Consider the following 115,343-nt stretch of genomic DNA (forward strand, 5'->3'; position numbering starts at 1 on the left):
TTTTCCATCGTCGCGCCGACTGAAACCCATTGGTATTCGCGCCGTCCCGACGCCTCCCACCCATCAGGAGGCGACCGCCATGGCGAGTGAACTGGAGCTGTTCGGCCTTCTCGTTTTCGGTCACGTGCTGGCGGACTATCCGTTGCAGGGTGACTTTCTCGCCAAGGCAAAAAACCGATACGCGCCGATTGCCGGTGTGCCTTGGTATCAGGCGCTCGGCGCTCACTCGGCCATTCATGCCGGTTTCGTTGGCATCATCACCGGAAGCATGCTTCTCGCGATCTGCGAACTCATCATGCACTACCGGATCGATGACGCCAAATGCGCCGGGAAGATTTCATACAATCAGGATCAAGCTCTGCACATCGCCTGCAAGGCCTGGTGGACCGTGCTTGCCGTATGGGTGTTGAAATGACTGAATTGAAACCGTTTCTCGAAGACATGCTTTCTATGTCCACTGGCCCAGACGGTCGCACATTGCAGATACACTTCTGCCGTCCTGTCACCGCCGATGACCGTAAAGCGCTCATGGATGCCCACAACTTCGCGGCCACCCGCCCCGAGCCTGCAGCTACAGGTACGGGACTGGTGACGGTGGGCGGTGAATACCTCGACGGGCATACGTGGAAACCGATGCCAGCCGGGGTAACTGACTTTGCATTGCGTGGTTTCAAAACCCGTGCACTCTGCGACCGCTCGCAGGCAGATGAGCTATTGGCGTCGGAACGGGAAAAAGCACTTTTCCTTAAAACTGCGATGGAAATTGCTCAAACTCATTGCGGGATGAAAGATAAGACAATCGCCAGTCTCGAAGCCGACAACGCGGCGCTGGCTGCTCGGGTTAAGGAGTTGGACAGCGAGTGCAACGAATTGGTCGCCAAGTGCAACGAAATCATCCGCCAGCGGGATCACGCTTTAAACACTTGCGCACAGATGGAAGAAGACAAGGACGCCCTCGAAGCCAAGCTCGCGGCTGCTGAAAAAGAAGCGGCAGCATGGGAGGCTAATTACAAGGCGCTGGATGCTCAGTATGCCCGCGCCGTGCTGGGAGGGAAGCCGTCATGAAGTGGTTCGCGCTATGGATGAATATCGTCTTTTACCCGCAATATTGCCGTCGTGTGAGCCTTGGCAACGGAAAGTGGAAGTGGGAGCCTTTGCCATGACCCTCATTGACAGACTATCCAAGCTGGAAGGGCCTGATTGGGAAATAAGCTGCGAGGTTCTTTCATCTCTTATTTCCATTGACGATCCTGACGCGAAAGATTTTTACGGGTCAGGTCAGGATTACACGGCCTCTGTAGACGCGGCAATCGCGCTGGCTGAGCGACTTTTCCCCGGCACGGAATATGAGTTCACCAATCTGTACAACATCGTTCGCGTGACAATCGAGATGAACGGCGAGTACGGAGGCTTTCACGGCGAGCATGTCAATTCGCTACCGATTGCAATCTGCATCGCCATCTTGCGCGCAAAGGAGGCCAGCAAGCCATGATCAATGAAATCCGCTGGCAGCTTTTCAAAGCCCTATCGTGGATAGGCTGGAAGGTCTGCCCCGAACCACACCGGACGCGCTTGCAGCAAGTCACTCCCACTTGGAAACAGTATGAGGCCAGCCATGCCGAGTAAGGAAATCACGAACGCCGCGAAAGCCATTTATGAAAGCCGTAATGGTGCAGGGCGCACTCCGTGGTCGCAATTGCCGTGGTCGCATAAGGTACCGTACTTGGACGATGCAGAGGCGGCGAGAAAATCTTTCCTAACCGCTCTACAGGAGCCAACTGAGGCTATGGTTTGCGCAGTCGATCACGACGATTGCGCCACACCAGACAACGCACAGCGCGCTTGGCGAAAGATGCTCGCCGCCAGCCCACTTGGGGAGCAGAGCGAATGAAGCTGACGGAAGAAGATCGCAAGTTCCTGTCATGCCTCAAATCGGATGGAGGGCCTACGGGGTCTTGGAGCATCCCGACCGCCACGCGCGCACAGGACCGCGCCCGCACTAGAGCCAAAAAATACGGATGGGCTGTTTTCGACCGCAAGGCATGGGCGTGGCGCATCACCGACGCCGGTCGCCAAGCCCTGAAAGGCGGGGAGTAGATGCGTATCACCGATCTTGAGAAGTTTGCGCTTGAGCAGATTTGGCGACCTTACCAGAGCACGGTTGGCTATGAGAAAAGGCTTGAGCGTCTGCCCGTCTCGCTGGAAAGCACCGCCGAAAGTCTGAAACAAGATACCGAATGGACCCGCTGTGTTCTTGACCGTTTGCGAGGCATGAACCGGCACAGGCGCATTACCTTCCCCTCATATATTCAGCATCCGCTTGTCGATTTGGTTCGCGCCGCAATGCGGGAAAGGGAGTGAGGATGTCAGCATCAGGGAGTTCTACTTTTCAACGTCAACCAAGGGCGGGCACCGGAGGCTTTGAGAGGTAAATACGATGAGTGCAGTACAGAAGCGCATTGCAGACCTAGACGAAGATGAACTGATCTCGCTTGCAGATGCAGTAGAGATATTCTTTTCTGGGCGGCTGACGAAATCGTCTTTGCGGACAGAAGCGGCGAAGGGAAACCTAGAAATCATCCGCATCGCAAACAAGGATTTCGTGACGCGTAACGGCATAAGAAGGATGATTGAAAGATGTCGCGTAAGAGAAGCCCCGCAAGGCTCTGGTTCCGATCAGACACCGGGACTTGGTTCATTAAAGACGGAGAAAAGCGTATCAGCACAGGATGCGCTAAGGATGAGACTGAACGGGCAGAACAAGTTCTCCGCGAATACGTCACGTCCAAATATGAGCCAGTCAGGGGAGGTTCTTCGGCTGCAATCACGATAGGTGATGTCTTGCTGGTCTACCTCGATGAGAAGGCCAGCCGCACTTCAAGGCCAAGGGAAACAGAAGCAGCCGTCAACAGGCTGAATGACTTCTTCGGTGCGGATGCAATCAATGAAATACGCGGCAAGAGATGCAGAGAGTTTGCCGATCATAGGAACACAGAGAGCGGCGCGAGGCGGGATTTGGAAGTCCTGCGCGCCGCTATAAATCATTATCACAAGGAATACGGGTTGGATGTCGTACCGGCGGTAACATTGCCAGACAAGAGCCTGCCGAGGGAAAGATGGCTAACCCGGAATGAAGTGGCGGCGCTTATAAAAGCCGCTAGGAAGCTCCAAAAGTGCGATCACATAATCCGGCTTGTTCTTATCGGCACATATACCGGAACGCGCCTGTCGCCCATTCTGGGGCTGCAATGGATGCCAAATACTACAGGCGGATATGTTGATCTGGATAAAGGGGTCATCTACCGCAAAGCCATGGGGGAGCGGGTAGCTCATAACAAGCGCAAGCCACCGGCAAAGATACCACCGCGCTTGTTGCGGTTCCTTCGTTACTGGAAGGCGCAGGACGAAGCATGGAGTGCCGAGCAGGCAAAGACTGTCAGCTTGCGCCATATCGTGCATTTCAACGGGGAGAAGATAACCAAGCCACATAAGGCATTCCGCTCGGTGCGGGCTGAGGCTGGTTTAGGGGAAGATGTCACACCGCATGTCTTGCGCCACACAAGGGCGACTTGGCTTGCTCAGGCTGGTGTAGATGCCCACCAGGCAGCAGCGTCTTTGGGTATGACAGTGGAAGAGTTCGAAAGGACTTATTCGCATGTATCGCCGCTATTCCAGAAGGATGCGGCCAATGCGTTCTGACCAATAAATGAGCCTTTCGGTCCGTAATCGGTCCGTGGCGCGAATTAGTAAAATATACAAGAAAATCAGTAAATCGGGAATTGTCCAAGTCTATCAATGACTTGAAAGATGGTCGGAGTGAGAGGATTTGAACCTCCGACCCCCTCGTCCCGAACGAGGTGCGCTACCAGGCTGCGCTACACTCCGAACCAGTTGGTCGCAACCAGACGGTGCGACCGTTGAGGCGGCTTATAACGCTGCATTTTTGATGCCGCAAGAGCATGACGCAGTTTTTTTGCGGTCACAATCGCGACCGCTCATAAATGTCACAGGATCAAAGCGCTTCGGCTGGAAAGACGGGCGTAAAGCCTGCGCCATAGGCGACGAAATGCGGATTGGCGAAGCCCTTCACCCCCTGCCCGGCGCGCTGTCCATAGACAAACGGCTTGCCGTCGATGGTGGCGGTCATGCCGCCTGCGGCTCGCAGCACCGCATCGCCGGCCGCCGTATCCCATTCCATCGTCGGCGCAAAACGCGGATAGATATCCGCCTCACCGCGCGCGATCAGGCAAAACTTCAAGGACGAACCGACCGAGACATGGCCGGAAATCTGGTTCGCCTGCAGAAAGCGTTCGGTTTCAGGCGTGTTGTGCGAACGGCTGCACACGGCAATGCGTTGCGCGGCAGCCTCCCTTGCCCGGATTGCACGGCGGCGGACAATCTTGTGATCCGCAGTCGTTTCCGCTTCCTCGGCACGGTTGCCCGCACCCGAAAATAGCAGATTACGGGCCGGAGCGTAGACAATGCCCGCGACCGGCACACCATCTTCGATCAGGCCGATATTGACGGTAAAATCGCCATTGCGCAGCAGAAATTCCCGCGTGCCGTCCAGAGGATCAACGAGCAGAAAGCGCCGTCCGAGATGGGTCGGAAGACGACCGGCGGACACCTCTTCCTCGGCCACGACCGGGATATCGGGTGCTACCGACGACAATGCCGCGAGGATGATCGCCTCGGCGGCACGGTCTGCCTCGGTGACAGGCGATTCATCCTTTTTGCGCTCGACGGCGCAGCCATCGACATAGTGCTTCATGATGACCCGGCCAGCCTCAAGCACGGCCTCTTCAAAAACGGCGAGCAAGGCTGCGCCGTTGGGGTCTGCTTTGGGAGAGGCTGGAATGTTCATCGCTCAGATCGACCAGGAATCGCTACCATAACTGCCGATGACACCACGTTCGGCCAGATACTTTTCTACTTCCGCGACCAGTTCGTCAACATTGCGCCCCGTCGTATCGAGACGCAATTCTGGCGAAACCGGCGCTTCGTAAGGCGAATCGATGCCCGTAAAGGACTTGATTTCACCGCGCAGCGCTTGCGCATAGAGGCCTTTCGGGTCGCGCGCAATGCATTCCTCAATTGGCGTATCGACGAAGATTTCGATGAATTCCCCTTCCGGCACTCGCGCACGCACAGTGTCGCGCTCGGATCGGAACGGAGAAATGAACGAAACCAGCGTGATCAGCCCGGCATCCGCCATCAGCCGCGCCACTTCGCCGACGCGGCGGATATTTTCCGCCCGGTCCGCATCGGAAAAGCCGAGATCGCTGTTAAGACCATGGCGGACATTGTCGCCATCCAGCAGATAAGTGTGCTTGCCGAGCGCATGAAGACGCTGTTCCAGCCGGTTGGCGATGGTTGACTTGCCCGAACCGGAAAGGCCGGTAAACCAGAGCACCGCCGGCTTCTGGAATTTCTGTGCGGCCCGTGCCTTGCTGTCGAGGTCGAAAGCCTGCAAATGCACATTGGTCGCCTGGCGAAGCGCGCTGTCGATCATGCCCGCGCCAACAGTCGCATTGGACACACGGTCGATCAGCACGAAAGCGCCGGTAACGCGGTTATCGGCATAAGGATCGAGCACAATCGGATCCGCCGTCTGGAGATAGCAGAAACCAACCTCGTTGAGATCGAGACGCGCCGCATCCTCGCGCGCAAATGTGTTCACGTCCGTCCGATATTTGATCTCGCTCACCGTCACCGGCGTCTGGTCGGTCTCGGTGCGCAGCAGATAAGAGCGTCCCGGCTGCAAGGCATCTTCGCCGAACCAGACAATATTGGCCGCGAAGCGATCCGCCACGTCCGGCCGCGCTTCTGCGCCAACCAGCATATTCCCGCGCGAAACCTCAATCTCGTCTTCGAGCACCAGCGTGACAGCCTGACCTTCCGAGGCACGAGGCAGATCACCGTCATAGGTGGCGATACGCTTCACGCGCGACTGCTTGCCGGATTTGGCCACGACAACCGTGTCGCCTGCCGCAATAGAGCCGGAAGCTACCGTGCCGGAAAAGCCGCGGAAATCCAGATTGGGCCGGTTCACATATTGCACCGGGAAACGGAACGGTTTGGCTGCGGCTTCCGTATCGATGCGCACAGTTTCCAGATGTTCGAGCAGATGCGGCCCCTGATACCAGCCGATGCGCGGCGACAGGCTGGTGACATTGTCGCCATAGCGCGCCGAAAGCGGGATCGGCTGGATGCTGGCAAAACCAAGGTCTTTGGCGAAGCTTATATAATCGGCAACGATACGGTCGAACGCTTCTTGCGAGAAATCGACGAGGTCGATCTTGTTCACCGCCAGCACAATATGGCGAATGCCAAGCAGCGAAGCGATGAAGGAATGACGGCGCGTCTGCGTCAGTACGCCCTGCCGCGCATCGATCAGCACCACCGCCAGATCGGCGGTCGAAGCGCCCGTCGCCATATTGCGCGTATATTGCGCATGGCCAGGCGTATCGGCGACGATGAACTTGCGGCGCGGTGTCGAAAAGAACCGATAGGCGACATCGATGGTGATGCCCTGCTCGCGCTCGGCTTCCAGACCGTCAACCAGCAGTGCAAAGTCGAAATCATCATCCGTCGTGCCGAACTTGCGGCTGTCATTCTTGAGCGCGGCAAGCTGGTCTTCGAAAATCAGCTTTGTGTCATAGAGCAGACGCCCAATCAGCGTCGACTTGCCGTCATCGACGGAGCCGCAGGTGAGAAAACGCAACAGCGTCTTGCGTTCCTGATCGGCCAGAAACTCGGTCACGGCTGCGCTGGTTACGGAAGGCTGGCCCAAAGGCTTTATCGCGGCGTTCATTAGAAATAGCCCTCGCGCTTCTTCTTTTCCATGGAACCGGCTTCATCGCGGTCGATGGCACGGCCCTGACGTTCCGACGTACGGGCGATCAGCATTTCCTCGACAATATCCGAGAGGCTTGAGGCGCTGGATTCAATCGCGCCAGTCAGGGGGTAGCAGCCGAGCGTGCGGAAACGGACAAGCCGGTCTTCCACCTTTTCACCATTCCGCAGCTTCATGCGGTCATCATCGACCATGATCAGCATGCCGTCGCGCTCCACCACCGGGCGGCGAGCGGCGAAATAGAGCGGCACGATGGGAATATTTTCCTGCAAAATATACTGCCAGATGTCGAGTTCGGTCCAGTTCGACAGTGGAAAGACGCGGATCGATTCACCGGCTGCAACGCGCGTGTTGTAGACCTTCCACATTTCGGGACGCTGGTTCTTCGGGTCCCAGCCGTGCTGCGCATTGCGGAACGAGAAAATGCGCTCCTTGGCGCGGGATTTTTCCTCATCGCGACGCGCGCCGCCAAAAGCTGCATCGAATTTGTACTTGTCGAGTGCCTGCCGCAGACCGACCGTCTTCATCACATGGGTATGGACATTCGAACCATGGCTGAAAGGGCCGACGCCATCGCGCACGCCATCTTCATTGATATGCACCAGAAGCTCGAAGCCCTTTTCGCGCGCCTGCGCATCGCGAAACTCGATCATCTCGCGGAACTTCCAGGTCGTATCGACATGCAGAAAGGGAAATGGCGGTGGTGCTGGATAAAACGCCTTCATCGCCAGATGCATCATGACCGACGAATCCTTGCCCACCGAATAGAGCATGACGGGATTGGAAAAGGTTGCGGCGACTTCGCGAAAAATATGGATCGCTTCTGCTTCGAGACGCTGCAGATGCGTCAGGTTCTTGGTCAGGGATGCATGATGCACGACATTTACTCCCGGAAACCGGATAGAGACGAGAAAGCAGGATTACGGTTCTGACGGAGCGAAATCGGCACCCTGATTAAGTTGGCCGCATTGTCGTGAAAAGCAACCCAAAAGTGAAAGAACGCTTTCGCGTATTCCGATGAACCTGCGCGAAAAACTTGCAGTCTTGACCACAAGGCGGGAACAAACTTGCGCAGCCGGCAAAAAGCGAAATTTCGCTTAAATGGCGGAAAATCCTACTAAATTTGTGATATTTAGCGCTTTTGGAGATCAAAAGCCGGATAAATTCTTGCTCAAAAAGGCGAAGCCTCACGGGCATCTGATGATGCGCGGGACGGACAGGCGCTCATTTTGAGAGGGAGATTTTGAAAGCACCCAACGGGCCAAACCGCCGTGGGGCCTAGAATGGATCAGAGCAGGCCGAAGGTGCGTGCCTTCGCAACAGCCTGAACCTTGTTCACGGCAACAAGCTTTGTCAGCACATTGCTGATGTGAAAATTCACGGTACGCGTCGAAATATTGAGGATCGCCCCGATAATCTCGGCAGTCTTCCCTTCACTCGTCCAACGCAGGATTTCACGCTCACGCGCCGTCAGGCAGACTTCGCTGGCGCAATTCATACGCGGCACATTGACCAGTGTGAACATCGACAGATGCAGAAGATTGGTCACCATCTGCAACTGACGCCGCAGTGCGGTAACCTCGGCTGCGGTCAGCGGCTGGCCGCTGCGCAGGAATGTCAGCATTCCAAACACGCCCTGTGCAGCCCAGCACGGCTGCGAAATACCCACCTTCAGTCCATAGCTTTGCAGATCGGCCCATAATTGCGGCGTGTCGGCAAAGAGCTTCGGCGACCAGACCAGCGGGTCGATGCTGTGCAGACCAAGCCGGACCAGCGGGTCGACCTCCACATATTTCTTGGCGGCATAAAGTTCGGTCCAGCCTTTCGGCATGTCCTCGTAACGCACCCATTTGACCGCCCCATTCAAGGACGGAACCGACATGACATATGAAACATGGTCAAAGCCGATTTCGCGGGCATATTTTTTCACATATTCAAACAGTTTGTCCGCATTATCCGCAGACTGCATGGCATCGCATAACAATTCCCATTTCATTGCTGCCATCCTAATAATGTTTTCAATAACTTACGCACAATACAACTTTTACGCTCATAAAATTTCGAACGCACAGCCTTAAATAGCATTTTCCTGTAAGTCTCTCCAGAAAGATTGCTTTCAAAAAAGCTGGAACCTTTTGAAAAACAGTCGTTTTTAAACAGGTCTAACGGGGGCGCCGGGAAAGTGTCTAAAATAAAAAGGGCCCCGCATCGCAGGGCCCTCTTCTTTTGGTTGTAACAGTCGCTGTGACTATGCAGCTTCTTCGGCAACATCGCCGGGAATATAATTGAGGATCGGTGCAAGCCAGCGCTCGACGTCGCGAACGCTCATGCCCTTGCGGCTCGCATAATCCTCGACCTGATCGCGCTCCACCTTGGCGACACCGAAATAATAGCTTTCCGGATGGCCGATATAGAGGCCCGAAACCGACGAGCCCGGCCACATGGCGTAGCTTTCGGTCAGTTCCACACCGGTCTCAGCCGTGGCATCAAGCAGACGGAACAGCGTGGTCTTTTCGGTATGGTCTGGTTGGGACGGATAACCCGGGGCCGGACGAATACCCTGATAAGGCTCGCCGATCAGTTCTTCCGGCGTATAGGTTTCATCTTGCGCATAGGCCCAGAATTCGCGGCGCACGCGCTCATGCATCAGTTCTGCAAAGGCTTCGGCAAAACGGTCGGCCAGCGCCTTCACCAGAATGGCGGAGTAATCATCATTGGCACGCTCGAAACGCTCGGCAATGGCCACCTCGCCAATGCCTGCCGTAACGACGAAGCCGCCGACATAATCCTGCTTTCCGCTTTCGACCGGCGCCACAAAGTCGGACATGGCGACATTCGGACGGCCATCGCGCTTGCTAAGCTGCTGGCGCAAGGTGAAGAAGGTCGCAAGTTCCTCCTTCCGGCTCTCGTCGGTGAACAGCCGGATATCGTCGCCCACCGCATTGGCTGGCCAGAAACCGACCACGGCTTTCGGCGTGAACCATTTTTCGTCGATGATCTTCCTGAGCATGGCCTGCGCGTCGGACCAGAGCTGGCGTGCGGCCTCGCCCTGCTTTTCGTCCTCAAGGATCGCCGGATAACGCCCTTTCATCTCCCAGGTCTGGAAGAACGGCGTCCAGTCGATATAGCGCGCGATTTCGGCCAGATCGTAATCGTCGAAGGTCTTCGTGCCGGTGAAGGTCGGCTTTACCGGAGCAAAGCTGTCCCAGTCGAGCTTGTGCGCATTGGCGCGGGCACGCGCTATCGGCAGGCGCTGCTTTTCCGCTTCGCTGCGCGCATGAGCGGCGGCGACCTTCGCATATTCATCGCGAACGCCACTGACATAATCGCCCTTGGCTTCCGGCGACAGCAGGCTGGATACAACACCGACCGCACGGCTGGCATCGATGACATAGACTGCCTGACCGCGCTCGTAACGCGGATGAATTTTCACCGCCGTATGGACACGGCTGGTCGTCGCCCCGCCGATCAAAAGCGGAATGTCGAAACCTTCGCGTTCCATCTCCGCCGCCACATGCGCCATTTCGTCGAGCGACGGGGTGATGAGGCCGGACAGACCAATGACATCGACCTTCTCGTCACGGGCGACTTGCAGAATCTTCTGCGAAGGCACCATGACGCCGAGATCGATGATCTCGTAATTGTTGCAGGCCAGCACGACACCGACAATATTCTTGCCGATATCGTGCACGTCGCCCTTCACGGTTGCCATCAGCACCTTGCCGGCGCTCTGGCGTTCTTCGCCGCCATTGAGGCGCTTTTCCTCTTCCATGTAAGGCAGGAGAACGGCCACGGCCTGCTTCATCACGCGGGCAGACTTGACCACCTGCGGCAGGAACATCTTGCCCGCTCCGAACAGATCGCCAACCACGTTCATGCCAGCCATCAGCGGGCCTTCGATAACGTGAAGCGCCCGCTCGGCAGATTGGCGCGCCTCTTCCGTATCGGCTTCGATATATTCGGTAATACCGTTGACCAGCGCATGGGCAAGGCGCTTTTCCACCGGCCATTCGCGCCAGGCGAGATCCTGCGCCTTGGCTTCCTTCGAACCGGAATCGCGGAAACACTCGGCAATTTCCAGCAGGCGTTCGGTCGCATCCGAACGGCGGTTCAGCACCACATCTTCGCAGGCCTCGCGCAGTTCCGGATCGATGGCATCATAAACCGCCAGCTGACCAGCATTGACGATGCCCATATCCATGCCCGCCTGAATGGCGTGATAGAGGAACACGGCATGCATCGCCTCGCGCACCGGCTCATTGCCGCGGAACGAGAATGACAGGTTCGACACGCCGCCCGAGACATGGACATGCGGCAAGGTCGTCATGATCTGCCGGGTCGCTTCGATGAAGTCGACACCGTAATTATTGTGCTCATCGATACCCGTCGCTACCGCGAAAATATTCGGATCGAAGATGATGTCTTCCGGCGGGAAACCGACCTGCTCGGTCAGGATCTTGTAGGCACGGGTACAGATTTCGATCTTGCGCGCTTCGGTATCGGCCTGTCCGGTTTCATCAAACGCCATGACCACGACCGCCGCACCATAGGCGCGCACGAGCTTGGCGTGATGAATGAAGGCTGCCTCGCCTTCCTTCATCGAGATGGAGTTAACCACCGGCTTGCCCTGAACGCATTTCAGGCCAGCCTCGATGACTTCCCATTTGGAGCTGTCGATCATGATCGGTACGCGGGCGATATCCGGCTCGGCAGCGATCAGATTGAGGAATTCGACCATCGCCTTTTCGGAATCGATCAGGCCTTCATCCATATTGATGTCGATGATCTGGGCGCCATTGGCCACCTGATCGCGTGCCACATCAAGGGCAGCGGCAAAATCACCGGCCTTGATCAGCTTGCGGAAGCGGGCGGAGCCGGTCACGTTGGTGCGCTCGCCGACATTAACGAAGGGAATGTCCTCGGTCAGCGTGAAAGGCTCAAGGCCGGAAAGACGCATCAGCGGCGCGACCTTGGCAGGCTTGCGCGGCGGGTGTTTCGCAACAGCCTCGGCAATGGCGCGGATATGTTCCGGCGTCGAGCCACAGCAGCCGCCGACCACATTGACCATGCCGTCGCGGGCAAAGCCCTCGATCTGGGCGGCCATCGCTTCCGGCGTTTCGTCATACTGGCCAAACTCGTTCGGCAGACCGGCATTCGGATAGGCGCAGATGAATGTGTCGGCGATATTCGACAATTCATCCAAATGAGCGCGCATGGCATTGGCGCCCAGCGCGCAGTTCAGGCCAATGGTGAACGGCTTGGCGTGACGCAGCGAATGCCAGAATGCCGTTGGCGTCTGGCCGGACAGGGTGCGGCCGGAAAGATCGGTGATCGTGCCGGAAATCATCACCGGCAGGAAAATGCCCTTCTCTTCGAACACTTGCTCCGAAGCGAATACGGCAGCCTTTGCATTCAGCGTGTCGAAGATGGTTTCGATCAGGATGATGTCGGAACCGCCATCGATCAGGCCCCGGATCTGCTCGGCATAGGCGATGCGCAGATCGTCAAAGGTGACCGCACGGAAGCCGGGATTATTGACATCCGGCGACAGCGAGGCGGTGCGGTTTGTCGGTCCAAGCGCTCCGGCAACGAAGCGGCGGCGACCGTCCTTCTGCTCGGCGCGCAAGGCCGCGCGACGCGCAAGGCGCGCACCGTCGCGGTTCAGTTCGTAGACCTGCTCTTCCATGCCGTAATCGGCCTGGGCAATCGTCGTGGACGAAAATGTATTGGTTTCGAGAATATCCGCGCCCGCAATGGCGTAGGCGTAATGGATTTCTTCGATAGCCTTGGGCTGGGTCAGTGTCAGAAGGTCATTATTGCCCTGAAGCTGGCAATCACAAGCGCCGAAACGCTCGCCGCGAAAATGCTCTTCATGGAAGCCAAGACCCTGAATCTGCGTTCCCATCGCGCCATCGAGGATCAAAATCCGCTCGCGCGCTGCTTTCGTCAGCGCGGCCAGCACCTCCGAACCATCCGGCTTTGCAGCCGTTGCACCGAAGAGATCGTCGAGAGAAGACGCCATGAGAGTACCGCCTGTATTCTGATATGCATAATCGCAGAAGGTCGCTTAATGACATAAACATATCTTTATGTCAATTATTGATCGGCTTTTGCAACACGATATGTGCACCCAAGAAAGAGGCCCCAAGACAATGCGCCCAACCCGGACACACCTCACCGATCTGTTGCCGGGAAGAAGAAAACGTGACCGCCCAAAGCCACTGCTCCGCCACAATGGACGAGCAAAAATATCCGCACGGATGATTTGCTTTTATTAGGAGCGACCTATGAAAAGGTTCGGTTATTCCCTGTTTGCCGCATGTCTGTCGCTTGGCATGGGGCTTTCAGCCGTGGCCGGGACGGCCAATGCAGCGCAGCCCTCGCTGATGGCGGCACCGGCTGCTGCGTCGGCACAGACCTCAACCCCCAATGTGCAGACCGTGCAATATTACGATTATCGCGGCGACCGCCGTTATTGGCGCTATGACCGACCGCGTTACAGGCCCTATTATCGATATGATCGACGTTACTGGGGACCGGGACCGGTTTATCGTCACCGTCCGGCGCCAGTCTATCGCGGCGGCAATCCGCATGTTCGCTGGTGCTACAACCGTTACCGGTCCTATCGCGCCTATGACAACACCTTCCAGCCCAATTACGGGCCGCGCCGCCAGTGCTATTCGCCTTATCTGTAAGGCCGCAACCAACGAAGAAAGCCCCGCAATGCGGGGCTTTTCTCTGAACTGTCTTCGAATATTTATCGCCACTCAGGTGACATAAGCGCCGATGGAAGCCGCGACCAGCCCGATTGCAACGGCAATCATCACGCCATAAACGCGCGGCTTGTCGAAAAGAACAGCGAAAGCTGAAAACCAGCCGACAACCGCCGCACCGAGCGCGAAGAGAAAACCCGGCTTGTCGCCATGATAAAGGTTTGCCGCCATCAACCCGCCGATGATCAGCGCGCCGAAAACGATCATTAACCCCGTGGCATAACGCTCATAATCGTCCATTTAAATTCCTCGGTTCCGATCTCGCGAAAACTGCGACGGAAACTTATATCGACCCGTTTGGCCATTTAAGGGCATGGAATCTCTCACGCCGCCATCCTGACCTTCTCGCTCACACAATCATTATTCGTGGCGTTCTTCAACCATTTCGCAGCGCCATTCGCTGCAAATGTTACAAGTTATCGTTTGTGATCGCCGTTCGGTCGTAAAATCCGTGTTATATTGATGCGTATGGAACCATCTGGAATCACCATTTTTGAAACACCTATCGGCGCGTGCGGCATTGCCTGGCGCGGCGCAAAAGTCATTGGTGTCGAAATCGGCGATACAGACGAGACGGAAACCCGCTACCGTCTTGGTGAGCGGGTGGGCGAACAGTTTCCCGAAGCGCAGGCCGATGTGCCAACCTTTGTGACGCAAGCCATTGAAAAAGTGCGTGTGCTTCTCGACGGCGGATCACCGGATTTTTCGCAAACACCGCTGGCATTCGAATCCCTGCCCGACCTTAACCGACAGGTTTACGAGATCATTCTCGAATTGAAGGCCGGTGAAACCACCACCTATGGTGCGATTGCGAGACGGCTTGGCGATGTCAGCCTGTCACAGGCGGTTGGCTATGCGCTGGGCAAAAACCCGTTTCCGATCATCGTGCCCTGCCACCGGGTTCTCGGTTCCAACGGCAAGGTCGGCGGGTTTTCGGCGGCTGGCGGCACGGCGACCAAACTGAAGCTTCTCAATATCGAGCGCGCCAAAATCTCCAGCGAGCCCGACCTGTTTGGCGGCCTGCCGCTTCAGGAGCGACCGCAAGCGGAGTGGTAACTACCGCTTGTCAGTAACCACGTCAGCAGAGAAGCGCAATTCGCGCATCGGGCGCACCAGTTGCGTCGTCGCATCGTAGGTCGGATGTTTCTTGAAAGCGAAAAGCGCTTCTTCATCCTTGAACTCGGCATAGACCACAAGATCGATGCGGTCGCACATCGGATCGACCCTGGAATTCGGCAGAACTTCGAACACATCGGAATAGGGGATGGTGGCAAGCTGCTCCAGCCCTTTCCTGACCGTCTCGATATCCTGACCTTGCTTGACGCTGAAGAAAACAATGTGCCGGATCACGCCTCAACTCCCTGTAAGTGACAAGGCGTATCTAGCGCATCAAGACAGCCAAAAGAATGGCAAATAGTTGCCGGTCGCCACGCGCCCAATTTCGTTCCTGAGCTGGCGAAAATGGTGGCTTTCGAGAACCGGAGCGCAATGTACTTCCAGCATAGTACCGAAAAGTTGCAGACTTTTTGGGATTATTCGCAAAAAAGTGCCATTTGCAGACGCTCAGGGGTGAAATTCAGCCCGCTTTCACGCGACGCCAGGCAAACCCGCCTGCTTCCGGCACGGAGCCGCGCCCCGGCTGGTAGTAACCGGGCGTGTCGACCAGACGGTTTTCGCCAAGACGGCTCTGGGCAACCTTGTTCGTCACCTGAAGGCTGTCGAAGCCGGTGCGCAGCATCAACGCAGCCTGATCGATCAGCACGTCACCAACGGCGCGCAATTCGCCAGCAAAACCTTCGCGGCGCAAAATCTCGGCCTTGGAATAGGAGCGACCGTCATTGAAAGCCGGGAACTGCAAGGCGATCAGTGGCAGGCTGCCAAGATCATCCAGCAGCGGTTCAATGGCTTCGCCCGGCGCAACCGAAATGCCGATCCGGCGATTGGAGGCACGGCGGCGCTCTTCCTCCAGTCCAAGCCAGACGGCAAGCGGAATGATGACAGCCGGAGCGTCGCCCGCCGTTTCAAGATCGTCGGCAAAGACATAATCGTCTTCGCGAAAGCCATCGGCAGACCAGAGTTTGGTTTCGTTGATATCGCTCATTTCCGGTCACCTGCTCCCAAATTCTTCAAGCTGTCGGACAGACCCGACAGGTGGATGCCGCATTCTGTTTTTTCCGATCCCGCCCAGCGTCCGGCACGCTGGTCTTCGCCGTCGTTCACGGGCCGCGTGCAAGGCATGCAACCGATGGAACGGTAGCCCTGCGCGGTCAGGGGATGCGGCGGCAGATCATGCTTTTCGGCATAGGCTTTGAGATCGGCTGCCTGCAAACGCGCCAGCGGATTGATACGAATACGGGGGCCGACCGATTCAAATACCGGCAGGCTTTCGCGCGTCGATGCCTGAAACTGCTTGCGGCCCGTCATCCAGGCCCGATAAGGGGCCACAGCGCGCGCCATCGGCTCCACCTTGCGGATGAAGCAGCAGCGATCCTTGTCGGTCATCGACAGCGCGCCGAACGGATCGTCCGCCTTGAGGCTATCCTCAAGCGGCAGGATATCCTGCACATCGGTCAAACCCAGCCGGTCCACCAGATCATGACGATAATCGAGCGTCGCCCGAAAGTGCTTTCCCGTATCGAGAAACAGAACCGGCGTCGCCGGGTCGATTTCCGAGATCATGTGCAGGAGCACTGCCGATTCCGCCCCGAAGGAAGACACGACCGCGATCTGCCCCTCATAGAGTTCGCGCGTGACAAGCGCGATCACTTCCTGCGGGGTAGACGCACCGTGGCTGGCCTCCAGAAGGCGGGCTTCGGCGCTGGCACTTTCTTCAGCATCAAGCTGCACGGCTTATTTCTCCATAAAGCGCGCGTTTGAACGGCTCCATGCCAACGCGGCGATAGGCGGCGAGGAAGGTTTCCTCCGGGCTTTCACGCAGGGACAGATAGGTGTCCACCACCGTTTCGATGGCATCCACCACCTCTTCCGACGAGAAACCGCGACCGGTGATTTCACCAATGGTCGAATGCTCGTCCGCCGAACCGCCAAGCGTGATCTGATAGAGTTCCTCACCCTTCTTCTCAACGCCCAGAATGCCGATATGGCCGACATGGTGATGGCCGCAGGCATTGATGCAGCCGGAAATCTTGATCTTGAGATCGCCGATTTCAAGCTGGCGCTGCTGGTCGCCGAAGCGTTCGGAAATGCGCTGCGCCACCGGAATGGAGCGCGCATTGGCAAGGGCGCAATAGTCAAGACCCGGGCAAGCGATGATGTCGGTGATGAGACCGGCATTCGGCGTCACCAGACCATCCGATTGCAGCAGATCATAAACCGCTGCGAGATCGGCCTTGGCCACATGCGGCAGAACCAGATTCTGCTCGTGGCTGACACGGATTTCATCGAAGGAATAGGTTTCGGCAATGTCCGCCACCAGTTCCATCTGCTCTGCGCTTGCGTCGCCAGGAATACCGCCGATGGGCTTCAGCGAAATGGTGACGACCGCATAATCCGGGTTCTTGTGCGGCGTGACATTGCGCGCCACCCAGCTTGCAAATTCCGCATCGGCCTTCTGGGTAACCGCCAGCACTTCCCAGCCTTCCGGCCGTTGCGGCAGGTTCGGCATGCGGAAATAGCTTTCGATGGCGTCGATATCGCGCTGCGGCAGCTTCAGCTCACTGTCACGAATATCTTCCCATTCGGCATCGATCTCGCGGGTCAGTTCTTCGACGCCCGTTTCATGGACGAGAATCTTGATGCGCGCCTTATACTTGTTGTCGCGACGGCCATGCAGATTATAGACGCGCACGATGGCCGTCACATAGGTCAGCATGTCCTCGAGGGGCAGGAAGTCGCGAATCTTCTTCGCCACCATCGGCGTGCGGCCCTGACCGCCGCCAATATAGACGGCCAGTCCCAGATCGCCTGCCTCGTTCTTCTTCAGCTGCAAGCCGATATCATGCACCTGAATGGCGGCGCGGTCATGATCCGAGCCGACAATGGCGATCTTGAACTTGCGCGGCAGATAGGAAAATTCCGGATGCAGCGACGACCACTGGCGCAAAATTTCTGCAAACGGACGCGGATCAGCCACTTCGTCGGCGGCAGCGCCTGCGAAATGATCGGCGGTCACATTGCGAATGCAATTGCCGGAGGTCTGGATGGCGTGCATCTCGACTTCCGCCAGCTCTTCCAGAATGCGCGGCACGTCCTTCAGGGCGGGCCAGTTATACTGGATGTTCTGGCGCGTGGTGAAATGGCCGAAGCCGCGATCATAGTCGCGTGCAATCGATCCAAGCCTGCGCAGCTGGCGGCTCGACAGCGTGCCATAGGGGATGGCCACGCGCAGCATATAGGCGTGCAATTGCAGATAGAGACCATTCATCAGACGCAGCGGCTTGAACTGGTCTTCGGTCAGCTCGCCAGTCAGGCGGCGCTCGACCTGATCCTTGAACTGGGCGACACGGGCCGCAACAAAATCGCGGTCGAATTCATCATAACGATACATAGTCTAAATCCGGGTTCAGAGCATTTCCAGCAAAAGTGGGAACCGGTTTTGCGTCCGGAAATGCGTCAACAGATATTACGAGGCGCGCTTCAAAGCAGGCTTATCAAGGGGCAGATCACCGAAGGTAACGATGGTCGGGCCGGAAAGGCGAATACGCTCGCGCAGGCGAATTGGGTAAAGCCCCTCCTCGCGTTCCTCGACATCGATCACATTCACATCGACAACCAGATTGGCTTTCGCTGCAAGCTTGCCCGCCTCTTCAAGCGCCGTCACGGCTTCCGCATGGCGGGCGATCAGCGCGCCGTCGATGGTCTCCTGCCACGAACCGTCTGCACCGAGCCACACAGCCTGCCCGTCGATCAGCCGGTTTGCAGTGAGAACTTTTACGACCATTTCCAAACTCCAAACTTTTGTTAACCGCGCATCCTGCGGGTTTAGGCTGCGACGGAAACCGGCTTGAGGGCCAGCGCTTCGGCTTTGTCGATTGCGGCACCGGCGACGGCATCGCCAATGATCACCATGACCGGGCCGGAAAGTTCCTTGCGGTTTTCCAGATCCGGCAAATCCTTTAGCGTGCCGTGGAACAGGCGCTTGTCCTGTCGGCTCGCATTTTCCACCACCGCCACGGCGGTATCTTCGTGCAGGCCCGCACCAATCAGGCGCGCAGCAACCGATGCCGCGACCGTGGAGCCCATATAGACGGCAATTGTTGCACCCGAGACGGCGAGCTTCGCCCAGCCCGGCAGCACATCGCCCGTCATGTCATGGCCCGTGGTGAACACCAGCGACGAAGCGACACCACGCAGCGTCAGCGGCAATTCCATATCGGCAGCGGCAGCAAAGGCCGAGGTGATGCCGGGCACGATCTCGAAACCGATACCAGCAGCACGCAGCGCCGCCATTTCCTCGCCTGCGCGCCCGAATACCAGCGGATCGCCCGATTTCAGCCGCACAACGCGCTTGCCTTCACGCCCCAGCGAAACCAGAAGACGGTTGATCTCTTCCTGACTTTTGGAATGGCAGCCCTTGCGCTTGCCGACGGCAAGGCGCTCGGCGTCACGACGGCCCATGGCAATGACGCCTTCCGGCACCAGCGCATCATGCACGATCACATCGGCTTCCATCAAAGCGCGATGAGCGCGCAGGGTCAGCAGGTCTTCGGCACCCGGACCGGCGCCGACCAGCCAGACATAACCGGCGGCATTGTCACGCTGCTCGATCAGATCGCTTGCAGCCTTGTAGGCTTCCACGCGGTCGCCATTTTCAATGGCGCTGGCGACACGGCCCGAAAAGAACCCGCGCCAGAAACTGCGGCGCGCCAGACCCTTGGGCAGCGCGCGCTCGACCAGCGGTCGCCAGCTTTCGGCAAAATGCGCAAGCTCGCCAAGGCGCGGCGAAAAGGCGGCATCGATACGCGCACGAACCATCTGCGCCAAAACCGGAGCGCTGCCTTCCGAACCAATCGCAATCGTCAGCGGCGCGCGGTTGACGATGGCAGGCGTCAGGAAATCGCAAAGTGCTGGACGATCAACGACATTGACCGGAACCTTCTCGGCCTTGACCACAGCAGCAACGGCGCGATCCTGCGCTTCATCGCCAGTCGCCACGAAAACCAGCTTTGCGCCCTCGACATGTTCGGGCGCAAAAGGTGCTGCAATATGCTCCGCACCATGGCTCGCGATGAAATCGGCCAGATGGTGATCTGTTTCTTCGGCAATGATGCGAAGACGTGCGGATGTCTGCGCCACGAGGCGCGCCTTGTTCAAAGCTTCCTCGCCGCCGCCAACGACGACAACCACCGCTTCCGACACCCGGAAGAAGGCAGGAAAATCAGCCAGTAAACGCTTTTGCGGTAGAGACACGGCGCGATCCTTGGGAGCATTTCCAACGAAAGCCGATACCGGTTTCAATTACGGAAATGCGTCTGGTAAAAAGATGGCGCCATTATCCATGGAGAGCGGGAGATTTATAAGAAACGGGCTTGCGCGTGAAAATCACGGCGAGCATCACTTTTTCTCAAAACAGCCGATTGCGGGATTTTAATTTCCCATAAGGCCAGAAATATATCCCACAATTTTTATAGGGTTTACATAGGCTTATAGATATCGGTTACCGATAATCGCCGCTCGTGAAGAAGGCCGGAACATGTTTGGGCCAGCGGCGCGGCAGCACGGCAATCAGATCGAAACGCAACGACAGGCGGGCTTGGTCGGGCTGGTGTTGCAGCCAGAGATCGGCTGCGGCTTCGATGCGCTGCATGGCCTGCGGCGTGACGGCGAGATGCGCGGCTTCCAGACTGCTGCGCGCCTTGACCTCGACGATGAGCACCAGATTGCCCCGCCGGGCGATCAGATCGATTTCACCGAGCCGCGTTCGATAGCGCCGCGCAACGATCCGAAAGCCTTTCAAAAGAAGCAGCACGGACGCAAAGCGTTCGGCGCTGTGTCCGCGAAAGAAAGCGCTGCGCTTTTTCTCGCGGAGGTCTGTCATCGCTGATCCGATTTCAGTTGCATGAGGCGCTGATAGAGAACCGATTTCTGCCCGCCAGTCATACGGGCTGCCTCGCCTGCGGCCTTGGATGGCGGCAGTTCGTCGGCAAGCGACAGAAGCAGCTTGTCGATATCTTCCTCGCTTTGCGGAATGGTGTTGCCCGTCGGCGGGCCGACCAGCAGAACCACTTCACCGCGAATGCGATCTTCGCCATCAAACTCCGCTGCAAGTTCACCCAGCGGCGCCGTGCGAATGGTCTCATAGGCTTTGGTCAGTTCGCGGCAGAGCGCGCCCATACGATCCGGCCCGAACACTTCGACCATTTCGGCCAGTGTCGCCGCTGTCCGGTTTGGCGATTCATAAAACACCAGCGTTGCATCGATGCCCTTGAGGCTTTCGAGCTTCGTCTGCTTTTGCCCGTGTTTGGATGGAAGAAAGCCACAGAACATGAAGGCGTCGGTCGGCAGACCAGAAGCGGCAAGTGCGGCCAGAACCGCGGAGGCACCCGGAATGGGGACGACGCGAATACCCGCTTCGCGTGCTTCGCCAACCAGACGAAAGCCCGGATCGGAAACAAGCGGCGTGCCCGCATCGGACACCAGCGCAACGCTTTTGCCCGCAGACAGCGCGGCAATCAGCTTTTCACCGGCTTCGGCGGCATTGTGCTCATGATAGCTGATCGGACGGCGGGAAATGCCGTAACGGTCGAGGAGAACGCGGGTCACACGTGTATCCTCACAGGCCAGCACATCGGCTGCGGCGAGCGTTTCGATGCCGCGCAGCGTCATGTCGCCGAGATTACCGATCGGCGTCGACACGATATAAAGTGCTGGTTCCAGCGGACGGGCGCGCATGGCTGTGCCGCCCACCACATAATCGCGCCGTCCATCGTCAATATTCTGGGCGCCCATATCTTCAGTCATTGCTTATCCCTCATGCCGCGAGATCCGCGACCAGCGCATCCAGCACCAGCGCACCGTCCGGCGTTGCGCGAATGATGCTGCCGCCCATCGGCTCGATCATGCCCTCGGTGATCAGTTTCGCCAGACGCTTCTGGTCAACGTCGTGACCAGACAGCCGCTTGTAGCGATCCAGATCAATGCCTTCGCGCAGACGCAGCCCCATCATCAGGAACTCGTCGCCCTCTTGCCCGCCATCAAGATATTCTTCCTCGATAATGCCGTGGCCGCGCCGATCAACCTTGTCGAGCCAGGTTTCCGGATGCTTTTCGGTAATCGTGACGGTGCGAACGTCGTTTTCCACGAAACGCCCATGCGCGCCGGGGCCGATGCCGACATATTGCCCGTAGCGCCAATAGACGAGATTGTGCTGCGACTCGCGCCCCGGCACCGCATGATTGGAAATCTCATAGGCCGGGAGACCATGTTCTGCCGTCACCCTTTGCGTTTCTTCATAAAGCGCTGCGGCGTGGTCCGGCTCCGGTGTGGTCAGCTTTCCGGCCTTCCAGAGATTGTAGAACTGTGTACCTTCCTCGATGGTCAGCTGGTAAAGCGAGAGATGATCGGCAGCCAGCCCGATGGCTTCCTTCAGCTCTTCGCGCCATGCCTCGATGCTCTGGTTCGGACGCGCATAGATCAGATCGAAGGACAGGCGCGGAAAAATCTCGCGCGCCAGACGAATGGCGGCCTTGGCCTCCTCGACCGAATGCATGCGGCCGAGACGGCGCAAATCGGGATCGTTGAGCGCCTGAATGCCGAGCGACACGCGATTGACGCCTGCCGCGCGATAGCCGCGAAAACGGTCGGCTTCCACACTGGTCGGATTGGCTTCCAGCGTCACTTCGATGTCAGGTGCGACAGACCAATGCGACGCAATATTATCGAGCAGAGCGCCCACCGTTTCGGGCTGCATCAGCGATGGCGTGCCGCCACCCAGAAAAATACTGGTGACCGTGCGCGGGCCCGTGCGCTCGCGCAGCGTTTCCATCTCGCGCCGGAACGCTTCGGAAAACCGCGCCTGATCCACCGGCTTGTGACGGACATGGCTGTTAAAGTCGCAATAAGGGCATTTGGCCAGACAGAACGGCCAATGCACATAAACGCCGAACGCAGTTTCCCCATTCGCACGCGCGATGGGAATCGTGCTCACGCCGTCCACTAACGCCGGTGAAGAGGGAAACAGCTTGTTCATTTCGCGGAAGCCGGCTCCACGTTGAGCGCCTTTTCGGCAAAAAGCTTGAAGGCGCGGGCGCGGTGCGACAGGGCCTCAGCGTCGCCCGGCTTCCATCCATGTTTTTCGTCGGCAGTCATCTCGCCAAAGGTCTTTTCGTGGCCCGCCGGCAAAAACACCGGATCATAGCCGAAGCCGGTCGTGCCGCGTGGCGGCCAGATCAGCATGCCTTCCACTTCGCCGCGGAAATATTCCGCTTCGCCATCCGGCCATGCAAGGCAGATGACGGAGATGAAACGCGCGCCGCGCTTGTCCGCAGTCGTCGCACCCTTTTCCTGCAAAAGATCTTCGACCTTGCGCATCGCCATGTTGAAATCACGCGTGCCGTCTTCGGTTTCGGCCCAGTCGGCCGTGTAGACGCCCGGCTCACCATCCAGCGCATCGACCATCAGGCCGGAATCGTCGGACAATGCGGGCAAGCCGGTGACTTCTGCCGCAGCAAGCGCCTTGATATAGGCGTTTTCCTCAAACGTGGTGCCGGTCTCGTCCGGCTCCGGCAAGCCAAGTGCTGCAACAGAGCTGACATCGAAGCCGAACGGACCGATCAGTCCGTCGAATTCCTTCAGCTTGCCTGCATTGTGCGAGGCGACAATCAGCTTGCCTTTTTCCAGCGTTCTCATTTTCAATTCCATAGTTTGGGTTCGGCAATCTCCAGCGAATTGCCGGATGGATCGCGGAAATAAATCGAATGTGCGCCATTGGGCCAATCGAAATCGGCCTCAATGGCAACGCCATGCTTTTCCAGATGTTTCCGCCAGCCCTCGATCTCCGCGCGGCTTGCGGCAAAACATACATGACCCGGCCCCGTTGTGCCATGCGGCGGCACAGGCAAATTGCCGGGCAAAGGCGGCTTCAAGGTTTCTTCCGCCTTGAAGAGCAGCAAAATGCCCTCACCACAGCGGAAGAAAGCGTTGCGCTCGCTGAGTTGGCCCACCGGTTCCAGCCCCATCGTGTTGCGATAGAATTCTACCGCCTCGGCGACGTCGCGGACATAGAGTGCCGTTTCAAGAATACGTGCAGCGCGCATGGATCAGGTCTCCTCATTCAGATGGAGCAGACCCTGTCCTAGCAGAGCCTGTTCCAAAAGTCGTCCTGTGCGGCTGCAAATACCTTTTTTTGATTCAGGCTCTTAAGCCACGGCCATCTTTTGCAGGGACACAAGACGATCGACACCGCTGCGCGCCAGCTTCATCAGGTTCAGGAACTCTTCTTCCGAGAAAGGCGCGCCTTCGGCGGTGCCCTGAATTTCAACAATGCCGCCCGCGCCGGTCATGACGAAATTGCTGTCGGTCTGGGCGACGGAATCTTCCGCATAGTCCAGATCGAGAACAGGAGCGCCTTCATAGATGCCGCAGGAAATGGCGGCGACATGATCCTTCAGCACCTTCTCGACCCGCACCATCTGGCGCGCTTCCATCCAGCGCAGGCATTCATGCAAGGCCACCCAGCCGCCGGTGATGGCTGCGGTGCGCGTGCCGCCATCGGCCTGAATGACATCGCAGTCTACTGTGATCTGCACTTCGCCCAGCGCCTGCATGTCCACGACAGCGCGCAAGGATCGTCCGATCAGACGCTGGATTTCCTGGGTGCGTCCGCCCTGCTTGCCAGTGGCGGCTTCGCGGCGCATGCGGTCGCCGGTCGAACGCGGCAGCATGCCGTATTCCGCCGTGACCCAGCCCTTGCCGGTGTTGCGCATCCAGCCCGGTACCTTTTCCTCAAGGCTTGCCGTGCACAGAACATGCGTGTCGCCAAATTTGACCAGGCAGGAGCCTTCCGCATGTTTGGAGATGCCGCGCTCGAAAGAGACGGCGCGCATTTCGTCGGCAGCACGCTTGGATGGACGCATATATCAATTTCCTTGATCGAGTTCTTGGGGATTCAAAGTTTTCCGTGCGGCTTTTTAGGCTCACCGGGCGCAAATAGAAAGGAATTTTGCGCTTCGCCAGCCCAAAGACATGTCGAGAAGTGTTGAGAGGAATGCCAGTATGGAGCTAAAGCCTTTGACGCTACGCGCCGCAACCTTATATTTAGGGTAAGCAATCAACAGGTTCGCCGCTCTATCATGATGAAATCGCCTGAACATCAGCTTCTGAATTCGCTCGACCAGCGGTCGCGTGAAATTTTCCGGCTGGTCGTCGAGAGCTATCTCAACGACGGCGACCCGGTCGGTTCGCGCAATCTGTCCCGCCTGCTGCCGCATTCGCTCTCGCCTGCCACCATTCGCAATGTGATGAGCGATCTGGAGCATCTGGGCCTGATCTATGCGCCGCATGTGTCGGCGGGCCGTCTGCCAACGCAGATCGGCCTGCGCTTTTTCGTCGATGCCTTCATGGAAGTCGGCGATCTGCCGCCGGGCGAACGCTCGTCCATCGAAGCGCAGGTGCGCGCCGCCGGCAACAGCAATTCGGTAGAAAGCGTGCTGACCGAGGCAAGTCAGGTCCTGTCTGGCCTGTCGCGCGGCGCGGGTCTCGTGCTTGCCACCAAGACGGAAGGTGCGCTCAAGCATATCGAATTCGTGCGGCTGGAGCCGACCCGTGCGCTTGCCGTGCTGGTGATGCAGAATGGCGATGTGGAAAACCGCGTCATCAATCTGCCAGTCGGCATCAGCGCATCGCAACTGGTCGAAGCCTCGAATTTCCTCAACGCCCATATTCATGGCCATACGCTTTCCGAAGCCAAGGCCGAGCTGAAGGTGCTGATGGAGGAAACCCGTCAGGAGCTGGACCAGCTTTCGCAGGAGCTTGTCGAACAGGGCCTCGCCGTGTGGGGCGGCACCGGCTCTGACCAGCCGTCGCGGCTGATCGTGCGCGGCCGCGCCAATCTTCTGGAGAATATTCACGCGCAGGAAGATATCGAGCGTCTGCGCCATCTCTTCGACGATCTGGAAACCAAGGACGGCATGGTCCAGCTTCTGGATCTGGCCGAAACCGGTTCGGGTGTGCGCATTTTCATCGGCTCGGAAAACAAGCTGTTTTCGCTGTCCGGCTCGTCGCTGGTGGTCGCACCCTATCGCGACAGCGAACAGCGGGTCATCGGGGCGCTCGGCGTCATCGGCCCGACCCGCCTCAATTATGCGCGTATCGTTCCGATGGTGGACTATACGGCCCAGATCGTGTCTAGACTTTTGCGGTGAGGTGTCAATCTTACCGGGTCACCAGAAATTAAGCCTTGATTTTAATGGCCTGAAACTCGATATCCGCCCCAGACGATATTCAAGACGGAAGAAGCATTATGTCTGACGAAAAGAACAAAACCCAGAACCCCGATCTTGAGCAGCGCGACATCAACAATCCACGGGATCGTGAGGCGCTGAACCGGGCTGCCGCCGATTTCCTGAAAGCGCGCAAGGCCGAAGCCAGCGCCGAAGTTGCGGAAGACGAAGCGGACAATGCGGCTGATGAAACCGCAAACCGGATTCTCGCGCTCGAAGCCGATAACATGGAACTCAAGGATCAGGTTCTGCGCGTTGCTGCCGAAATGGAAAACCTGCGCAAGCGCACCCAGCGCGACGTGCAGGATGCCCGCACCTATGCGGTGACCAATTTTGCCCGCGACATGCTGTCGGTTTCCGACAATCTGCGCCGCGCCATCGACACCATTCCACCCGAGATGCTGGAAGCCGACGCCAGCCTGAAGTCTCTGGCCGAAGGCGTGGAAATGACCGAACGCGCCATGTTGCAGGCTCTGGAACGCCACGGCGTCACCAAGCTTGAGCCGGAAGGCCAGAAGTTCGACCCGAACTTCCATCAGGCCATGTTCGAAGTGCCGAACCCGGATCTGCCGAACAACACCGTCGTGCAGGTTGTGCAGGCTGGTTTCGCCATTGGCGACCGCGTCCTGCGACCGGCCATGGTCGGCGTTTCCAAGGGTGGCCCGAAGGCGGCTGCCGAGGCCGGCGGCGCGGAAGGCAACAGCTGATAAGCAGCGTCATCGAAATTACAAAAAGAGCGGCGGTTTATGGGGCGCATTCCGAGCTGATTACATCAGCCCGGAATGCGCCCCGAACTTATCTACTTGACGCATGATCTGATCGATCCTCGCTTCGCTCCGGTCGGATCATGCGTTCGCTCTTTTTACATCTGCTGACCTGCACTCATGCAGCCATATTGCCAAGGCGCGCAGAGCAATAGAAAATCGCGTCACATATCTTGCTGGGGGGAGCCGCGTGACCGTCGTACAGTTTCTGAACTTTGCGGGTGTTTTCGTCTTCGCGGCAACAGGCGCGCTTGCCGCCTCGCGGCGACAGCTCGACATTGTCGGCTTCATCTTTCTTGCCAATATCACCGGCATCGGCGGCGGAACGCTGCGCGATCTCATCCTGAGTACACCGGTTTTCTGGGTTCAGGAGCCGATCTACCTGCTGGCGGGCACACTGGCCGCCTTCGCGGTCTATTTTACCGCCCATATGGTGGAATCACGCTATCGTGTGCTGCTCTGGCTCGATGCTATCGGCATGTCGGCCTATACGGTGATGGGTGCGGCCAAGGGGCTTGCGCTCGGCGTCAGCGCACCGGTCGCCATCGTCACCGGCATTTTCACCGCCACGCTGGGCGGCATACTGCGCGATATGGTGGCCGGAGAGCCATCGGTGATCATGCGGCGGGAAATCTATATCACGGCGGCGCTGGCGGGAGCCTGCCTCTATGTCGGGCTGGCGCGCCTTGGCGTTGATCCGTTCTTTTCGGCAGTGGTCGCGGCGCTGACCAGTTTTACCGTGCGCGGCGGAGCGCTTTATTTCGGCTGGAACCTGCCGGTTTATAAAAGTCGTCCCGGCCGCACAGAAGAAGAACTCCAGCGCGACCGGATCATTCGGTCCGAGTAGTAATTATATCAGGCCAGCCTGACTTGCAGCGGCCTGAAGGCTGAGCAGCGGACGCGGGCCCATCTGCTGGATGATGAGACCGGCGGCAAGCGAGCCGAGCCGTGCGCAATCTTCCAGCGAGCGGTCCTTGGTATAACCATAGAGAAAACCCGCCGCATAAAGATCGCCCGCGCCGGTCGTGTCGACCAGTTCGTCGATCTCGATGGCCGGAACGGTCAGCGTCTGATCCGGCGTCACAATGACTGCGCCCTTTTCCGAGCGCGTGATGATCGACAGCTTGCAATCCATGCGCATCGAGGCAATCGCCGTTTCGAGCGATTTGGTCTGGTAGAGCGACATGGCTTCGTCTTCATTGGCGAAAACGATATCGACCGTGCGCTGGCGCATCAGGTCGAGGAACTCCCCGCGATAACGGTCGACACAGAATGGATCGGAGAGCGTCATGGCCACTTCATGGCCAGCCTCATGCGCGATCTTCGAAGCCATCACGATGGCTTCCTTGGCGCGTGGCGGATCCCACAGATAGCCTTCGAAATAGGTAACCTTGGCATCGGCGACCTTGGAGGTCTCGACATCTTCCGGTCCAAGCTCGACGCAGGCGCCGAGGAAGGTATTCATCGAGCGTTCGCCATCCGGCGTCACGAAAATCATCGAGCGGGCGGTTGGCGAACCCTTTTCCAGCGGACGCGTATCAAAGGCCACGCCCTGCGCGCGGATATCATGCGCGAAGACACGTCCGAGATGGTCAGTCGCCACCTTGCCGAAATAGGCGGAACGTCCACCGAGGCTGGCGACGCCTGCCGCGGTGTTGCCCGCGCTGCCGCCGGACATTTCCGTCGCCGGACCTGCGATGCGGCTATAGAGCAATTCTGCGCGATCGGCATCGATCAGGTTCATTGCACCTTTGACGATACCGTTGGTTTCGAGGAATGAGTCGTCCGTACGCGAGAGAATATCGACAATGGCATTGCCGATGCAAAGAACGTCGAATGTGGCCATGAGCTCGAGAAGCTCCCCTTTTTTCAATTCTCCGGCCTGCCCTTCATTTTGGCAGAGGAGGCTTTGGCGCCAGCTATCTGTCCCGAGCCTGATACGGTGGGATAGATATTCGGGTGCGGGTTTAACCTTTTGCTCTCTCTTTGGCTACCCCGCCACGATCCCGGTATGTGGGTAGTCTGGCTTGCGCGGCCCGATGGCCGTACCTATTTTCATTTCGTCCACAGCCAAAACAGGCTCAAAACGGAAAAAGAATGATCATAGACGCCGCCCTGAAAGCCCTGAATCGTCTGCTGACGCCGGAGTTTCGCTCGGTTTTCTGGAAAACGCTGGGTTTGACGCTTTTGCTGCTGGCCGGTCTCTGGGCCAGTATTCGTCAAATCTTTTTTATCTATGCCTGGCCGTGGATGGAGCAATTGCTGCCCGGCATGCCCGCCTGGGCAGGCTGGCTGGGTATCGTCGCCGCCATTGCGGCGGGGCTTGGGCTGGCGCTTGTTCTGGCGCTGATGATCGCACCTGTTACGGCACTTGTGGCCGGTCTGTTTCTGGATGACGTTGCCGAAGTGGTCGAGCGCACGGATTATCCGAACGACCCGGCGGGCGACGCCCTGCCGCTTGGACGCTCCATCGTGGTTTCGTTGAAATTTCTCGGCGTGGTGATCCTTGGCAATCTTCTGGCTCTCGCCCTGCTCTTTGTGCCGGGCATCAACCTGATCGCCTTTTTCGTCATCAACGCCTATCTGCTCGGGCGCGAGTTTTTCGAATTCGCGGCCATGCGCTATCGCAGCGAAGCGGAAGCCAAGGCGTTGCGCTCCCATTATGGCGTGACTGTTTTTCTGGCGGGCTTGCTGATTGCCGGTTTCATGGCCATTCCGCTGGTCAATCTTCTGACCCCGCTTTTCGCGGCAGCGCTGATGGTGCATCTGCACAAAGCCATTTCGCAGCGCGAGGCCGCCAAGCCTGTCAAAACTTACGCCTGAGGCGGAAGCGGAACCAGCGCGGCTGGCACATCGCAGGTCTTGTCCGGCGATTTGCAGATATCGGCGATGACACAATGCTCGCATTCCGGCTTGCGCGCCTTGCAGGTATAGCGCCCGTGCAGGATCAGCCAGTGATGGGCGTGCAGCATATATTCCGCTGGAATGACCCGCACCAATATCGCCTCGACCGCATCCGGCGTCTTGCCCGGCGCCAGACCGATCCGGTTGCCGATGCGCAATATATGCGTGTCCACTGCCATTGTCGGCTGGCCGAACGACATGTTGAGCACGACATTGGCCGTCTTGCGCCCGACACCTGGCAGCTTGACCAGCGCGTCGCGGTCGCCCGGCACCTCACCGCCATGGTCGCGGATCAGCGCTTCCGAAAGCAGGATGACATTCTTCGCCTTGTTGCGCCAAAGGCCGATGGTGCGAATATAATTGCCGACCTTTTCCTCGCCCAGCGCCAGCATTTTCTGCGGCGTATCGGCGACGGCAAACAGACCGCGCGTCGCTTTGTTGACGCCCGCATCCGTCGCCTGAGCGGATAGCACCACCGCCACCAGCAAGGTGAAGGCGTTCACATGCTCCAGTTCGCCCTTCGGTTCCGGGCGCTGCACGGAGAACCGGCGGAAGATTTCGTGTATCTCGTCAGCCGTATAAAGCGTACCGGCCACGCGGCGCGGGCGACGAACGGCGGGGCTCGCTGCCGGGCTGCTTGCGGCGACGGAAACTGTCACGGGCGATTTGATTTTGGCCTTTTGCATTCTGTCTCTATACTGAGGTCTGTTCCTGGAAGACAACCCGCAGCTTGACGCAGGCGGCTTTCAGATCAAGGGTTCAGACTTCAATGCACCATCCAGACGGCGCGGAACCGGACAGGTTCGAGACCCCTATTTTTGAAGCCTTGCTGACGCCCTATCGCTCGCTGGGGCGCACGGGCTTCACCGTCCTGATGGCGGCACTTATCGGCTGCTGGTTGTTTGTCGGAATTTTGTTCTGGTCCATTGGCGCATGGCCGATCTTCGGCTTTTTCGGTCTTGATGTGCTGTTGATCTATCTGGCTTTTCGCTGGAATTACCGCTCTGCCCGGGCGCGTGAAGAGATTTCCGTTTCGCGCGCAGCCCTGCATATCCGCCAATATGCCCCTTCCGGCAAAATGACGGCGCATCAGTTCAATCCCTTCTGGACGCGCTTTCGCGTGGCGCGAAAGCCGGATATCGGCATTACGGATATGAGCGTTGAAAGCCGCGACAAGCACGTCGCCATCGGCAGTTTCCTCAATCCCGACGATCGCGAAAACTTCGCCACCGCCTTTCGTGCAGCTCTGGCCAAGGCACGGCGGTAAAGCGCGTTTCAGTATGTGCTAAGTTTGACACTATTCGCCCCGCAACAGTGGCGGGTATCGCCCTGCCCCATCGTCGTTTTACGATATGACGAAGGGGGATTCCGGCATTGGCCCTTGAAGTCGGGCTTTTCACAAGCCATATCAGTTAGCGGAGAGATACGCCGAACGGGTTCTCTTCATAACGGTCGCTTCTCATCAAGGACTGATGCAATGACAAGAATGACTCCGTTTTCGAGCCCGCTCTTGCTCGGATTCGACACGATGGAAAAGACACTCGAACGGATTGCAAAATCCGGCGATGGCTACCCACCCTATAATATCGAACGCCTACGCGGTGAAACAGGCTCTGAGCGCTTGCGCATCACGCTTGCCGTGGCAGGTTTCTCCAGCGAAGATCTCGACGTCATGACGGAAGACAACCAGCTTGTCATCCGCGGGCGACAGACCGACGACACTGAACGCGAATATCTGCACCGCGGCATCGCGGCCCGGCAGTTTCAGCGTGTGTTCGTGCTGGCCGATGGCATGCGGGTGCTGGGTTGCGAGTTGAAAAACGGTCTTCTCGCTGTCGATCTCGACCGACCGGAACCGGAACGGCTGATCAAGAAAATCAACATAGCTGTGAAAGACTGAAAAACGTTCAGGTTTCGTTCAGTCATTAAGGCTATGATAACTATCGTGAAGCTCTGGTGCGGCATAGCCGTGAATGGTGTGCCGCTCAAATGGAGGCTAAGACCATGAACAGACAGGTTCTCACCGAAAATGAATTCGCTCATCTGGGCGAAGGTGAAATTGCCTACGTACGCAAGATTCGCTCCGACGATCTTGCACGCAGCTTCCCTGCCCTCCCACCCATTGAGCCTGGCCTTGAACTCTGGGCTCTCTTCGGCGCAAGCGGCGAGCCAATTGTGCTTTCCGATGTTCGCGCCACGGCGCTGCAAGGCGCACACGAACACGAATTACGCACGGTGCTGCTCAACTAAAATGGCGGCCCTGCTGGAGATACCACGATAGCGGCTCACGCTATGCAGAGCCGCTATCGCCACATTCGTATTTACTTCACGGGATTAGGCTGAAATTTTTCCGCGATGCACAGCGCGTATCTCTTTGCAACGCAGCCTTCAAAAGTCGTTGTAACGAGCTCAGGACTATTTTTGCACTCGTTATTTGCCCGTTCTTTACACACCATGCTTTCGTCAGCCAGCGCAACATGGGTGACAGCAGTAACAGCAATCAATGCAATAATTATTTTTCTCAATTCTTCTTCCTCAGTAAATCTATAATAAAAACTAATTGCCGAATCCCGGGCATAGCATCATTTGTTCAAGACAGTTGTGATATTCGGCGTTAAAGCCACCATCATGATTGCCATGCGCCGCCCTACATTCGTTTCCAACGCGATCAACACACTCCTTTCTGGTTTCCTCAGCCCAAGAGAAACCGGAAAATACAATCGCAACAACCAATGCTGAAAGATATTTCTTCAATTTATTTTCCATCAATCTGAGCTTTACAAAATTCTTCTACATGAATGCCATCGCTTGCATAATCCATATATTGTGTGAGCCTAATAATACTATGCAGCACAGCTGAAATAGAAAAAGCCGCCACTCTGTTCGAGTGACGGCTTCACCAAAATCGATTTCAAAGCGCCGGTACAAACAAATCCGGCGCTTTAAGGCTCAGGCGGCGTTGGAGGCCGGCTGGGCTGTCAGAAATGAATAGAGCGCCTGTGCATCATGGGTGCCTCGCAGCTTGGCGACCATATCCGGGTCGCGGAGCATACGCGCAATGCGCGACAAGGCTTTCAGATGATCAGCCCCGGCATTTTCCGGGGCCAACAGCAGGAAAACGAGATCGACAGGCTGATCATCCAGCGCCTCGAAATCAACCGGCGTTTCAAGGCGCGCGAAGATGCCGGCAATCTTGCCGATATTCGCCAGCTTGCCATGCGGGATAGCCACACCGCTGCCCACCCCGGTCGAACCGAGGCGTTCACGCTGGAGAATTGTTTCGAAAACTTCACGCTCAGGGAGACCGGTCAGTTCCGCAGCCTTTTCAGACAAAATCTGCAAAAGCTGCTTTTTGGAGCTGGCTTTCAGCGCGGGGATAATCGCCCCCGGCTGAATCAGATCACTAAGATCCATTCTCTCCGTTCCTTCTTCAATCAGGCCGTTTTCGGCCCGGTTTTAGGAAGCGCACGCAACTACCCACGAATGGGCCCGCCCTTCACCAGCGGTTACGCATAACGTGCGCTTCGGGTTTGCCGTCAGACGCGAGGCGCGGCCTGGCGGGTAACCGTCGATGGGTCAACCCAGCCGATGTTGCCGTCCGCTCGACGGTAGACGATGTTTACTTCATCATTGCCCGCATTCCGGAAAACCAGAACCGGGTTCTCAATCAGATCAAGCTCGACCACCGCCGAAGCCACCGACATGGTGCGCAGGGCGACAGACGTTTCCGCCACGATGGTAGGCGCATAATCGGCCGGAAGCTCCTCCTCTTCCTCCGGCAGCGGTGCCATAACACGATATGCCACGTCGTCATAGATCGCATTTGGCTGGGTAGCCGTACGCGACTTCAGACGGCGCTTATAGCGCCGAAGGCGGGTTTCAATCTTGTCCGCTGCCGCATCAAAAGCCAGCTGCGGATCCTGCGCATCACCAGTGCTTTGTAGCGTCGCACCACTATCGAGGTGCAATGTACAATCCGCACTGAACCGTGAGCCGGACTTCGAGACCGTTACCTGCCCGGAAAAGCCATGATCGAAATATTTGCCGACCGTTTCATTCACCCGATCTACGATCCGGGTTGTGAAAGCTTCACCGACGTCCATATGCTTTCCAGATACACGCAGAGTCATTTGGCACACCTCATTTGCGTTACACCACAGGGCTTAGTCTAATCACAAGGCAAGCGAAGCGCAAAGCGAACCGTCATCAAAGATGGCATTCATCCTACGGGTTTTTCAGACTTGATCCGGCTTGCCGGTCGAAACCCTGAAACACCTTCAAAATCCACGCTTTTCCGATCAAAAACCGGTCAAACGACACCTTGAACATTCCTTGTCTTATGCAACGCCCCAAACGCGTGATCGTTGCCGTTTCTGCTAAACTGCCTTTCCTTTAAGCAATCGGACATCCGCTAACTCTTTCAGAAAAAGCCGATGCATATTTTGTGCCACATCTGCAAAAGCCCGCAAAACCGGACTATTCCAGCTTTTTCGGGCAAGCGCTGCGGCGCGAGCCGGGCTTCTATTGATTGAAACGGCGCTTGTCAATTGGTCCTCCTGCCAGTTGGCCAACTTGAAGCGCTGCCGGTTCTCACGATCATGATCGATTTTTTCTGATCGAACGGTGCTTCAAGTTCAAAATTTCAGAGCATTCTTTTGGGTTTGAACCGGTCAAAAATCGCTCTGGAGGTACAATCATCTATTCGGGACCACCGGGGAACCGGTGGTTTAAACAGTTGTTTTGACACGCATCTTGTCCGAAAACAGTTTTACGTTCCGGGATGCGTTCTAAGAAACAGAAAGCTTGGCTTTCTTCTCACGCCTGCGCTGAACCGATGAAGCAATATTCATCGATTCCCGATATTTTGCGACAGTTCTTCGCGCAATATCCACACCGTCTTTCTTCAACGCATCAACAATTGCATCGTCAGACAGGACATCATCTGGCTTTTCAGCGTCGATCATCTGGCGAATACGATGCCGAACACTTTCGGAAGAATGGGCGTCACCGCCCTCCGACGAGGCGATGGAAGCGGTGAAGAAATAGCGCAATTCGAACACGCCACGTGGCGTTTCCATGAACTTGTTTGCCGTCACACGGCTGATGGTGGATTCGTGCATGCCCACCGCATCGGCCACCATGCGCAGGTTCAGCGGCTTGAGATGGGTGACGCCGTGGCGCAGAAACCCGTCCTGCTGCCGCACGATTTCCTGCGTCACCTTTAAAATCGTTCGTGCGCGCTGATCCAGACTGCGCACCAGCCAGCTCGCCGTCTGCATGCAATCGGCCAGAAATGTCTTTTCCTCGGCCTTCACCGAAGCGCTCACCTCGGCATAATATTCATTGTTGACGATAAGCCTCGGCATGGCCGCCGGATTAAGCTCGATGGCCCAGCCACCGTCACGCGAGGGCGTGACGACCGCATCAGGCACGATGGCGTCCGCCACCGCAACTTCGAACAAGGCGCCCGGCTTCGGATCCAGCGTGCGGATCTCGGACAGCATGTCGAGAATGTCGGCTTGATCGACACCGCAGAGTTTTTTCAGCGTGGCGAAATCGCGCCGTGCCAGCAGGTCGAGATTTTCGACCAGCGCTGCCATGGCCGGATCAAAACGGTCCTTCAGGCGCAGCTGGATCGCAAGGCATTCACGTAGATCGCGAGCAAAAATGCCAGGCGGATCAAAGCTTTGCATCACAGCCAGAACGCGCTCCACCTCCACGGTCTCGACGCCCAGATTTTGCGCCAGCCCGATAATGTCCACGCGCAGATAGCCGCTCTCGTCCAGCGCATCGGCGAGAGCCATGGCGATGAACCGGTCAGAGGTTTGCGAAAAGGTCAGGGCGATCTGCTCGCCCACAAAGTCAGCCAGCGAGACCCGGCTGGCCGTCACCTGATCAAGATCATATCCACCACCGCTGCCACTGCTATAGGCGTCGAGCGTCGACGATTTCCACTGGGCGGCGAGGTCGGGATTGATCTCGTCATAGCGGCCCGGATCGTCGGGAAAAATGTTTTCCAGCGAACTGTCGAAAGTGGTGGAGAGATTTTCAGCGGCGTCCGGCGCATCGGTCTTGAACCAGTCCACCTGCCCCTCGTCAAACGGGCCATCCTCATCCGACTGGCGGTCGTCTGTCGGGTCGCCGCTTGCAGAAGAACGGTCATCGTCACGGGCAGCGTCAACGCCTGCGAAATCATCATTCGCTGCCTCTATTCTGTCCAGCAGCGGATTCTTTTCGATTTCCAGATCGAGAAAATGCTCAAGCTCAAGATGCGTCATCTGAAGCAGTTTTATCGACTGCATCAGCTGGGGTGTCATCACCAGCGATTGTGACTGACGGAAATCTAGCTTGGGCGACAGAGCCATACGACGCGTTATTCCCCCTGCGAACGACTGGTCGACCAAAACCCTGAGCCGCTATTTCACCCGGCCTTGATGACCGGAGTTTCTCCCTGATCAAAACTGGTATGATCCTTGCTTGTCAATTCAGAATGTGCAGTTTTGGGACAAAAGGGGAAAATAGTCGCAAGATTGATGCATTTTTTGGAGCAGCTTTTATGTTAGCCAGCTCAAATAGACCCGGGAGCCGAAGCTTGCGGGTCAAACAGGTTTTTCACTCAGGCAAACTTAAAGCGTGTCGCGTTCAATCATATTCACGTGACACGCTTTAAGCTTTTGTTTTCCGCATGTCTTTATCCCGAAACCGGTTCCCACTTTCGGGAGACATGCTTTAGAGCGTGAACTGATCGCCGAGATAGAGGCGGCGCACATCCGGATTGGCGACAATCTCGGCCGGGCGGCCATGGGTCAGCACCTGACCGGCGTGGATAATATAGGCGCGGTCGATCAGACCGAGCGTTTCACGCACATTGTGGTCGGTGATCAGAACACCGATGCCGCGACTGGTCAGATGGCGGACGAGCTGCTGAATATCCGAAACCGCAATGGGATCAACGCCAGCGAATGGCTCATCGAGCAGCATGAAATTCGGGCGCGAAGCAAGTGCGCGGGCAATTTCCAGACGACGACGCTCACCGCCCGAAAGCGAGATGGCGGGCGCCTTGCGCAGATGCGCAATGTGGAATTCTTCCAGCAGCGCGTCGAGTTCGGAAGCGCGCTTCTTGCGGTCCTTTTCGACCACTTCAAGCACTGCCTTGATATTGTTCTCGACCGAAAGGCCACGGAAGATGGACGCTTCCTGCGGCAGATAGCCAATACCGAGACGCGAGCGGCGATACATCGGCATGGATGTGACGTCGAAACCATCAATCTCGATGGAACCGGCATCGGCTGGAACAAGACCCGTCACCATGTAGAAACAGGTTGTCTTGCCGGCGCCATTGGGCCCAAGGATGCCAACTGCCTCGCCGGCGCGCACGCCGAACGAAACGCCATTGACGACCTGACGACCGCGATAGCTCTTGCAGAGACCGCGCGCGACCAGCGTGCCCTTGAGGCGCGCCGTCTTGCCCGGCTGTGCTGGCATGACGCCATGCGCATCGCCCGAAGAGCCAACACTCTCGGCAACCGCCTGCGGTTCACCGGCTTTCTTGTTCCAGAACAATCCCACGCGTGACGCCTCGGTCAGTTCTGCTTGGGCGCGGCACCGCCCTGCTGTTGATCCTTCGGCGCCATGATGATCGATACGCGACCCTTGCTGTTCGCGCCGCTCTTGCAGCTTTCGACATTGGCGCGGCCGGTGTCGAGATGCGCCGTCAGCTTGCAGCCGGTGACGACATTGTCACCGTCGGTCAGAACGACCTTCGAGCCTTCGAGAATCATGATCTGATTCTTCGCGTCGTAACGGCCGGTATCGCCCGTTGCGACCTGCGTGCCCGACTTCAGGTAAACCTTGCCGGAAATGTCGATGTGATCGATGCTCGACGAATCGAGACCACCAACACCCGCACTTGCCGGTTCTTTCGGGGCTTCGCCCTTATCGTCTTTGGCAGCCTTGTTGTAATAGACGGTCATCAGACCCGCCTTCAGCAGAGCGTCGCCCTGCGCAACGGAAACATTGCCGGTGAAAACCGCAACGCCTTCCTTGTCGCGCATTTCCAGCTTGTCGGCGTCAATCTTGACTGGCGCCTTGCTGTTGGAAAGCTTGAGCCCGTTCACTGCGCCGCCTGCGGCTTCCTGCGCCGAAGCGGCAAAAGGAGCGGCAACGATGCCAAGCGCCAGAACTGCGAATCCTGCCCGCATCGTGCGAGCCATAGTGCCCTTGATCATCTTGCCCGTCTCACGTTCCATAAATCTTCAGTCCCCCGAATGCAGGCGCTTAAGCTTTGAACAACCTGCGTCCAGATGCAACATTAAGCACTTTGCCGCCAAATGGGAACATTAGGCTTCGCAAAATGCGTACAAAAAACAAATCCGCGCCATACCAAGAAATAAGGTTGAACGCTTGGTATGCCCTTATCCAGCGCCCGGTCAGGGCGCCTTGTTTCCCGAAATCACGCTGCCGTCAACGGTCATCTGAACGCGGTTCTCAAAAATCAGAACCTTGCCATTGTCCTTGACCTGCATGCTGTCGGCCAGAATATGCGTATTTCCGTTGCGAATATCGACCGGTTTGTCGGTTGTGATCTGTCCGCTCTTCAGATTGACATCTGCCGAGTGCATCACAGCACGCAAACCTTCATTCGTGGTTACGATAAAGTCCTTATCAAGTTGCAAACGACCATTCGCATTATCGTAAATGCCGGATGCAGCCTCGACTTTGGCCACGCCCCGGTCGCCCACCGGCAATTCAGCCTGAATACCTTCAAGCGTGATGACACCGCTATTATTGGCTTCCTGGGTCGCCCTGGAAGCGGTCATCGAATAAGGCTTGTTGTCCTTATTATAGCCGTTCAAATGCGGGCTCGACATGACGAGCTTGCCATTTTCGCCGCCCGTATTCATCTCGACCTTGATCGGCGTGGCTGGCGTTGCGAGAAACGTATACCAGGAAAAAACGGCAGCAAGCGCGATGGCGGCAACCGGCAGGGCGGTTTTCAGCACCCGCACGCGAACCGAATGGCGCTGCGCAGCATGAAAAAGTGACTCGGCTTTCTGGGACGCACCAAAACGCACGCCGCCCTTGCCGCGCCCGGAAGGGGCTGCGGTCTGCGCAACAGGGCTGTTTGTGGTGTCGGTAGTCATGACGTCCTTCAGATAATCCACTGTAGTCAATTCAAGAATTTCCAGTCAAAGATCAGAATGCGCTCGATGTAGAGGTTCACTACCTGCAATCAATAGGCGCTCTTTCACTTCAATATGGTTTATTTGGGATAATTTACCCGGATGCTCAATAGCGTGATGGCGACGCAAAATATCGCACCTGTCCAAAAATCATAGACAAGCCTTGCTATCCTATTGATAATAAACCACAATCAGCAGCACCACTAATTAGGTAGAATGCTAATCAACTCTTTGATACCACAAAAAGGCCCTGAATTACAGCGCGTCACGCGCATGCGTAACTTGCAATTGAACGCCCTTGTTTCTGATCAAAGACAGAATCTCTCGTCTGGATATCATGACAATGCAGTTGTGCAGCACTATCTCTTTGAAAAGCGTAATTGAAGCGTCTTGCCGCCTGACCTAATTGGGGGCACAAAGATCGGCATGGATTTTCATGACCGCCCATAAAGGCCGGTCGCATTTATTAAAGACGAATGGATGGACAGAATGGCCCAGGACGCCGAAGCAATGATCGAAAGACGAAAGCTGCGCCGCAAGCTAACCGTCTGGCGCGTGGCATTTCTGCTTCTGCTCGCCCTTCTCGTCGTCGGTTTCGCCTCATGGTCGATGCGCGGCACGAATTTCACCCAGCCGCATATCGCCAAGGTGCGCATCGAAGGCACGATCTTCGAGAATGAGGAGCTTCTGAAACGCCTCGACAGGATCGCCAAGAACGATGCGGTCAAGGGCGTGATTCTGGTTCTCGATTCGCCCGGCGGCACCACCGTCGGCGGTGAGGCCATTTATGAAGCCGTCCGCAAAATCGCCGAAAAGAAGCCGGTCGTCACCCAGGTTGGCACGCTGGCAGCGTCTGCCGGCTATATGATCGCCAGCGCTTCCGACCATATCGTGGCGCGGCAGACATCCATCGTCGGCTCCATCGGCGTGCTGTTCCAGTATCCCGACCTTTCCAAGCTTCTCGATACAATCGGCGTGAAGGTCGAAACCATCAAGTCCGCGCCGCTGAAAGCGGAACCCAATTATTTCAGTCCGGCCAGCGAAGAAGCGAAGGGCATGATCCGCAACATGATCATGGATTCCTATGCATGGTTCGTGGACATTGTGGAAAAGCGCCGCTCCTTCACGCATGAACAGGCGCTGGCATTGGCCAATGGTGCGGTTTTCACAGGCCGTCAGGCGCTGGAAAAGAAACTCATCGACGGGCTTGGCGGCGAAGATGAAGCTGTCGCCTGGCTCGGCACCAAGGGGGTTTCCACCACATTGCCACGTCTTGAATGGAAGCCGGTCAACAGTGAAACAGGGTTTTCGCTGCGCGATCTCCTCATTCATGCTGGTGCGCGGCTCATCGGTGTGCCTCAGGAAGCCGATAGTATGCTCAAGGAGATAGCAAAGGATCGCATCTTTCTTGACGGACTTCTCTCGGTTTGGCACGTTGATGGAAAGCCAGACGTAAATTGACGTAAATTCAGCGACCTAACAATGTCTGGCGTCAGGCCTGACAGTACAAGAACAGGAAACAGGGGTTTAAAGCCGTGATCAAATCGGAACTCGTTCAGATTATCGCCAGCCGCAATCCGCATCTCTTTCAGCGCGATGTCGAAAACATCGTCGGCGCGGTTTTCGACGAGATCACCAATGCCCTCGCGGACGGTAACCGCGTCGAGTTGCGTGGCTTCGGCGCTTTCTCGGTCAAGAACCGCCCGGCCCGCAGCGGACGCAACCCGCGCACCGGCGAAACGGTGGACGTGGAAGAAAAGTGGGTTCCCTTCTTCAAGACCGGCAAGGAACTGCGCGACCGTCTCAACGGCGCCGTCTGATAGAAGATCATGCTGGCAAAACGTATCGTCGCAATTGTCATTCTGGTCCCGCTCGCGGTCATTCTGATCGCGCTGTCGGTTGCCAATCGTGCCACCACGATTTTGACGATCGATCCGTTCAATCCGGGCAATCCGGCCTTGTCCTACAGCGCGCCGCTGTTCATCTGGCTGTTTGGCGCGTTGCTGGTCGGCGTGGTGATCGGTTCGCTGGTCACCTGGCTAACCCAGGGCAAGCATCGCCGCAGAGCGCGTGATCGCAAGCTGGAAGCGACCCGTCTTCTCGAACGCGCCGAAGCCGCCGAAAGACGCAACACATCGGTGGCGAACTCCTGAAACGCCCGCCATTCTCAAGCCCGGAAGCAGAACTTCCGGGTTTTCCGGCCCTGAAAAGGCCCGCGCACGCGAAAGAACGTCGTTTCCCCCTTCCACACCGGCTTTGTTTATCCTACCTAGACCGCAATCATTGTGATTGGAGTTTCGGGTGAAAGCGCCAAAGGGAAAAGGCAAAAAGCCGTCGGGCGGCAAACAGGATCGCGGTTTCGACCGTGCGAAGCATGATGCGCCGCGTCATGAGAACAAGTTCGATTCTGCCAATCCGGGTAAAGGTTCGGCCTTCAAGAAGCCGCGCCCGCAATTTGCCAAGGCCGCGCCCAAGCCGGTAGCCACCGAAGAGCGCGAACGGGTTATCGCGCCGCTACGCGAAATCAAACCCTATACCGGCCCTCGCCCAGGCGAGAGATTGCCAGTCATCCTCGAAACCGAACCATCCGCCGATTATGCGCTGCTCGACAGCGGCAACGGGCTGAAGCTTGAGCAATACGGTCCTTACCGCATCGTTCGCCCGGAAGGTCAGGCGATCTGGCTCCCCAGCCTGCCGCAAAAGGAATGGGATCAGGCCGACGCGGTTTTCACCGGCAATACGGATGAAGAAGGCATTGGCCGCTGGGCGTTTCCCAAAGTGCCGCTCGGCGAAACATGGCCGATGCAGCATGACGGCATCTCCTTTCACGGTCGTTTCACCTCGTTTCGCCATGTCGGTGTGTTTCCCGAACAGGCCGCGCACTGGTCTTACATGGACGGCCTCATCCGCGACGGCGTAAAATCCGGGCGCAACGTGAAGGTGCTGAACTTGTTCGGCTATACGGGCGTTGCCTCGCTCGTTGCTGCCCGCGCCGGTGCGGAAGTCACCCATGTCGACGCTTCCAAGAAAGCCATTATCTGGGCGCGCGAAAACCAGGAAATGGCGGGGCTGTCGGATAAGCCGATCCGCTGGATCTGCGAAGACGCGATGAAATTCGTGGCGCGCGAAGAACGGCGCGGCAGTTTCTACGACATCATCCTGCTCGACCCGCCCGCTTACGGGCGTGGACCGAGCGGCGAGGTCTGGCAACTGTTCGAACACCTGCCCGCCATGGTCGATACGTGCCGCTCGATCCTGACACCGAAGCCGCTTGCCGTGATCCTGACCGCCTATTCGATCCGCGCATCCTTCTTCGCCATTCACGAACTGATGCGCGACCGGTTCACCGGCCTTGGCGGCACAGTCGAATCGGGCGAACTTATCCTGCGTGAACGTTCTGCCGGGCGCGCGCTTTCAACATCCATGTTCAGCCGCTGGGTAGCCAAATGAGCCGTAACGACGATTTTTCCAGAAACAGCGGTTCGCGCGGTGATCACTCATCGGGGCACTCTAAAGTTGGGCAGGTGAAGGAAGTCACCAGCCTGACCAACCCGATCGTCAAGGATCTGCGCTCGCTGGCATTGAAGAAATTCCGCGATCAGCAAGGCGTATTTCTGGCCGAAGGGCTGAAGCTCGTCATCGACGCACTGGAGCAGGACTGGCGCATCAAGACGCTGGTTTTCGCCAAATCCGGCAAGGGCAACAAAATGGTCGAGCAGGTTGCCGCCCGCACCTTCGCCAAGGGCGGACTGGTGCTGGAAGTGACCGAAAAGGTGATCGCCGCGATCACCCGCCGCGATAATCCGCAGGTGGTGGTTGGTGTTTTCGAACAGCAATACCAGTCGCTGGCAAGCCTCAAGCCGAAGCATAACGACGTCTATATCGCGCTCGACCGCGTGCGTGATCCGGGCAATCTCGGCACGGTCATCCGCACCGCCGATGCGGTTGGTGCGAAGGGCGTCATCCTGATTGGCGACACCACCGACCCCTATTCGCTGGAAACCGTGCGCGCCACCATGGGCTCGGTCTTTTCCGTACCGCTCTACAAGACGACGGAGAATGACTTTCTCAACTGGCGCAAGGGTTTCTCCGGGCTGATCGTCGGCACGCATTTGAAGGGCGCTGTCGATTACCGCACCATTCCTTATGCCAACAAGCCGGTCGTGCTGATGATGGGCAATGAGCAGCAGGGCCTGCCGGACAATCTCGCCAATGCATGCGACAAGCTCGCGCGCATTCCGCAGGCAGGCCGCGCCGACTCGCTCAATCTGGCAATCGCCACCGGTGTGATGCTCTATGAAATCCGCCGTGAGGCGCTCACCCTCGACGAAAGGGGATAATGATGAAGCGTCACGCGGTTCTGTCTTCGCTTCTCGTTGTCATTCTCACGGTTCTTATCGATCAGGGCGTCAAGCATCTGGTCGAAACCCGCATGGATTACGCCCAGCAGATCGACCTGCTGCCGTTTCTGGCCCTGTTTCGCACGCATAATGAAGGCATCGCGTTCTCGATGCTTGCCGGGCTGCACGACTGGGGTCTGGTGGCGATGACCGCTGCGGTCATCGTCTTCGTGCTCTATCTCTGGTGGACCAATGCGCAGGACCGCGTCTTTGCCCGCTATGGTTTTGCACTGGTGATCGGCGGCGCGCTTGGCAATCTGATCGACCGCGTGATGCACGGTTATGTCGTGGACTATATCCTGTTCCACCTGCCGACATGGTCTTTCGCCGTCTTCAATTTAGCCGACACCTTTATCACCATCGGTGCGGCACTGATCATTCTGGAAGAATTTCTCGGCTGGCGGCGCGAACGCGCTGCCCGTTGATAAGCTAATATGACGCCCAATTTGTTGCCGGGCGTGGGTAACTTGATCGTTATCGGGCTTTCGCATAACGTGAAGATCGTAATTTTAAAGCCATTTGAAGGGGATAAGCGGTACCCATCCGAAATGACACATTGGTGACACGCTTCTGTCATCCTCACGTAGCACTCGCTCTCTAGTACCACGGCAAGCCGCAGTTCATCTGTGCCGCCGTCCTACGAATGAGAAGGCCGATTTCACTGCTTAATCAGTGGGAAAAGGTTCAGGAATACGTGAATAGACAAATCAGGAGCGAATCATCATGACAGTACTGCTTGGAATGGGCCAGCAAATCATTGATGATACGGTCATGTCAGGCTTAGAAGCACAACAGGCGCTATTCGCAACCGGTGATGACCCGATCGTTCTCGGACGTATCGGCTCGCTCGAAGTGCGACTTGCAAACTCCCGTGAAGCCATTGAAGCCGCGCAGGAACTTCGTTTCCGCGTGTTCTTCGAAGAAATGGGCGCGCGCAAGGAATCCATCGAGGCCGTGGAGCTTCGCGATGCCGACCGTTTCGACACGATCTGCGATCACCTTCTCGTTTATGACACTGCCTTGCCAGTCCCTGAGCACAAGCAGATCGTCGGCACCTACCGGCTGATGCGCAGCGATCAGGCCGACAAGGCGCTCGGTTTCTACTCGGCGGATGAATATGACGTGCAGCGCCTGGCGCTGTCCCGCCCCAATCTCAACCTGCTCGAGCTTGGCCGCTCCTGCGTGAAGGCGGAATACCGTTCGAAGCGCACGGTCGAACTGCTGTGGCAGGGTGCATGGGCCTATTGCCGTCGCCATTCGATTGACGTGATCTTCGGCTGCGCCTCGTTCCATGGGCCGGTTCCTGCCGCCCATGCGCTTGGCCTGTCGTTCCTGCACCAGAACTGCCGCGCCACGCCGGATTGGGATGTGCGCGCACTGCCGCATCGCTATCAGCCAATGGACCTGATGCCGAAGGAAGCGATCAACAACAAGGTTGCGCTGTTCTCCATGCCACCGCTGGTCAAGGGCTATCTGCGCCTCGGCGCGATGATCGGCGACGGCGCAGTGATCGATGAAGCATTCGGCACGACCGACGTGTTCATCATTCTGCCGATCGAGCGCATCTCCAGCCGCTACATTACCTATTACGGCGCTGAAGCAAACCGCTTCGTGTAGTCTGTAGATATTCCGGTTCTGACGGCCTGCAAATGGCGCTGTTTTGCGCTTCCGGTGCTCATGTAACTTCCTTTGCCGCATAGCCTGATCCGAAAAGTCTGCAACTTTTCGGGACTATGCTTGGAAAGTACACTCCGCTCCGGGTCGCAAACATCACCATTTTCGGCTCGTCATAACCAGAATCTCAAACAGACTGGGGCGCCCTACCAGGCCAGAAACTCACGCCTTTCCGGCCAGTTCCTTCAGCTTGTAGATCAGGTCAAGCGCTTCACGCGGCGTCAGCTCGTCTGGGCTGATGCCTGCCACGGCCTTTGCCAGTTCGCTGTCCTTTGCCGATGCCTGCGGCTTCGGCTTTTCCTGCTGCAACACAACGGAAAACAGCGGCAGATCATCGATCAGCTTGTCGGCCTTGCCGGATGTTTCACCAGCTTCAAGCTGATGCAGCACATCGCGCGCGCGGTTGACGACTGCTTCCGGCAGACCGGCCAGCCGCGCAACCTGCACGCCATAAGACCGGTCGGCAGCGCCTTTGGCCACTTCATGCAGGAAGACGACATCATTGTCCCATTCCTTGACCCGCATGGTGACATTGGAAAGCCGCTCCAGCTTTTCCGACAGCGCCGTCATTTCGTGGAAATGCGTGGCGAATAAAGCGCGGCAGCGGTTCTTTTCATGCAGATATTCAACCGCAGCCCAGGCAATGGAAAGCCCGTCGAAGGTCGCGGTGCCACGACCGATCTCGTCGAGAATGACCAGCGAACGCTCGCCGGCCTGATTGAGGATCGCCGCCGTTTCCACCATTTCGACCATGAAGGTCGAGCGTCCCCGCGCCAGATCGTCAGAAGCGCCAACGCGGCTGAACAGCCGGTCCACAACGCCGATCTGTGCCGCACCCGCAGGCACGAATGAGCCCATCTGGGCAAGGATCGCAATCAGCGCGTTCTGGCGCAGGAAAGTCGACTTACCGCCCATATTCGGACCGGTCAGCAGCCAGATTGCGCCATTGCCGCCGTCCTTTTGCGGTGAAAGATCGCAATCATTGGCAACGAACGGATTGGCTGCCTGACGACGCAACGCCTGTTCCACCACCGGATGACGACCCGCCACAATATTGAAGGACAGGCTGTCATCAACCAGTGGGCGGCAATAGCCCTGCTCGTCCGCAAGCACGGCAAGCGCTGCCGAAACATCAAATACTGAAAGGGCGGCTGCGGCTGCGCGGATGCTGTCGGCATGGGAAACGGCTTCCGCCGTCAGCTCTTCGAAGATCGCCAGTTCAATCGACAGCGCACGGTCGGCAGCATTGGCGATCTTGCTTTCAAGCGCGGCGAGTTCCGTTGTCGTGAAGCGCATGGCATTGGCCATGGTCTGGCGATGGATGAAGCGGCCCTTGGCGGCATCCGTATCGGTCATCGCACCCGAATTATTCGCTGTCACTTCGATGAAATAGCCAAGCACATTATTGTGCTTGATCTTCAGCGACTTGATGCCGGTTTCCTCAATATAGTCGGCCTGCAAGCCCGCAATCACACGGCGGGACTGGTCGCGCAAGGCGCGCATTTCGTCGAGTTCCGTGTTGTAGCCCTCGCGCACGAAACCGCCGTCACGCTTCAACAGCGGCAACTCGTCGGCCAGCGCCCGGTCGATATGTGCCGCGAAAGCCGCAGGCATGGCTTCAAGCGCATCCCGCGCCGCGCCCAACTCTTCCGGCAGAAGCGAACCTTCCAGCAAAGAGGCCAGCGTGCCCGCCGCCTCAAACCCGCGTTGCAAAGCACCCAGATCACGCGGACCGCCACGCCCCACCGCCAGACGCGACAGCGCGCGCGGCATATCCGGCACACCTTTCAGCTCGCGTCGCAGCGCATCGCAAAGCGTCTGCTCGCTGAGAAAAAACGACACGGAATCAAGCCGCATCGCAATTGCCTTGGGATCGGTCAGCGGTGCGGTCAAGCGCTCGGCCAGAAGCCGCGCACCACCCCCGGTGACAGTGCGGTCCACCGCCTTGAGCAAGCCGCCATCGCGGTTACCCGACATGGTGCGAACCAGTTCCAGACTGGCGCGCGTTGCCGGATCGATGAAGATCGTGCCGCCTTCATGCTCGCGCTCGGGCCGCATCAGCGGCGGGCGCTCGGCAATCTGGGTCTTTTCGATATAGGCGATGGCGCCGGAAATGGCCGACAGTTCCGAGCGGCTGAACTGGCCGAAACCGTCCAGCGTCGCCACATCGTAATAACGCTGGATGCGCGCCTGCGCGGCAGCGCTATCGAACAGGGTTGCGGGTTGCGGCGATACCGCCTTGCCGATCAGATCGAAAGACGGGCGCAGTTCAGGATCGTGAAACGCCGTATCCGCCACCACCAGTTCGCGCGGATCAACGCGCATGATATCGGCAAAAAGCCGTTCTTCTGTCGTTTCGGCAACGCGGAATGTGCCCGTCGAAATGTCGATCCAGGCCAGCGCCAGCGCCCCATCGCCCTTGGTGCGACCGAGCGCCATCAGGAAATTGGCCTCGGAGGGATCAAGCAGCTTTTCCTCGGTGAGCGTGCCGGGTGTCACCAGACGGATGACGTCGCGGCGCACCACGGATTTCGAACCGCGCTTCTTTGCTTCCGCCGGATCTTCGACCTGTTCGCAGACGGCGACGCGATAGCCCTTGGCGATGAGCTTTTGCAGGTAATCATCGGCAGCATGGACCGGGACACCGCACATGGGAATGTCTTCGCCCAGATGTTTGCCGCGCTTGGTCAGTGTGATGCCGAGGGCTGCCGAAGCCTCCACAGCATCGTCGAAGAACAGTTCGTAGAAATCGCCCATGCGATAGAACAGGAGCGAATCAACATTCGCCGCCTTGATCTCGATATACTGCTCCATCATGGGTGTGAGGCGAACAACCGTTTCCTGCGCGGTATTTTCTTCCGCTTCCGGCTTATCGTTTTCGCCCCGCACGTCCATGCCATAAAACCTTCTTTTATTGCGCGTATTACGCGATCAAAGTCATTAAATTACAGATCACATCGTTTTTGAATGAAGAACTATTCCAAAAAGCGCTGTTTACACATTTCCAGACTGGCGCTATCGAATGCGACCGCACAAGATTCCGGAGGGAACATGCCAGTCTCTACGCCGAAGGGCAACACGCCAGAACGCACACCCACAGCCAGTGAGAAAGAAGCGCTCGACTTTCACGCGCAGGGCCGCCCAGGCAAGCTGGAAATCAACCCCACCAAGCCCATGACCACGCAGCGCGACCTGTCGCTCGCCTATTCGCCGGGCGTCGCCGTGCCGGTCAAGGCCATCGCGGAAGATGCCGCGCGCGCTTATGATTATACGGCCAAGGGCAATCTCGTCGCCGTCATTTCCAACGGCACAGCCATTCTCGGCCTCGGCAATCTCGGCGCACTGGCGTCGAAGCCGGTCATGGAAGGCAAGGCCGTTTTGTTCAAGCGCTTTGCCGATGTCGATTCCATCGACCTTGAAGTCGATACGACCGACATCGACGCCTTCATCAATGCTGTGCGCTATCTTGGACCATCCTTCGGCGGCATCAATCTGGAAGACATCAAGGCGCCCGACTGCTTCATCATTGAGCAGCGCCTGCGCGAACTGATGGACATTCCGGTTTTCCACGACGACCAGCACGGCACCGCGATCATCGCTGCCGCCGGTCTGATCAATTCGCTGCATCTGACCGGACGCGACATGAAGACGACCAAGCTCGTCTGCAATGGCGCGGGTTCGGCGGGTATCGCTTGTATCGAACTGATCAAGGCCATGGGCTTTGCGCCGGAAAACATCATCCTGTGCGACACCAAGGGCGTCGTCTATCAGGGCCGTGAAGAAGGCATGAACCAGTGGAAATCGGCGCATGCGGTGAAGACCGACCGCCGTTCGCTGACTGACGCGCTGAAGGATGCCGATGTGTTCTTCGGCCTCTCCGCCAAGGGCGCCCTGACCGAAGAAATGGTGCGCGCCATGGCGCCAAACCCGATCATCTTCGCGATGGCCAATCCCGACCCGGAAATCACCCCGGAAGAAGTCGCCCGCATTCGCGATGATGCCATCGTCGCCACCGGTCGCTCGGACTATCCGAACCAGGTCAACAATGTGCTTGGCTTCCCCTATATTTTCCGCGGCGCGCTCGATGTGCGCGCCACGACCATCAACGATGCGATGAAGATCGCCGCCGTCAATGCGCTGGCCGAACTTGCCCGCGAAGACGTGCCGGACGATGTGGTCGCCGCCTATCAGGGCAGCCGTCCGCGCTTCGGCCCGAGCTACATCATTCCGGTGCCATTCGATCCGCGTCTGCTTGCCTCGGTTTCCGCAGCCGTTGCCAAGGCCGCGATTGAAACCGGCGTTGCAGGCCACATCATCACCGACATCGAAGGCTACAAGCGTGAATTGTCGGCGCGTCGCGACCCGATCGCCTCGACGCTACGCGGCATTTACGAGCGCGTGCGCCGCCAGCCAAAGCGTATCGTCTTTGCCGAAGGTGAAGAAGAACAGGTCATGCGCGCCGCTGTTTCCTATGTGAATCAGGGCTTGGGCACAGCCATTCTCGTCGGTCGCGACGAGCGCATCAAGGAAACCGCCAAAGCCGCCGGTATGGATATCGAGCGCCCCGGCATCGAGATCATCAATGCGCGTCTGTCCAGCCGCAATTCGGCCTATGCCGACTATCTCTATGAGAAATTGCAGCGCAAGGGCTATCTGACCCGCGATTGCCATCGCCTCATCAACAATGACCGCAATCATTTTGCGGCCTGCATGGTGGCGCTGGGCGATGCCGACGGCATGGTGACGGGCGTGACCCGCAATTATGCTACCGGCCTCGACGATGTGCGCCGCGTGGTCGATTCCAAGCCAGGCCATCGCGTGGTCGGCGTGTCCATCGCGCTCTGCCGCGGTCGCACCGTGTTCATCGCGGATACCGCCGTGCACGAGAAGCCAACAGCAGACGAGCTTGCCGATATTGCTGTGGAAGCCGCAGGCATGGCGCGCCGCATGGGCTATGTTCCGCGCGTTGCACTCACCGCCTTCTCGACCTTCGGCCATATGGGCGGCGAAACCTCTGCCCGTATTCAGGAAGCAGTGCGCATTCTCCATACCCGTCATGTCGATTTCGAATTCGACGGTGAGATGAGCGCTGATGTGGCGCTGAACCCGAAGCTGATGGAACAATATCCGTTCATCCGCCTGTCGGGCCCGGCCAATGTCATCGTGACCCCTGACAATCACTCGGCATCCATTGCCGCCGACATGCTGCAGGAACTGGGCGGCGCGACCATTATCGGCCCGCTGCTGGTCGGTCTCGACAAGCCGGCACAGATCGTCAGCATCGGAGCCAAGGATTCCGATATCGTCAATATGGCGGCCATCGCCGCCTATAATGCGACGAACTAAATATTAGAAATGATGCATGAGAAGGCCGGGGAAACCCGGCCTTTGCTTTTGCATATTCATCCTGTTTAAAAGCGGTTATACGTTATCGCCGTCACCGCAATTCCTTTCCCGAAAAGCCGGACCTGCAAGCCGCATGAGCGCACACGACCTGAAGCTGGAAGAGATCGTCAATCCCGATACGCTCCGTCGCAAGCTCAACGAGCTGGCGGATTCGACCGACGAAAGTTACACGAGCCTTCCGGTGCGCAAGGTGGTGTTGCAGGCGCTGAAAGATGCGCTGGTGCGCGGTCGCGCCAATGCGGAAGGCCTGTTGATGAAGGACGGCGGCGGCACGCTCTGCGCGCGACGCCTCTCCTATCTCATGGACACGCTGATCGAGGTGCTGTTCGAATTTGCCACCACCAAGGTCTATCCGATGGTCAATCCGTCCAAGGCGGAAAACATGGCCATCGTCGCGGTCGGCGGCTACGGACGCAACGGACTGGCGCCGGGTTCCGACATCGATCTCCTGTTCCTGCTGCCCTACAAGCAGACCCCGTGGGGCGAGCAGGTCGTCGAATATATGCTCTATATGCTCTGGGACATGGGGCTGAAAGTCGGCCACTCCACGCGCAATATCGATGAATGCATCCGCCTGTCGCGCGAAGACATGACGATCCGCACCGCCATTCTCGATGCGCGTTTTCTTACCGGCAACAAGGATCTGTTCACCGCGCTCGTCACCCGCTTCGATGAGGAAATCGTCAAGGATACCGGGCCGGAATTCATTCAGGCCAAGCTTGCCGAGCGCGACGAACGCCACCGCAAGGCGGGCGAAACGCGCTATCTGGTGGAGCCGAATGTCAAGGAAGGCAAAGGCGGCCAGCGCGACCTGCATACGCTGTTCTGGATCGCCAAATATTTCTACCGTGTCAAAACCAAGGAAGAGCTGGTCAAGCTCGGCGTGCTGTCGCGTGCCGAATTGCGCATTTTCAACAAGGCGGAAGATTTTCTTTGGGCCGTGCGCTGCCACATGCATTTTGCGACGCTGAAAGCGGAAGAGCGCCTCTCCTTCGACATTCAGCCGGAAATCGCCCAGCGCCTCGGCTATACCGCGCATCCCGGCCAGAACCATGTCGAACGCTTCATGAAGCACTACTTCCTCGTGGCGAAGGATGTGGGCGACCTGACCCGCATCATCTGCGCCGCACTCGAGGAGCAGCAGGCCAAGCATGTGCCGGGCTTCAACCGCATTTTCCTCACCTTTTCGCGCCGCAAGCGCAAGCTTTCGACGGATGGCTATTTCGTCTCCGAAAATCACCGCATCAACACGGCGCGCCCCGACGTGTTTTCGGAAGACCCGGTCAATATCATCCGCATCTTCCAGCTCGCCGACAAGCATGGGCTGGAATTTCACCCGGAAGCGATGCAGCAGCTCACCCGCTCGCTGAAACTCATCAATGGCGATCTGCGCGAGAACCCCGAAGCCAACAAGCTTTTCCTCGACGTTCTGACATCGCCGCGCAATCCCGAACTGATCCTGCGCCGCATGAACGAATCCGGCGTGCTTGGCAAGTTCATTCCGGATTTCGGCAAGATTGTCGCCATGATGCAGTTCAACATGTATCACCACTATACCGTGGACGAGCATCTGCTGCGCTGCATTGCCGTTCTGTCGGAAATTGAGCATGGCGAACTGGAAAACGAGCATCCGCTTTCCAACCATCTGATCACCACGATCAAGCGTGACCGCAACCTGCTCTATGTGGCGCTTCTCCTGCACGATATCGCCAAGGGACGCCCGGAAGATCATTCGATTGCCGGGGCGCGCATAGCCCGCAGGCTTTGCCCGCGCTTCGGCCTCACCCCTTCCGAGACGGAAACCGTGGAATGGCTGGTGCGCGAGCATCTGACCATGAGCATGGTGGCCCAGTCGCGCGATCTCAACGACCGCAAGACGATCATCGACTTTGGCGATACGGTGCAGACGATGGAACGGCTGAAGCTGCTGCTGATCCTGACTGTTTGCGACATCAAGGCGGTTGGCCCCGGCGTCTGGAACGGCTGGAAGGGCCAGCTTCTGCGCACGCTTTTCTATGAAACCGAACTGGTGCTGACCGGCGGTTTCTCCGAGCTTTCGCGCGCCGACCGCGACCGGCAAGCCCGTGAAGCACTGGCCGAAAAGCTTGCCGACTGGCCAGCCGCCGAGCGCGACGCCTATCTTGGCCTGCATTACATCAACTATTTCCTGACCGTCAGCCTCGACGATCAGGTGCGCCATGCGCATTTCATCCGCGAAGCCGACCGGGAAGGTCGCGCGCTTGCCACCATGGCCAAGCCGCAGAGCTTCGAGGCCGTGACGGAAATCACCGTTCTGGCGCCCGATCACCCGCGCCTGTTGTCGATCATCACCGGCGCTTGTGCTGCCGCAGGCGGCAATATTGTCGATGCTCAGATCTTCACCACCGGTGACGGACGTGCGCTCGATACGATCCTGATCAGCCGCGAATTCGATCTCGACGAGGATGAACGCCGCCGCGCCGAACGCGTGGGCAAGGTGATCGAAGACGTGCTTTCCGGCAAGGCGCATCTGCCCGATGTGCTGGCCAAGCGCACCAAGCCGAAAAAGAACGCCAAGGCCTTCACCGTGGAGCCGCGTGTCGAGATCAACAACACGCTGTCGAACAAGTTCTCGGTCATCGAAGTGGAAGGGCTGGACCGTCCCGGCCTGTTGTCGGAACTGACCGGCCTCATTTCTGACCTGTCGCTGGATATTGCTTCGGCGCATATCACGACCTTCGGTGAAAAGGTCATCGACAGTTTTTATGTAACGGACCTCGTGGGTCACAAGATTTCCAACGCCACCCGCCAGGGCAATATCCGGCGCAAGGTTCTTGCACTGCTCAGCGGCGAAAACGGCAGCAAGGCCAATGGCCGCTCGTCGCAGGCTGCAGCATAAGTTAGGTTTCTCAAAAGCATGAGTCTGGTCAAAAAGTTCGCCACGGTGGCATCCGGCACGCTGATGAGCCGCATATTCGGCTTCACACGCGAGATGTTCATGGCGGCAGCGCTCGGCACCGGCCCGGTGGCCGATGCCTTCAACGCAGCATTCCGCTTTCCGAACACGTTCCGGAGATTGTTTGCCGAAGGCGCATTCAACTCCGCTTTCGTGCCGCTTTTCGCCAAGGAAATCGAAAAGAACGGCATGGACGGCGCCCGCCGCTTCTCCGAAGAAGTGTTCGGCGTGTTGTTCACGGTGCTGCTGTTCATCACCATCGTGATGGAACTTTCAATGCCATTCATCGTACGCACCGTCATTGCGCCGGGCTTCATGGACGATCCGGTCAAGTTCGACAATACGGTGCGGCTCGCCACTATCATGTTCCCCTATCTCGCCTGCATGTCGCTGGCGGCCATGATGGGCGGCATGCTCAATTCGCTGCACCGCTATTTTGCAGCGGCGATAGCGCCGGTTTTCCTCAACATCATCCTAATCGGCGTGCTGGCGCTGGCCTGGTGGCGCGGCTACGACGCGCTGGCCGTGGGCTATGGCCTGTCCTGGGGCGTCATGGCGGCAGGTCTGGTGCAGCTTGCCATCGTCTGGCTTGCGGTGCGCAATGCAGGCATCAAGATCGGCTTCCGCCGCCCGCGCCTGACGTCCAACGTCAAGCGACTGCTGGTGCTGGCCCTGCCTGCCGCGATTACCGGCGGCATCACGCAGATCAACCTGCTCATCAACACCAATATCGCTTCCGGCATGGAAGGCGCGGTTTCCTCGCTGGTCTATGCCGACCGCATCTATCAGCTGCCGCTGGGCGTGGTGGGCATTGCGGTTGCCACCGTATTACTGCCGGAGCTGTCGCGCGCCTTGCGTGGCGGCCACATGAAGGAAGCATCGAACCTGCAAAACCGGTCGGTCGAGTTCACGTTGTTTCTCACATTACCCGCAGCGGCAGCGCTTCTCGTCATGTCGGAACCCATCGTGCGGCTGTTGTTCGAACGCGGCAAATTCAGCCCGGATTCTACAATCGTGGTTTCCAATATTCTGGCGATTTACGGTCTCGGCCTGCCCGCTTTCGTGCTGATCAAGGCGTTCATTCCGGGCTTCTTTGCCCGCGAGGATACGCGCACGCCGATGATCTTCGCGGCCATTTCCGTTGCCGTGAATGTCTCGCTTGCGGTCACGCTGTTCCCGCGCCTCGGCCCGACCGGCATCGCCACGGCAGAAATCGTGGCTGGCTGGGTCAATGCCGTTCTGCTCTTTGCAACGCTGGTGAAGCGCGGCCATTGGGGGCAGGATATTCCGCTTCTCACCCGCATCCCGCGCCTGTTGATCGCGGCGGGCGTGATGGCATTCGGCATTCATTATGCCATCGGCCATTTCGCCTATGAGCTTTCTTCCGCCGCTCCTTTTGCGGTTCGGGCCGGTACGGTCTGCGCCATGGTGGTTGCCGCGATGATCGTCTATTTCGGCCTCGCCTTCGGTCTCGGCGGTGCAAATACCGGCATGATCCGTCGCAATGTCAAACGCGGCGCGGTCAAGAAAGAGCCCGAGAGTGACGCATAATTGTCCTTGAAACGCCTCTTCGTCTCTGCGAAAACACGCCCCATCGTCAAAGCCCCCTGCTCTCCACCGGCAGGGGAGTTTACGCCCCGCATTTCCGAACGCGAAACCGGTACCCACTTTCGCTGGAAATGCTTTTTTTAGGAAACAGCCATGAGCACGTTCAAACCGCTTATCTTCTCCGGCGTCCAACCGACCGGAAATCTTCACCTCGGCAATTATCTGGGGGCGATCAAGCGGTGGGTAGAGGTCCAGAAGACCGAGGAATGCATCTATTGCGTCGTGGACATGCACGCGCTGACCGTGTCGCCCGACCCGGCTGAACTGCTGCAATCTACCCGTGAAGTGACGGCGGCGTTTCTGGCTTCGGGCATCGATCCGAAGAAGAGCATCGTCTTCAACCAGAGCCGCGTCATGCAGCATGCGGAACTCGCCTGGGTGTTCAACTGCATTGCCCGCATCGGCTGGATGAGCCGCATGACGCAGTTCAAGGACAAGGCCGGCAAGGACCGCGAAAATGCTTCGCTCGGCCTCTTTGCCTATCCGAGCCTGATGGCTGCCGACATTCTGCTCTATCGCGCCACCGCCGTGCCGGTTGGCGAAGACCAGAAGCAGCATCTCGAACTCACACGCGATATCGCGCAAAAATTCAATAACGACTATTCGGACCGTATCGCATCGCTTGGTATCGGCGTGGATATGCAGGTGGGCGACGAGAAGGTTTCGGGCTTCTTCCCGCTGACCGAACCGATGATTTCAGGCCCGGCCATGCGCATCATGTCGCTGCGCGACGGCACCAAGAAAATGTCGAAATCCGATCCGTCCGACCTGTCGCGCATCAATCTGATCGACGACGAAGACACGATCACCAAGAAGATCCGCAAGGCCAAGACCGATTCCGATGGCCTGCCGTCGGAACTAGACGGTCTGTCCGGTCGTCCGGAAGCGGACAATCTGGTCGGCATCTATGCCGCTCTCGCTTCGCAGTCGAAGGAAGATATCCTCGGCGAATTTGGCGGACGTCAGTTCTCGGAATTCAAGGCGGCATTGGCCGAACTGGCTGTGACCAAGCTTTCGCCGATCACCCATGAAATGCGCCGTCTGGTGGCCGATCCGGCCCATATCGACAGCGTTCTGCGTGATGGCGGCGAGCGCGCAGGCGTTCTCGCCGAGAAGACGATGCGCGATGTGCGCGACATCATCGGCTGGTTGCAGAACTGATTTCAATTCAGACACTAAGGGCGACCGCTTTTTTGCGGTCGCCCTAATCTTCATTTTTGCTTTGACGCACATCTTATCCGAAAACCGTTTCACACTTTTCGGGATGCGCTTAGAAAAAACGCCTGTCGTTTACGGTCACAGCAAACAATGCTGGCTTGCGGGCGGCCAATCCTGATGGCAAATTGCGCCCATGGTATCCAAACGACTGAGCCGGGAATCCGGTCACCGACGCAAATTTCTAGCCGTCATCGACGAAACGCCTGAATGCGGGCGCGCCGTCGCCTATGCCGCACGCCGTGCCAAAAACACGAGCGGCTCGCTTATTCTACTATTCGTTATCGATGACTCCGATTTCCAGCAAATTTTGGGCGTTGGCGAAATCATGCGATCCGAAGCGCAGGATCGAGCACGATCCGCGTTGGAAAAATTCGCCGCTGTTGTGCGCGAAGATCAGGGCATCGAACCCGAACTGAGCATCCGTGAAGGCCAGACAGCCGAAGAGCTGCTCAGCCTGATCGAGGAGGATCAGGATATCGCTATTCTGGTTCTTGCTGCCGGTTCCGGCAAGGAAGGCCCCGGCCCTCTTGTTCAATCGCTCGCTGGCCGCGCCCAGTTTCCCATCCCCGTCACCGTGGTTCCCGCAGGGTTGACCGATGACGACATTGATGCGGTGACCTGACACAACAGTTGCATTCTTCGTGATGCCGGGCTGCAAAGAGCAATTTCCGGCGCTCCGGTGCTCGCAAATCACCCTTTTCGCCAGCGCCTGACGAATTTGCAACTGCCGTGCAATCACCCTATATTGATAGTAACTGAAACGCGCCTGAGAGCGACAGCCCTTGTTTCCGCGCAGTTTCGCGATTATTAGAACAGTTCCAAAATTGAAAGCGGAGAACTGGCATGTTCATCCAGACTGAAACCACGCCCAATCCGGCGACCCTGAAGTTTCTGCCCGGCAAGGTGGTCATGCCGGAAGGCACCGCCGATTTCCGCGATGCTGCAACCGCAGGCAACACGTCGCCGCTGGCGGCCAAGCTGTTTGCCGTTCCTGGCGTTACCGGCGTTTTCTTCGGCTATGACTTCATCACCGTCACCAAGGACGATGGCGAATGGCAGCACCTGAAGCCTGCGATCCTCGGCACGATCATGGAACATTTCATGTCGGGCGCTTCGGCAATGGCTGGCAATGCCAATGCAGATGCCGCCGCCGCACATGGCGATGAAGAGTTCTTCGATGAGGCCGATACCGAGATCGTCGAAACCATCAAGGAACTGATCGAAACCCGCGTTCGCCCTGCCGTTGCGCAGGATGGCGGCGACATCACCTTCCGTGGCTTCGAAAACCGCACCGTGTTCCTCAATATGAAGGGCGCATGCTCCGGCTGCCCGTCTTCGACTGCGACGCTGAAGCACGGCATCCAGAACCTGCTCCGCCACTTCGTTCCGGAAGTCCAGCAGGTTGAACAGATCTGATTGATTTCAAAATCTGAGAATCAGGAAAGACGCCGGATCATCAGTCCGGCGTTTTTTTATGTAATCGCGGGAATGAGGGTCGTCAGCCCCCTGCCAATGCAGGCATGGGCGCATATCGTATATTTCACATAAGCGATATAACCGCACATATCATGTACCAAACTATGGTGATTGCGGTATTATTTAAAAAGTATAGATTCATTCATGTTTCAAGAATGAGGACATGATGTTTCATATACCTATAAGTTGCTCAGATGTAGAAGAGCTTCCGGATGCATGCATACACATCATGAAATCAATTTCAAATACCATTCTGCTTTATGCAGATACATTACCCGCATTGCTCTGAAAATAGACTTTAAATTATTTGAAAATAATTTCGGCGATACACGATCACCACTTTAATGTCGTGTATCGCCGATATTGTATTATTTACTGCTTCACGATGACCTTTGCACCCTGTTCAGCGCGATCATAGAGATCGATGATGTCCTGATTCATCAGACGGATGCAGCCCGACGACATGGCCTTGCCAATGGTCCACCATTCCGGCGTTCCGTGCAGACGGTAGCCAGTGTCGCCGCCCTTGTTGAACAGATAGAGCGCACGCGCGCCAAGCGGGTTCTTGAGGCCCGGATCCATGCCATTGCGGAACTTTGCCAGTTCCGGCTGACGCTTGATCATTTCGGATGGCGGCGTCCAGGTCGGCCATTCGCGCTTCATAGCAATGCGGGCCGTGCCCGACCAGCCAAAACCTTCGCGTCCAACGCCGATGCCGTAGCGCATCGCCTTGCCATCCGGCATAACGTAGTAGAGGAACTTTTCGGGGGTATCGACGATGATCGTGCCAGGGGCCTCATCCGTCTGATACTTCACGATCTGGCGACGATACTGCGATGGTATCTTTTCGCTCGGAATGGCAGGAACAACATAGCCAGCATCGGTAACCGACGAGTAAGAGGCCGTGTAGAACGTTCCGCCGACAGTAGAGCAGCCAGCAAGTGCGCCTGCAAGAAAAAGTGCCGTCGTCAGCTTAAGGACGCGAGAATTCATACATTCCCCCAAGGTAGAATCAAATGTGCCGTCAAAAGGAGCGAATCGCCCATTCATGCTTGAAGATGCGGCAGTATTGTTAACTGTGCGTTAACCGTAAATTGAAAAGTTCTTTATTAGGCCATTTTTTTGCCTTCTTTGGCCTTGTTTCACCCGCGAATACTGGAAAAACGCCACAAAGAATCGCGTGTTTTCAGTTGTTTCGCCCTGCAACCGCACGCAAAATGCGGCCATGCCAATCGTGATTCCCAACCAGACCCATCCCCTGTCCGACGGACGGCAATCGGACAACGCCATGCTTGTACGCCGTGGTGTGCAGCGCCTGTTTCTGGATATGGGGCTTGCGACCTTGCCCGAACTGCCGCTCGCATCGGGCCGCCGCGCCGACCTCATCGCGGTCAGCCGCAAGGGTGAAATCTGGATTGTCGAGATCAAGTCGTCCATCGAGGACTGGAAGGCCGACCGCAAATGGCCGGAATATCGCGACTATTGCGACCGGCTGTTTTTCGCCACCCATCCGGCGGTACCCCGCGAGATTTTTCCGGAGGAATGCGGCTTCATTCTCTCCGACGGCTACGGTGCGGAAATCATGCGCGATGCGCCCGAACACAAGCTGGCAGGCGCAACACGCAAGGCGCTGATGCTTCGCTTTGCCCGCGCAGGCGCGGCACGCCTGACCTATGCGGAGCTTTCCGGACTGGAAATGCCAGGCGGCGATTTTTAAAGCGCATCCCGAAAAGGGTGAAACGGTTTTCGGAGAAGATGCGCGCTAAAACAAAGAATTAGAGCGCTTTTCGATTTGATGCAATCAGATCGAAAAGCGCTCTAATCAAACAAAAGCGGGGAAACCGATGTGGTTTCCCCGCTCTCAAATGTTTGTTTTTGCCGGTTACTGGCGCGAACGGCTGCGGCTGATCGCGATGATTGCGATGAGCGAAATCAGCACCGTCACCAGCAGATAGGCTGCAACCGCATGCCAGCTGCCTTCATATTTGGCGAGCAGCCAGGTGGCGATCAGCGGAGCAGTACCGCCAGCCAAAGCAGCACCCAGCTGATAGCCAAGCGTGATGCCGGTATAGCGCACCTTGGTGGCAAAGATTTCCGACGACAGCGTGCCCAGAACGGCGGTGATCGGCGACCAGAGAACGCCGAAGCTGATAACCGTTGCCAGCGTCAGGCCCCAGACGGTCTTTGTGTCGAGTAGCATGAAGTAAGGAATGATGAACAGGCCGAGCAGCACGCAACCAACGACATAGACCGTCTTGCGGCCCACATAGTCGGAAACCAGACCCATGGTCGGGATCAGAACCGAAGCGACCAGCGCACCAATCATCACGGCATTCAGCGCCGCGCTCTTGTCGAAGCCGAGCGTGCTCACCGCATAGCTCACCACGAAAGTGGAGAAGATATAGAACGGTGCGGTTTCCACGACCTTCAGGCCAGCGGCGATCAGCACTTCGCGCCAATGGTTCTGGAGCGTTTCAACCAGCGGCATCTTGGCGACATTACCGCTTTCCTTCGCCTGCTTGAATTCCGGCGTTTCATCAAGGCCGTTACGGATCCACAGGCCAAGGAAAACCAGACCGGCGCTCAGCACGAACGGAACGCGCCAGCCCCATGCCATGAAGGATTCATCCGGCAGGGTCACCATCAGGCTGACCGAAAGCGTGGCCAGCAACATGCCGATGGTCACACCGACCTGCGGAACACTGCCGAAGAAGCCCTTGCGGTTGGCGGGCGCATATTCATAAGCCAGCAGCAGGGCGCCGCCCCACTCGCCGCCAATGCCGAGCCCCTGCACCATGCGCAGCAGGATCAGCAGAATGGGAGCCCAGACGCCAATATGTTCATAGGTCGGCAGCAAGCCGATGAGAACCGTAGCGCCGCCCATCAGCGACAGCGTGATGACCAGCGTCTTCTTGCGACCGATGCGGTCACCGATATGCGCGAAAATCACGCCGCCCAGCGGACGGATGAAGAAGGTCAGCGAAAACGACAGATAGGACAACATCAACCCGACGACGGGGTCGAAATTAGGAAAGAACAGCTTGTTGAAAACAAGTGCGGCTGCAGTGCCGTAGAGAAAATAATCGAACCATTCGATAGAACTGCCAGTCAAACTGGCGATAAGCGCGCGCCGGCGAGCGGCCGCGCTTGAAGATGCATCAATATGAGCAGTCATGTGTTGCCTTGAATGTTAGATAGCGCATTCGGGCCCAAGAGAACTAGGCCTGCGGCCAGGAAAGCGCAGTATTCTCCTCCGAATAGCCCTAGGTGCCTTATTATTATAGATTTTTATATTCAACTTTAGATTAATCCCCTAAGAATGAATCGTAATACAGTGAAATTGCCTTAAAATTTGCGATATATAAAAAAATCCAGCAAAACCACATGGCTTTACTGGATTTTTCACTAAGTTAAGAAACTACTAAACTTTCAATACAAGCCGCCAGAAGCCGGATTGCTTCCCGTCACACTTAGCGCGGAGCGCGCTTGGCGAGGATACGCTGCAAGGTGCGGCGATGCATGTTGAGGCGGCGTGCGGTTTCGGAAACATTGCGCTCGCACATTTCGTAGACGCGCTGGATATGCTCCCAGCGAACACGATCGGCGGACATCGGGTTTTCCGGCGGCGCGACCTTCTCGCCCGGACGGCGGGTCAGGGCGGCGAAGACTTCATCCGCATCGGCGGGTTTCGACAAATAATCAATAGCGCCGAGCTTTACCGCATTCACTGCGGTGGCGATATTGCCATAACCAGTGAGGACGATGGCGCGCGTATCGGAACGGCGCAGGCGAATGGCTTCGATGACGTCGAGACCGTTGCCATCTCCCAGCCGCATATCCACCACGGCATAGGCGGGTGCTGCTGCCTTGGCGGCGGCGATGCCTTCTTCAACCGATTCCGCTGTGGTCACCTGGAAGCCCCGGCTTTCCATGGCGCGCGCCAGGCGTTGCAAGAAAGGTTTGTCGTCATCAACCAGAAGAAGGGTGGGATCGTTGCCTATGGCTTCGCTGTCTTCCTGCTTCAAGTCGTCCATCGGGTGCTTCCTGCCTGTATTTTTGATCCCTTATTGATACCCCTGCGTCAAAAAGTCAAATAGCCATTGAATCGTTGAAGCAATTTCTACGGCTCCGAATTTTGCGCGAGACTATAAATCATTGTATTTGATTAATAATTCTAAAAGACAACACAAGAAGTTGAGCAAAAACAAATTTGAAAAGAGGTTTCGCGTTACACCCTCGTGAAGGTTGAACGCGCCCAAACCACTTTGACTTCGGCCCCCTGCCCCGGATTGCTTCGATTACGGAATGCAATCTGTGCGCCGGAACGCTCCAGCAAGGTTTTTGCAATGAACAGCCCGAGACCAAGCCCCCCGCCATTGCGGGTATTGTCGCGGCTGGTCATGTAGGGCTCGCCAATGCGGTCGAGGATTTCCGGCTTGAAGCCTTCGCCGTCGTCCTGAATAGTCACGCTGACCTGATTATCCGTCCAGCCCCAGGTGACGCTGACATTGCCGCGTGCGAAATCGACCGCGTTTTCCACCAGATTGCCGAGACCATAAAGCAGGCCGGGATTGCGCCGCGTGACCGGCTCCGGCTTTGGCCCTTCCACTTTCTGGACATCAATGACCACACCGAAATTGCGGTGCGGTGCAATCACCTCCTCAATCAGCGAGGACAGTGGCAGACGTGACATGTGCTCCTCGTTTTCCGAGGAGAGGCTGGTCAGCCGTTGCAGGATTTCGCGGCAGCGCTGCGTCTGCGAATGCAACAGCGCAATATCTTCCCCAAGCCCCGTATCAACCGGATTTTTGGCATAGGAACGCTGCATTTCCTTCACCACCAGCGCAATGGTGGCAAGCGGCGTTCCCAACTCATGGGCGGCAGCAGCGGCGAGGCCATCGAGAGCCGTCAGGTGCTGTTCTCGCTGGAGAATGAGTTCCGCAGCGCTCAAAGCATCGCCCAGCTGGCGCGCTTCTTCTGCAATGCGATAGGCATAGACGCCGGTAAAGCCCAGTGCTGATGTGATGGCGCACCAGATGCCGATCACAAACAGGAAAGGCAGGTTCAGCTCTTGACCCGGATACCAGGGCAGCGGTTCATGCCGGATGGAAAGCACAGAGGTGCAGGCCACGACCAGCAGAGCCAGCGCCAGCGTGTGCCGGGCGGAGAGCGAAGTGGCCGAAATGATGACCGGCACGATCATCAGGATGACGAAGGGGTTTTGCAGCCCGCCGGTGAGATAAAGCAGGCCCGCCAGTTGCAGAATATCGAAGGCCAGCACGAGGCTTGCCGCTTCCGGGTTCAACCGGTGATTGGTCGGGAAGCGAAAGGCCAGATAGAGATTGAGCCATGCCGAGCAGGCAATCAGCGCAAAACAGATACCGACTGCAAACGGAAATTGCAGATAGAGCGCCACCAGCATGACGGCTGCCGTCTGCCCGGCGATGGCGAGCCAGCGCACGCGAACCAGCGTGGTCAATCGCGGGCGACGCGAAAGATTGGAAGCGCGATTTTCGAATTCTGCGTGCATAGTCTGCTGTCCCTCTATCCTGCCCCTTATGGGGCAAGCGAAGAGAGGAATGCAAGCGGAACTGCGTTATCCGGTCGCAGGTGGTTAATGCATGTTTTGCTGGAAATGCTCTACGTCCCGCGCGGCTTTGCCCGGCGCGTTGCTTCCGCAGTGGCGGGATCTTCCGGCCAGACATGTTTTGGATAGCGCCCACGCATGTCGGACCGGACACCGGCCCATGAGCCTTTCCAGAAACCCGGCAAATCGCGGGTGATCTGGATCGGACGATGGGCTGGCGACAGCAGTTCCAGCAGCAATGGCACCTTGCCATTGGCGATGGACGGATGCTGGCCCAGACCGAACAATTCCTGCACGCGGACCGCCAGCACCGGTTCTTCGGCATCATAGCGGATCGGGATATGCGAGCCGGTCGGCACGGTGAAATGCGTCGGCGCAAGTTGATCCACGCTGCGCTGGAGATCGAAGGGCACAAGGCTCATCAGGCCGTTTTTCAACACATGACCGGGAATGCGGTCGAGCTGCGCTTCGCCGGTCAGGAAGGGCAGCAGCCAGTCTTCCAATGTCTCCAGCAGATGTTCGTCTTCCATGGATGGCCATGGATCGCCAAGCCCGCGATAAAGCCAGCCAAGGCGGCGGCGCAGAATATCGGCTTCCTTGCTCCGGGGCAGAATGCCAAGCCCATGCTCGCGCACGGCGGCAATTACGCCTTCATCGGCTGCACTTCCCGATGGTGCCGACAGAGGCTTTTCCGAAAGGGCGATGGCACCGATGCGCACGGCTTCACGCGCCCTGAGCGCGTTCTTTTCAGGATCGTAGACAACCTGACGCCCGCTCTCGATCCGGTCGCCAAGGGCAGACCGGATTTCCGCCTCCGATACTTCGGCAGCCGAAAGAACCCGCGCGCGGCCTGCCTTGCCCGACATATCCGCCACGACCAGCCAGGACGCACGGCTGAGACTGATCGCACTATCCACCTCCCCGCCGCGACCATTGGCCAGCAGAAACTGCCCGGTCTGGCCGCGCGCTCTGGCGATCCGGTCGGGATAGGCGTCGATCAACATGCGACCGATCCCTGATCCTGCTGGTGCACCCTGATTAGACACATTGGCCGCAAGACGCTTTGCCAGACCTTTGGCCCTTTGGGCGCGGTCAGAACGATCATTGCGAAAGCGCGAAAACCGCGTGTCGAGATCGGTTTCATTGCCGCCAAGCCCACGCTCCGTCAAAAGCACGGCGAGTTCGGCAGCCTTTGAGGCTTCACCGCGCTTGCCCGCCTCGGCCACCATATGGGCAAGACGTGCGGGCAAGGCGAGCTGACGCATGGCTTCGCCGTCGGGAGTCAGACGCCCGGCCTCGTCCAGCGCGCCGAGCCGCCGCAACAAGGTGCGGGCTTCGTTCAGCGCCGGTTTCGGGGGGGCGTCAAGAAAGCTCAGCGTTGCCGGATCGGTCACGCCCCATGCGGCACTGTCGAGCACGAGGCCAGAAAGATCCGCCTCCAGAATCTCGGGCGGCGAAAAGGCTGGCAGTGATGCCGTCTGCCCCTGATGCCAGAGACGAATGGCGATACCCGGCTCCGTTCGCCCGGCGCGGCCCGCCCGCTGATCGGCACTGGCGCGCGATGTGCGCACGGTTTCCAGCCGCGTCAGGCCGGTGGCCGGTTCATATTTCGGCAGACGGGCAAGCCCGCTGTCGATCACCACGCGCACGCCGTCAATCGTGATGGAGGTTTCGGCAATCGAGGTCGCCAGAACCACCTTGCGCTTGCCTTCCGGTGCGGGCTTGATCGCCGCATCCTGATCGCGGCCTTCCATCGCCCCGTAAAGCGGCGCGAGCATCACATGGGCCGGCACACGATCTTCCAGCAGGCGCACCGTGCGCTCGATCTCGCCCTGCCCCGGCAGGAAAGCCAGAATACTGCCCGTCTCTTCCGCCAGCGCATCGCGAATGCTGCGGGCCATGGCGTCTTCCACGCGCTCGTCGGCTTTTCGTTCCCGATATCGAATATCGACGGGGAAAGCCCGGCCCTCGCTTTCGATCACCGGCGCATCGCCCAGAAGGGCTGCCACGCGCGCACCGTCGAGCGTTGCCGACATGACCAGAATTTTCAGATCGTCGCGCAAGGCCGCCTGCACATCCAGCGCCAGCGCCAGCCCGAAATCCGCATCGAGGCTGCGCTCGTGAAACTCGTCGAACAGCACTGCCGCCACGCCCTTGAGGTCGGGATCGTCAAGGATCATCCGGGCAAAGACACCCTCGGTGACGACGAGGATTTTCGTCCTGTTCGACACCTTGCTTTCCAGACGCATCCGGTAGCCGACCGTTTCGCCCGGCTCCTCGCCCAGAAGCTCAGCCATGCGGCGCGCGGCAGCACGCGCGGCAAGACGCCTCGGCTCCAGAAGCACGATCATGCCATCGCCGCGCCAGCTCGCATCCAGCATATGGATCGGCACCAGCGTCGTCTTGCCCGCGCCCGGCGGCGCGACGAGCACCGCGCTTGCATGGGCGTTCATCGCCTCATCCAATTGCGGTAGAATGCGTGTAACGGGAAGATCGGGCAGGCTCGTCAAATGGATTTCCGTAAGATAATGCGTCAGTTTAGTGCTTATCACACAAGGAACAGAGATGATCCATATCCGAAAATCCATTCCAGCCGACGCGCCTGCTCTCACCGAAATCTGGCGGGCCAATGTGCGCGCCACGCATGACTTTCTGAGCCCCGACGACTTCCGGGAAATCGAAAAGCTGGTCGGCGAGCAATATCTGCCGAATGTGGAAGTCGATGTCATTGAAAACGACGGCAAACCGATAGGCTTCATGGGCATGACCGATAACAATATCGACAGCCTGTTCATTTCGCCCGACCAGCGCGGCAAGGGCATTGGCAAATATATGATTGCGCACGCCAAACAACGCGGCGCGCTGACCGTCGATGTGAACGAGCAGAACACGCAAGGCGTGGGCTTTTATCGCCATCTGGGCTTTGTCGAGACAGGTCGCTCGGAAACCGATGATCAGGGACGGCCTTATCCGCTGCTGCATCTCAGGCTTGAGGCTTAAAATCCGGGCCGTGCCAATTGCAGAGAAAACCATTCTTGCAGAAGCCAGTTCAGGAGCAATTGACATACTCCCCCATAGTATATAGGTTTCCGCAAGATCGAGAGGTTTCATGCCGCATTCACCGGAAGATAAAAAGCGTGCGCTGACGCGCCTTCGCCGCATCCGTGGACAGGCGGAAGCGCTCGAACGCGCCGTGGAAGCGGGCACAGAATGTGCAGCGCTGTTGCAGCAGATTGCAGCCTTGCGCGGCGCGGCCAATGGCCTGATGGCGGAAGTTCTGGAAAGTCACTTCCGCGAGACATTCGGGCAAGCGCGTGAGACCATTGTGCGCGACGTCGCAACAGACCCGGATGCCGAGATCGATCAAATCATGCAAATTTTGCGCACCTATCTGAAATAGGACGCCAAACCGAACTAACTATTTGTTTTTGAGCCCATCTTGTCCGAAGATAGTTTCACAATTTTCGGGGATGTGCTCCATATCCAGAAGGAACATCGTCATGAAATCACGTGCAGCCGTTGCCTGGGAGGCAAAGAAGCCTCTCACCATCGAAACCGTCGAAATTGGCGGACCACGGGCTGGCGAAGTGCTGGTCGAAATCATGGCGACCGGCGTGTGCCACACCGACGCCTATACGCTGTCGGGCCTCGATTCCGAAGGCAAGTTCCCGGCCATTCTCGGCCATGAAGGTGCAGGCATCGTGCGCGAAGTCGGCGCAGGCGTAACCTCCGTCAAGCCGGGCGACCACGTGATCCCGCTTTACACACCGGAATGCCGCCAGTGCAAAACCTGCCTGTCGCAGCGCTCGAACCTCTGCACCTCGATCCGCGCGACCCAGGGCCAGGGCCTGATGCCCGACAAGACCACGCGCTTTTCCTGCGATGGCGGCGAAGTGTTCCATTATATGGGCTGCTCGACCTTCTCGAACTTCACCGTTCTGCCGGAAATCGCGGTCGCCAAGGTGCGTGAAGACGCGCCATTCGACAAGATCTGCTATATCGGCTGCGGCGTCACCACCGGCATCGGCGCAGTGATCTACACGGCAAAGGTTCGTCCGGGTTCGAATGTCGTGGTGTTCGGCCTCGGCGGCATCGGCCTCAATGTCATTCAGGGCGCACGCATGGTCGGCGCTGACAAGATCATCGGCGTGGATATCAACCCGTCCAAGGTCGAAATGGCGAAGAAGTTCGGCATGACCGACTTCGTCAACCCGCGTGAAGTGGGCAATGACAAGGTGGTGCAGGCCATTCAGGACCTGACCGATGGCGGCGCGGACTATTCCTTCGACGCAACCGGCAACACCGATGTCATGCGTCAGGCGCTGGAATGCTGCCATCGCGGCTGGGGTGAATCCATCATCATCGGCGTTGCCGAAGCAGGCAAGGAAATCGCCACGCGTCCGTTCCAGCTGGTCACGGGCCGGGTCTGGAAAGGCACCGCCTTCGGTGGCGCACGCGGTCGCACCGACGTGCCGAAGATTGTCGACTGGTACATGGACGGCAAGATCAACATTGACGATCTGATCACCCACACCATGCCGCTGGATGAAATCAACACGGCTTTCGACCTGATGCATGAAGGCAAGTCGATCCGTTCGGTGATTGTCTACTGATGGGCGAAAAGACGCTGATATCCCGCTGGGACGAGCTGGACGATTTTACCCCGCGCGCACTTTATGCGCTGCTGAAATTGCGCGTGGATATTTTCGTGGTGGAGCAGAAATGCCCCTATCCGGAAATCGACGGCAAGGACATTGGCGCTTACCACCTGCGCATTCTTGACGGTGAAGAACTTGCAGCCGCGTTGCGGGTTCTGCCGCCGGAAAGCGAAGGCAAACCCGCCAAGATTGGACGTGTGGTCGTGGCCCCGGATTACCGGGGCTACCAGCTCGGCCGAAGGCTGATGCAGGAAGCAATTGCTTTTTCGGAAGAGCGCTTTCCCGGCATCGCCATCGAGCTGGGCGGCCAGAGCCACTTGCAGAAATTCTATGGCTCATTCGGTTTCGAAGCCATTTCGGACGAATATCTGGAAGACGGCATCCCGCATGTGGACATGCGGCTGCAACCGCAAAGAAAGAGCAACTAATGTTCCTGCTGCGCCGCCATATGTCCTTCTATCTCGCGGCTATCGGCGGCGCGGCAGCCTTTATCGTCTCCTGGCTTCTGAAAAGCCCGCTTGCGCCGGTCATCGGCGCAAACACATTCTTCGTGCTTTATCTGGCACTCACCCTGACCGTGATGCCGAAGCTCACGGCAGCATTTCTCAAAAAGCACGCAGCCAGCACCGATGAGCCGGCATGGATCATCTTTCTGGTGACTTTCGCAACTGTCATCGTTGCGGTTGTGTCGCTGTTCATCGTGATCAACAGGCACCCGCAGGCCGACAGTTTCACGCTGGTGACCACACTTGCATCGGTGCCGCTCGGCTGGGCAACCATTCACATGCTGACGGCCATTCATTACGCCCATGCCTATTGGCAGCCGCGTGATCCGGCGGGCGACGACAGCAGCCATGCCAGCCGCTATCGCGGCGGCTTCGACTTTCCCGGCACGCCGGAACCATCGGGTTGGGACTTTGCCTATTACGCCTATGTCATCGGCATGACCGCCCAAACCTCGGATACGGGCATCACCACCACCGCCATGCGGCGGCTGACGCTGCTGCACAGCGTGGTATCCTATTTCTTCAACACCATTCTCGTCGCGGCAGCGGTCAATGCCGCCGTAGCGCTCGGCAGCTGATGTTGCCCAATCTGCGCATAAATCAGGAACTGGAATTCTTATGACAACGACCCTGGAAACGATTTCGACTGCGAAGTGCTTTGGCGGAACACAAGGCGTCTATCGGCACAAAAGCGAAACCACCCAGTGCGACATGACCTTTGCCGTCTTCCTGCCGCCACAGGCTGCAAACGGACCAGTGCCTGTGCTCTGGTATCTATCCGGGCTGACCTGCACACATCAAAACGTGATGGACAAAGGCGAATATCGGCAATTGGCCGCAGAACTGGGAATTGCCGTTATTTGCCCCGATGTGAGCCCGCGCGGCGATGACGTTCCGGATGAGCCGGATAACTGGCAGTTTGGCAAGGGTGCAGGCTTTTACGTCGACGCGACGCAGGAGCCTTTCGCCAGGAACTACCAGATGTACAGCTATATCACGCAGGAACTGACCGAACTGGTTGCCGCTGAATTTCCGCTCGATATGGCGCGGCAGGCCATTACCGGCCATTCCATGGGCGGCCATGGCGCGCTGACGATTGCGCTGAAAAATCCCGACCGGTTCAAGTCGGCCTCGGCTTTCGCGCCCATCGTGCAGCCGTCGACAGCCGGTTGGTCGAAACCGGCGCTGGAAAAATATCTCGGGCCGGAAGAACGCGCATGGCGTCCCTATGATGCCTCGCTGCTGATCGAGGATGGCTACAAGTTTCCGGCGTTTCTCGTTGATCAGGGCACCGCAGACGGTTTCCTGAATGACGGCCTGCGCCCGTGGCTGCTGGAAGAAGCCTGCAAAAAGGCTGGCATTCCGCTCACGCTCAATATGCGTGAGGGCTACGATCATTCCTATTTCTTCATTTCGACATTCATGGATGACCATCTTCGCTGGCATGCGGAAAGGCTGTAAGCTAAAACAGTTCAATCAAGTGTATATATTGCTTTATCCTGTATACTTTTATAGAACAGGATAAAGAAATGCTTGATTTTGATTACGATCCATATTGGCCATCGCCCTCTTCAAGACACAGAAGCTTTGAAGTGGAAGCTTTTCCAGTTGCAGCCTATCGATTTGATGTGCGCCGTCCAAATGAGGTTGCGAGAAAGGGCGTCCATAACGTCGGAGAATATGGACGCTTTGTGACGACACCAAAACTTTTCGGCTCCAATACGGTGTTTGCATCAGCGACAAAAAATGGAGTTGAAAACTATATAATAAATGACACAGTCAGGTTCTTAAGTACAAACTCGGAAATTAAAAGACGCATATTTTCAGATAGGGAGAGCATTTTTAATGATGAAGGCATAATCGGAAACTTCAATAAACCGTATCTATACAAAATAAAAATTGACACTCATAGTGCAATATTTATAAGAGACCTACATGATGAATTTTTAGATAAGATAGCAAGATACTGTGGTGTGTTACCAAGAACGCAAGAAATAAATTCTAGATATAATATTAACAATGAAATTAATAAATACCTATCCTACAAAACAAATTATCCGCATTACTATAATAATTTCTACGAAGAAACCAAACTATTTTTTAAGAATGACGAAGTTCATATAAACAAGCCAAACATCAATAAAGGTGTTTTGAATGCGTATCACGTCAGCAGAAGTGCGATAAAAACCACCAGCGCAGCAGCTGGATATGAGTTTGTTTCGCTCGATTTTCTGGATTTAGCGATTTGTGTTTAGCAAACCCAATTGAATAGGTTGGAAATTCCCCGCCAGAATCAGTATCGCCGGATCACCTTCATCGGCAGACCGCCTTGCGGCTGCGTGGTGAGCTTTTGCACCGGCCACGGCTTTGTTGTCTCCAGCACATCGAAGCGATGACCGTCGAGCATGGTCGCCAGCGCAATCACCGCTTCCTGCAAGGCAAAGCTGGCCCCGATGCAGACACGTGCGCCAGCGCCGAACGGCAGATACTGGAAACGGTCGAGCCGGTCGCGGTTTTCCGGCCAGAAGCGCTGCGGCATGAAAGCATCCGGCTGATCCCAATAGAGCCGGTGACGATGGATCACCCATGGCATGACCAGAACGGTGGCGCCTTTCGGTATTTCCAGATCGCCATAGCGATCATTTTCCGCCGCCTCACGATTGATCGATGGCGCGGGCGGATAAAGGCGCATCGCCTCTTCGAAAGCGGCGCGCGTGAAAGGCAGGCTGGCCAGCCACTCATGCGGCGGCAGATCGCGCCCGCCCTTTTCGAAGAAAGTGTCGATTTCCGCCTCAACCCGTTCGCGTTCTTCGGGGGCCTTGGCGAGCAGATAAAGCGTCCAGCCAAGCGCCCGCGCTGTCGTTTCGTGACCGGCACCAATGAAGGTGATGATGTTGTCTTCGATCTCGGAACGGCTCAGGCCCTCCGGACCTTCGGCACGCAAAAGCAGCGTCAGGAAATCGCTCGGCACCGCCTCGCCCTTGTCCATACGCGCCTTGCGCATGGCAATCGTGTCCGAGACAAGCGCGCGGAAAAAGCCCAGCGACTGCTGGCCGCGCAAACGCGTGAGACGTGGCAGCCAGTCGGGCAGTCCAAGCAAGTCAAAGGGATCGACGCGACCCATGGTTTCGAACAGCTTGTCGATCTGACGCGCGAAATCATTGGGATCGCCTGCGATCTCGCCGGAAAACAGCGTTTCGGCCAGAATGTCGTAGGTCAACAACGTCATGTCATGGGCGATATCGGTGATCATGCCGCTGGTCTTGTAGCGTTCCACGAACAGGCGTGAACGGTCGCGCATGGCTTCCGCAAAACCGCCGATATGACGCGGCGTGAAGACCGGCGCCATGGCTTTGCGCGAGCGCTTCCACACCTGCCCCTCAGCCGTCAGGAGACCGTCGCGCAGCAGCGGACGCAGCACGCGCTGGCGGATGGCGGACATGGGATAATTGGCGGCATTATCCACCAGCACATGACGGATCAATCCGGGATCATTGGCGATGATGGTCTTGAGGCCGAACCAGCTGACGGAAATCCACCGCTCATTGTAGGATGGCTCGCCCCATAGCTCGAGCGGGTTTTTGTAAACCACGCGCATCATCTCGAAACGACCGACCGGCTTTTCGCGCGGGCGCGGCGCTGGCGGCACGAAGGGCTTGAGCGCTTCCGGTATCATCGTCGCTGTTTCCATCAGGCGCTCCTCGCATCTATCGGGTTTCGAACACCCGCCCAATACCCTGCTTCATGACATATAAGGGCCAATTGTGGCGCTTCCAGAAGCCGATCCGTACCCAGTTTCGTCATATGCGGTGGAGATGCACTCAAACGACCGGAATCCCCGGTAAATTTGCCTCGAAAATTTGGAAAATATGCCGTTAGCGCCTATATTAAAGCCATGTTTGTCGTGTGATTCGACAGTATTTTTGATGCTGCAATTGCAGCAGGCTTCAAGGCTGCATCCGCAGCACGTTTTCGAAAGATTTTCATGAGCGAGACGCCCGAGATGAATTCCGAAGCCCCCGCCGAATATGGCGCGGATTCCATTCGTGTTCTGAAAGGTCTGGATGCCGTTCGCAAGCGTCCGGGCATGTATATCGGTGACACGGATGACGGCTCCGGCCTGCATCACATGGTTTATGAAGTCGTGGACAATGCCATCGACGAAGCGCTGGCAGGCCATGCCACGCTCGTCACCGTGACGCTCAATGCCGACGGCTCCTGCACCGTGACCGATAATGGTCGTGGCATTCCGACCGACATCCACAAGGAAGAAGGCGTTTCGGCTGCCGAGGTCATCATGACCCAGCTCCATGCGGGCGGCAAGTTCGACCAGAACTCCTACAAGGTTTCCGGCGGTCTGCACGGCGTGGGCGTTTCGGTGGTCAATGCGCTTTCGGTCTGGCTGAAGCTGAAGATCCGCCGCTATGGCAAAGTTCACGAAATGAGCTTTACCCACGGCGTCGCCGATGCGCCGCTGGCGGTGACGGGCGATGTGGCCGATGGCGAGACCGGCACTTCCGTGACTTTCCTGCCTTCGACTGAGACCTTCAGCATGGTCGAATTCGACTATGACACGCTGGAACGCCGCCTGCGCGAACTGGCCTTCCTCAATTCCGGTGTGCGCATCAAGCTGACGGACAACCGTCACGCGGACGCCAAGGAACACGAGCTGCATTACGACGGCGGTCTGGTCGAATTTGTGAAATATATCGATCAAAGCAAGAAGCCGCTGATCGACGAGCCGGTTTATATCCGCAGCGAAAAAGACGGCATGACGGTGGAAGTCGCCATGTGGTGGAACGATTCCTACCACGAAAAGGTGCTGTGCTTCACCAACAACATTCCGCAGCGCGATGGCGGTACGCATCTGGCCGGTTTCCGCGGCGCCCTGACCCGTCAGGTCACGGGCTATGCCGATGCGTCGGGCATGACCAAGAAGGAAAAGGTGCAGCTCACCGGCGACGATTGCCGCGAAGGCCTGACCGCCGTGCTTTCCGTCAAGGTGCCGGACCCGAAGTTCTCGTCGCAGACCAAGGACAAGCTGGTTTCGTCGGAAGTGCGCCCGGTGGTCGAAAGCCTCGTCAACGAAGCGCTGTCGATCTGGCTTGAAGAGCATCCGGCGCAGGGCAAGGCCGTGGTCGAGAAGGTCATTCAGGCCGCCGCCGCCCGCGAAGCTGCACGCAAGGCCCGCGACATCACCCGCAAGAGCACGCTGAGCGTGACCTCGCTGCCGGGCAAGCTTGCCGATTGCCAGGAGCGCGATCCGGCCAAGTCTGAAATCTTCATCGTCGAAGGTGACTCGGCAGGCGGCTCCGCGAAAAGCGGCCGCTCGCGCCAGAACCAGGCGATCCTGCCGCTGCGCGGCAAGATCCTGAACGTGGAACGCGTTCGCTTCGACCGTATGTTGTCTTCCGATCAGGTGGGCACGCTGATCACGGCGCTCGGCACGTCGATCGGCAAGGATGAGACGCACGGCTTCAACGCCGACAAGCTGCGTTACCACAAGATCATCATCATGACCGATGCTGACGTCGACGGTGCGCATATTCGCACGCTGCTGCTCACCTTCTTCTTCCGCCAGATGCCGGAACTGATCGAGCGCGGCCACATCTATATCGCGCAGCCGCCGCTTTATAAGGTATCGCGCGGCAAGTCCTCGCAATACATCAAGAACGAAGCCGCCTTCGAAGACTTCCTCATCGAGACCGGCCTTGAAGAAGCGGCCCTTGAAATGGCGAGCGGCGAAGTGCGCGCCGGTCCTGATCTGCGCGCCGTCGTCGACGATGCGCGCACGCTGCGCCAGCTTCTGCATGGCCTGCATACGCGCTACGACCGTCGCGTCGTCGAACAGGCGGCGATTGCCGGTCTGCTCAACCCGGACGCATCGAAGGACAATGCAACGGCACAACGCTCCGCCGATACGGTTGCAACGCGCCTCGACATGATTTCGGAAGAAACAGAGCGCGGCTGGACTGGCCATGTCATGGAAGACGGTGGCTATCGCTTCGAGCGCATGGTGCGCGGCGTCAAGGACGCTGCCATTCTCGACATGGCGCTGCTTGGCTCCGCCGATGCCCGCCAGATCGACCGCGTGGCAGGCCGTATTGCCGAGACTTTCGGTGAGCCGCCAGTGCTGCGCCGCAAGGACAAGTCGGACACCCTGTCCGGTCCGATGGCGCTGCTTGACGCCATTTTCGCGACCGGCCGCAAGGGTCTGACGCTACAGCGTTACAAAGGCTTGGGCGAAATGAACGCCGAGCAGCTTTGGGAAACCACGCTGGACCCGAATGTGCGTTCGCTCCTGCAGGTCAAGGTGACCGACGCGACCGACGCGGACTCGCTCTTCTCGCGCCTGATGGGCGACGAAGTGGAACCGCGCCGCGAATTCATTCAGGAAAACGCGCTAAGCGTTGCCAATCTGGACGTCTGATCCAGTTCTGCACCACCACAAAAAAGGCCTCTGTTCGCAGAGGCCTTTTTATTTGTCTGCTGTTTGCGAACCGGCGGATTGGCCGCGGCAAAAAGAAAGGCCCCGCATTGCGGGGCCTTTCTCATGCAATCCTTCAACGAAGGATCAGAACTTGTAGGCAACGCCCAGACGAACTTCGTTGGTCTTGAAGTCGTTCTTGACGCTGAGGCCACCGAAGTCGATGTTCTTGTCGCCGTAATCGGTGTAGCGATATTCAAGACGAACGATCAGATTGTCGGTTGCGGCATAGTCCACACCGCCGCCAATGGTCCAACCCGTGAGCGTCTTGCTCTCAGAGAAGCCGATACCGTCGATCGTGCCGCTGTTCTTGACATCGCCGAATGCCACACCGCCAGCGATGTAAGGCAGGAAGCGGTCAAAGGCGTAACCAGCGCGGGCACGAACGGCACCCGACCAGCGCAGCTTGTTTTCAAACGAACCAACCTCGAGGTCGCCGTCATAAACGCGGATGCCCTTCGACAGGTCGTTATAGGTGATGTCACCGTCGATACCGAGAACAACATTGTTGCCCAGATCGAAGTTGTAACCGGCATAGAGACCGCCGAGGAAACCATCCGGCTTCACGCTGTCATTGGTGAAAACGTCGCCGCTGAAGTCGGCCTTGCCCCAGCCGTAGCCAACCTGGCCACCGATATAGGCACCGTTCCAGGTAAACGTCGGAGCAACGACAACAGGTGCTGGCTCTTGTTCGATAACCGCGTCAGCAGCCTTTGCGCCGGTGGCAGCAACGAGGGCGACGGTGGATGCGAGAAGAAGCGTCTTGAGCTTCATGATGAACCTCCTGAAGGAAATTTACTGAACCAAGCTTGCCTTCAATATAAGCGATTGCTCACAAAAGTCTGTAGCAGCGGGGCCACAGCAAGAGAAATCTGCAAAATGCCGTACACGAAGCCGTGAAACCACCTCCTATAGTTAAAAATTGGGCAATAACTGCCCAAAATGCCGCAAGACCTGCGCGCTATATTAATCCCGATCCAATCAAGCTATAGAAAGTCGGGCTTAATGGGTGGGAGGCAGATATGCGGATAGCAGGCAGCAGCGAACGGATCGACTGGGTCGATATTGCCAAGGGCATCTGCATTATCTTCGTCGTCATGATGCATTCCACGCTCGGTGTCGAAAAGGCAGCAGGCGCTGAAGGCTGGATGCATTATGTGGTCGCCTTCGCCAAGCCGTTCCGCATGCCGGATTTCTTCATGATTTCCGGACTGTTTCTCAGTCTTGTCATTGACCGGCCATGGCGGCGTTATCTCGACCGCAAAGTCGTGCATTTCCTGTATTTCTACATTCTGTGGCTGACGATCCAGTTTGCCTTCAAGGCGCCAGGCATTGCCAGCGAAGCTGGGGTTTCGGGCGTCGTGCAGGCCTATCTCATGGCCTTCCTTGAGCCATTCGGGACGCTCTGGTTCATTTATATCCTGCCCGTCTTCTTTATCGCGACACGGCTTTTGAAGCGCGTGCCGGTGGGCGTGACCTTTACCGTGCTGGCCGTGCTGGAAATCCTGCCTGTGCATACAGGCTGGGTAATGATTGACGAATTCTGCTCGCGTTTCGTTTATTTCTTCGCCGGCTATGCCTTCGCACCGGCCATCTTCAAGATCGCTGACTGGCTGCGCCAGCGCCCGCTCGTCGGCATGGCCGGGCTGCTCATCTGGGCCCTTGTCGAATACAAGCTTGTTTTCATGCCGGTGCCGGAAAGCCTCTCTTCGCTGATCGCTCCGGCAAACGATCTTCTGAACGGGCGCGGCGCTGTCAGCGATCTGCCCATTATTTCGCTTCTGCTGGGACTGGTCGGCGCGCTGGCGATCATTTCGACCTCCTCGCTCTTAAGCCTGCTGCCTGCGCGATACTGGCTGCATCGGGCACTGAGCTGGCTCGGCGCACATTCGATTGTGATCTATCTGGCCTTCTTCCTGCCGATGGCCATTGCGCGCACAGTGCTGCTGAAATTCGGCTTCATCGATATCGGCACCGTATCGCTTTTGACCACCGCATCCGGCGTGGTCGGGCCAGTCATTCTTTATGGGCTTATTCAATGGACCGGCTATGGACAGTTTCTGTTCCGCCGCCCGGCATGGGCTTACATTGACAATAGCGAGCAAAAGAAAACAGTAAACTTTGCGACATAATATTCAAAAATTAAAACATAAAACAAGCTATTGAAATATTACCTACAAAATACTGTATTTTTATTTCATAAAAACTTCATAATTACATTGTAGCCTATAGAAACTCTTTTAATATGAAGAGTTATTTTTACTTTTTGAGATGGATCTTACAATGAAGATTTTTATCAACTTAGCCATTGCCGGAATTATCAGCGCAGCCAGTATCAGTTATGCTAATGCATGCATTATATCTTCTGATTATAAAAGCTGCACAAAGGAATGCGACAAACTAATCCCGGGTTTGAAGCAAATGTGCTACATCGGCGCTGTACATAAAAATTAGACCAAATAGCTACATCATTAAACAATAGCTGAAATGTCGAACCGACGCGCCAAGCTGACACGCCGGTTCGAAACATCATAATACGTGGCCTGACGCCCAGCCTTAGCTATGCGCGAAAATATCGTCTTCCGGCCAGCCCATCAGATCGAGTTCCGAACGGGTCGGCAGGAATTTGAAGCAGGCTTCAGCCTGTTTCGCGCGGCCATCACGCTCAAGACGCTGTTCCAGAACAGCCTTCAGGCGATGCAGGTAAAGCACGTCGGAAGCGGCATATTCGAGCTGCGCCTGCGAGAGAATTTCTGCTGCCCAGTCGGATGACTGCTGCTGCTTGGAGATCGAAACATCCAGAAGCTCGTTGCACAGTTCCTTGAGACCGTGACGGTCCGTATAGGTGCGGGTGAGCTTCGATGCGATCTTGGTGCAGAAGACCGGCTGCGGCATGGTGCCGAAAGCATGGGCCAGCACCGCCAGATCGAACCGGCCAAAATGGAAGATCTTGGTGATCGAGCGATCTTTCAGAAGCTTGACCAGATTGGGTGCCTTCTTCTGACCGGCTTCAATCTGGATCACGTCCGCCGTGCCGTCGCCGGGTGAAATCTGCACCACGCAGAGCCGGTCGCGATGCGGGTTCAGCCCCAGCGTCTCGGTATCGATGGCGACCGCATCGACCTGATAATGATCGAGGTTCGGCAGATCGTTTTTATGAAAACGGATGGTCATTCAGTTGTCCTTGTTTCGCGGCAGTTGCCGCCGTAATGCGGGCCCTACTTGGCGGAGATAGCCGCCATAATCCGAGCCCATGAGCGTTGCCCTTTGTGGAAGGAGTTCAGCTCGTATTTTTCATTGGGCGAATGGATGCGGTCATCTTCGAGACCGAAGCCGACCAGAAGCGATTCCATGCCGAGGAACGTGTCGAAATCGCCGACAATCGGGATCGAGCCGCCCATGGCAATCAGTACGGCTGGCTTCGGCCATTCGTCGGACAACGCGTCCTTGGCCTTGGAAACCAGTGGTGAATCATAAGGCAGCTGGATCGCTGGCGAACCGCCATGCGGGTGGAACTCCACCGAACAATCGGCTGGAAGACGTTCCTGCACAAAAGCGCGGAAGGCCTCGCGGATTTTCACCGGATCCTGTTTATGAACGAGACGGAACGAGACCTTGGCAGAAGCTTGCGCTGCGATAACAGTCTTGAAACCCTCGCCGGTATAGCCGCCGATAATGCCGTTCACTTCCGCCGTCGGGCGCGCCCAGGTGAGTTCCAGAACGCTGCGGCCCTTTTCGCCGGATGGAATGGAAAGGCCAATAGGTCCGAGGAAGTTTTCCGCCGTGCGGCCGAGACCTTCCCAGGATTGCAGGATTTGCGACGGGGTTTCTTCCACGCCTTCATAGAAGCCCGGAACGGTGATGCGTCCGGTTTCGTCATGCAGGTCGGCCAGAATCTTGCTCAGAATATGGATCGGATTGGCCGCAGCGCCACCGAAAAAGCCGGAATGCAGATCACGGTCGGCAGCCTTGATGACGATTTCCTCGCCAACCAGACCGCGCAGCCCGACGCTGATGGCAGGCGTTTCCGTGTCCCACATGGAGGTGTCGCAGACCAGCGCCACATCGGCTTTCAGTTCCGCCTTGTTTGCATCGAGGAACGGCTTCAGCGACGGCGAACCGGATTCTTCCTCGCCTTCGAACAGCAGCGTCACCTTGACGGGCAGATTGCCATTGATCGTCTTATAGGCGCGGCAGGCTTCCACAAAGGTCATCAACTGGCCCTTGTCATCGGACGTGCCGCGACCGGTCAGGATTTTGCGACCCCCATTCGAGGCATCGTCGACATCCTTGATCGCAGGATCGAAAGGATCGTTTTCCCACAGGTTGAGCGGGTCGACCGGCTGCACATCATAGTGACCGTAGAAGAGCACATGCGGCGCATCGGGCGTGGCGCCGTCATGATGCGCAACCACCATCGGATGGCCCGGCGTGTCGCGCACGCTGGCGTCAAAGCCAATCGTCTTCAGATCAGCCACCAGCCATTCCGCAGCCCTGCGGCAGTCGGCCTTGTAGGCCGGGTCTGTCGAAATCGACTTGATCCGCAGCAGTTCGAACAGGCGTTCGAGGCTGTTATCAAGATTGGCGTCGAGGTGGCTGAGTACTTTGTCGAGCGATTGCGCAGACGGTTGCTGGGACATGGAAACTTCCTGACGAGTCGAAACGTAAACTGGCGGCACAGTACAACCAGCACTTCCCGCTGGAAACCCAATTCGCAAGTGATTACCGCAAATTGAAGGCCTTTGTCAGGGTGAAAGACTTTCGCGACGGCTGACGCTCAGGAGAAAGACCAGCAGTGCGAATATTGCCGGTTCGCGCCAGACAAGCGGCGCAAAGGCTGTCCAGAATGTTTCGGCAAAAGCCAAAAGGGCCGCACCGCCTGCCGAAGCAAGCGGCGAGAAATAGCCGCCCACTGCGCCAATCATCAATATCTTGAGGCCAAGCAGCAGCCCATCGCCGGAACTCATCGTGCCGTAATAGGCGGTCATCAAAATGCCGGACAAGGCGGCAATCAGCACCGCGCCCATATAGGCTGCAAGGAAGACCCGCCCTGCATTGACCCCGCAAAGCTGCGCCGCCAGCACATCGTCGCGGACCGCCCGCCAGTTGCGGCCAAAACGGCTGCGCTGCAAGGCGAAGCTGCCGATCAGTACGATGGATGCCATCACAACCGTATTGATGATCTGCATCGTGGTCAGCACGACCGCCTTGTCGCCCTCGCCCCAGAAGGTGATCTTGTCCTGCAACAAGGGCGGCAGCCAAAGGTTCCGCGATCCAGCGGCGAGACGAACGCTTTCCATCAGCACCACGGCCACGCCCAACGCCGCCACCATTGCCATATTGGGCGACGCCCGACTGAGCGGTCGCATGACGAGACCTGCAATCACTGCCCCGGCGGCAAGCGTATAAAACAGCGCCCCGGCTATACCGACGCCAATCGCGGCGGGCAAAACCAACCAGAGCCTGCTCCAGCCAAATGCCGTGAAGATGAGAAGAAGCTGGCCGGAAAAGGCCACCAGCGCGCCATAGCTGATATCTGCGCGCTTGAGGACGGCGAAGCTCAGCGCATAGCCGAATGCCAGCATGGCATAGGTCGCCGCCAGCGGCACCGCATTGGCGAATTGCTGCAAGAGGTAGGCCATGGATACGCCCTCGCTACACTGTCCAGATTATAACTGTCAAAATCACTTTTACCAGTTATAATGTGCTATGAGCTTTTCCTGGACCCCGCATCGTTTTTCCGGCGGCGCATTGGCGCTGGATATTGCCAATAGCGTTATTCTGCGCGGCGACGCCGCGCGCAGCGTGGATCGCTTTGCAGAGCCGGCTAATCTGAAAAGCTTTGCGCACGCGGCGGCAACGTTCTGCGCAGAGAAAGACCTGCCTTTGTCGCTTGTCCCGGTCGAGCCGGAAAATCTGCGCCGTTTTCTGTCCTTGCGAGAAGCCATCGATGGCTATTTTCGCGCATTCGTTCGTGCGCAAGCCGATGACCGGCTGCTGGCCGATCTTCTCGAATGCATAGCCGATGTGCTGCGCCACACCACATCGCCTTCAGCGCTGGAGATAGCTGCCGCACATTCGGCACTCCGGCTGATGGGAAAATGCCAGTCGGGAGCCGATGCGGATCGCCTGAAAATCTGCGCCAATTGCGGCTGGCTTTTCCTCGATCAGAGCCGCAATCGCAGTCGCGTCTGGTGTGACATGACCGTCTGCGGCAACCGGGCCAAGGCCAGCCGCCACTATTATCGCAATCGGGAGGTAGAGATGTGAAACAGCTCGTCGCAATCGCGCTCGCTTTTCCGCTGCTGGCGGCATGCCAGCGTGAAAAGACGACCGGGCCTTACGAAATTTCGGGGCGGCTCGTAGTCTTCAATTATCGCATTGCCCGCGCAACCTTTCTGGTCACGCTGCGCAAGATCGGTCCGGTGGAAGAAGGAGCGACGGTTACTGCGGCCTTCGACAATCCCGCGCAGGGCGCGCCAGTCGTGGTCGACCGGAAAGTCTTTCCCAATCAGGACCAGCTTTCGCTGGAGACCGAGCCTTTGCACTGCATCGTCAAGGACAAGCCCTATGATGTTTCCATTCGCGTGACCGCAAGGAATGGAGACCTGTTGCAGACACTTGCAACCACCGTCGTTTCCAGTGAAGACCAGACCATATTACCGGCGGAACCGCTCGTCGTCGGCCCCTTTTACGATCCGAACCCGAAAGTGTTCAAACCGGATGGCAGCCGGGATTTCTCGCCTGAGAAAAACTGTCCGAAAGCATGAGGGAAAAGGTGGCCCGGATATGATTTGGCCGCTGCGGTGAGGGGATACCACAGCGGCCATATCACTACACTCAAAGCGGCAGCCCGGAGAGGGGAATGAGGCTGCCGCTAGCATCCGGCATCCAACGGGGGACGGGTCAGAAAACCGGCGACCGACGAACTGTCGATGACTAAAATTTGGTTTTCAATCGTGGCTATTCAAGGGCACGGAAGATTACAAATCTGTAACAAACTCGTTATCTTACCGTGATGGATTTCTTTCGCGTGGATCATTGTTTCTCCTGACACGGAGCCGGTTCCCTTTGCGGCTGCTTTCCTTTAGTTCTTGGCCTCCTGTTCCTGGCCTCCTGTTCCCGGAACAATTCAGCAAAAATGCGAAACGGTTTTGCGTCCGAAAGTGCGGAAGGATAAAAAGAAGCCATGAAAAAAGGCGATCATCTCTTTCTCGTTGACGGCTCGGGTTATATTTTCCGCGCCTATCACGCCCTTCCCCCGCTGACCCGCAAGACCGACGGCTTGCCGGTGGGCGCTGTATCAGGCTTCTGCAACATGTTGTGGAAGCTGCTGAAAGATGCGCGCAACACCGATGTCGGTGTGGTGCCGACCCATTTCGCGGTAATTTTCGACTATTCGTCGAAGACGTTCCGCAACGAGCTTTATCCTGAATACAAAGCCAATCGCACCGCCCCGCCGGAAGACCTTGTTCCGCAATTCGGCCTGATCCGTCAGGCGACCCGCGCCTTCAACCTGCCCTGTGTCGAAAAGGCCGGTTTCGAAGCCGATGACCTGATCGCGACCTATGCGCGCCTTGCTGAACAAGCGGGCGGCGATGTCACCATCGTCTCCTCCGACAAGGACCTGATGCAGCTCGTGACGCCAAGTGTGTCCATGTATGACAGCATGAAGGACAAGCAGATTTCGATCCCGGAAGTGATCGAAAAATGGGGCGTGCCGCCGGAAAAGATGATCGACCTGCAATCGCTGACCGGCGACAGCACGGATAATGTGCCGGGCATTCCGGGCATCGGCCCCAAGACGGCAGCGCAATTGCTGGAAGAATTCGGCGATCTCGACACGCTTCTGGCCCGCGCCTCGGAAATCAAGCAGAACAAGCGCCGCGAGAACATTATAGCCTTCGCAGACCAGACCAAGATTTCGCGCGAGCTGGTTACGCTCAAGACCGATGTGCCGCTGGATGTCGATCTGGACGCTCTGGTTCTCGAACCGCAAAATGGCCCGAAGCTGATCGGCTTCCTCAAGGCCATGGAATTCACCTCGCTGACCCGCCGCGTTGCCGAAGCGACCGATACGGATGCTTCTGCCGTCGAGCCGTGCCATGTCGAAACCGAATGGGGCGCGGATGCGCATGGTCCCGATGTCGATGTGCCAGCCAAGGCTGCGGACATGGCTGCAACCGGCACCGACGCCACTGCACCATCTGCTGCTACCCCGGCTGTCGATGGCTACACGCCGAAAGCGCTGGCGGACAAGCGCGCTGCAGAAGCCACCGCACAGAAGATCGACACCAGTGCCTATACCTGCATTCGCGATATCGCCACGTTGAAGCTCTGGCTGACTGAGGCTGTCGAAACCGGCCTCGTGGCTTTTGACACGGAAACCAATTCGCTTGATCCGATGCAGGCCGAGTTGATCGGCTTCTCGCTGGCGCTCGTTCCCCAGAACAGCAAAGAGATCAAGGCCGCCTATATTCCGCTTCAGCACAAATCCGGTCAGGGCGACCTGCTCGGCGGCGGCATGGTCGAGGGGCAGATACCGCTCGATCAGGCGCTTGAAGCGCTGAAAGCCGTTCTTGAGGACGCCTCCGTGCTCAAGATCGCGCAGAACATGAAATATGACTGGCTGGTCATGCGCCGTCACGGCGTCAACACCGTCTCCTTCGACGACACGATGCTGATTTCCTATGTGCTCGACGCTGGCACGGGCAGCCATGGCATGGACCCGCTTTCGGAGCGCTGGCTGGGCCATACGCCAATTGCCTACAAGGATGTGGCGGGCAGCGGCAAAAACGCCGTGACTTTCGACATGGTCGATATCGACCGTGCGACGGCCTACGCAGCCGAAGATGCCGATGTGACGCTGCGTCTGTGGCAAGTCCTGAAACCGCGTCTGGCGGCGGAAGGTCTCATGTCAGTCTATGAACGGCTTGAACGCCCATTGGTTGATGTGCTGGCCCGCATGGAAGAGCGCGGCATTTCCGTGGATCGTCAGGTTCTGTCGCGCCTGTCCGGCGATCTGGCACAGGCTGCCGCCGGTTACGAAGACGAAATCTACGAACTGGCTGGTGAAAAATTCACCATCGGTTCGCCCAAGCAGCTTGGCGATATTCTGTTCGGCAAGATGGGCCTGCCCGGCGCTTCCAAAACCAAGACCGGCCAATGGTCCACCTCGGCGCAGGTGCTCGAAGATCTGGCCGCCGAAGGCCATGCACTGCCGCGCAAGATCGTCGACTGGCGTCAGCTGACCAAGCTGAAATCGACTTATACGGATGCGCTGCCCGGCTTCATCCATCCGCAGACCAAGCGCGTCCACACATCCTATGCAATGGCGTCCACCTCGACGGGTCGCCTCTCCTCATCGGAGCCGAATTTGCAGAACATTCCGGTGCGCACCGCCGAAGGTCGCAAGATCCGGACGGCCTTCATCGCGGAACCGGGCAACAAGCTGATCTCCGCCGATTACAGCCAGATCGAACTGCGTGTGCTGGCCCATGTGGCCGATATTGCGCAATTGAAGCAGGCTTTCGCAGATGGCGTCGATATTCATGCCATGACCGCATCGGAAATGTTCGGCGTGCCGGTGGAAGGCATGCCGTCGGAAGTGCGTCGCCGCGCCAAGGCGATCAATTTCGGCATCATCTATGGCATTTCCGCCTTCGGCCTCGCCAACCAGCTTTCCATCCCGCGTGAGGAAGCCGGGCAATATATCCGCACCTATTTCGAGCGGTTCCCCGGCATCAAGGATTATATGGAAGCCACCAAGGCTTTCGCGCGTGAGCATGGCTATGTCGAAACCATTTTCGGTCGCCGCGCCCATTATCCCGATATTCGCGCCTCCAACCCGCAGGTCCGCGCCTTCAACGAACGTGCTGCCATCAATGCGCCCATTCAGGGTTCGGCGGCAGATATTATCCGCCGCGCCATGATTCGCATGGAAGATGCGCTTGAAAACGAAAAACTTGCTGCCCGTATGTTGCTGCAGGTGCACGATGAATTGATCTTCGAAGTGCCTGAAAATGAAGTGGAAAAAACCATTCCGCTGGTGCGGCATATCATGGAGAATGCGGCCCTTCCGGCAGTGTCTCTGACGGTTCCGCTGCATGTTGATGCGCGTGCAGCGCATAACTGGGATGAGGCCCATTAAGGCCTCGCCCGGTTGACCTGACGATCTTAACCCTATAGGGAAGCGGCAATTCTGTTGCTTCGGTGGTCGCCAGGGGAGCCGTGAACGTTAGGTTTACGGCCAATGGGTTTGCGACTTGTGAAGCTTTTGTGAAAGTTGTCCATGTCTCTGCCCGAAACCATCGCTCCGGCACTGTCCGGAGCTCTTGCCGCTCGCGGTTATAACACCCTCACCGCCGTTCAGAACGCCGTATTGGCACCTGAAACCCTTGATTCCGACCTTCTCGTTTCCGCCCAGACCGGCTCCGGCAAGACCGTTGCCTTCGGCCTCTCCATGGCCAACACCATTCTGGAAGACGAGCTTCGCTTCGGCGAACCGGGTGCACCGCTTGCCATGATCATCGCGCCGACGCGCGAACTGGCGCTTCAGGTGCGCCGCGAGCTGGAATGGCTTTATGCCGACACCGGCGCGCGCATCGCATCCTGCGTTGGCGGCATGGATATCCGCACCGAGCGCCGCGCGCTTGAACGCGGCAGCCATATTGTCGTTGGTACGCCGGGCCGCCTGCGCGACCATATCACCCGCTCCGCGCTGGACATGTCGCAGCTGCGTGTTGTCGTGCTCGACGAAGCCGACGAAATGCTCGATATGGGCTTCCGCGAAGACCTCGAATTCATCCTCGGTGAAGCGCCGGAAGACCGCCGCACGCTGATGTTCTCGGCAACCGTGCCGAAGCCCATCGCCCAGCTGGCCAAGCGTTTCCAGAACAATGCGCTGCGCCTCACCGTGCAGAGCGAAACCAGCCAGCACGCCGATATCGATTATGTCGCCATGCCGGTTCCGCCGCATGAGCGCGACCACGCGATCATCAACACACTGCTTTATTATGATTCACAGAACTCGATCATCTTCTGCTCGACCCGTGAAGCAGTGAAGCATATGGCAAGCCGCCTTTCCAATCGCGGCTTTGCAGTGGTGGCCCTGTCGGGCGAACTGAGCCAGGCCGAGCGCAACAACGCGCTGCAGGCCATGCGCGACGGTCGCGCCCGCGTTTGCGTGGCGACCGACGTTGCCGCACGCGGTATCGATCTGCCGAATCTCGATCTGGTTGTCCATGCCGATCTGCCCAACAATCCTGAAACCATGCTGCACCGTTCGGGCCGTACCGGTCGCGCCGGTCGCAAGGGCACCTGCGTGCTGGTCGTGCCGTTCTCGCGCCGCCGTTCTGCAGAGCGCCTTCTGCATATGGCAAAGCTCGATGCGCAGACCATTCCTGCGCCGGGCATTGCGGCTGTTCAGGCCAAGAACAACGAGCGCATTCTCAATTCCGAGGCCTTCGGCCAGCCGGTCGAGGAAGAACATCAGGACGTGCTGAAGGCACTTCTGGAGCGTTATACGCCGGAACAGCTTGCAGCCGCTTATCTCAATCGCGAATTGTCGCTGGCGCCTGCACCGGAAGAAGTGTCGGACGCACCGGTTCATCCGGTTGGCGGCAAGAAGCCGCGCGAGCGTTCTGACCGTGGCGATCGTTTCGAGCGTAACGACCGTTTTGATCGCGGAGAACGCGGCGAGCCGGGCGAACGCTTCGACCGCAATGCGCATTTCGACGGCGTCTGGTTCTCGGTTTCCGCCGGTCGCAAGCACCGCGCCGATCCAAAGTGGCTGCTGCCGCTGATCTGCAAGGCAGGCGACGTATCGAAGCGCGATGTTGGTTCGATCAAGATTCTCGACGGCGAAACCCGTTTTGAAATCGCCGCAACGAAGGCTGAAGAATTCCGTCAGTCTGTTGCCGAACGCGGCACGGGCGAAAAGGGTCTGGTGATCCGCCCTGCCGTTGCCGGTGCTGGCGAAGATGCCGGACGCCGTGAAGGCAAGAGCTTCAAGCCGCGCGGTGAAAAGTCTTATGGCGAAAAGTCGTGGGGCGACAAGCCGCGCGGAGACAAGCCTTGGGGCGACAAGCCACGTGGTGAAAAGTCTTATGGTGAAAAATCGTGGGGCGACAAGCCGCGTGGCGAGAAGTCCTGGGGTGACAAGCCTCGCGGCGACGGCTTCAAGAAGGGCCCACGGAAATCCGAAGGCGGCTACAGCAAGAAGCCGCGCGGCGAATAATCCATCGACAATTTGATAAAGCCCGCCTCATGGCGGGCTTTTTATTAACAGGCGATTTACGTCCCTTTAAACCGCCGCATTTACCCTGCACCGGGTAAACCCTTGTACGCATTCGCCGACGACGTGACGGCAATGCAGATATGTTTTTGGAAAATGACCGGTTCGCATGCATGACGAACCGGCGCGCAGGTGGGCGACTTAGGCAGAATATGGCATCGCGAGACGACAGGAACGGACGCATCGACCCTTCTTTCGGCAACGAAAAGAAAAGGACAGACGAGGACGATTTCCATGTCGATGAGGAGGAGCGTATGGCGCGCTCGCAGCAACGCAAACGGACACCGTCCCGGGATCGCGAACCGCGTGCAGCACGCCGCGGCAAGGCGAAGCCGCGCGGCTTCTTCGGCTTTCTGCGCCGCGCGATTTACTGGTGCTTCGTCCTTGGCCTGTGGGGCGGCATCGGCCTTGCCGGTGTGCTCGTCTATTTTGCCGCCAAGATGCCGCCAACGACAGATTGGGAAATCCCCGACAGGCCGCCCAATGTGCGCATTGTCGATGTGAGTGGAAAACTGATTGCCAATCGCGGCACCACCGGCGGCGAAGCAATAGGCCTGCACGAAATGTCGGCCTTCATTCCCAAGGCCGTTGTGGCCATTGAAGACCGGCGTTTCTACTCGCATTTCGGCATAGACCCCATCGGCCTTGCCCGCGCCATTGTCACCAATGCCGTTTCGGGCCGCGCTGTTCAGGGCGGCTCCACGCTGACCCAGCAGCTGGCCAAGAATCTGTTCCTCTCGCCTGACCGCACGCTGGAGCGCAAGGTTCAGGAAGTGATGCTCGCATTGTGGCTTGAGCATAAATACACCAAGGACCAGATTCTGGAGATGTATCTGAACCGGGTCTATCTCGGTTCGGGCGCTTATGGTGTCGATGCCGCCTCGCGGCGTTATTTCAGCAAGTCGGCCAAGGATGTGAACCTGATGGAAGCGGCCACGCTGGCCGGTCTTCTGAAAGCGCCATCCCGCCTGTCGCCCGCCCGCGATCCCGAAGCCGCCGCCGCCCGCGCCAAGCTGGTACTGGGCGCGATGCGCGAAGAAGGCATGATCGACGACAGGCAAGTGGCCATTGCCGAAAGCGAACCGCCGACGCGCGCGCCGTCCTTCTGGCAGGGCTCGGAAAACTATGTCGCCGACAAGGTCGTGTCCGCATTGCCAGCGCTGATCGGCGAGGCAAAGACCGATATCACGGTTGAAACGACAATCGATCTCAATCTGCAATCAGCCGGTGAAGAGGCGATCAAGGATCAGATTTCCCAGAACGGGAAGAAGATGAATGTCAGCCAGGGTGCTCTCGTTTCCATCGACGGCACCGGCGCGGTGCGCGCCATGGTCGGTGGCGTGGATTATGCCGCCAGCCAGTTTGACCGCGTGACGGATGCGCGCCGCCAGCCTGCGTCCTCCTTCAAGCCGTTCGTCTATCTTTCGGCGCTGGAACTGGGCCGTACACCGGATTCGGTGCGCAATGATGCGCCAGTGCGGATCGGCAAGTGGACGCCCAGCAACGACAACGGCAAATATATGGGTGAAGTGACGCTGGCGACCGCGCTGTCGCACTCGCTCAACTCGGTTTCTGCCCAGCTCGTGATGGAAGTCGGCCCGCAGACGGTGGTCGATACCGCGCACCGCCTCGGCGTGCAGTCGAAGCTCGACCCGAACGCCTCGCTGGCGCTTGGCACGTCGGAAGTGACGCTTCTCGAACTGGCCGATGCCTATGTGCCCTTCGCCAATGGCGGCTATCGCGCACCGGTCTATTTCATCACCAAGGTGACGGATGCCGACGGCAAGGTGCTTTATCAAAAGGATGACGCCATTGGCCCGCGCGTCATCGACGAGCGCAATGTCGGCATGATGAACGCCATGTTGCGGCGGACCGTTGAGGACGGCACGGCGCGCAAGGCGGCCTTTGGCGGCTGGCCCGCAGCGGGCAAGACCGGCACCAGCCAGAATTTCCGCGACGCATGGTTCGTCGGCTACACCTACAATCTGACCACTGGCGTCTGGTTCGGCAATGACGACGGCAAGGGCATGAAGCGCGTCTTCGGCTCGACCTTGCCCGTTGCCGCCTGGAAGAGCTTCATGCAGGTCGCGCATAAGGGCGTACCCATTGCAGAACTGCCCGGCCATTACGACATCCAGAATGTCGTTCCCGGCGGCAGCGACGGCATGGACCCGAATGCGCCTTACGATCCCAACATGATGCCGCAGGGCGGTTATGGCGATCAGCCGATGGCCGGAAACGGCGACGATGGCTATTGGCCACCGGCGCCTGAGACCACCATGCGCGGCGACATTCAGCAGGCGTCGCCGCAAGAGGCTCCGACCTATCCAGTGAATGCACCCGGCCCACAGGGCAATGCGCCCGGCGGTTATGATGACACCTATCGCCCTATGCCGCCCGGCGATGTCGGCGGCGAGCCGATGCAGCAGCCGGCCCAACAACCGCAGCGACGGCAAGGCGGCTCGACCACGCTGCTCGACATCATCATGGGCAATTCGCAGTAAGGATTGGCGAGAACCGGGGGAGCGGATAACAATCCGCTCCCCCGGTCGCGATCAAGTGAAGCACCTTCCACGCGCAGTTGTTAGAGCGGTTCCGGTTAGAACCGGATTGTGGAACCGCTCTATCTATTTCTTTTGACGCATTATCCGACGCAAAACCGCTACGCACTTTTGCTGGAAATGCTCTGATTCCCCTCGAAATCTTGAGCGGCATGGTCTATTCAAGATTTGAGAGCGAGGTTTTCCCATGACCCAAATGACCAAAACAGACGCGTCCCAGTCCGAAGGCCCGAAGGTTGACGAAGAGCGCAAGACGCTGGTTCTGACTGGCGCAAGCCGCGGTATCGGCCATGCGACCGTCAAGCGTTTTTCACGCGCTGGCTGGCGCGTGATTACCTGCTCACGGCAGGATTTCTCCGATAATTGTCCATGGCCCGCCGGACCGGAAGACCATATCAAGGTCGATCTGGCCGATCAGGAAGATGTCGGCAAGGCAATTGCCGAAATCCGCCGCCGGCTGGAAGCCAATGGCAGCAAGCTGCACGCGCTCGTCAACAATGCGGGCATTTCGCCGAAAGCCGAAGCTGGACGCCGCCTGAACTCGATCGAAACACCGATGGCCGTCTGGCGCGACGTGTTTCAGGTCAATTTCATGGCGCCTATCATGCTGGCGCGCGGTCTGTTCAAGGAACTTGAAGCCGCACAGGGTTCGGTCGTCAACGTGACCTCGATTGCCGGTAGCCGCGTTCACCCCTTTGCGGGCACCGCCTATGCCACGTCGAAAGCGGCGCTTTCCTCGCTGACCCGCGAAATGGCTTCGGATTTCGGCCCCTATGGTATCCGCGTCAACGCCATTGCGCCGGGCGAAATCGACACTGCGATCCTGTCGCCGGGCACGGAAAAGCTGGTCGAACAATTGCCCATGCGCCGCCTCGGCAAAACCTCGGAAGTCGCAGAAACCATCTACTTCCTGTGCACCGAGGCTTCGTCCTATGTCACAGGATCTGAAATACACATCAATGGCGGACAGCACGTCTGAGAGACTGTTCCAAAAGTCGCCCTGTGTGGCTGCAAATGGCAATTTTCTTCGTTCCGGTGCTCACGTACGTTTAGTACGCTCCGCTCCGGTACTCGAAAATCACCCTTTTCGCACACACACGCCGCTTTTTGATTCAGGCTCTGACAAAAATACAAAGCGCGGCTGTTGAAAAACACCGCGCTTTTTGTTTAGTTCGCTTTAATCGATTTAAAATCCAATTCAACAGTAGACCGAGCCATGATCCTTTGTTGCGGTGAAGCCCTGATCGACATGCTGCCACGCGAAACCGCGACCGGCGAAACGGCCTTCGTGCCTTTTGCGGGCGGTTCGGTTTTCAACTCGGCCATAGCGCTTGGGCGGCTTGGCGTGCCGACTGGCTTTTTCTCCGGCATTTCATCGGATTTCTTCGGCGAAGTGCTGCGGGACACGCTGGCGCGCTCGAATGTGGATTATTCCTTTGCCGCCATTTCGGATCGCCCGACGACGCTTGCCTTCGTCCGTCTCGTGGACGGTCAGGCGCGCTATGCTTTCTACGATGAGAACACCGCTGGCCGCATGCTTTCCGAAAGCGACATGCCTTTCGTGGATGACAGCATCGACGCCATGCTGTTTGGCTGCATCAGCCTGATTTCCGAGCCGTGCGGCAGCGTCTATGAAGCGCTGATGACCCGCGAAGCGCCAAAGCGCGTCATGTTCCTCGATCCCAATATCCGCGCCGGCTTCATCACCGACCGCGAGAAGCATCTGGCCCGCATGAAGCGCATGATCGCGCTGGCCGATATCGTGAAGCTGTCGGACGAAGATCTCAACTGGTTTGGCGAACATGGCAGTCATGATGAAATCGCCGCCGAATGGCTAAAGCTTGGTCCAAAGCTGATCGTCATCACCAAGGGCGCTCATGGCGCCGATGCCTATACGACCGGTGCAACGGTGCGTGTGCCCGGCGTCAAGGTTGATGTCGTGGACACGGTCGGCGCGGGAGATACCGTCAATGCGGGTATTCTGGTGAGCCTGCACAATCAGGGCCTGCTCAACAAGGGTTCAATCGAGAATCTGAACGAAGACCAGATTCATTCCGCTGTTGCGCTTGGCGTTCGGGCTGCCGCCGTCACCGTTTCCCGCGCAGGCGCAAACCCGCCCTGGGCGGCAGAAATGCGGGATTGATTCCGTCATCTACAGATAAGACAGCACCTTCTAACCTACGCCATTGACCCGACTCAATTCCCGCCTTCTATAGAGAGTGGGTGGGAGAGAATCGAATATGGCGAAGGACAATTCAGTGGACGTCTTGCGCATCGCAGCCTTCTCGCAAGGCAATCAGGGCGGCAACCCAGCAGGCGTGCTGATTGCGGACCGCCTTCCCTCTCCAGAGGAAATGCAGAAAATCGCCAAGGAGGTTGGCTTTTCTGAAACGGCTTTTGCCATGCCGGATGGCGAAAGCTGGCGCGTACGTTATTTCGCGCCTGAAATGGAAGTGCCGTTCTGCGGCCATGCCACCATTGCGCTCGGTGCAGCGCTGGCCATGCGCATGGGCGACGGACATTTCAATCTGAAGCTCAATGGCAGCACCATCAGCGTTGACGGTCGCAAGGAAGGCGAGCTGTTCGCCGCCAGCCTGCAATCACCGCCGACGCGCAACCGTGCAGCCGCTGAAGTCGAAGTGGAGCAGGCCCTGTCGCTGTTCAGCTACGACAAGGATGATCTTGCGCCCGGCATTCCGCCTGCGCTGATCCATGCGGGCGCAGACCATATCCTGTTGCCGCTGCGCTCACGCGAAAAGCTTGCCTCGATGCATTATGATCTGGCGCGTGGCCGCGTGATGATGAAACGGCAGGGCTGGACGACCATCCTGCTCATCCATTCGGAAACGCCACAGCGCTTCCACAGCCGCAATCCCTTTGCTGCGGGTGGTGTCTATGAAGACCCGGCGACCGGCGCTTCCACGGCGGCCTTTGCTGCCTATCTGCGCGATATCGGTTGGCCGCATGGCGGCGAGATCGAAGTGTTTCAGGGCGAGGACATGGGCAGCCCATCGCATCTTCGTGCCCAGATCGGCACGGAACGCGGCGGATCGATCCGCCTGTCCGGCACAGCGCGACTGATGGAATAGCGGTAAAGTGCGGCTCGTTAAACCCTGACGAGCTGCTCCACTCTCTCTTCATTGCCGAAGAATTTGAGATAACGCGCCACTTCCTTTGGATCGCCTGTCGCTTTCTGCGGATTATCGGAAAGCTTGACTGCCGGATGGCCGTTGGCATCCGTCACCTTACAGACGAGCGAAATGGCATTCAGCCCTTCGATGTTTTTCGGCGCGCAACCCATGAAATCATTGGTGAGGTTGGTGCCCCAGCCGAAGCTCATGCGCACACGGCCTTCGAAGTGCCGATAGGTGTCCTCGATCGTATCGACATCCAGCGCATCGGAAAAAATGAGCAGCTTTTCACGCGGGTCCTTGCCGCGCGATTTCCACCATTCGATGATGCGCTCGCCGCCTTCGACGGGCGGGGCGCTATCAGGGCGGAAACCCGTCCAGTCGGCAACCCAGTCCGGCGCATTGCGCAGGAAGGCAGCCGTGCCGAAGGCATCCGGCAGAACGATCAGCAGATTGCCGCCATAGTAACGGTTCCAGTCCTGCAACACGCGGTAAGGGGCGCTGCGCAGTTCCTCGTCGGTCTTGGCGAGGGCCGCCAGCACCATCGGCAATTCATGCGCATTGGTGCCAAGCGCTTCAAGGTCGGTATCCATCGCCAGAAGCACGTTGCTGGTGCCGGTGAAGGAACCGCCGATGCCTTCCTTCAACGCCTCGACGCACCAGCGCTGCCACAGGAAAGAATGGCGACGGCGGGTGCCGAAATCTGAAATTTTGAGGTCAGGCAGCAGGCGCAACCGCTCCACCTTGCTCCACATCTTGGCCTTGGCGCGAGCGTAGAGCACATCGAGCGAGAACGGCCCGAGATTTTTCATCGCCGCGCGCGAACGCAACTCGTTGATGATGGCAAGTGCTGGAATTTCCCACATGGAGGTGTGAGACCATGGCCCGTGGAAATGCAGCTCATACTGCCCGTCCTTGCGACGAAGCTCATATTCCGGCAGCTGGAAATCATGCAGCCAAGCCAGAAATTCAGGCTGGAAAATCTGCTTGCGGCCATAAAACGTATTACCTGCAAGCCAGATCATTTCCTTTTTGGAAAAGCGCAGCGTGCGCGCATGATCGAGTTGCGCGCGAAGCTCGCCTTCGTCGATCTCGTCGGCAAGACGTACCGAGGTCGTGCGATTGATGAGCGAGAAAGTGGCGTCAACTTTAGGATAAAGGCCCCAGATCATCTGGAGCATCAGAAGCTTGTAGAAATCCGTATCCAGCAGGCTGCGGATAATCGGATCGAGCTTCCAGGCGTGGTTATAGACGCGGCGCGCGATATCAGTTCTGGCCATGACGGCCTCCAGCAAATAACAAGTATCCGATGGCACAAGGACCCAGTTTTACTTAAAGCATTTCCAGCAAAAGAGCGTAGCGGTTTTGCGTGGAACAATGCTCAAAAATAAGTTGCCCTGAGTCGTGCAAAAGGCGGGTTTTCACCCGCCTTTTTAATCGGTTCACTTCTGTTTGGGAAGCTCTACCACAATTTCATGTTCGCCATCCGGCTTGATCGGCACGCCTTCATCCGGTTTGCCGACCTTGCGACCATTGAGCTTGATCGCCTTATCCTTGACACCAGCGACAACCTTGACCCGATAAAGCGCTTCGCCGAAGCGAAGTTCAGCTTCATAACCGTCCCATTCCGGCGGCAATGCCGGATCGAGATGCAGCCTGTCGCCGCGCTTGGTCACACCGAGGATACCCTCGGTTGCCACGCGGTAGAACCAGCCTGCCGAGCCCGTATACCAGGTCCAGCCGCCCTGTCCGCGGCGCGGCTCGACGGAATAGATGTCGGCTGCGATCACATAAGGTTCAACACGATAAACGTCCGGGTTGCGGCCATGATTGACCGGGCTGATCAGCGAGAACAGACGCCAGGCTTCCGCCGCCTTGCCCATGCGGGCCAGCGCCAGAATGGCCCAGGTGGCGCCATGGGTGTACTGACCACCATTCTCGCGAACGCCGGGCGGATAGCCCTTGATGTAACCCGGCTCCTGCACCGTCTTGTCGAAAGGCGGTGTGAAGAGGCGGAGCAATTCGCCCTCCTCATCCAGCAGACGCTTTTCGAGTGATGCCATTGCCTGTTCGGCGCGCTTTGGATCAGCAACACCGGACAACACACTCCAGGACTGCGCAATGGCGTCGATCTGGCATTCGTCGCTGTCCTTCGAGCCGAGCGGCGCGCCGTTGTCGTAGAAACCGCGACGATACCATTCGCCATCCCAGCCGTCGCGATCCAGAGCAGCCGTCAGGCTTTCCAGATGCGCTTTCCAGATGTCGACGCGCGTCTTGTCCTTGCGCGCCTCGGCAATCGGGATGAACTGACGCAGCGTATAGGCCAGGAACCAGCCGAGCCACACGCTTTCGCCTTGGCCCTTCACGCCGACAAGGTTCATGCCGTCGTTCCAGTCGCCACCGAGGATCAGTGGCAGACCATGCTGGCCGGTGCGATCAACCGCGAGGTCGAGCGCCAGCGCGCAATGCTCGTAAAGGCTTGCCGTGTCCTTGGAGATTTCCGGCTCATAGAAGGCATCATGTTCGCCCTCTTCCAGCTTGCGCCCGACAAGGAAAGGCAGCTTTTCATCGAGGATCGAACGGTCGCCCGTCGTCTCGACATAAAGCGACGTGCCATAGCCAAGCCAGACCACATCGTCCGATATCAGCGTGCGCACACCGGCGCCCGTGGCAGGCAGCCACCAATGCTGGACATCGCCTTCAGGGAACTGGCGCGATGCGGCATTGAGGATCTGTGCGCGGGCAAGCGTTGGATCAACAAGCAGCAGCGACAGAGTATCCTGCAACTGGTCGCGGAAGCCGAAGGCACCGCTGGCCTGATAGAAGGCAGCACGCGCCCAGATACGGCATGCAATCGCCTGATAAGGCAGCCAGCCATTGACCAGAAGGTCGAATGATGGGTCGGGCGTCTTCACCTGCACGCGGTTGAAGAGCGTTTCCCACTGGTTCTTCGCCGCCTGCAGCTTGTCTTCGAAAGACGCGCTGCGGGTGTCGGAGATCAGCTTCTTCGCCTGCGCCTGATCGGCAGCATTGCCGAGCAGGAACACCAGTTCACGGCTTTCGCCCGGTCCGACTTCAATGTCGAGCGCGAGCGCCGCGCACGGATCGCGTCCGGCTTCCACCGTATTGGATAGCGCCTTGCCTGCGAGCACGACTTCCGGCCTGTCCACCGAACCGGTGGTGCCGATGAACTCGCTGCGATCGGCAGTCACCGATTGCGGCTTTTCAGTCGCTGCAAAGAAGGCGATCTGGCCCGACTTGTCCGGATGATACGGATTGCCCGCAAAGAGCGCGCCCAGTTCGTCATCATGCGACGGCACGATGAACGGCACATTCTTGGCGCGGGCATTGCCCAGCACCCATTCGACATAACCATAGGCGCGCAGCTTGCGCTTGGAGCGGCCCTTGTTGGTGACCGTCAGGCGCGACAGGCGCACCGGCTTGTCGGCATCGACGATATGGGTCAGTTCCAGCGCCAGCTCGCCATGCTGCGCCGCAAAGGTGCTGTAGCCATGGCTGTGGCGCGCTTCATAAGTCACTGCCTCGTCGCGCAGCACATTCGACGTTGGTGCGAAGGTGCGGCCCGTTTCTCGGTCGAGGATATAGATCGCCTCGCCCGGACGGTTGGTGACCGGATCGTTGGCCCATGGGGTCAATTGATAGTCGCGGCTGTTGCCAGCCCAGGTGAAGGCCGAACCTTCCGCCGAGACATGGAAACCGAAGGACGGATTGGAGATGACGTTGATCCACGGATGCGGCGTGTTGGTCAGGCCATTGACCCGCACAACATAGCTGCCGTCTTCCGCAAAACCGCCATAGCCGTTCCAGAACTGGAGATCGTCGCCCGTTGGAGCCGGACGATTGGTGACCTTCGGCTTGACGACCGGACGGCGTTCTTCCGTCGTGCCGGAGCCGCGCTCGATAACCGCTGGCGCAAGGCCCGCAGCACCGAGACCCTGAACCGCAGCCTGACCGGTCGTTGCCGACTTGGCGTCGCGCGCGGCCAGATCCACCGTGATTTCCTCGCTGCGGCGCAGCTGTTCGGCAAGCGAGCCGTTCTGCGCATGCATAACAATGCGCGCCGAAGCCAGAAGCGTGTTGTAGCTTTCGTCGCTCATCTGGTCACGGCGCACCGCGAAGATGTGCGGTTGTCCACCACCCCGGGCGCGGAAACCTTCCACGATCCAGTCGATGGCGCGCTGTGTGTCCTGCGCATAAGAGAAGGCGCGTTCGTTGACCGCCACCACATCGACGGTGAGGCCCTTGCTGCGCCAATATTCCTGCGCGCGCAACACGCCACGCAACACTTCAAGATCGGCTTCATTGTCGATCCGCAGGGCGAAGATCGGATAATCGCCGGAAATCGACATCGGCCACAGATCAGACTGTTTGCCGAGACCGCTGGCGATGGTTTCCGGCGGCTGGCGCAAGGTCCGCTCCGGATAGAGCAGATAGGCCGCGACTTTCTGATAATCGGCAGCTTCTGCTGGTTTGATGCCGATATGATAGAGCTGCACCTGCGAGCTGGTCCACGACAGCGAGAACTCGCGGGCAAAGCTTTCCGGATGGCGATGCATCGCCACGGCATGCTCCACCGCATCGCGGCTGCCACCGGCAAAGGTCCAGAAAACGAGGCTCACCTTCTTGTGCGCCGGAACGCGGACGCGTGTGCGCACCGAAGCAATCGGGTCAAGCACGCAGCCCTGGCTGCCGGTAAACTTTGCACCCGGTTCGAACGCGATCGCATCCCGCAGGCTGCGGCCACGACCAATGAAGGCGCGACGGTCGGTTTCGACCTCGGTTTCACGGACAGCACCGGTCAGATCGGTGACGAAATGCGCCACATGGATATCCGGATCTGACGGCGCGCGCTTGCGGCGCTTGGCATAGATGGTCGAACCGTTATCGGCGATCTCGGTTTCGACGAACATCTTGGCAAAGGCCGGATGGGCGGCGTCGCTGTCCTTGTCGGTCAGCACCAGTTCCTCATAGGAGGTAACTTCGATGATGCGGTCACGCGCAGACGTATTGATGATGTCGAGCCTGCGGCCCTCACCGTCATATTCCGACGAGACGATCACTTCCATGACGGTCTTGATGTCACCGGCAGTCTTGTAGAATTCCGCCTTGTCTTCGGTGAAGACCGTCTTGGTTTCTTCGTCCGGATTGCGCACCGGCTCGCCGGTTGCCGACCACCAGTAGCCGCTTTCCATATCGCGCAAGAACAGGAAGGAACCCTGAAGGTCTTCCGACGCATCGGCATGGAAACGGGTGATGTCCCAGTTGTGCCAGCGGCTGTAGCCGGAACCATTGGCCGTGACCATCAGCGCATATTGACCATTTGACATCATATGCGTGGTGCGCGGCGCCTTGAACGGCTTGTCGATGATGCGCATCGGCGCATCGTCGAAACCGCCCGAATCCACACGCATCGGATTTTCCGTCTTGGCGTAGATCATCGGGATTTCGCGCGGCGCCTTTTCCTGCAACAGCAGTTCGGCTGCTTCGATCACCGGATCGGAGTGGAAACGCTCACGCATGCGACCTTCGAAGATCACGTTGTTGACCGCGATGATCGCCATGCCATGGTGGTGGGCATAATAGTTCTTCACGACCGCACAGGTTTCGCCTTCGCGAACACGCGACGGGGTGAAGTCCACGGAATCGTGGAAGCCATAGCGGCCCAGCGCGCCAAGCTTGGCCAGACGCTTGAGGTTGGCGACGGCAGCCGCTGGCTGATATTGCGATGCGAGCAGGCTCGCATAGGGCGCGATAACCGCATTGCGCGACAGGCCGCGCTGCAGACCCAGATTAGGCACGCCGAAATTGGAATATTGGTAGTTCATATGCGCGTCACGCGCATTGAACGCCGCTTCCGAAATGCCCCATGGCAGACCACGCGAGGTCGCATAGTCGATCTGGCGCTGCACGACGAGCTTGTTGGTCTGGTCGAGCAGCGACCCGAGCGGCTCGGACATGACCAGCGGCGGCATCAGATATTCGAACATCGAGCCGGACCAGGAGAGCAGAGCGCCCTTCCAGCCCACCGGCACCAGAAGACGGCCCAGCTTGAACCAATGCTCGACCGGCACGTCGCCCTTGGCGATGGCGAACAGGCTCGCCAGACGCGCTTCGGAAGCCAGAAGATCGTAGCAGCTTTCGTCCAGTTCGTTTTCCTGCACGCGGAAGCCGATCGACAGCAAGCGGCGCTCCTTGCGCTCAAGGAAGCCGAACTGCATGTCGAAGGCCAGCTGACGCGAACGGGTTGCGAGATCGCGCAGGCGTTCGCGCAGTGCGTCGGTATCGCGTTCGCCCATGGCGTCATCGGTATGCGCCTGGCAGGTATCGACCAGAATACGCGCCCATTCCTTGGCTTCGCCGCTGGCAGGCGTCTCGATCTCACTGTCGAGTTCTTCCATCAAACGCACAATGTCATTGGCGAAAAGCGACAGGTTGATCGTGCGGAAGGATGCCGTTTCCGGTTCTTCCTTGATGGTGCGCACGGCGCGGCGGAAATTGGCGGTACGCTCTTCCAGACGGCGACGCAGCGGACGCAGGATGCGGCGGTCGTCCGGGATATTCGCGATGGTTTCCTCAAGGATATCGTTGACGTCGAGAATACCGTCGAGATCGCCCTGAACATAAACGGACGGTGCTTCCGCCCATTCTTCGAGCGCCGAAGACAGCGTCACCAGATGGCCGGCGAGATTGCCGCTATCGACCGCCGAAACATAAAGCGGGCGCATCGGGGTCAGCGTGTTGGTTTCATACCAGTTGTAGAGATGGCCCTGATACTTCTCCATCTTCTCCAGCGTATCGACGGTCGCCTCGACACGCTCTACCGTTTCATCGAAGCCGATCCAGCCGAAGTCACGCGCTGCGACAATCGACAGAAGATAGACGCCGATATTGGTCGGCGAGGTCCGCTGGGCCAGGATCGGTGCCGGATCTTCCTGGAAGTTGTCCGGCGGCAGATGATGGTTTTCCTCATTGGCAAACTCGGCGAAGTAACGCCAGGTCCGGCGCGCATAACGGCGCAGATCCGATTTGTCGGACGACAGAACTTCAAGCGTATCCTGCGGCTTGGCCGAACGGCTGACCAGCCAAGCGATCAGCGGCGAGACGAACCAGATCACCGCAAACGGTGCTGCAATCAGCGCGGCGTGGCTTTCCGCAGCAAGCGGGAACAGGATCGCCAGTCCTGCAATGGCCATGGCTGGCCACATGAGCTGGAAATAGAACAGCAGCGTGTCGGGTGACGTCTTGGCCTGAGCAGCCGTGCGCCATTCCAGAAGATTGCGACGCGAAACGAACAGACGATAGACCGTGCGCGCAATGGCATCGGCCATCAGGAAGGCCGAATGCGCGATGAAGGTCGTGCGCAGCGCCACATCCGCCGTGCCGAGTGCAATATCGGTCAGCACCGATTGCGCATGACCCTTCAGCGAATAATCCATATTCACCGGGATCAGATTTGTGACAATGCCGAAAGTCGGCGCCACAAACATGCTGACGATCAGGAAGGCCTGCCAGACGGCAGCCGCACCGAGCGGCAGCACGCTCCAGCCAACCACAGCAGCGAGAAGCCACAGGATCGGGTTCAGCGAACGGCGCAGATTGTCGACCATTTTCCACCGGGTCGTGGCGCTGACGCCGCGATTGGTGGAGAACAGCCATGGCAGAAGCTGCCAGTCGCCGCGCGCCCAGCGATGGTGGCGCGACACGTCGACATTATAGCCGGTCGGATAGTCTTCCACGACTTCCACATCGCTGACCAGAGCAGCGCGGGCATAGCCGCCTTCAAGAAGATCGTGGCTGAGAAGCGTGTTTTCCGGCACGCGATCCTTCAGCGCCGCCTCAAAGGCATCGATGTCGTAAAGACCCTTGCCGGTGAAGGTGCCTTCGCCGAGCAGGTCCTGATAGGTGTCGGAAACCGCGAAGACGTAAGGGTCGATGCCGCGATTGACCGAGAAGACGCGCTGCAGGAACGACGCTTCGTCGCCGGTGGTGAGCGACGGCGTGACGCGCGGCTGCAGGATGCCATACCCGCGAACGACCTTGCCGGTCTTTTCGTCGATGACCGGGCGGTTCAGCGGATGGCTGAGCTTGCCGGCCAGATTGGTGACGGATTCCGGCGTCAGACGCGTATCGGCGTCCAGCGTCATCACATATTTGATTTCCTTCGGCAGACGCTCGTCCGGCGGGAAGAAGCTCGTATCCTGATCGCCACGCAGAAGCAGGTTCAGCTCGTGCAGCTTGCCGCGCTTGCGCTCCCAGCCCATCCAGCAATTCTGCTTGTCGTTGAACAGGCGGCGACGATGCATGAGGAAGAAGCGCGGCTGGTCGCCGCCCGTATAATGCTCGTTGAGCTTGGCGATTTCCTCACGCGCATATTCGTAGATTTCCATATCCGCAGGCTTGATTTCCTGCTTCGCATCCACCCAGTCGCTGACCAGCGCGAAATAAATCTCGCCGCGCGGATTGGTGAGATAATGGACTTCCAGATTGCGGATCTGCTCATCGATGGAATCACGCGAGGTGATGAAGGTCGGCACCGCGACAAGCGTGCGCGCTTCTTCAGGCAGGCCTTCCTTATATTCAAAACCGATCAGACGCGTTGGCTGCACAAACCACGGCACCAGCGCGTTGAACAGCGAATAGGACGCATCCATCGCCGGGAAGATCGCCAGCAGCGTGAACAGCGTGCGCAGATCAGTCGAAAGACCGGCGCGACTCATGCAATAATTGACGAGCAGCAGAATGAGGATCGTGAAGATCGCCGTCGGGATGAACAGTCCGAGAAGTCCAAGCCCGCGATAGAAACGCAGCGCCTTGACGCCAAAGGGCGCCTTGTAACCGCAGACCTTCTCCAGTTCGCTGCGACCGTCGCCGGACAGATAATAGGCGATGGAGCCCTTGCCTTCGGCTTGCGGATGACCTGCCTGCTCGGCGCGCTGTCCTTCCTCGGCAAGCTTGAGTGCAGCCCAGGTGATATCGATTTCGCTCATATCCGAATAGCGGGCGAGCTTTTCAATCGTCACGCGATAGGCGTTGCGCGAGCGGAAATCCAAGAGTTCGAAATCGCTGTGATCACGCAGGATCGCATCGACCTCGTTGACGGTTTCGAACCAGGTTTCCCAATCCACGTCGTCGATGGATTTCAGGCTGCGGATGATGTTGCCCATCGTCACGCCGCCAGTGGACTGGCGTGCATGTTCCTCGACGATGGCGTCTTCCGGGTTGCTGCCTTCCTGCTCCAGAATCCGCTCCAGCCAGCTGGCAGCAGCCGTGGTGTCGGTGGATGCGGAACGCAGACGATAGAGAAGATGCGTGGCAAAAGTGCTGTCGCGGGCGGCCTGCGCATATTGCGCCAGAACGGAATCCAGCTCTGCACCATCGGCAACCACAATACGGTCGGCAGCCGTGTTGGCGAGATTGCGCATGTTGCGGGCGCGGTCGACGCGCAGCGCCAAACGGCGCGCATTCTCGATCAGGAAATAGCGAACGGCGGACGGCAGCGCCCACAATTCACCGATCTTCAGCGGCTCGACTTCCTGAAAGCCCTGGACGATGGCCGTCAGGGTTTTCAGTGAGAAATTGCTGTCCGTATGGGCGACATAAAGCCAGGCCAGCGCGAAAATGCGCGGCATGCCCTCAACCGCCTTATAGGGCGGCAACTGGCGAATGAAGCGGCGCGGCAGATCGCGGCGGGCCTGCTGGACATTCTTGTCGATCTGATAATGGTTATCGAGCAGCCATTGCGCGGCAGGCGTAATGGTCTCACCCGCACGCGACGCAGCGTCAGACGCGCGATAGGCATGCAGGATCAGCTTGCCGTTTTCGGACAGGCGCTGATCGAACGGAAACGCCAGATAGCCCGGCAGCGGGATATTTTCCCCGCGGGCGACGGTGCTTGCCAGAACACGCAGCTCATCTTCTGTCTTGTAGAGAGCGCGGATCGGCGATGGCTGTTCCGGCGGAATCTGATCAGAACCGCCCTGCCCGGTGGATTTCGGCTCCATCGGACTATTCGCTTTGGGTGGCTTTGACGATGTATTCTCGGTTGAGGTTGAATTGGAGTGCGAAGAAGACAATTCCGGCATCTGCCTTAACAGCCTTTCCGAAGGAAATGAGTAATCTGCGGCGGTGGATACTAAATTCGATTCAGTCTAGGGAAACGACAGTATCCTTGATCGGTTCCCTGCATGTCGCCCGCTTTTGGCCAAAATGCGACGGCGCATTGTGCTGATATTCAAACCGTTTAAATCGCAACGCACAATTCTTTCCGAACAGTAATGTTGCGTTATGAAAATCGTGGCCTTTTACAATCCTAACATATTGAAATTTAAAATAATACCACCCTGAGTAAGCGAGCAGGAAATTTACGCGCGCGCCTGCATTCACGCCCGACAGGACGAAAAAAGCGGCTGCCGCGCGAGAATCACCGCGCGACAGCCGCCTTTTGTCAGTTTATCAGACCAAAAATCGCGGTTCAGGCGTCGATTTTTGTCGAAGTTCCCGCCGAAGCCTTTTCGGAGCCACCTGCCGGAAACAACTTCCAGTAGCGCGGGCGAAACGCGATGCGGCTTTTCTCCGCAGCCGGGTGTTCCGCCGGAATTTCAATCTCGATGCGCTCCCGCGCGCCACCCAGTTCAAGCTCCACACGTCGCTTGCCGCCGGAGCGGCGGCTTGCCACCACCGTGCCTGCGATGCATCCGCCGCAACCGTCGAGCAGTTCGACATCATGCGGGCGGAAATAGAGCTGCGCTTCGCCGCTTGCCGCGCCCGCGGCGGTGAGGCCGATATTGCGATCCGTCAGCCAGACTTCGCCATTCTCGACACGGACCGGAAGCGTGCTGGACTCGCCGATGAATCCATAGACGAAAGGCGAGTTCGGATCGTCATAGACCTCATCCGGCGTGCCGACCTGTTCGATGCGTCCCTGGCTCATGACCACAACGCGGTCGGCCAGTTCCAGCGCTTCATCCTGATCGTGCGTCACGAAAACCGTGGTGTGGCCGGTCTTGTCGTGGATTTCACGCAGCCAGCGGCGCAGTTCCTTGCGCACCAGAGCATCGAGCGCACCGAAAGGCTCGTCAAGCAGCAAAACCTTCGGCTCGATGGCCATGGCGCGGGCAAGCGCGACGCGCTGGCGCTGACCGCCCGAAAGCTGGGCTGGGTAGCGCTTTTCAAGCCCCTGCAACTGCACCAGATCAAGCAACTCCAGTGCGCGACGGCGGATTTCACCGGTGGCCGGACGGGTGGAACCGGGACGAACCTTGAGGCCAAAGCCGATATTGTCCGCAACTGTCATATGCCGGAACAGCGCATAATGCTGGAAAACGAATCCGACATTGCGCTCCTGCACGCTTTTCTGCGAGGCGTCTTCCTCACCGAAGAAAATCGTACCTTCGGTCGGTGTTTCCAGTCCGGCGATCAAACGCAACAGCGTGGTCTTGCCCGAACCAGAAGGGCCGAGCAGCGCGATCAGTTCGCCAGAACGAATATCCAGCGACACATTATGCAAAGCCGGAAAACGGGCGAACTCTTTACGCACATCGGCAACACGAACTTCCATTCCCAATCCTTTCCCCTGCCGCTTCGCGGCCATCGTTCTTTCAAGCGCGTTCAAGCGCATGGGATCAGCATCCCAGATTGTTTTCAGTGCCCGTTGCTGCCCGCCAGCTCATCGCTATAGCGCAGTTCGAGGATTGTCTTGAGCGCCAGCGTCAGAAGCGCAAGCAGGGCCAGAAGCGAGGCCACCGCGAATGCCGCGACGAAGTTATACTCGTTATAGAGAATTTCCACATGCAAAGGCATGGTATTCGTGAGACCGCGAATGCGGCCCGATACCACGGATACGGCGCCGAATTCACCCATGGCGCGCGCATTGCAGAGCAGAACGCCATAGAGGAGACCCCATTTGACGTTCGGCAGCGTGACATAGCGAAAGGTCTGCCAGCCATTGGCGCCAAGCGAAATCGCCGCTTCTTCGTCGCCGGTTCCCTGTTCCTGCATCAGCGGGATCAATTCACGCGCCACAAACGGAAACGTCACGAAAACCGTCGCCAGCACAATGCCGGGCACCGCGAACAGTATCTGGATGCCGTGTTGCTCAAGCCACGGCCCGAGCAGGCTGTGGCTGGAGAACAGCAGCACGAAGACCAGACCGGAAATGACCGGCGACACCGAAAACGGCAGATCGATCAGCGTGGTCAAGAGCGCCTTGCCCTTGAATTCGAACTTGGCGATTGCCCAGGCGGCGGCAACGCCGAAAACCAGATTGAGCGGCACGGCGATGGCCGCAACAGTCAAAGTGAGCCTGATCGCCGACCAGGCGTCCGGCTCCAGCAAGGCCTCGACATAGGCCGTTGGGCCCTTGCGGAAAGCTTCGACAAAGACTGCAAGCACCGGCAGAATCAGGAAGAGAGCCAGAAATGCCAGCGCAAGCGCAATCAGGATGATGCGCGTCGGTCGGCTTTCGGTCACAGCACTACGGCTGGCGCGCTTTTTTTCATTCGCCATAGCCGTATTTCTTTCTTGATCGCGCCTGAATGAGATTGATGAGCAAGAGCATCGCGAAGGACAGCACCAGCATGATGGTGGCAAGCGCCGTCGCCCCGGCGTAATCAAACTCCTCCAGCTTGACCACGATCAGCAGCGGCGCAATTTCCGATACATAAGGCGTGTTGCCCGCAATGAAGATAACCGAGCCGTATTCACCGACGCCGCGCGCGAAGGCGAGCGCAAAGCCGGTCAGAATGGCGGGCTGAAGGCTCGGCAGAAGCACGCGCCAGATGGTCTGGAAACGCGAAGCGCCAAGCGTCGCCGCTGCCTCTTCAACCTCACGGCTGATTTCTTCCATGATCGGCTGCACAGTGCGCACCACGAATGGCAGGCCGATGAAGATCAGCGCGATCACAATGCCGAGGCGCGTGAAGGCGATGCGAATGCCAAAGGGCGCAAACAGGCTGCCGATCCAGCCATTCGGCGCGTAGATGGCGGCAAGCGCAATACCGGCAACTGCTGTCGGCAATGCAAAGGGAATATCGACAATCGCATCCACGAAGCGGCGGCCGGGAAAGCGATAACGGGTCAGGACCCAGGCCAGAATGACGCCGAACACCACATTGACCAGAGCGGCGATAAACGCCGTTCCAAAGCTTGTTTCGAGCGCCTTCAGCGTGCGGTCATCGGTGATGAGCCGCCAGAAACCGGCGAAACCGACATCGGTGGAGCGCAGCACAAGGGCTGCCAGCGGGATGAGAATGAGAAGGGTCAGATAGGCAACACTGAAACCGAACGTCAGTCCGAAACCTGGAATGACGCTCGGCTTGCGAAAGTGAAACCCTGCTCTGGCCCGTGCAGGGAGCGAAGACATGCTTTTGTTTTGTTCCCTTTTTCAGTGGCTGCAAATATCAGCGCCGGTTCTTGCGGGCTGACTGTGCTCTTATTGCGCATTAGAGCGCGTTTCGATCTGAATGAATCAGATCGGCGCTCTAAGCTTTTATATTTCAAGCATAATCTTATCGATTCTCGTTTCACTCCGGTCGGATTATGCTCTATACGGAAAGCCGCGTCTGCCGCGGCTCCCCGAAATGGCTGCCTCTTATTTGCCAGGCTTGTAGATCTGGTCGAACGTGCCTCCGTCGCCGAAATGGTAAGGCTGCGCCTTGGCCCAACCGCCGAAAATCGGATCATCGATGGTCACCAGCGTCAAGTCGGGAAGTTTACGCTGCTGGTCGGCCGGGATCAGATCTGGCTTCGACGGACGGTAGAAATGCTTGGCCGCGATGGCCTGACCTTCCGGCGAATAGAGATATTCGAGATAGGCCTGCGCCAGCTTTGTGGTGCCATTTTCCTCGGCGTTCTTGTCGACAACCGCGACCGGCGGTTCAGCCAGGATCGATTGCGGCGGCACGACGATATCGAACGCGTCTTCACCAAATTCGGCAACCGAGAGATAGGCTTCATTTTCCCAGGCCAGCAGCACATCGCCAAGCTGGCGCTGCACGAAACTGGTCGTCGCACCACGCGCGCCGGTATCAAGCACCGGCACATGGCGGAACAGGTCAGCGATGTAATCCTTGATCTTCTGTTCGTCGCCGCCATACTGCTTGTAGGCCCAGGCCCATGCGGCAAGATAGTTCCAGCGTGCGCCGCCGGAGGTCTTGGGGTTCGGCGTGATGACTTCCACGCCGTCCTTCACCAGATCGCCCCAGTCCTTGATGGCCTTCGGGTTACCCTTGCGCACCAGAAAAACGATCGTCGACGTATAGGGCGATGAATTGTTCGGCAGGCGCTTGCGCCATTCCTTGTCGATCTTGCCCGTGCGATCCGCAATCGCGTCGATATCGCTTTCGAGCGCCAGCGTGACGACATCGGCCTTGACGCCATCGATCACCGAACGGGCCTGTGCGCCCGAACCGCCATGCGATGCGCGGATGGTGACCGTTTCGCCAGTTTCCTTCTTCCAATGCGCCGCAAAGGCCGCATTGTAATCCTTGTACAGCTCGCGCGTTGGATCATAGGACACATTCAGAAGCGTCTGATCCGCATGGCTTGCCTGAACGGTTCCTGCCAGCGACGCCGCTGCCACCAATGCCGCCAAAGTGAGTGAAAGTTTCGATAATTTCACGACCGCCTCCATTGTTTCCTTTGGGTCCCCCCACGGGTTATCCCTCGAGTATCCATTGGTCAGGACAGTATCAGAGGTCTTTGACGACAGGATGCCACAACCGCACCGAAATTTAAAACGGCTTCGAAAAATCTGCTCCCTTTTCGGGATGTTTCGGGGATATTTTTTCCGCCACCCTATCGAAACACGCCGGGTGGTAGCATCATTAACTCACCGGGAGGGTGCGGGAATCGTCGTCGTTGCAGCATTCAGCACAAGGAGCGGCTGTTTCGGCTCGTTCCAGCCCATGTAGTTGTAAAAGTTGTAGCGCCAGATGCCGATTGCTTCATGCAATGCCATATCGGTGATCAGAAAATTGTATCCACCGGAATGCACGCTCGTCGTCAGATAGCCAGTTGCAAGAGGTTCGGGCAGCACGCCGAAATGTGCGAGATATAGCAAGTCGCGCTTCATGATCTGCGCGTTTTGTATAAGCACCACCTTCGCGGGCTTGATCGCACTCAGAATTGTGGCGGTGCTTTTGGCGTTCTGCCAGGTGTTGCGGCTCTTCTCGTCCAACAGGATAGATGCGGGATCGACACCGGCCTTCACCAATTGTCCGGCGATCAATGCCGCTTCGGACACGCCTGTTCCGGCTACATCTGCACCGCTGACAATGAAGGTGCACTTCAAACCACTCTCGACACAGCGATGATTCATGCTCGCGGCGGCAAACATCGGCCCATAAGACAAAGCGGGTGGCTCAACCACTTTCTCGCCACGCTCCATGACCGCCTGCGTACCCATGCCGAAGATGACAAAAGCAGTATTGTCTTCCAGTTGGGATTGCAGCGTCGATGAATAGGGCGACTGCAAGCGCCGCGTCAGATAATCGGGCAGAATTCCGGACGCTATAACGCCAAACAGAACAATGCCGAGACTAATCGAAAGAGTGCCAAGCTTGCGACATTTAAAACGGTCAAGCATCACCCCGAAAAAAATAAAAGCGACAATGAGATTAGGTGTCATAAGTAAAAACCGAGTATTATTATAAATTTAGCAATAATTAATACAGTGACACCACACATTTGCCAGGCAAGCAATCCCAATAAATTCGGGAATAAGGGTTGAGCACACAGCTGCCAGTCCCGCGACGGAGAAACTCACAAGTCGCAGGATAATCCATCAAAATAAAAGAGAACGGCGCTTGGTTACGGCACCAGATAATGCTTGTCCCACTGGTCTTCGGGGACTTCATCGCCGATATCATATTTGAACGACGTGATGTTGATGTGCTCGTCATCGGTCTTGCAGGTGAAGGCGAGCTTGTACCAGCGCTCGCGGCTGCGGAATGCAGCACCTTCCGCATCTATGGAGTTTTTCTGCGTCACCGGATCGGAAAAGGCGTAGGCCAGCACCTTGTCGACCGAGAATTTATTCTGTTCGCGGGTTATCCGCTCCATGGCTTCCACATCGCAACGCTGCTCCAGACGGGTATCTGGATCGAGCTTTTCGAGCTGCGCTTTTTCAGAAGCATTCATTGCGGAAGCAGGCAAAGCCATCGAAACCAGAGAAACAAGGCAAGCGACGGCAAAAGCCGGGGACAGAACAGACATAAATTTCATGAGACCTTCGGATACTCCTCGCAAATGCATCGGTGTATGGTGAGAACTGTACTCCGACACGGAGCGCGGGACTATAACAGCGATTTGGGACGCAAAGCCGATCATCACCTGAAATTGATATATTACCAGAGCAATTGTGACCCATCGCTCATTTTGACCACAGCTTTTGGCCATGCGGTCGATCAGGTTTCGAACAGGATTGCAACAAGTGGGCGGGTTCAATCGCGCAATGGCTCTTGATTTCGCCTGCCCGACCGTGTTTGAAACCTCGAACGCCGCCATCCGATGCGAAAGGTAGAGACATGAAGCCCGTTTTCCTGCAACTGCAGTGCGCTCCCGGCAAAACCTATGAGGTTGCCGACGCTCTCTATCAGCGCGAGATCGCTTCCGAGCTTTACTCGACCAGCGGCGAATTCGACCTGCTGGCAAAAATCTATATCGCCGAGGGTGACGATATCGGCAAGTTCATCAACGAGAACGTGCTCAACATTCCCCATATCGTGCGGTCGCTGACCACGCTGACCTTCACGGCATTCTGACACGACAGTTGCATTCTTCGTGATCCCGGTCTGCAACGCCCTCGGGACCTCTTCCTGTGGTAAAGATTTGATTCACCATAAGTGAATTATCATGCAGCGAAGGGAACCACACTTGGTGCTCGCGCATTTTCTGAATGGAAGCGCGGGCCTCGCAACGTGGGCTCCCGCAGAGGTGAAAGACAGTGATGAACGATCTTGAACAGCGGCGCATACTGGTTGTGGAGGACGAAATTTTCGTCGCTCTCGACGTTGCCGCGACTGTGGAAGATGCGAACGGGACGGTTGTCGGTCCGGTTGGCACTGTCCGGCAGGCGATGGATCTCATCAGCAGAAACGAAGTCGACGCCGCCATCCTCGACGTGAACCTGGCGGACGGCAATGTCGAGCCGATTCTCGACCGGCTGAAAAGCCGCAACACATTCGTCGTCATCCATACCGGCGGCGGACTGCCCGCAGAACTCGCAGCGCGCTATCCCGAAGTGCCGGTCTTCCAGAAGCCGATCCCGCCCACAATATTGACACGCACGCTGGCCACTGCCCTTTCAGCCGTTGCGGTGCGCTGAGACCAATGCGGCAGGCCTTCCCGGATTTTGCAACTGTTCTGAAAGAAGCCGAAGCAAGCTCCGGTCAGGAAGAAACCGTGATCCGGCCGCAGATCAATCTCGCATCGGCGGTCTTCTCCGCAGGGTTTAGCGATAGTGCCGCACCATCGCGACCGGAAGTCGATCTCGCTCCCCTCTTTGACCTTGAGGAAAAGAGCGGCGAGACAGAGCGGCCTGAGACCCCGCTTGAGACCGAGCGGCGTGAAATTGCAGCGCGCATGCAAAGCCAGTCGCCCGATGCTATAAGGCGTGAGCTTGATCTTCGCCCCGGCTTGAAGCGCGCTGAGCTACAGCGTCTGCGCCGGTCCTTTGCTGCCGGCAACCATCCGGACCGCCTGCCGCCGGAGTTTCGCGCCGATGCGGAACAGCGTATGAAGACGGCGAACGCCTTGCTCGACACCGCCATGGCAATGGCCGCAAACTGAGTTCAAGCAATTTCGTTACGTTTTAAGCCTGAATTCTTTTGCATTATAACAATAACCTGCTAGATTGGGGTTGCCTGTGCCTGCGAAAGCTGTCGCACGCCAGAACCCTTTTCGCTGTCCGCAAACCTGCAAACAGTCCCGCCGCTGGCAATATGGGGCAATTTGCGCTTTGCCTGCTGCAAGGGCTTCTGTCATATCGGCAATGAAGTTAGAATGTTTCCAGCAAAAGCGTGATACGGTTTTGTGACAGGAAACGGGTTACTATCAATGGATGGGGCGGTTCGGATAAAATCGCTCCGGTTTAATTCCTAAAAGGTCAGAAAATGCCTCCTTATCGTTCGCGAACAACCACCCACGGCCGCAATATGGCGGGTGCGCGCGGCCTATGGCGCGCCACCGGCATGAAGGATGAGGATTTCGGCAAGCCGATTATTGCTGTGGTGAACTCGTTCACGCAGTTCGTGCCGGGCCACGTTCACCTCAAGGATCTCGGCCAGCTCGTCGCGCGCGAAATCGAAAGCGCTGGCGGCGTCGCCAAGGAATTCAACACCATCGCGGTCGATGACGGCATCGCCATGGGCCATGACGGCATGCTCTATTCGCTGCCGTCGCGCGAACTCATCGCCGACTCGGTCGAATATATGGTCAATGCCCATTGCGCCGATGCGATGGTCTGCATCTCCAATTGCGACAAGATCACCCCCGGCATGCTGATGGCCGCATTGCGCCTCAATATCCCGGTCGTGTTCGTTTCGGGCGGACCAATGGAAGCGGGCAAGGTGATCTGGGACGATCAGGTCAAGAAGCTCGACCTTGTCGACGCCATGGTCGCCGCTGCCGACGATCACTATACCGACGAGCAGGTCAAGACGATTGAACGCTCCGCCTGCCCGACCTGCGGTTCGTGCTCGGGCATGTTCACCGCGAACTCGATGAACTGCCTCACCGAAGCACTCGGCCTGTCGCTGCCGGGCAACGGTTCGACGCTCGCAACCCATGCCGACCGCAAGCGCCTCTTCGTGGAAGCCGGTCATCTGGTTGTCGATCTCGCCCGCCGTTATTACGAGCAGGACGATGAAAGCGTGCTGCCGCGCTCGATTGCAAGCTTCCCGGCCTTTGAAAACGCCATGACGCTCGACATCGCCATGGGCGGCTCGACCAATACGGTTCTGCATCTTCTCGCAGCCGCGCAGGAAGCCGAAATCGATTTCACCATGGCCGATATCGACCGCCTGTCGCGCCGCGTGCCGGTGCTCTGCAAGGTCGCGCCTGCCAACAACACGGTTCACATGGAAGATGTGCACCGTGCGGGCGGCATCATGGGCATCCTCGGCCAGCTCGACAAAGCCGGCCTGATCAACACCGATCTGCCGACCGTGCACAGCCAGACTGTTGCCAAGGCGCTGGATCATTGGGACGTGACCCGCACCAACAGCGAAATGGTGCACAAGTTCTACTCAGCTGCGCCCGGCGGCGTGCCGACGCAGGTGGCTTTCAGCCAGGAACGCCGCTTCGACAGTGTCGATACCGACCGCGAAAAGGGTGTCATCCGCTCCAAGGAACACGCATTCAGCCAGGACGGCGGTCTGGCCGTGCTTTACGGTAATCTGGCCGAAGACGGCTGCATCGTGAAGACGGCAGGCGTGGATGACTCCATCCTGAAGTTCTCCGGCCCGGCACGTATCTTCGAAAGTCAGGATACGGCTGTGCTTGGCATCCTGAACGGCAAGATCAAGGCTGGCGACATTGTGCTGATCCGCTATGAAGGCCCGCGGGGCGGTCCCGGCATGCAGGAAATGCTCTACCCGACCAGCTATCTGAAGTCGAAAGGTCTGGGCAAGGCCTGCGCGCTGATCACCGACGGTCGTTTCTCGGGCGGTTCGTCAGGCCTCTCCATCGGCCACGTTTCGCCGGAAGCTGCCGAAGGCGGCACGATCGGTCTGGTGCGCGAAGGCGATATCATCGATATCGACATTCCGAACCGCAAGATCCACCTCGCCGTGGACGATGCGACGCTGGCCGAACGCCGCGCCGAGCAGGAAGCAACGGGCTGGAAGCCAGCCGAAGAGCGCAAGCGCAAGATTTCTACCGCGCTGAAGGCTTATGCTTCCATGGCAACGAGTGCTGCGAAGGGTGCTGTGCGGAATATAAAATAAACATATTGCGTGAACGCCTGCCTCTCAGTTCAACACCACGAGAGGCAGGCAGTTTCAGAAATTGAAAGTGATCTCTGAAGGGGAACCATTTCTAATTGATATATTATAGTTGCACTCATTCCCAATGTAAGTAGGAATAAACGGCTGGTTTACAGTGCGACCGTTCATATCAAAAACTGAAATGTTATAAAACTTTATTGATCGGCTGGCGGGTAAGCCATCGCAAGATTGAACACCATTGACTTCCATTGCCGCACCAAAAACCTGATTCACAGTTTGCAAGTAAGAACGAGTTTTTAGAGACGTTGAACCATTTCGCCCGGTCGTCTTGACAGTATATCCTCCCGTAGGAGCATCATAAGCTACCGTCCCTTGGATTATATCCCCAGCAAAAGATAATACAGGCACTGAATGGTAAGTCGTCCCAGCTTCGCAGCAATTCCAGCTAACCAAAGTCCATCCAGGAATACCATAATTATTCCAATCTAATACCGGTTGCAGAATTGAGACTAATGGGATTTGCTGCACGCCGGGAAAGAAAGCAACACTCTGGCCTTGGTTAATAGCCGGATCAGCGGGAACGACCCACGAGGCCGACAGGATGCCCAAACTGTTTTCCATTTGATAACTAGCATCTAACTTCCAACCGTCAACCATATCACTCGGCGATATTAGCTTCTTTTCCGGTTTTCGCTCTTGCCCTGCTCGGCTAAAATTCGAGTACTTACATTTCTCCAGTGCTCTTCTCTCACCGTTTTGCTTTTCTATGATCAATCCTGGAAGAACTATCTCGTCATTCTGCACGGTATGTACGCAACTCGGATGGAAATAACCGTTCGGTGTGATCACGTAGTCATTCGGCACATTCTTCGGCCGAGAGGAAAATATCTCCTGCGAGGCAGCATAGACCGGCGCTAGAAAGCCAACGAACGAGAGAAAAAGGCAGAATACATACAACAATAAACCTCTAACCCTAAACATAAAATCACCATTATTAATTAAAAATACAAAGTTATAATTATAAACATAATAAATTACATCAACTGTTAGCAATTCCAGCTTTATAATTTATGATCAAAAGCCTTCGCCACCGCAGGCATTAACTCATCACGCACCGACTCCGGCGTAAATGGCCCGACATGCTTATAGATAATCTTGCCATCGGGGCCGACGAGGAAGGTTTCCGGCACGCCGTAGACGCCCCATTCGATGGCTGAGCGGCCTGCACGGTCGGCACCGACGGCGGCAAAGGGATTGCCGAGATCGCCCAGAAAACGGCGGGCGTTTTCAGGCTGATCCTTATAATTGAGACCTACCAGACGGATGCGACTGTCCTTGGCTATTTCCATCAAAAGCGGATGCTCCTGACGGCAGGGAACGCACCACGATCCCCAGACATTCACAAGTGTCAGTTTGCCAATAAAATCTTCGCTGTTAAGGCCCGGCACCGGAACGCCGTCGCGCATCAGGCCTTCAACTGCCGGGAGATTGGTTTGCGGCGCTTGCTTGCCGATCAAAGCAGATGGAATGGCCGAGCTATCCTTGCCGGACAAAAGCTGCACCGCAAAGACGGCGGCAAGCCCAACAAAGACCAGCAGAGGCAGAAGCGCTACCCATGTGGCGCGCTTTTTCGGCGCTGCGGGCTTTTGCGTCGCCTCACTCATTGTGCCGATCCGGCTGGCTTCGAGGAACGGCGGCGCACGCCCTGCGCCTCAAGCCGCTTCAGCTCGTTTTTCTGGATACGCTGATTGATGATTATCCAGCCGACAGTCAGGACAAGCGCCACGATTGTGATGCCATAAGCAGCCACGACGAAGCCGAGATGATTGCTCATACCGCGCCCTCCTCCTGGATTTGTTTGCCGCGCTTGCGATCCGCGTTGCGGGCGGCCAGCTTCTTCATCGACGCCACGCGGCGGCGCCAGATTTCGTTGCGCATCGCCATCATATGCAGCGCAAAGAACAGCAGCGTGAAACCAATCGCCATCACGAACAGCGGGCGCAGCATGGATGCATCGATGGTCGGTCCGCCCATACGGAAAACCGACGCTGGCTGGTGCAACGTGTTCCACCAGTCGACCGAGAATTTAATGATCGGAATATTGATGAAGCCAACCAGCGTCAGCACGGCTACCGGCTTGGCGCTCTTGGCCGGATCGGCGAAGGCGCGCGACAGTGCGATAATACCGAGATACATCAGGAACAGCACGAAAACCGAGGTCAGGCGTGCGTCCCACACCCACCATGTGCCCCACATGGGTTTGCCCCAGAGCGAACCCGTAGCCAGCGCCAAGGCCGTGAACACGGCACCAAGCGGCGCGGCGGCCCGGATCGAGACATCGGCCAGCGGATGCCGCCAGACCAACGTTCCCAGTGCTGATACCGCCATGATCGAATAGCACATCATGGAAAGCCATGCGAAAGGCACATGGATATACATGATACGGACCGTGAGGCCCTGCTGGTAATCGTCTGGCGACAGGAAGACCATGGCGAGACCGCCAACAAGGAACAGAACGGCAAGCGCCGACAGCCACGGCAAAACCTTGCCCGCAAAGGCA

Annotated in this window: 102 protein-coding genes and 1 tRNA gene (1 of these 103 running past the window's edge); 51 read left to right on the forward strand and 52 right to left on the reverse strand. The window is 57.7% G+C overall.

Annotated features, from left to right (window positions below; all coding sequences use genetic code 11):
* The 7 genes from FGI60_RS02805 to FGI60_RS02830 all read left to right on the forward strand — a co-directional run.
* A partial coding sequence (locus tag FGI60_RS02805; RefSeq protein WP_235889726.1) for a DUF3307 domain-containing protein occupies positions 1 to 415 on the forward strand: 415 nt, incomplete at its 5' end.
* Positions 412 to 1,065: a hypothetical protein gene (locus FGI60_RS02810; protein ID WP_138783871.1), complete on the forward strand. Its 654-nt coding sequence runs from the start codon at positions 412 to 414 to the stop codon at positions 1,063 to 1,065. The genes FGI60_RS02805 and FGI60_RS02810, both read left to right, overlap by 4 nt.
* 94 nt (positions 1,066 to 1,159) lie before the next feature.
* A complete protein-coding gene (locus FGI60_RS02815) occupies positions 1,160 to 1,492 on the forward strand; it encodes a hypothetical protein (RefSeq protein WP_138783872.1) in 333 nt (110 codons plus the stop codon).
* A 395-nt stretch (positions 1,493 to 1,887) separates the two neighbouring features.
* Positions 1,888 to 2,097 carry a hypothetical protein gene (locus tag FGI60_RS26215; protein ID WP_210238408.1) on the forward strand — a complete coding sequence of 70 codons (210 nt, stop codon included), beginning with the start codon at positions 1,888 to 1,890 and terminating at the stop codon, positions 2,095 to 2,097.
* Complete coding sequence (locus FGI60_RS02820; protein WP_138783873.1) at positions 2,098 to 2,361, forward strand: hypothetical protein; 264 nt, start codon at positions 2,098 to 2,100, stop codon at positions 2,359 to 2,361.
* Between the two features lie 76 nt (positions 2,362 to 2,437).
* Positions 2,438 to 2,833, forward strand: a complete 396-nt coding sequence (locus tag FGI60_RS26475) for a hypothetical protein (protein ID WP_235889727.1) — start codon at positions 2,438 to 2,440, stop codon at positions 2,831 to 2,833.
* Between the two features lie 8 nt (positions 2,834 to 2,841).
* Positions 2,842 to 3,699, forward strand: coding sequence for a tyrosine-type recombinase/integrase (locus tag FGI60_RS02830; RefSeq protein WP_235889728.1), 858 nt, complete (start codon positions 2,842 to 2,844; stop codon positions 3,697 to 3,699).
* A 109-nt stretch (positions 3,700 to 3,808) separates the two neighbouring features.
* Here FGI60_RS02830 and FGI60_RS02835 read toward each other — a convergent pair.
* The 6 genes from FGI60_RS02835 to metH form a co-directional block, all read right to left on the reverse strand.
* Positions 3,809 to 3,885: transfer RNA gene (locus FGI60_RS02835), tRNA-Pro, on the reverse strand.
* Positions 3,886 to 4,012: 127 nt separating this feature from the next.
* Complete coding sequence (gene cysQ, locus FGI60_RS02840) at positions 4,013 to 4,864, reverse strand: 3'(2'),5'-bisphosphate nucleotidase CysQ (RefSeq protein WP_138783875.1); 852 nt, start codon at positions 4,862 to 4,864, stop codon at positions 4,013 to 4,015.
* A gap of 3 nt (positions 4,865 to 4,867) precedes the next feature.
* A complete protein-coding gene (cysN, locus tag FGI60_RS02845; RefSeq protein ID WP_138783876.1) occupies positions 4,868 to 6,814 on the reverse strand; it encodes a sulfate adenylyltransferase subunit CysN in 1,947 nt (648 codons plus the stop codon).
* Positions 6,814 to 7,734: a sulfate adenylyltransferase subunit CysD gene (gene cysD / locus FGI60_RS02850; protein WP_138783877.1), complete on the reverse strand. Its 921-nt coding sequence runs from the start codon at positions 7,732 to 7,734 to the stop codon at positions 6,814 to 6,816. Before cysD ends, cysN begins: the two co-directional genes overlap by 1 nt.
* A gap of 410 nt (positions 7,735 to 8,144) precedes the next feature.
* The gene (locus FGI60_RS02855; protein ID WP_138783878.1) at positions 8,145 to 8,852 is read right to left on the reverse strand and encodes a LuxR family transcriptional regulator; all 708 of its coding nucleotides are present in this window, start codon (positions 8,850 to 8,852) and stop codon (positions 8,145 to 8,147) included.
* A 252-nt stretch (positions 8,853 to 9,104) separates the two neighbouring features.
* The gene (gene metH, locus FGI60_RS02860) at positions 9,105 to 12,878 is read right to left on the reverse strand and encodes a methionine synthase (protein ID WP_138783879.1); all 3,774 of its coding nucleotides are present in this window, start codon (positions 12,876 to 12,878) and stop codon (positions 9,105 to 9,107) included.
* Positions 12,879 to 13,143: 265 nt separating this feature from the next.
* Between metH and FGI60_RS02865 the strand changes: the two genes are divergently transcribed.
* Positions 13,144 to 13,551: a BA14K family protein gene (locus FGI60_RS02865; RefSeq protein WP_138783880.1), complete on the forward strand. Its 408-nt coding sequence runs from the start codon at positions 13,144 to 13,146 to the stop codon at positions 13,549 to 13,551.
* A 72-nt stretch (positions 13,552 to 13,623) separates the two neighbouring features.
* On the opposite strand, the gene FGI60_RS02870 is transcribed toward FGI60_RS02865, so the two are convergent.
* The gene (locus FGI60_RS02870) at positions 13,624 to 13,869 is read right to left on the reverse strand and encodes a hypothetical protein (RefSeq protein WP_006465911.1); all 246 of its coding nucleotides are present in this window, start codon (positions 13,867 to 13,869) and stop codon (positions 13,624 to 13,626) included.
* A 228-nt stretch (positions 13,870 to 14,097) separates the two neighbouring features.
* Here FGI60_RS02870 and FGI60_RS02875 point away from each other — a divergent pair, with 228 nt between their 5' ends.
* Complete coding sequence (locus FGI60_RS02875) at positions 14,098 to 14,685, forward strand: methylated-DNA--[protein]-cysteine S-methyltransferase (protein WP_138784224.1); 588 nt, start codon at positions 14,098 to 14,100, stop codon at positions 14,683 to 14,685.
* Here FGI60_RS02875 and FGI60_RS02880 read toward each other — a convergent pair whose 3' ends face one another.
* From FGI60_RS02880 to rph, 12 genes are all read right to left on the reverse strand, one after another.
* Positions 14,686 to 14,979, reverse strand: a complete 294-nt coding sequence (locus FGI60_RS02880) for a Dabb family protein (protein WP_138783881.1) — start codon at positions 14,977 to 14,979, stop codon at positions 14,686 to 14,688. It abuts the gene before it with no gap.
* A gap of 226 nt (positions 14,980 to 15,205) precedes the next feature.
* Positions 15,206 to 15,730 (reverse strand): DUF934 domain-containing protein, encoded by a 525-nt coding sequence (locus FGI60_RS02885; protein ID WP_138783882.1) that lies wholly within the window; start codon positions 15,728 to 15,730, stop codon positions 15,206 to 15,208.
* Positions 15,727 to 16,476, reverse strand: coding sequence for a phosphoadenylyl-sulfate reductase (locus FGI60_RS02890; protein WP_138783883.1), 750 nt, complete (start codon positions 16,474 to 16,476; stop codon positions 15,727 to 15,729). The genes FGI60_RS02885 and FGI60_RS02890 overlap by 4 nt, the downstream gene beginning before the upstream one ends.
* Complete coding sequence (locus FGI60_RS02895) at positions 16,466 to 18,136, reverse strand: nitrite/sulfite reductase (RefSeq protein WP_138783884.1); 1,671 nt, start codon at positions 18,134 to 18,136, stop codon at positions 16,466 to 16,468. Before FGI60_RS02895 ends, FGI60_RS02890 begins: the two co-directional genes overlap by 11 nt.
* Before the next feature lie 75 nt (positions 18,137 to 18,211).
* Positions 18,212 to 18,529 (reverse strand): DUF2849 domain-containing protein, encoded by a 318-nt coding sequence (locus tag FGI60_RS02900; RefSeq protein WP_138783885.1) that lies wholly within the window; start codon positions 18,527 to 18,529, stop codon positions 18,212 to 18,214.
* Between the two features lie 41 nt (positions 18,530 to 18,570).
* Positions 18,571 to 19,998: a siroheme synthase CysG gene (gene cysG, locus FGI60_RS02905; RefSeq protein WP_138783886.1), complete on the reverse strand. Its 1,428-nt coding sequence runs from the start codon at positions 19,996 to 19,998 to the stop codon at positions 18,571 to 18,573.
* A gap of 247 nt (positions 19,999 to 20,245) precedes the next feature.
* The gene (locus tag FGI60_RS02910; protein WP_138783887.1) at positions 20,246 to 20,626 is read right to left on the reverse strand and encodes a YraN family protein; all 381 of its coding nucleotides are present in this window, start codon (positions 20,624 to 20,626) and stop codon (positions 20,246 to 20,248) included.
* Positions 20,623 to 21,549, reverse strand: coding sequence for a 16S rRNA (cytidine(1402)-2'-O)-methyltransferase (gene rsmI / locus FGI60_RS02915; protein ID WP_138783888.1), 927 nt, complete (start codon positions 21,547 to 21,549; stop codon positions 20,623 to 20,625). The genes FGI60_RS02910 and rsmI overlap by 4 nt, the downstream gene beginning before the upstream one ends.
* A gap of 10 nt (positions 21,550 to 21,559) precedes the next feature.
* Positions 21,560 to 22,777 (reverse strand): radical SAM family heme chaperone HemW, encoded by a 1,218-nt coding sequence (hemW, locus tag FGI60_RS02920; RefSeq protein WP_078339623.1) that lies wholly within the window; start codon positions 22,775 to 22,777, stop codon positions 21,560 to 21,562.
* Positions 22,774 to 23,436, reverse strand: coding sequence for an RdgB/HAM1 family non-canonical purine NTP pyrophosphatase (rdgB, locus tag FGI60_RS02925; RefSeq protein WP_138783889.1), 663 nt, complete (start codon positions 23,434 to 23,436; stop codon positions 22,774 to 22,776). The genes hemW and rdgB overlap by 4 nt, the downstream gene beginning before the upstream one ends.
* 2 nt (positions 23,437 to 23,438) lie before the next feature.
* Complete coding sequence (locus tag FGI60_RS02930; protein ID WP_138783890.1) at positions 23,439 to 23,843, reverse strand: VOC family protein; 405 nt, start codon at positions 23,841 to 23,843, stop codon at positions 23,439 to 23,441.
* Positions 23,844 to 23,945: 102 nt separating this feature from the next.
* Positions 23,946 to 24,662 (reverse strand): ribonuclease PH, encoded by a 717-nt coding sequence (gene rph / locus FGI60_RS02935; protein WP_078339626.1) that lies wholly within the window; start codon positions 24,660 to 24,662, stop codon positions 23,946 to 23,948.
* A 216-nt stretch (positions 24,663 to 24,878) separates the two neighbouring features.
* Between rph and hrcA the strand changes: the two genes are divergently transcribed.
* From hrcA to FGI60_RS02950, 3 genes are all read left to right on the forward strand, one after another.
* Positions 24,879 to 25,949, forward strand: a complete 1,071-nt coding sequence (hrcA, locus tag FGI60_RS02940) for a heat-inducible transcriptional repressor HrcA (RefSeq protein ID WP_078339627.1) — start codon at positions 24,879 to 24,881, stop codon at positions 25,947 to 25,949.
* A gap of 98 nt (positions 25,950 to 26,047) precedes the next feature.
* Positions 26,048 to 26,734, forward strand: coding sequence for a nucleotide exchange factor GrpE (grpE, locus tag FGI60_RS02945; RefSeq protein ID WP_138783891.1), 687 nt, complete (start codon positions 26,048 to 26,050; stop codon positions 26,732 to 26,734).
* A gap of 247 nt (positions 26,735 to 26,981) precedes the next feature.
* Positions 26,982 to 27,638 carry a trimeric intracellular cation channel family protein gene (locus FGI60_RS02950; RefSeq protein WP_078339629.1) on the forward strand — a complete coding sequence of 219 codons (657 nt, stop codon included), beginning with the start codon at positions 26,982 to 26,984 and terminating at the stop codon, positions 27,636 to 27,638.
* Positions 27,639 to 27,641: 3 nt separating this feature from the next.
* On the opposite strand, the gene FGI60_RS02955 is transcribed toward FGI60_RS02950, so the two are convergent.
* Positions 27,642 to 28,637, reverse strand: a complete 996-nt coding sequence (locus tag FGI60_RS02955; RefSeq protein WP_138783892.1) for an adenosine kinase — start codon at positions 28,635 to 28,637, stop codon at positions 27,642 to 27,644.
* A gap of 251 nt (positions 28,638 to 28,888) precedes the next feature.
* On the opposite strand from FGI60_RS02955, the gene FGI60_RS02960 reads away from it, so the two are divergent.
* On the forward strand, positions 28,889 to 29,614 hold the full coding sequence (locus tag FGI60_RS02960) for a sulfate transporter family protein (RefSeq protein WP_138783893.1): 726 nt from the start codon (positions 28,889 to 28,891) through the stop codon (positions 29,612 to 29,614).
* On the opposite strand, the gene nth is transcribed toward FGI60_RS02960, so the two are convergent.
* Positions 29,605 to 30,381 (reverse strand): endonuclease III, encoded by a 777-nt coding sequence (gene nth, locus FGI60_RS02965; protein WP_138783894.1) that lies wholly within the window; start codon positions 30,379 to 30,381, stop codon positions 29,605 to 29,607. The genes FGI60_RS02960 and nth overlap by 10 nt on opposite strands.
* 83 nt (positions 30,382 to 30,464) lie before the next feature.
* On the opposite strand from nth, the gene FGI60_RS02970 reads away from it, so the two are divergent.
* The 3 genes from FGI60_RS02970 to FGI60_RS02980 all read left to right on the forward strand — a co-directional run bounded on the left by FGI60_RS02970 (position 30,465) and on the right by FGI60_RS02980 (position 31,945).
* Positions 30,465 to 30,962: a DUF2244 domain-containing protein gene (locus FGI60_RS02970; protein WP_138783895.1), complete on the forward strand. Its 498-nt coding sequence runs from the start codon at positions 30,465 to 30,467 to the stop codon at positions 30,960 to 30,962.
* 210 nt (positions 30,963 to 31,172) lie between these two features.
* Positions 31,173 to 31,595 carry an Hsp20 family protein gene (locus tag FGI60_RS02975; protein WP_078339634.1) on the forward strand — a complete coding sequence of 141 codons (423 nt, stop codon included), beginning with the start codon at positions 31,173 to 31,175 and terminating at the stop codon, positions 31,593 to 31,595.
* 104 nt (positions 31,596 to 31,699) lie between these two features.
* Positions 31,700 to 31,945, forward strand: a complete 246-nt coding sequence (locus FGI60_RS02980; RefSeq protein WP_078339635.1) for a BQ00720 family protein — start codon at positions 31,700 to 31,702, stop codon at positions 31,943 to 31,945.
* Between the two features lie 71 nt (positions 31,946 to 32,016).
* Here FGI60_RS02980 and FGI60_RS02985 read toward each other — a convergent pair whose 3' ends face one another.
* From FGI60_RS02985 to lptC, 8 genes are all read right to left on the reverse strand, one after another.
* Positions 32,017 to 32,220 carry a hypothetical protein gene (locus FGI60_RS02985; RefSeq protein WP_138783896.1) on the reverse strand — a complete coding sequence of 68 codons (204 nt, stop codon included), beginning with the start codon at positions 32,218 to 32,220 and terminating at the stop codon, positions 32,017 to 32,019.
* A 31-nt stretch (positions 32,221 to 32,251) separates the two neighbouring features.
* Positions 32,252 to 32,449, reverse strand: coding sequence for a hypothetical protein (locus FGI60_RS02990; protein ID WP_138783897.1), 198 nt, complete (start codon positions 32,447 to 32,449; stop codon positions 32,252 to 32,254).
* A 195-nt stretch (positions 32,450 to 32,644) separates the two neighbouring features.
* On the reverse strand, positions 32,645 to 33,109 hold the full coding sequence (gene ptsN, locus FGI60_RS02995) for a PTS IIA-like nitrogen regulatory protein PtsN (RefSeq protein ID WP_078339638.1): 465 nt from the start codon (positions 33,107 to 33,109) through the stop codon (positions 32,645 to 32,647).
* Between the two features lie 122 nt (positions 33,110 to 33,231).
* Positions 33,232 to 33,825, reverse strand: a complete 594-nt coding sequence (hpf, locus tag FGI60_RS03000) for a ribosome hibernation-promoting factor, HPF/YfiA family (protein WP_078339639.1) — start codon at positions 33,823 to 33,825, stop codon at positions 33,232 to 33,234.
* A gap of 657 nt (positions 33,826 to 34,482) precedes the next feature.
* Positions 34,483 to 36,060 carry an RNA polymerase factor sigma-54 gene (gene rpoN, locus FGI60_RS03005; protein WP_138783898.1) on the reverse strand — a complete coding sequence of 526 codons (1,578 nt, stop codon included), beginning with the start codon at positions 36,058 to 36,060 and terminating at the stop codon, positions 34,483 to 34,485.
* Between the two features lie 364 nt (positions 36,061 to 36,424).
* Positions 36,425 to 37,180, reverse strand: coding sequence for an LPS export ABC transporter ATP-binding protein (lptB, locus tag FGI60_RS03010; protein ID WP_235889736.1), 756 nt, complete (start codon positions 37,178 to 37,180; stop codon positions 36,425 to 36,427).
* Positions 37,181 to 37,278: 98 nt separating this feature from the next.
* Complete coding sequence (locus FGI60_RS03015; protein WP_078339642.1) at positions 37,279 to 37,944, reverse strand: LptA/OstA family protein; 666 nt, start codon at positions 37,942 to 37,944, stop codon at positions 37,279 to 37,281.
* 180 nt (positions 37,945 to 38,124) lie between these two features.
* The gene (lptC, locus tag FGI60_RS03020) at positions 38,125 to 38,838 is read right to left on the reverse strand and encodes an LPS export ABC transporter periplasmic protein LptC (RefSeq protein ID WP_078339702.1); all 714 of its coding nucleotides are present in this window, start codon (positions 38,836 to 38,838) and stop codon (positions 38,125 to 38,127) included.
* A 528-nt stretch (positions 38,839 to 39,366) separates the two neighbouring features.
* Here lptC and sppA point away from each other — a divergent pair.
* The 7 genes from sppA (at position 39,367) to FGI60_RS03055 (ending at position 44,894) form a co-directional block, all read left to right on the forward strand.
* Positions 39,367 to 40,338, forward strand: a complete 972-nt coding sequence (gene sppA, locus FGI60_RS03025; protein WP_138783900.1) for a signal peptide peptidase SppA — start codon at positions 39,367 to 39,369, stop codon at positions 40,336 to 40,338.
* A 74-nt stretch (positions 40,339 to 40,412) separates the two neighbouring features.
* Positions 40,413 to 40,697: an integration host factor subunit beta gene (locus tag FGI60_RS03030; RefSeq protein WP_061344837.1), complete on the forward strand. Its 285-nt coding sequence runs from the start codon at positions 40,413 to 40,415 to the stop codon at positions 40,695 to 40,697.
* Between the two features lie 9 nt (positions 40,698 to 40,706).
* Entirely contained in the window at positions 40,707 to 41,030 is a 324-nt protein-coding gene (locus FGI60_RS03035) for a lipopolysaccharide assembly protein LapA domain-containing protein (protein ID WP_138783901.1), read from the forward strand.
* Positions 41,031 to 41,178: 148 nt separating this feature from the next.
* On the forward strand, positions 41,179 to 42,327 hold the full coding sequence (locus FGI60_RS03040; protein WP_138783902.1) for a class I SAM-dependent methyltransferase: 1,149 nt from the start codon (positions 41,179 to 41,181) through the stop codon (positions 42,325 to 42,327).
* Complete coding sequence (locus tag FGI60_RS03045) at positions 42,324 to 43,217, forward strand: TrmH family RNA methyltransferase (protein WP_138783903.1); 894 nt, start codon at positions 42,324 to 42,326, stop codon at positions 43,215 to 43,217. The genes FGI60_RS03040 and FGI60_RS03045 overlap by 4 nt, the downstream gene beginning before the upstream one ends.
* A gap of 2 nt (positions 43,218 to 43,219) precedes the next feature.
* Entirely contained in the window at positions 43,220 to 43,702 is a 483-nt protein-coding gene (gene lspA / locus FGI60_RS03050) for a signal peptidase II (RefSeq protein WP_138784225.1), read from the forward strand.
* Positions 43,703 to 44,000: 298 nt separating this feature from the next.
* A complete protein-coding gene (locus FGI60_RS03055) occupies positions 44,001 to 44,894 on the forward strand; it encodes a GNAT family N-acetyltransferase (RefSeq protein WP_171058688.1) in 894 nt (297 codons plus the stop codon).
* 219 nt (positions 44,895 to 45,113) lie between these two features.
* On the opposite strand, the gene mutS is transcribed toward FGI60_RS03055, so the two are convergent.
* A complete protein-coding gene (gene mutS, locus FGI60_RS03060) occupies positions 45,114 to 47,846 on the reverse strand; it encodes a DNA mismatch repair protein MutS (protein WP_138783904.1) in 2,733 nt (910 codons plus the stop codon).
* Between the two features lie 156 nt (positions 47,847 to 48,002).
* Here mutS and FGI60_RS03065 point away from each other — a divergent pair, with 156 nt between their 5' ends.
* The 6 genes from FGI60_RS03065 to FGI60_RS03090 all read left to right on the forward strand — a co-directional run bounded on the left by FGI60_RS03065 (position 48,003) and on the right by FGI60_RS03090 (position 57,534).
* On the forward strand, positions 48,003 to 50,297 hold the full coding sequence (locus FGI60_RS03065) for an NADP-dependent malic enzyme (RefSeq protein WP_138783905.1): 2,295 nt from the start codon (positions 48,003 to 48,005) through the stop codon (positions 50,295 to 50,297).
* A gap of 133 nt (positions 50,298 to 50,430) precedes the next feature.
* Positions 50,431 to 53,235 (forward strand): [protein-PII] uridylyltransferase, encoded by a 2,805-nt coding sequence (locus tag FGI60_RS03070; protein WP_138783906.1) that lies wholly within the window; start codon positions 50,431 to 50,433, stop codon positions 53,233 to 53,235.
* Positions 53,236 to 53,253: 18 nt separating this feature from the next.
* Complete coding sequence (gene murJ / locus FGI60_RS03075) at positions 53,254 to 54,843, forward strand: murein biosynthesis integral membrane protein MurJ (RefSeq protein ID WP_138783907.1); 1,590 nt, start codon at positions 53,254 to 53,256, stop codon at positions 54,841 to 54,843.
* Between the two features lie 150 nt (positions 54,844 to 54,993).
* Entirely contained in the window at positions 54,994 to 56,061 is a 1,068-nt protein-coding gene (gene trpS, locus FGI60_RS03080) for a tryptophan--tRNA ligase (RefSeq protein ID WP_078339704.1), read from the forward strand.
* Positions 56,062 to 56,251: 190 nt separating this feature from the next.
* Positions 56,252 to 56,740: a universal stress protein gene (locus tag FGI60_RS03085; RefSeq protein ID WP_078339652.1), complete on the forward strand. Its 489-nt coding sequence runs from the start codon at positions 56,252 to 56,254 to the stop codon at positions 56,738 to 56,740.
* A 221-nt stretch (positions 56,741 to 56,961) separates the two neighbouring features.
* Positions 56,962 to 57,534, forward strand: a complete 573-nt coding sequence (locus FGI60_RS03090; RefSeq protein WP_138783908.1) for a NifU family protein — start codon at positions 56,962 to 56,964, stop codon at positions 57,532 to 57,534.
* Between the two features lie 432 nt (positions 57,535 to 57,966).
* On the opposite strand, the gene FGI60_RS03095 is transcribed toward FGI60_RS03090, so the two are convergent.
* Positions 57,967 to 58,587 carry a L,D-transpeptidase gene (locus FGI60_RS03095; protein ID WP_138783909.1) on the reverse strand — a complete coding sequence of 207 codons (621 nt, stop codon included), beginning with the start codon at positions 58,585 to 58,587 and terminating at the stop codon, positions 57,967 to 57,969.
* Between the two features lie 232 nt (positions 58,588 to 58,819).
* Here FGI60_RS03095 and FGI60_RS03100 point away from each other — a divergent pair, with 232 nt between their 5' ends.
* Complete coding sequence (locus FGI60_RS03100; protein WP_138783910.1) at positions 58,820 to 59,311, forward strand: MmcB family DNA repair protein; 492 nt, start codon at positions 58,820 to 58,822, stop codon at positions 59,309 to 59,311.
* Positions 59,312 to 59,476: 165 nt separating this feature from the next.
* On the opposite strand, the gene FGI60_RS03105 is transcribed toward FGI60_RS03100, so the two are convergent.
* The 4 genes from FGI60_RS03105 to hrpB all read right to left on the reverse strand — a co-directional run bounded on the left by FGI60_RS03105 (position 59,477) and on the right by hrpB (position 65,691).
* On the reverse strand, positions 59,477 to 60,769 hold the full coding sequence (locus tag FGI60_RS03105; protein ID WP_078339655.1) for an MFS transporter: 1,293 nt from the start codon (positions 60,767 to 60,769) through the stop codon (positions 59,477 to 59,479).
* 295 nt (positions 60,770 to 61,064) lie between these two features.
* Positions 61,065 to 61,628: a global response regulator transcription factor RegA gene (gene regA, locus FGI60_RS03110; protein WP_078339656.1), complete on the reverse strand. Its 564-nt coding sequence runs from the start codon at positions 61,626 to 61,628 to the stop codon at positions 61,065 to 61,067.
* A 194-nt stretch (positions 61,629 to 61,822) separates the two neighbouring features.
* A complete protein-coding gene (locus tag FGI60_RS03115; protein WP_138783911.1) occupies positions 61,823 to 63,124 on the reverse strand; it encodes an ActS/PrrB/RegB family redox-sensitive histidine kinase in 1,302 nt (433 codons plus the stop codon).
* Between the two features lie 110 nt (positions 63,125 to 63,234).
* Positions 63,235 to 65,691, reverse strand: a complete 2,457-nt coding sequence (hrpB, locus tag FGI60_RS03120; RefSeq protein ID WP_138783912.1) for an ATP-dependent helicase HrpB — start codon at positions 65,689 to 65,691, stop codon at positions 63,235 to 63,237.
* Between the two features lie 55 nt (positions 65,692 to 65,746).
* On the opposite strand from hrpB, the gene FGI60_RS03125 reads away from it, so the two are divergent.
* From FGI60_RS03125 to FGI60_RS03155, 7 genes are all read left to right on the forward strand, one after another.
* Positions 65,747 to 66,181, forward strand: coding sequence for an acetyltransferase (locus FGI60_RS03125; protein ID WP_138783913.1), 435 nt, complete (start codon positions 65,747 to 65,749; stop codon positions 66,179 to 66,181).
* A 109-nt stretch (positions 66,182 to 66,290) separates the two neighbouring features.
* Positions 66,291 to 66,581, forward strand: a complete 291-nt coding sequence (locus FGI60_RS03130; protein WP_078339659.1) for a metal/formaldehyde-sensitive transcriptional repressor — start codon at positions 66,291 to 66,293, stop codon at positions 66,579 to 66,581.
* A 100-nt stretch (positions 66,582 to 66,681) separates the two neighbouring features.
* On the forward strand, positions 66,682 to 67,794 hold the full coding sequence (locus FGI60_RS03135) for an S-(hydroxymethyl)glutathione dehydrogenase/class III alcohol dehydrogenase (protein WP_078339660.1): 1,113 nt from the start codon (positions 66,682 to 66,684) through the stop codon (positions 67,792 to 67,794).
* Complete coding sequence (locus FGI60_RS03140; protein ID WP_138783914.1) at positions 67,794 to 68,267, forward strand: GNAT family N-acetyltransferase; 474 nt, start codon at positions 67,794 to 67,796, stop codon at positions 68,265 to 68,267. The genes FGI60_RS03135 and FGI60_RS03140 overlap by 1 nt, the downstream gene beginning before the upstream one ends.
* Entirely contained in the window at positions 68,267 to 68,923 is a 657-nt protein-coding gene (locus FGI60_RS03145; protein WP_138783915.1) for a DUF1345 domain-containing protein, read from the forward strand. Before FGI60_RS03140 ends, FGI60_RS03145 begins: the two co-directional genes overlap by 1 nt.
* 52 nt (positions 68,924 to 68,975) lie before the next feature.
* Complete coding sequence (fghA, locus tag FGI60_RS03150) at positions 68,976 to 69,806, forward strand: S-formylglutathione hydrolase (protein ID WP_138784227.1); 831 nt, start codon at positions 68,976 to 68,978, stop codon at positions 69,804 to 69,806.
* 68 nt (positions 69,807 to 69,874) lie between these two features.
* On the forward strand, positions 69,875 to 70,600 hold the full coding sequence (locus tag FGI60_RS03155; RefSeq protein ID WP_138783916.1) for a hypothetical protein: 726 nt from the start codon (positions 69,875 to 69,877) through the stop codon (positions 70,598 to 70,600).
* A 38-nt stretch (positions 70,601 to 70,638) separates the two neighbouring features.
* Here the strand turns inward: FGI60_RS03155 and FGI60_RS03160 are convergent, their stop codons facing one another.
* The gene (locus tag FGI60_RS03160) at positions 70,639 to 72,036 is read right to left on the reverse strand and encodes a cytochrome P450 (protein WP_138783917.1); all 1,398 of its coding nucleotides are present in this window, start codon (positions 72,034 to 72,036) and stop codon (positions 70,639 to 70,641) included.
* Positions 72,037 to 72,330: 294 nt separating this feature from the next.
* On the opposite strand from FGI60_RS03160, the gene gyrB reads away from it, so the two are divergent.
* The gene (gyrB, locus tag FGI60_RS03165) at positions 72,331 to 74,775 is read left to right on the forward strand and encodes a DNA topoisomerase (ATP-hydrolyzing) subunit B (protein WP_138783918.1); all 2,445 of its coding nucleotides are present in this window, start codon (positions 72,331 to 72,333) and stop codon (positions 74,773 to 74,775) included.
* A gap of 144 nt (positions 74,776 to 74,919) precedes the next feature.
* On the opposite strand, the gene FGI60_RS03170 is transcribed toward gyrB, so the two are convergent.
* On the reverse strand, positions 74,920 to 75,606 hold the full coding sequence (locus FGI60_RS03170) for an outer membrane protein (protein WP_138783919.1): 687 nt from the start codon (positions 75,604 to 75,606) through the stop codon (positions 74,920 to 74,922).
* 248 nt (positions 75,607 to 75,854) lie between these two features.
* Between FGI60_RS03170 and FGI60_RS03175 the strand changes: the two genes are divergently transcribed.
* A complete protein-coding gene (locus FGI60_RS03175; protein WP_138783920.1) occupies positions 75,855 to 76,964 on the forward strand; it encodes an acyltransferase family protein in 1,110 nt (369 codons plus the stop codon).
* A gap of 424 nt (positions 76,965 to 77,388) precedes the next feature.
* Here the strand turns inward: FGI60_RS03175 and FGI60_RS03180 are convergent, their stop codons facing one another.
* The 3 genes from FGI60_RS03180 to FGI60_RS03190 all read right to left on the reverse strand — a co-directional run bounded on the left by FGI60_RS03180 (position 77,389) and on the right by FGI60_RS03190 (position 80,474).
* Entirely contained in the window at positions 77,389 to 78,006 is a 618-nt protein-coding gene (locus FGI60_RS03180; RefSeq protein WP_078339667.1) for a ribonuclease D, read from the reverse strand.
* Between the two features lie 44 nt (positions 78,007 to 78,050).
* On the reverse strand, positions 78,051 to 79,472 hold the full coding sequence (locus FGI60_RS03185; RefSeq protein ID WP_138783921.1) for a dipeptidase: 1,422 nt from the start codon (positions 79,470 to 79,472) through the stop codon (positions 78,051 to 78,053).
* 105 nt (positions 79,473 to 79,577) lie between these two features.
* The gene (locus FGI60_RS03190) at positions 79,578 to 80,474 is read right to left on the reverse strand and encodes a branched-chain amino acid ABC transporter permease (RefSeq protein WP_138783922.1); all 897 of its coding nucleotides are present in this window, start codon (positions 80,472 to 80,474) and stop codon (positions 79,578 to 79,580) included.
* A gap of 67 nt (positions 80,475 to 80,541) precedes the next feature.
* Between FGI60_RS03190 and FGI60_RS03195 the strand changes: the two genes are divergently transcribed.
* The 8 genes from FGI60_RS03195 (at position 80,542) to FGI60_RS03235 (ending at position 92,777) form a co-directional block, all read left to right on the forward strand.
* Complete coding sequence (locus FGI60_RS03195; RefSeq protein ID WP_138783923.1) at positions 80,542 to 81,102, forward strand: CGNR zinc finger domain-containing protein; 561 nt, start codon at positions 80,542 to 80,544, stop codon at positions 81,100 to 81,102.
* Positions 81,099 to 81,602, forward strand: coding sequence for a hypothetical protein (locus FGI60_RS03200; RefSeq protein WP_138783924.1), 504 nt, complete (start codon positions 81,099 to 81,101; stop codon positions 81,600 to 81,602). Before FGI60_RS03195 ends, FGI60_RS03200 begins: the two co-directional genes overlap by 4 nt.
* 419 nt (positions 81,603 to 82,021) lie before the next feature.
* Positions 82,022 to 84,982, forward strand: coding sequence for a DNA polymerase I (gene polA / locus FGI60_RS03210; RefSeq protein WP_138783925.1), 2,961 nt, complete (start codon positions 82,022 to 82,024; stop codon positions 84,980 to 84,982).
* Between the two features lie 141 nt (positions 84,983 to 85,123).
* Positions 85,124 to 87,070, forward strand: coding sequence for a DEAD/DEAH box helicase (locus FGI60_RS03215; RefSeq protein ID WP_138783926.1), 1,947 nt, complete (start codon positions 85,124 to 85,126; stop codon positions 87,068 to 87,070).
* Positions 87,071 to 87,279: 209 nt separating this feature from the next.
* Positions 87,280 to 89,631 carry a transglycosylase domain-containing protein gene (locus FGI60_RS03220; RefSeq protein ID WP_138783927.1) on the forward strand — a complete coding sequence of 784 codons (2,352 nt, stop codon included), beginning with the start codon at positions 87,280 to 87,282 and terminating at the stop codon, positions 89,629 to 89,631.
* Positions 89,632 to 89,875: 244 nt separating this feature from the next.
* Entirely contained in the window at positions 89,876 to 90,667 is a 792-nt protein-coding gene (locus FGI60_RS03225; protein WP_078339673.1) for an SDR family NAD(P)-dependent oxidoreductase, read from the forward strand.
* A gap of 237 nt (positions 90,668 to 90,904) precedes the next feature.
* Entirely contained in the window at positions 90,905 to 91,831 is a 927-nt protein-coding gene (locus FGI60_RS03230; RefSeq protein ID WP_138783928.1) for a carbohydrate kinase family protein, read from the forward strand.
* Between the two features lie 115 nt (positions 91,832 to 91,946).
* Positions 91,947 to 92,777, forward strand: a complete 831-nt coding sequence (locus tag FGI60_RS03235; protein ID WP_138784228.1) for a PhzF family phenazine biosynthesis protein — start codon at positions 91,947 to 91,949, stop codon at positions 92,775 to 92,777.
* A gap of 17 nt (positions 92,778 to 92,794) precedes the next feature.
* Here FGI60_RS03235 and pncB read toward each other — a convergent pair whose 3' ends face one another.
* The 8 genes from pncB to FGI60_RS03275 all read right to left on the reverse strand — a co-directional run bounded on the left by pncB (position 92,795) and on the right by FGI60_RS03275 (position 109,061).
* A complete protein-coding gene (pncB, locus tag FGI60_RS03240; protein WP_138783929.1) occupies positions 92,795 to 94,099 on the reverse strand; it encodes a nicotinate phosphoribosyltransferase in 1,305 nt (434 codons plus the stop codon).
* Between the two features lie 162 nt (positions 94,100 to 94,261).
* Positions 94,262 to 102,841 (reverse strand): GH36-type glycosyl hydrolase domain-containing protein, encoded by an 8,580-nt coding sequence (locus FGI60_RS03245; protein ID WP_374843980.1) that lies wholly within the window; start codon positions 102,839 to 102,841, stop codon positions 94,262 to 94,264.
* 470 nt (positions 102,842 to 103,311) lie between these two features.
* Positions 103,312 to 104,397 carry a sulfate/molybdate ABC transporter ATP-binding protein gene (locus FGI60_RS03250; RefSeq protein ID WP_138783931.1) on the reverse strand — a complete coding sequence of 362 codons (1,086 nt, stop codon included), beginning with the start codon at positions 104,395 to 104,397 and terminating at the stop codon, positions 103,312 to 103,314.
* Positions 104,398 to 104,480: 83 nt separating this feature from the next.
* Positions 104,481 to 105,344 carry a sulfate ABC transporter permease subunit CysW gene (gene cysW / locus FGI60_RS03255; RefSeq protein ID WP_138783932.1) on the reverse strand — a complete coding sequence of 288 codons (864 nt, stop codon included), beginning with the start codon at positions 105,342 to 105,344 and terminating at the stop codon, positions 104,481 to 104,483.
* Positions 105,334 to 106,200: a sulfate ABC transporter permease subunit CysT gene (gene cysT / locus FGI60_RS03260; protein WP_138783933.1), complete on the reverse strand. Its 867-nt coding sequence runs from the start codon at positions 106,198 to 106,200 to the stop codon at positions 105,334 to 105,336. Before cysT ends, cysW begins: the two co-directional genes overlap by 11 nt.
* Positions 106,201 to 106,428: 228 nt before the next feature.
* A complete protein-coding gene (locus FGI60_RS03265; protein WP_138783934.1) occupies positions 106,429 to 107,457 on the reverse strand; it encodes a sulfate ABC transporter substrate-binding protein in 1,029 nt (342 codons plus the stop codon).
* Positions 107,458 to 107,667: 210 nt separating this feature from the next.
* Positions 107,668 to 108,465 (reverse strand): YdcF family protein, encoded by a 798-nt coding sequence (locus FGI60_RS03270; RefSeq protein ID WP_138783935.1) that lies wholly within the window; start codon positions 108,463 to 108,465, stop codon positions 107,668 to 107,670.
* Positions 108,466 to 108,647: 182 nt separating this feature from the next.
* Positions 108,648 to 109,061: a DUF930 domain-containing protein gene (locus tag FGI60_RS03275; protein ID WP_078339680.1), complete on the reverse strand. Its 414-nt coding sequence runs from the start codon at positions 109,059 to 109,061 to the stop codon at positions 108,648 to 108,650.
* A 302-nt stretch (positions 109,062 to 109,363) separates the two neighbouring features.
* Between FGI60_RS03275 and FGI60_RS03280 the strand changes: the two genes are divergently transcribed.
* The 4 genes from FGI60_RS03280 (at position 109,364) to ilvD (ending at position 112,783) form a co-directional block, all read left to right on the forward strand.
* Positions 109,364 to 109,600, forward strand: a complete 237-nt coding sequence (locus tag FGI60_RS03280; protein ID WP_138783936.1) for an Lrp/AsnC ligand binding domain-containing protein — start codon at positions 109,364 to 109,366, stop codon at positions 109,598 to 109,600.
* A 185-nt stretch (positions 109,601 to 109,785) separates the two neighbouring features.
* Complete coding sequence (locus FGI60_RS03285) at positions 109,786 to 110,163, forward strand: response regulator (protein ID WP_138783937.1); 378 nt, start codon at positions 109,786 to 109,788, stop codon at positions 110,161 to 110,163.
* 5 nt (positions 110,164 to 110,168) lie between these two features.
* The gene (locus FGI60_RS03290) at positions 110,169 to 110,627 is read left to right on the forward strand and encodes a hypothetical protein (RefSeq protein ID WP_138783938.1); all 459 of its coding nucleotides are present in this window, start codon (positions 110,169 to 110,171) and stop codon (positions 110,625 to 110,627) included.
* A 323-nt stretch (positions 110,628 to 110,950) separates the two neighbouring features.
* Positions 110,951 to 112,783 (forward strand): dihydroxy-acid dehydratase, encoded by a 1,833-nt coding sequence (ilvD, locus tag FGI60_RS03295; protein WP_138783939.1) that lies wholly within the window; start codon positions 110,951 to 110,953, stop codon positions 112,781 to 112,783.
* 54 nt (positions 112,784 to 112,837) lie between these two features.
* On the opposite strand, the gene FGI60_RS03300 is transcribed toward ilvD, so the two are convergent.
* The 4 genes in view from FGI60_RS03300 to FGI60_RS03315 are tightly spaced (at most 8 nt apart) and all read right to left on the reverse strand, a layout consistent with a single transcriptional unit that may run on beyond the window.
* Positions 112,838 to 113,836, reverse strand: a complete 999-nt coding sequence (locus FGI60_RS03300; protein WP_138783940.1) for a hypothetical protein — start codon at positions 113,834 to 113,836, stop codon at positions 112,838 to 112,840.
* Between the two features lie 8 nt (positions 113,837 to 113,844).
* Positions 113,845 to 114,447, reverse strand: a complete 603-nt coding sequence (locus tag FGI60_RS03305) for a DsbE family thiol:disulfide interchange protein (protein ID WP_138783941.1) — start codon at positions 114,445 to 114,447, stop codon at positions 113,845 to 113,847.
* Positions 114,444 to 114,617 (reverse strand): heme exporter protein CcmD, encoded by a 174-nt coding sequence (ccmD, locus tag FGI60_RS03310; RefSeq protein ID WP_138783942.1) that lies wholly within the window; start codon positions 114,615 to 114,617, stop codon positions 114,444 to 114,446. Before ccmD ends, FGI60_RS03305 begins: the two co-directional genes overlap by 4 nt.
* Positions 114,614 to 115,343: the 3' portion of a heme ABC transporter permease gene (locus FGI60_RS03315; protein ID WP_138783943.1), read on the reverse strand. The gene runs 62 nt beyond the window's last position; only the last 730 of its 792 coding nucleotides appear in the window; its start codon lies beyond the right edge, outside the window; it ends in the stop codon at positions 114,614 to 114,616. Before FGI60_RS03315 ends, ccmD begins: the two co-directional genes overlap by 4 nt.

The organism is Brucella haematophila, from assembly GCF_005938105.1.
GTDB classification, from domain to species: Bacteria; Pseudomonadota; Alphaproteobacteria; order Rhizobiales; family Rhizobiaceae; genus Brucella; species Brucella haematophila.

Excerpts from the sequence above, each read along its gene's own strand:
- FGI60_RS03095 (WP_138783909.1), bottom strand. The coding sequence starts at position 58,587 with ATGAATTCTCGCGTCCTTAAGCTGACGACGGCACTTTTTCTTGCAGGC.
- hpf (WP_078339639.1), bottom strand. The coding sequence starts at position 33,825 with ATGACTCTGCGTGTATCTGGAAAGCATATGGACGTCGGTGAAGCTTTC.
- sppA (WP_138783900.1), top strand. The coding sequence starts at position 39,367 with ATGGCCCAGGACGCCGAAGCAATGATCGAAAGACGAAAGCTGCGCCGC.
- FGI60_RS03220 (WP_138783927.1), top strand. The coding sequence starts at position 87,280 with ATGGCATCGCGAGACGACAGGAACGGACGCATCGACCCTTCTTTCGGC.
- FGI60_RS26215 (WP_210238408.1), top strand. The coding sequence starts at position 1,888 with ATGAAGCTGACGGAAGAAGATCGCAAGTTCCTGTCATGCCTCAAATCG.
- lptC (WP_078339702.1), bottom strand. The coding sequence starts at position 38,838 with ATGACTACCGACACCACAAACAGCCCTGTTGCGCAGACCGCAGCCCCT.
- FGI60_RS03225 (WP_078339673.1), top strand. The coding sequence starts at position 89,876 with ATGACCCAAATGACCAAAACAGACGCGTCCCAGTCCGAAGGCCCGAAG.
- gyrB (WP_138783918.1), top strand. The coding sequence starts at position 72,331 with ATGAGCGAGACGCCCGAGATGAATTCCGAAGCCCCCGCCGAATATGGC.
- FGI60_RS03135 (WP_078339660.1), top strand. The coding sequence starts at position 66,682 with ATGAAATCACGTGCAGCCGTTGCCTGGGAGGCAAAGAAGCCTCTCACC.
- FGI60_RS03170 (WP_138783919.1), bottom strand. The coding sequence starts at position 75,606 with ATGAAGCTCAAGACGCTTCTTCTCGCATCCACCGTCGCCCTCGTTGCT.
- lspA (WP_138784225.1), top strand. The coding sequence starts at position 43,220 with ATGAAGCGTCACGCGGTTCTGTCTTCGCTTCTCGTTGTCATTCTCACG.
- ptsN (WP_078339638.1), bottom strand. The coding sequence starts at position 33,109 with ATGGATCTTAGTGATCTGATTCAGCCGGGGGCGATTATCCCCGCGCTG.
- FGI60_RS03015 (WP_078339642.1), bottom strand. The coding sequence starts at position 37,944 with ATGGAACGTGAGACGGGCAAGATGATCAAGGGCACTATGGCTCGCACG.
- trpS (WP_078339704.1), top strand. The coding sequence starts at position 54,994 with ATGAGCACGTTCAAACCGCTTATCTTCTCCGGCGTCCAACCGACCGGA.
- murJ (WP_138783907.1), top strand. The coding sequence starts at position 53,254 with ATGAGTCTGGTCAAAAAGTTCGCCACGGTGGCATCCGGCACGCTGATG.
- FGI60_RS03055 (WP_171058688.1), top strand. The coding sequence starts at position 44,001 with ATGACAGTACTGCTTGGAATGGGCCAGCAAATCATTGATGATACGGTC.
- pncB (WP_138783929.1), bottom strand. The coding sequence starts at position 94,099 with ATGGCCAGAACTGATATCGCGCGCCGCGTCTATAACCACGCCTGGAAG.
- FGI60_RS02865 (WP_138783880.1), top strand. The coding sequence starts at position 13,144 with ATGAAAAGGTTCGGTTATTCCCTGTTTGCCGCATGTCTGTCGCTTGGC.
- rph (WP_078339626.1), bottom strand. The coding sequence starts at position 24,662 with ATGCGTCCATCCAAGCGTGCTGCCGACGAAATGCGCGCCGTCTCTTTC.
- FGI60_RS03290 (WP_138783938.1), top strand. The coding sequence starts at position 110,169 with ATGCGGCAGGCCTTCCCGGATTTTGCAACTGTTCTGAAAGAAGCCGAA.
- lptB (WP_235889736.1), bottom strand. The coding sequence starts at position 37,180 with ATGCCAGCACAGCCGGGCAAGACGGCGCGCCTCAAGGGCACGCTGGTC.
- FGI60_RS03270 (WP_138783935.1), bottom strand. The coding sequence starts at position 108,465 with ATGACACCTAATCTCATTGTCGCTTTTATTTTTTTCGGGGTGATGCTT.
- FGI60_RS02870 (WP_006465911.1), bottom strand. The coding sequence starts at position 13,869 with ATGGACGATTATGAGCGTTATGCCACGGGGTTAATGATCGTTTTCGGC.
- FGI60_RS03230 (WP_138783928.1), top strand. The coding sequence starts at position 90,905 with ATGATCCTTTGTTGCGGTGAAGCCCTGATCGACATGCTGCCACGCGAA.
- grpE (WP_138783891.1), top strand. The coding sequence starts at position 26,048 with ATGTCTGACGAAAAGAACAAAACCCAGAACCCCGATCTTGAGCAGCGC.
- FGI60_RS03145 (WP_138783915.1), top strand. The coding sequence starts at position 68,267 with ATGTTCCTGCTGCGCCGCCATATGTCCTTCTATCTCGCGGCTATCGGC.
- polA (WP_138783925.1), top strand. The coding sequence starts at position 82,022 with ATGAAAAAAGGCGATCATCTCTTTCTCGTTGACGGCTCGGGTTATATT.
- rsmI (WP_138783888.1), bottom strand. The coding sequence starts at position 21,549 with ATGACTGAAGATATGGGCGCCCAGAATATTGACGATGGACGGCGCGAT.
- cysW (WP_138783932.1), bottom strand. The coding sequence starts at position 105,344 with ATGGCGAATGAAAAAAAGCGCGCCAGCCGTAGTGCTGTGACCGAAAGC.
- FGI60_RS26475 (WP_235889727.1), top strand. The coding sequence starts at position 2,438 with ATGAGTGCAGTACAGAAGCGCATTGCAGACCTAGACGAAGATGAACTG.
- FGI60_RS02930 (WP_138783890.1), bottom strand. The coding sequence starts at position 23,843 with ATGCGCGCTGCACGTATTCTTGAAACGGCACTCTATGTCCGCGACGTC.
- FGI60_RS02855 (WP_138783878.1), bottom strand. The coding sequence starts at position 8,852 with ATGAAATGGGAATTGTTATGCGATGCCATGCAGTCTGCGGATAATGCG.
- FGI60_RS03105 (WP_078339655.1), bottom strand. The coding sequence starts at position 60,769 with ATGACTGCTCATATTGATGCATCTTCAAGCGCGGCCGCTCGCCGGCGC.
- FGI60_RS02980 (WP_078339635.1), top strand. The coding sequence starts at position 31,700 with ATGAACAGACAGGTTCTCACCGAAAATGAATTCGCTCATCTGGGCGAA.
- FGI60_RS03195 (WP_138783923.1), top strand. The coding sequence starts at position 80,542 with ATGAGCTTTTCCTGGACCCCGCATCGTTTTTCCGGCGGCGCATTGGCG.
- FGI60_RS03155 (WP_138783916.1), top strand. The coding sequence starts at position 69,875 with ATGCTTGATTTTGATTACGATCCATATTGGCCATCGCCCTCTTCAAGA.
- FGI60_RS03245 (WP_374843980.1), bottom strand. The coding sequence starts at position 102,841 with ATGGAGCCGAAATCCACCGGGCAGGGCGGTTCTGATCAGATTCCGCCG.
- rpoN (WP_138783898.1), bottom strand. The coding sequence starts at position 36,060 with ATGGCTCTGTCGCCCAAGCTAGATTTCCGTCAGTCACAATCGCTGGTG.
- FGI60_RS03250 (WP_138783931.1), bottom strand. The coding sequence starts at position 104,397 with ATGGAAGTTCGTGTTGCCGATGTGCGTAAAGAGTTCGCCCGTTTTCCG.
- FGI60_RS03130 (WP_078339659.1), top strand. The coding sequence starts at position 66,291 with ATGCCGCATTCACCGGAAGATAAAAAGCGTGCGCTGACGCGCCTTCGC.
- FGI60_RS03190 (WP_138783922.1), bottom strand. The coding sequence starts at position 80,474 with ATGGCCTACCTCTTGCAGCAATTCGCCAATGCGGTGCCGCTGGCGGCG.
- FGI60_RS02970 (WP_138783895.1), top strand. The coding sequence starts at position 30,465 with ATGCACCATCCAGACGGCGCGGAACCGGACAGGTTCGAGACCCCTATT.
- FGI60_RS02885 (WP_138783882.1), bottom strand. The coding sequence starts at position 15,730 with ATGAGCGATATCAACGAAACCAAACTCTGGTCTGCCGATGGCTTTCGC.
- FGI60_RS02875 (WP_138784224.1), top strand. The coding sequence starts at position 14,098 with ATGGAACCATCTGGAATCACCATTTTTGAAACACCTATCGGCGCGTGC.
- FGI60_RS02815 (WP_138783872.1), top strand. The coding sequence starts at position 1,160 with ATGACCCTCATTGACAGACTATCCAAGCTGGAAGGGCCTGATTGGGAA.
- FGI60_RS03065 (WP_138783905.1), top strand. The coding sequence starts at position 48,003 with ATGCCAGTCTCTACGCCGAAGGGCAACACGCCAGAACGCACACCCACA.
- cysN (WP_138783876.1), bottom strand. The coding sequence starts at position 6,814 with ATGAACGCCGCGATAAAGCCTTTGGGCCAGCCTTCCGTAACCAGCGCA.
- FGI60_RS03035 (WP_138783901.1), top strand. The coding sequence starts at position 40,707 with ATGCTGGCAAAACGTATCGTCGCAATTGTCATTCTGGTCCCGCTCGCG.
- nth (WP_138783894.1), bottom strand. The coding sequence starts at position 30,381 with ATGCAAAAGGCCAAAATCAAATCGCCCGTGACAGTTTCCGTCGCCGCA.
- FGI60_RS02900 (WP_138783885.1), bottom strand. The coding sequence starts at position 18,529 with ATGGTCGTAAAAGTTCTCACTGCAAACCGGCTGATCGACGGGCAGGCT.
- hrcA (WP_078339627.1), top strand. The coding sequence starts at position 24,879 with ATGATGAAATCGCCTGAACATCAGCTTCTGAATTCGCTCGACCAGCGG.
- FGI60_RS03175 (WP_138783920.1), top strand. The coding sequence starts at position 75,855 with ATGCGGATAGCAGGCAGCAGCGAACGGATCGACTGGGTCGATATTGCC.
- FGI60_RS02810 (WP_138783871.1), top strand. The coding sequence starts at position 412 with ATGACTGAATTGAAACCGTTTCTCGAAGACATGCTTTCTATGTCCACT.
- FGI60_RS03115 (WP_138783911.1), bottom strand. The coding sequence starts at position 63,124 with ATGCACGCAGAATTCGAAAATCGCGCTTCCAATCTTTCGCGTCGCCCG.
- rdgB (WP_138783889.1), bottom strand. The coding sequence starts at position 23,436 with ATGAGAACGCTGGAAAAAGGCAAGCTGATTGTCGCCTCGCACAATGCA.
- FGI60_RS02960 (WP_138783893.1), top strand. The coding sequence starts at position 28,889 with ATGATCATAGACGCCGCCCTGAAAGCCCTGAATCGTCTGCTGACGCCG.
- regA (WP_078339656.1), bottom strand. The coding sequence starts at position 61,628 with ATGGACGACTTGAAGCAGGAAGACAGCGAAGCCATAGGCAACGATCCC.
- FGI60_RS03215 (WP_138783926.1), top strand. The coding sequence starts at position 85,124 with ATGTCTCTGCCCGAAACCATCGCTCCGGCACTGTCCGGAGCTCTTGCC.
- FGI60_RS03285 (WP_138783937.1), top strand. The coding sequence starts at position 109,786 with ATGAACGATCTTGAACAGCGGCGCATACTGGTTGTGGAGGACGAAATT.
- FGI60_RS03070 (WP_138783906.1), top strand. The coding sequence starts at position 50,431 with ATGAGCGCACACGACCTGAAGCTGGAAGAGATCGTCAATCCCGATACG.
- FGI60_RS03140 (WP_138783914.1), top strand. The coding sequence starts at position 67,794 with ATGGGCGAAAAGACGCTGATATCCCGCTGGGACGAGCTGGACGATTTT.
- FGI60_RS03305 (WP_138783941.1), bottom strand. The coding sequence starts at position 114,447 with ATGAGTGAGGCGACGCAAAAGCCCGCAGCGCCGAAAAAGCGCGCCACA.
- FGI60_RS03085 (WP_078339652.1), top strand. The coding sequence starts at position 56,252 with ATGGTATCCAAACGACTGAGCCGGGAATCCGGTCACCGACGCAAATTT.
- FGI60_RS02820 (WP_138783873.1), top strand. The coding sequence starts at position 2,098 with ATGCGTATCACCGATCTTGAGAAGTTTGCGCTTGAGCAGATTTGGCGA.
- FGI60_RS03280 (WP_138783936.1), top strand. The coding sequence starts at position 109,364 with ATGAAGCCCGTTTTCCTGCAACTGCAGTGCGCTCCCGGCAAAACCTAT.
- cysQ (WP_138783875.1), bottom strand. The coding sequence starts at position 4,864 with ATGAACATTCCAGCCTCTCCCAAAGCAGACCCCAACGGCGCAGCCTTG.
- FGI60_RS03180 (WP_078339667.1), bottom strand. The coding sequence starts at position 78,006 with ATGACCATCCGTTTTCATAAAAACGATCTGCCGAACCTCGATCATTAT.
- ilvD (WP_138783939.1), top strand. The coding sequence starts at position 110,951 with ATGCCTCCTTATCGTTCGCGAACAACCACCCACGGCCGCAATATGGCG.
- FGI60_RS02910 (WP_138783887.1), bottom strand. The coding sequence starts at position 20,626 with ATGACAGACCTCCGCGAGAAAAAGCGCAGCGCTTTCTTTCGCGGACAC.
- FGI60_RS03160 (WP_138783917.1), bottom strand. The coding sequence starts at position 72,036 with ATGGAAACAGCGACGATGATACCGGAAGCGCTCAAGCCCTTCGTGCCG.
- hemW (WP_078339623.1), bottom strand. The coding sequence starts at position 22,777 with ATGAACAAGCTGTTTCCCTCTTCACCGGCGTTAGTGGACGGCGTGAGC.
- FGI60_RS03045 (WP_138783903.1), top strand. The coding sequence starts at position 42,324 with ATGAGCCGTAACGACGATTTTTCCAGAAACAGCGGTTCGCGCGGTGAT.
- cysT (WP_138783933.1), bottom strand. The coding sequence starts at position 106,200 with ATGTCTTCGCTCCCTGCACGGGCCAGAGCAGGGTTTCACTTTCGCAAG.
- FGI60_RS03125 (WP_138783913.1), top strand. The coding sequence starts at position 65,747 with ATGATCCATATCCGAAAATCCATTCCAGCCGACGCGCCTGCTCTCACC.
- FGI60_RS02955 (WP_138783892.1), bottom strand. The coding sequence starts at position 28,637 with ATGGCCACATTCGACGTTCTTTGCATCGGCAATGCCATTGTCGATATT.
- metH (WP_138783879.1), bottom strand. The coding sequence starts at position 12,878 with ATGGCGTCTTCTCTCGACGATCTCTTCGGTGCAACGGCTGCAAAGCCG.
- mutS (WP_138783904.1), bottom strand. The coding sequence starts at position 47,846 with ATGGACGTGCGGGGCGAAAACGATAAGCCGGAAGCGGAAGAAAATACC.
- FGI60_RS03185 (WP_138783921.1), bottom strand. The coding sequence starts at position 79,472 with ATGTCCCAGCAACCGTCTGCGCAATCGCTCGACAAAGTACTCAGCCAC.
- FGI60_RS02975 (WP_078339634.1), top strand. The coding sequence starts at position 31,173 with ATGACAAGAATGACTCCGTTTTCGAGCCCGCTCTTGCTCGGATTCGAC.
- FGI60_RS03100 (WP_138783910.1), top strand. The coding sequence starts at position 58,820 with ATGCCAATCGTGATTCCCAACCAGACCCATCCCCTGTCCGACGGACGG.
- FGI60_RS02895 (WP_138783884.1), bottom strand. The coding sequence starts at position 18,136 with ATGTATCGTTATGATGAATTCGACCGCGATTTTGTTGCGGCCCGTGTC.
- FGI60_RS03090 (WP_138783908.1), top strand. The coding sequence starts at position 56,962 with ATGTTCATCCAGACTGAAACCACGCCCAATCCGGCGACCCTGAAGTTT.
- FGI60_RS03275 (WP_078339680.1), bottom strand. The coding sequence starts at position 109,061 with ATGAAATTTATGTCTGTTCTGTCCCCGGCTTTTGCCGTCGCTTGCCTT.
- ccmD (WP_138783942.1), bottom strand. The coding sequence starts at position 114,617 with ATGAGCAATCATCTCGGCTTCGTCGTGGCTGCTTATGGCATCACAATC.